Raw genomic sequence first — 114024 nt, forward strand, 5'->3', positions numbered from 1 at the left:
GTGTGGGAGAGTAGGTCGCCGCCGGACATTCTTTGAACACGGAGAAGGCCCCGCCAATGATGGCGGGGCCTTCCCGCGTTTAACCACCAACCACCCCGCTGCCGGACTAGGCTGGGGCTATGAATTCGTCCCTGTTCTCCCATGCGCCGAGTGAGCCGGAATCCTCCAAGAGCTCCGATCCGCTCCACTGCCGCGTTACCGTGCCGCAGGAAAGCCAAGAGGCTTTCAGCGGCTTCACCGACCTCATCCATCTGTGGTGGCCGGTGGACCGGCAGAGCGTGGCGGGCGAGGGCAGCCACGTGGAGTTCGAGGACCATGTCCTGACAGAAACCACGCTGGACGATGAGGTCCATGTCTGGGGCGAAATCCTGGAATGGGCGCCCGGCAGCCACTTGCGCTGCACCTGGCACCCGGGCACGAGCCCCGTGGCGTCGGGGGAAGTCGACGTCGACTTCGTGGACGTCGGCGAGGGCCGCACCGAGGTGCGACTGACCCACTCCGGCTGGGAGAACATGCCCGAGGGCGGGCGGGAGCGGGCCGCCTATGCCGACGGATGGCCACAGGTGCTCGGCCGGTACGTCCGGTTCATGGGAGGGACTGCGTGACCGGCAACAACAACGGAACGACCACCGGAGGCCTCGAGAGCGTGACGGATTCTTTTCTGGAGGAACTTCAGCGTGCCTTGCCTACGGGATCGGTCAGCACCGAACCCACGGATTTGGCTGCCTGCGCCACCGACCAAGGCCCGGTCCTCGACCACCAGCTGCCCATCGCCGTCGTCCGCGCGCAGAGTGTGGAGGACGTGCAGGCGGTGATGCGGGCCGCGCATGCTGCGGGAGTGCCCGTGGTGTGCCGCGGGGCGGGCACAGGGGTCTCCGGCGGAGCGCACGCGTCCAAGGGCTGCCTGGTGCTCAGCCTCGCGGCCATGGACCGGATCCTGGAGATCCATCCGGAAGACGAAATCGCCCGCGTGGAACCGGGCGTGATCAACGCCGACCTGAATGCCGCCGTCGCCGAGCACGGGCTGATGTACGCGCCGGATCCGGCCAGCTATCGCAGCTCCACCATCGGCGGGAACATCGCGACGAACGCCGGCGGTCTGCGCTGCGCCAAGTACGGGGTGACCCGCGAATCCGTGCTGGGGCTTGACGTGGTGCTCGCCGACGGGACGCTGATCCGCACCGGCCACAGGACGTTCAAGGGCGTGGCCGGTTACGACCTGACCGGACTGTTCGTCGGCTCGGAGGGGACCCTGGGCGTGGTGGTCGGCGCGACGCTGCGGCTGCGCTACCTGCCGGCCGCCGTGGAAACAGTGGCGGCGTTCTTCCCCGATGTGGCAACTGCCGCGGCCGGAGTATTGGCGGTGGGACGCGCCCGGGTACAGCCGTCGATCATGGAACTGCTGGACGGAAACACCATGGCGCAGCTGGACCGGGAGCAGGGTTCCAACCTGCGCAGCCGCGGCGCGGCGCTGCTGCTGATCCAGACCGACGGCTATGCGGCCGAGGTGGAAGCCGGCATCATCCGCGAGGTCCTCGCCGGGCTCGGCGCCGAGATCAAGGCGGCGGACACCGCCGAAGCCATCCGGCTGATGGATCTGCGCCGGCACAGCCGCGGCGCCGAGGTGGACGATCATTTCCGGGTGGGGGAGGACGTCGCGGTCCCCCGCTCCCAGCTGGTGCACTACATCAATGAACTGCAGAACATCGCCGAGCGCCACGGCGTCGGACTGAAGGTGGTGGCGCACGCCGGCGACGGCAACCTGCATCCGACGTTCTGGGTCGGGCCCGGGGACGTGGCCAAGCTGGCTGCGCTCAACGAGGCGCTGGACGAGTCCATCGACGTGGGGCTGGCGCTGGGCGGCACCATCACCGGCGAACACGGCATCGGCCAGTTCAAGGTGCGGTGGCTGGGGCGCGAGCAGAGCCACGAGGTGCTGGAACTGCAGCGCCGGCTGAAGGATGTGTTCGACCCTCGGGGGTTGCTGAATCCCGGCAAAGCGTTGCCGGCGCGGATCTCCGAGTCCACGTCGGCGTGAGCCGCCCGTGCGGGCTGCATGCCGGCCGTCCGTGCGCCCGCCAGTAGGCTGGTGGCATGAGGAAAGAGACGTTGTGGGAAGAGATGAAGCGCCGGAACCCGGGCCATTCGGCGTGGTACATCCAGCGCTTCGAGCAGATGCGCGCCGAAGGAGCCGACCTGCACGGTGAGGCCCGGCTGGTGGACGCCATGGTGCCGCGCGGCAGCAGGATCCTCGACGCCGGCTGCGGACCGGGCCGGCTGGGCGGCGAACTGGCGCGCCGCGGACACTCGGTGGTCGGCGTCGACATCGATCCCGAGCTGATCGAAGCGGCCCGCCAGGACCACCCGGACTGTACCTGGCTGGTCGGCGACTTGGCGGAGCTGGACCTGCCCGCGCAGGGCATCGCCGAGCCGTTCGACGTGATCGTCAGCGCCGGCAACGTGCTGACCTTCCTGGCCCCGGGCACGTCGGGCGAGGTGCTGCGCAACCTGGCCGGCCACCTGGCTCCCGCCGGCCGGCTCGTGGCAGGGTTCGGCGCCGGCCGCGGCTACGACTTCGACGAGTTCTTCTCCGACGCCGCGGCGGCGGGCCTGACCCCCGACCTGCGGTTGGCCACCTGGGATTTGCGCCCGTTCACCCCGTCGTCGGACTTCCTCGTGGCGATCTTCAGCAAGACCGAAGGGCGGCAAGCCGGACCTGCCTGAGCGCTGTCAGCCTTCGTCCGTCGCGGCCGCGTCCAGGGCGGCGGCGGTCCGCGCATCCGGATCGAGCATGATGGCGGCCTCGTCGCGGCGGTGGCGCAGCACGGTATCGACGTAGGACTGCACCGCCTCCGCCAGCGGCACGTTGCGGTCCTGCGCTTCGGAGATATACCAGCGGTGCTCGAGCACCTGATGGACCACTTCGGCCGGTTCCAGCTTGCCCGCCAGTTCGCGCGGTATGGCCCGGACAATCGGTTCGAAGACCTGACGGACCCAGCTGTGCGCGCTGATCTCCTCGCTCTGCTCCGGCTGGTTGTCCGCCCGGTAGGCATCCAGGTCATTGAGCAGCCGGCGTGCCTGGTTCGCCTGCACATCGAGGCCCGTGAGCCGCAGCAGCCGGCGCTGGTGGTGCCCGGCGTCCACCACCTTGGGCTGGAGCTGGATGGTGGCCCCGTCGGCGGTGGTGTTGATGGAGAACTCCTCCACGTCGAACCCCAAATCGTTCAGGCGGCGGATGCGGGCGTTGACCCGCCACCGCTCACCCAGGTCGAACGACTCCTCCGCCGTCAGTTCCACCCACAGCTTGCGGTAGCTGTCCATGATCCGCTCGCTGGTGGCCACCGGATCCACTCTTTCCTCGAGCAGGCCGCCCTCGATGAGGTCCATCATCTCGCCGGCGATATTCACCCGCGCGATCTCGAGGTCGTGCTCGCGCTGGCCGTCCGAGAGCCGCTGGTGCAGCTCACCGGTTTCGGCGTCCACCAGGTAGGCCGCGAACGCTCCGGCATCGCGGCGGAAGAGCGTGTTGGACAGCGAGACATCGCCCCAGAAGAACCCCACCAGGTGCAGGCGCACCAGCAGCAGTGCCTGCGCGTCGATCAGGCGGGTCAGGGTCTCCCGCCGCAGCGTCTGGGAAAACAAGGCGCGGTACGGCAGCGAGAAACGAAGATGCCGGGTGACCAGCACCGGTTGCAGGGGAGTGCCGTCGCTGCGCAGCCGCCCGGTCATCACGGCCACCGGTTCCACGCAGGGGATAGCCAGCCGCTGCAGCTTGCGCAGCATCTGGTATTCGTGCCGGGCAGCTTCTTCGCCGGTCTCCTTGATCGCCACCACGCCCGCGCCCAGCGGTGCGAACCGGACCACGTGCCGGGACAGCCCGCGGGGCAGCGCGGCCAGGTTTTCCGGCGGCCAGTCTTCCAGTGCAAGATGCCAGGGCAGGTCCAGTAGCCGCTCGTCGGCGGTCGCCGCGGTGATGCTCAGCGACGCTATCGACGCGGCCCCGCCGGACAGGGCCGCGTCGGCGGCCCCTGGGACGGGACCGCCGGTGCCGGGATGTTGGTCAGCCATGATGACTACATCCTAGGCGCGGGGCCTAGTCGGCTGTCTTGCCGGCTTCGATCGGAGTATTGAGGTCCTCCACGGAGGCGGGCGGCGTGCCGGGGGCATGCTCGCCCAGCCGCAGCCCGTTCTCGGTGTCGAACAGGTGCACGTGGCCCTCCTTGGGCCGCACATAGGTGGTGCTGCCGGCCGGCGGCGGGGTGCGCCCGTCGACGCGGCCGGTGATGTCGTAGCGTTTGCCGTCCAGTTCGGTGTGCCCGTAGACGTACGCGTCGGCGCCCAGTTCCTCGACGACGTCCACGAACACCGCGAGCCCCTGGCCGTCCTCGGCGCGCTCCAGGTCCTCCGGCCGGACCCCCAGCGTGACGGTGTTTCCGTGCGCGGCGTCCAGCAGGTTGCGCGGCACCGGGTACGTCAGGCCGCCGAACTGGACACCGCCGTCGGTCACCGGCAGTTCCAGCAGGTTCATGGCCGGCGAGCCGATGAAACCGGCCACGAAGACGTTGGCCGGCCGGTCGTAGAGGGCGCGCGGGGTGTCCACCTGCTGCAGGATGCCGTCCTTGAGCACCGCCACGCGGTCGCCCATGGTCATGGCTTCCACCTGGTCGTGGGTGACATAGACGGTGGTGACGCCCAGCCGGCGGGTCAGGGAGGCGATCTGCGTGCGGGTCTGCACGCGCAGCTTGGCGTCCAGGTTGGAGAGCGGTTCATCCATCAGGAAAACCTGCGGGTTCCGCACGATCGCCCGGCCCATCGCCACGCGCTGGCGCTGGCCGCCGGAGAGCGCCTTGGGCTTGCGGTCCAGGTACTCCTCCAGGTCCAGCAGCTTGGCCGCCTCGCGGACCCGCTCGACGCGTTCTTCCTTGGACACGCCGGCGATCTTCAGGGCGAAACCCATGTTGTCGGCAACGGACATGTGCGGGTACAGCGCGTAGTTCTGAAACACCATGGCGATGTCACGGTCTTTCGGCGGAATGTCGGTGACGTCGCGGTCGCCGATCAGGATCCGTCCCGAGTTCACGTCTTCCAGGCCGGCCAGCATCCGCAGCGAGGTGGACTTGCCGCAGCCCGAGGGGCCGACGAGGACCAGGAACTCGCCGTCGGCGATCTCCAGCTTGAGGCTGTCCACCGCGGGCTTTTCGGTGCCCGGATATAAGCGCGTGGCATTGTCGAACGTTACCGTTGCCATGGTCGTTTTCCCTTCACGGGCAGGTACGTGCCCGACGATCCGTAGTGATGGGTGCGTATGCAGTTTTCGAGCCGCCGCACGGCGCTGTGAGGCGGCTCACGCCCTCAGTATGCCACGGCTGTCAACGAGCCCCGGGGGCGCGGGCGACCGGCGGCGCGCCCCCGGAAAGCTGCCCGGCCGCCGGTCGCGCCCGGCCCCGCTAGGCCGGCAGGGCGGCGGCCCGCAGCTCGGCCAGCAGGGCCAGCGCGGCCGCGAACGTCTGCGGAGAGTCCACCCGGTTGGCCGCGGCGGTGTCTCCCGGCCCCACCTTGACGCCGACGTCGGAGCCCCGCAGCACGGCGAAGGCATGTTCGTCGGTCACGTCGTCGCCGGCGAAGAACACGGCGGTCGCGCCGGTGAACGAGCGCAGCAGCCCCAGGCCCTGGCCCTTGTCGGCGCTGAGCACCGACGTCTCGAGCACGCGCTTGCCGTCGCTGAGGTACAGCCCGGGGACCTCCTGGAGTGCGGCGCGGGCGCGCTCCGTGGCCGCCGCCGCCACGTCGTCGGCGGCCGTGCGGGTATGGAGCACGACGCCGGCCGGCTTGGCTTCCAGCCGGGTGCCCGGATGGGCGGCCACTACGTTTTCGACGACGGCGGTGGCCGCCGCCAGCGCCTGCTGCTGTGCGTCGTCCAGCACCAGGGGAGGGCTGTCCGGTCCGGTGAAGACCTCGCCGCCGTGCGAGCCGATGAGCAGGGTCCGGTCGTCCGGGGAGGCGACGGCGCGCAGGCTGGCCAGCGCCCGGCCGGAGATGAAGGCCGTGGACGTCCCCGGCAGCGCCGCCAGCGCCGCCACGGCGGCTGCCGAGGCCGGCAGGGGACGGGCGTCCTCGGCCCGCGGCACGATCGGCGCCAGCACGCCGTCGAAATCCAGCGCCACCAGCAGCGTCTCGGTGCGCGCGAGCCGCTCCAGCGCCTCCCGCAGCTCCAGCGGCACCAGATCCCGGGCCGCACCGGGGTCTGCGGGCGCGTGCGGCTGCCCCTCGTCGCGGCGCTTAGTCATCGGCCTGCGGCTGTTGCAGGGCCTTCAGGAAGGCGCGTGACCAGTGTTCGACGTCGTTCTGCAGGATCTGCCGGCGCATGGCCCGCATCCGGCGGGTGGCCTCGGCCGGCGGGATGTTGATGGCCCGGATGATGGCGTCCTTGAGCCCGTCGATGTCGTGCGGGTTGACCAGGATGGCTTGCTTGAGCTGGTCCGCGGCACCGGCGAACTCGCTGAGCACCAGCGCCCCGTCCACCCCCTTGCGGGAGGCTACGTACTCCTTGGCCACCAGGTTCATGCCGTCGCGCAGCGCCGTCACCAGCATCACGTCCGCGGCCAGGTAGAGCGCCACCATTTCCTCCACCGGGTAGCTGTGGTGCAGGTAGCGGATGGCGGTGTTTTCCAGGGTGTCGTACGTGCCGTTGATCCGGCCCACCGAACCTTCGATTTCCTCGCGCAGCAGCCGGTAGGACTCGACGCGCTCGCGGCTGGGCGAGGCCACCTGGATCAACACGGCGTTCTCCACGTTCAACTTGCCGTCTTCCAGGAGTTCGCCATAGGCCTTGACCCGGTGCCGGATGCCCTTGGTGTAGTCCAGCCGGTCCACGCCCAGCAAGACAGTGTCGGGGTTGCCCAGCTCCTGCCGGATCTGCTCGGACCGGGCGATCACGTCCGGCCGGTGGGCCAGCTCGCTGATATGGGCCACGTCGATGGAGATCGGGAAGGCGCCGGCCTTGCAGAGGCGGGCCCCGCCGTCGTTGTTGACCACCTGCACCTGCTGCTGGCGCACATTCAGGCCGCTAAAGCGGCGCACACAGCGCAGGAAGTTGCTGGTGTCGCTGGGGCGCTGGAAGCCGACCAGATCGGCCCCGAGCAGGCCCTCAATCACCTGTCGGCGCCAGGGCAGCTGGGCGAAGATCTCCAGCGGGGGGAACGGGATGTGGTTGAAGAAACCGATCTTCAGGTCCGGGCGCATCTCGCGCAACAGCTTGGGAACCAGCTGCAGCTGGTAGTCCTGCACCCAGATGGTCGCACCCTCGGCGGCGATCTCCGCGGTTGCCTCGGCGAAGCGCCGGTTGACCGTTTTGTAGCATTCCCACCAGGCGCGGTGGAACTCCGGCGGGGCGATCACGTCATGGTAGAGCGGCCAGAGCGTGGCGTTGGAGAAGCCTTCGTAATACAACTCGACGTCGTCGGCGCTCAGGGTCACCGGGACCAGGTGCATGTTGTCGTGGTCGAACGGGTCCACTTTCTCGTCCGGTACCCCCGGCCAGCCCACCCAGGCGCCGTCGGTCTTCGCCATCACCGGGGCCAGTGCCGTGACCAGCCCGCCGGGCGAGCGCCGCCAGGGACCCTGACCGTCGTCCTCGGGGGCTCGGTCCACCGGCAGGCGGTTGGAGACGACGATCAGGTCGTACTCCCCGTACTGAGATCCTTCTGCTGCCTCACCGTTCATCTCTGCGGAATTCGCCAACTGACCTCTCCTTTGTGTATACCGTCCTGCTCATGACTTTATAAGGAATAGCAACCCGAGGCTTCCCCTGAGGGCGCTGAAACTGTAAACGTGAACGCGGCCACTCGTTCCGCCCGAACATTGAACTTGCAACTAAACTAGAGCTGTAGTGCCCTGCCTGGGCGAAGCAGACCAACAAGACGCGAGGATCCATGGCTACCCAAAACAGCCCTAAGTCGACCAAGGCCGAGCGCACTGCTGCGGCCCGCGAGAAGGCCCGCCAGATACGCGAAGAGCAGCAGAAGCGCGAAAAGCGGAACTCGCTGCTGGTCAAGGGCGGGGTGGTCGTCGCTGTCCTGGTGATCATCGCGGTGATCGCCGGGGTTGTCATCACCAACCAGCGCGGGCAGGTCGCCGACGCCGGTGCCGCGCCGGCCCACGGCAACGAGTTCGGCGGCTACACCATCACCCAGGACGGACTGGCGGCCACCGAGCCCATCCAGGTCGACGTGAACAACATCCCGGAGCCGGCCTCCACCGAGGGCGATACCATCGTGCCGCCGGGCGTTGCCGCCGCGCCCGAGGGGGAACCGGCGAACATCGTGGTGTACGTGGACATGGGTTGCCCGGTCTGCAAGGACTTCGAAGGACAGTACGGCGGGTACCTGACCGACCTCACCTCCTCCGGCGAGGCAACCGTGGAGTACCGCGTGGCGACCTTCCTCGACCGCGTCTCCACCACCAACTACTCGTCCCGGGCAGCCAACGCAGTGGCCTGCGTGGCAGACTCCCACCCCGAGGCCTTCAACGGCTACCTGACCCAGCTCTTCGCCCAGCAGCCGACGGAAGGCGGGGCCGGGCTGGACAACGCCACCCTGACGAGCATCGCCGGAAGCGCCGGAGCCACCGACGTAGCCTCCTGCATTGACGACGGCGAATTCCGCCCCTGGACCGCGTTCGTCAACCAGACGTTCAACGAATACCAGGTCGGCGGCACCCCGGCGGTCTTCGTCGAGGGCCAGAAGTGGACGAACTCCGGCAACTTCCAGGAGTTCGCCCAGGGCATCATCGACGCCCGCGCCTAAGTGATCTGCCGGGCTGGTCCCGGCCGGTTCCGGGCGGCGGCTGCTGCGGTTTCACGCAGGGCCGCCGCCTGGGCTAACCTTATCTAGCCGGTTTTGTCCGGCACGCTGGCTCTGCGGCCAGCACGCCTCCTTAGCTCAGTTGGCCAGAGCACCTGTCTTGTAAACAGGGGGTCGCCGGTTCGAATCCGGCAGGGGGCTCCGCGCACCCTTCTCTCACTCCGCAAAACGCCAGTCCAGAAGTCCTTCAGCTTTGGGAACAATAGGACTTGCAGCGCATGGACAGGCAAAGCACACGGCGACGCCGGAGTTTCAGGGCCCGGTGCGAGTGTTGGAGGGGCGCCGGGGCGGCTGTGCGGGGCATCCGCGACAGCCGACAGCGCACGTTTGCCTCAGAGCCTGTAACCGCGGGGCCCAGGGCTGAAGCAGCCGACGTAAGATGGCTGGCGTTCCCCGGGAGGCTCCAGAGCGGCCGAAAGTCGACACAGACCCGTCGCGGAAGGCCGTTCTGGCACAGCTTGGCCGCTCTGGAGGATCGCGGCCGTCGCGAATGTCCAGCGACTGTTCCAGCTTCTCGGCCCGATCATTGTCGGCGGTCTGGGTAAACGATGATTTGGCAACTCGTGCTTGCCATGGTGCCGCCGCTGGACTACCAGCAGATTGGTATAGCCTTCTTCTCAGCTTGACCCTCCCGACAGAATGGACCAGTCGTGCCGACTGAACGACTTCACGCACAAGCAGCGGATCAGAAGACGGGCAGGCTCGCCCTGGGACTATCTCTCCTGGGCCTGGCACTCTTCCTGGCCGGCCTGCTGCTGCCGACGCTCTGGGCGCTCCTGTGGGCGTCGTTGCTGCCGCTGCTGGCGGGCCTGATCGCCGGCCTCATGGCACTCTCGAAGAATGCGGGCAGGAAACCGGGAGTCTGGGCAATCGTCATCGCCATGCTGCCCATCCTCGCCGCAGCCGTCTTTGGTGCGCTGGTATGGATGGCGCTCTCCAGCGTTTCCTTCCTTTAGCAGAAAGCCCCGCACCGAGTGCGGGGCTTCTTTATGCAGCAGAGGAACTCGCCTCAAACGCCTCAAGACTCATGAGATCACGAGACCCGACAACGGGACTGTCCCTAGGCTAAGCTGCCTTTGCGGCTTTCACCTCGGGGCAGGGCCATTCAACGAGTCGGACGAAGTTGCCATCGTCGTCGTAACAGCAGTCCTCGCAGATCGCCGGTGCGGGCAGCTCGTCGCAGGCGTCGCAGCGGCCGCACGAGTTGGGATCCATATAGTCGATTCCGATGCCGCGGGAATGTGTAGTAGCCATCTCGTCCTCCTTTTCTCCTTCTGAGGTTGCTGCCAACCTAACACCGGCCTCTGACAGGATCGGAAATTTCAACCGGCGTTGCCGGGACCGGCCGGGATTCGCGGTACACCGGAGGCAAGGAGCGAGCTGTTTATGGCGCGGGCGACGGGCGACGGGCGGCGGGCCAGGGGCCAGGGGCAGGTGTGAGGGGGTGAGAAAAGACATCACGGTACCCCTCCGCCGTCGCCGGATTGGCTCTAAATTGAGGCGGCGCGGGGTGCCGCCGTCAACGATCCCCAGACCAGCGCCTCAACCCATTGTGTGCCCGCCCATCGACGCCTACCCTAAAAAGCCAAGGGTAGGAGTTGGCCATGGAAGTCACCCTTTTCGTTATCGACCTCGTGCTCGCCTTTGCCCCTTTCATGGTGCTGGTGCTCGTGCCGAATCGACGGGAAGGCCGACCCGTTGCACCGCACCGCCGCTCCACCTCCGGCTTGGCAGCTTCCCGCCGGGCCAGGAAAAAGGTAGTCCCGGAAGGGGCCGGGAATCCACTCCTGCCAGCGCCGGCGGGTCTCGGTGGGGGAACCGCGGCGACGGTGCGGCTGCGGCCAACCCGGCGGCCCACCCGACCGAGGTTCCGCCGCGACCCAGGACGTCACGCCCGGGGGCCGCGATAAACGCGAGCATGGGGCCCGCGTGTTGAAACAGCTTCCATGGTGCTCACGGTTGTTTGCCTTCTGCCCGCTCAGGAGCCCCTGAACGGCGGAACCGATCCCTGGCTGCGGCCTCCTCCCTGACCGCGAAGACTATTGATCCCGGACCTGCGCTTCCGTTTGCTCCACCCGCTCTGCTCCACCTTCATATGCCCGTCGCTACGGCGTGTCCACCGGGATGGGATGAGGCGTCTGCCGTAGACATGAAGGGACATGGAGAAGAAGAACCCCCTCGCACTTGCCGGCTTGGCGCTGGCCGTCCTGCTGTCCGCCTGCACCTCGCCCGCCGAAGCGGATCAGCCCCTGGTCGCCCCCACCATCGAGGTGACCGGCAGCCCCGAGCCGACCTTGGTTCCCGAAACCACGGAACCCGCCGAGGAGACGGAGGAGCCCAAGGCGCCGCCGGCGCAGGAACCGGAGGAGGAAGCTGCCGCCGGCACCGCGCTGCAACAACTGGAGGGCATCGCGATCAAGGGCCGCGCCCCGAAAACCGGATACTCGCGTGATCAGTTCGGCGACGGCTGGCTGGATCCGGACCGTAACGGCTGCGACGCGCGTAATGACATCCTCCAGCGCGATCTGGAATACACGGTTCTCAAGGCCGGCGGCTGTGTGGTCACCTCAGGGGTGCTGGCCGATCCCTTCACCGCCACGACCATTGACTTTGTCCGCGGCAACAAGACCAGCACCGCCGTCCAGATCGATCACGTTGTCGCCCTGTCGGACGCCTGGCAGAAGGGCGCCCAGCAGCTGGCGAAGAACCAGCGTGAAGTCTTCGCCAACGACCCGCTGAACCTGCTGGCGGTCGACGGACCCACCAACGGCTCCAAGTCCGACGGCGATGCTGCGACCTGGCTGCCGCCGAACAAGGCGTTCCGCTGCGAATACGTGGCACTGCAGACCGCCGTCAAAGCCAAGTACGGACTCTGGATGACCCAGGCCGAGCACGACGCCATCAAGAACATCCTCTCCAAGTCCTGCCCGGACCAACCGGTCCCGGCCGACGGGGGAGTGGACGTGCCCGTGGCAGCCGCGCCGGCGGCACCCAAGCCCGCTCCTGCGCCAAAGCAACAGCCTGCACCGGCACCTGTCCAGGAGGCGCCCGCCGGCGGGAACGTGTTCTACAAGAACTGCACCGCCGTGAAGGAAGCCGGGGCGGCCCCGATCCGGGCCGGCGACCCCGGCTGGGACACCAAATTCGACCGCGACGGCGACGGGGTCGGCTGCGAGAGCTGACCAGAACCGACGAGCAGACGAGGGCGGTTGAACCGCCCGGCGCATGGTTCCACGAAGGGCCAGACAGCGCAGCGGTGGCAGGGCGATCAGTAGCGGCGCCGCAGTCTCATCCGGAGGGGGCGGCCGTCGGGATCGAAGAGGAGGCGGTAGGCCGGGGCTGCCAACCGGCGCTGCCAAGGTGATCCCTCTGCCGGGGTATGGGTGCGCAGCCGTCCTGGCGGCCCCGGCACCAAGCGGCCTGCACGATGCCAGGCATCGAGCTCGTCGGCACTTGAGCGGATGGCGCGAACCGCCTGCCGGGGATCGAGGAGGTCGGCGTTATCGCCGGGGACGCGCCCCAGATGTTCGCAGAGTAGCCGCAGGCGCAGGTCGCGGGCGAACGGGCGGGCACCGTCACCGAGTTTTGCCGGGTCTGTCGGGTTCCTCGGGTCGCGCTGTTCGTCGAGCACGGCGGCCGTGAGCTCGGAATCGTGGCTCCAGGATCGCCGGTTCAGGTTGGCGCTGCCCACCGCGGCCCAGACATCGTCCACCACGCAGACTTTGGAGTGGACATAGATTGGCCAGCCCCGCCCGTTTTCGATGTCCAGCATCAGCACCCGGTCGCCTCCGGCGTCGTGCACCATGCGCCAGGACAAACCCTGGCCGAACAGCGCCGGCGGAACCTTGAGCCTGCCCTCCTGGTCCGGGAAGCGGGGACACACTGCGATGACATGGAGGCCGGGATTGCGGCTCAGGGCTTCGGCGAAAACCCGGCCGACGTCGGCGGACCACAGATACTGGTCCTCCACGTACACCAACTGTCGCGCTCGCCGCAGCGCCTTCGCGTAACCGCGGGCCACGCTGCGCTCGCCGCCGGGTGCGAACGGGTACCCCGGCGAGCGTTTGGGGTATGTGCGCAGCAACTGCACGTCGCAGCCGCCCGCGGCAGGCGGGGCCGGCCGCGCTGGCGGCAAGGGGGAGGCCTTCTGCCGGAGGCCGCGGATCACGTCCGGCAGCCGGTGCCAGGGCAGGCGTGTCATCGGTGCGGGATCGTTCCAGCGCTCGCGAAACACCTTTTCCACTTCAAGGACAGCCGGCCCGCGCAGCAGCAGCTGCACGTCGTGCCACGCTGGAGTCGGCCCGTAGGCGGCGGCGAAGCTGCGGGGCTGCGGGTCTCCCTGATGGGCCTCGTCGTCGCCGCGGGAACGGGCCAAATCCATCCCACCCACGAAGGCGACGTCCGTGCCGGGATGGGCCGCGCGCCGGATGACCACGAACTTCTGGTGATGGCTGCCGAACCGGCGAACGCGGTGGTCGAGCAGCATCTCGGCGCCCGATGCGTTGACGTCGGCGGCCAGCTCCCGGTTCTGTCCCAGCGTGCCCACTATCCAGGAGGGATGCGATCGCCACAGCAGCCCCTTGACCTGGGCTCCGCGCCGCGCGCTGCGGCTCAGCGCTTCCGCCACGGTCAGGCCGGCGGTGAGCAGCTCTTCGGCGTCCATGCGCCACCCGGCAATCAAAACCAGGTCCCCCGGCCCCGTCGCAGCCAGCTCAGCGCCCAGGAGCGGGAAATACTCCCGGCCGTGCAGCAGCACGCGCACCTCGTTGCCGGCCGTCCATGGGAGCAGCTGTGTAGCGTCGTTGCCCCGCTCCGCCCCCGACAACAGCCAGTGTTGGGGATAAGAGCCGGCCGCTCCTCCCGCCAGCCTCATCTCAGCATCATGCCCGCCCGCCCCGGCACCGGGCAATGCACAGCCCGGTGGACCGGGTCCGGGATGTCACACCCGGGCTCGGCTTAGCGGCTGCAATGAGTTGCGACAGGTGCTCCCAGCGGAGGTGCGTTCCGGGTCATTCCCGGGTGGACTCGGGCAAGGAAGCCCCGGCCGAGCCGTACTGGAAAAGGCGGGGCGTGGCTGCGGAGAGCTCTTTGGCAAAGCGGACCAGCATTGCGCCGAGGATTTCCCGGTCTTCGGGAGACCACGTGGAGAGTATTTCGTCGAAGGCCGCCGCGCCGGCCTCGCCGATTTGCCTTTGCAGTTCTGCCTGATTAGCTCCCCGGGGTGGGGGAACGTATCAGGCAGATGATGGTGTTGAACACCGCGTCGGTCGCGTCGGTTGCTCGGTCGTATCGTCATCAGGCGCAGGGCATTACTCCTGCACAGTGGCGGCATGTGCCTTGCGATCTGGCAGACCCGGCTGGGTCTGCTGTAGGCGCTGGCACTCCTTCGATTCTGGGGATTGCTCGACCCAGTGAAACACCCTGCCGCAAGGCTCGACATTGGAGCCGGCTCAAACCCGGTAAGGGGCCGGGGCCTTCCTCCCGATCACTCAGGGGCGTTTGGCTACCCAGCTTGGCTTTGAAAATTTCCTCGGTCTGTCCGAGACACGCGGGGTGTCCACCCGTCGTGCGACTACTCAACCGTTGGCGCGGTTGATAGACTCCACTTTCAATTTGAAGAGCAAACTTCATGATCCCCCGGCGGTTGGCGCTACCGGGGGATTTCTCTTTGTCCGGCGGGGCGTGTCGCGTACCCCTTCCTGGGGGCCATCGCCGGTAGGGTCTGGGGCATGACGCCCCCTGATACCCTCCAGATTTCTCGGTGCTACCCGTCATGACGGCCACGACGAAACCCCCGGTGATGGGGCTGGCTGAAGCGGCCAAGACGTGCGGCGTATCCGTGTCCACGGTGCGCCGGAAGCGCGAAGAACTCAGGGAACACGGAGCCTACGAAACGGGCCGGGGCTGGCAGATACCCGTCACTGCCCTGATCGCGGTGGGACTGATGACGCGCACCACTGAAGCCCCTTCAACTGACACCCCACCTGCTACCCCTGACGGCCCCTTGAAGGCCGAGGTTGACGCCCTGCGCCAGCAGTTGGCGGCAGCTACCCAGCGTGCCGCCGTCGCCGAGGAGCGCGTGGACGGTATGCGTGCCCTGGTCGCCGCCCACGAGCGGATCATTGAGACGCAGGCTGTTGCCCTCAGGATGCTGGAGAAAGGTTCAACCAAGCCAGAGCCCACCACGTCCGGCGATAGGCCCGCAGAGAGCCGTACAGAGCCTCCTGCACCTGCCTCTCGTCCTACTCCAGATGCAGAGAAGGACGGGCGTCAGCCCGTCCCGTTCCTGCGCCGACTGCTGGGCCGGTGAGTATCCTGAGCGAATGACGCTCAGTCCTGCCTTGGACCTGCCGCCGATCCTGTCCCGGCTCGTCCGAGGAACTTCCGACACCTCTTATGCGCTGCTGCTCCGTGACCTGCTCATTGGTGAATACGAAGCATATGCGCGCGTGCTGAATCCCGCCCTCGCGCCGGACGGCAGGCGTTGCACTTGGCAAGAATTGGCAGGATCAGGATTTGAAGTCGACGCCGAAACTCAGTGGAGCGACATCCTCATAAATAGCGACCATGACCTGGGCACCTTTTCTGGTCCCGAGATGGGAACCATCGATCCTTCAACTGCTGACCACCTGATATCTGTTCTTGAGTCCTTCACCACTGCTGCGGAAGATTGCTACTTCCTTACGTGGGAAGGCTACGCGGGTCTGCTCGCGGATGTGGCCGGGGCACCGACGGTCTTAGTCGCGCCGGATAGGAGAATGCATGTGTTGCGTGGGTCGCTGCGCGATGCCCTGCAGCCGGTTGAAGATCCTCCCGGACGTCTGCCCATGTGGTGGCTGCCGGCCGACGGCGCCTGGTGCGTGGGGAATGACATCTACGCCCGCAGTGTCTTCGTCGGCGGAACCAACCCCACAATCGCTGCCCTAGTCGAGAATCCTTGGCTGGAAGCATATTTGGCCTGGCCCGGTCTCTCGCCGGCACCCGAAGACTTCTGATAAAGAGCCTCCTGCGCCTGCTTCTCCCCCGGCTCCAGACACGGAAAAGGACGGGCGTCAGCCCGTCCCGTTCCTGCGCCGCCTACTCAGCCGGCGGTAATCACTACGCGTCCGATGACGAACTCCCCGATGACGGTTTCTCCATCCTGTTCAAACACGGGGATGGTCCGGCTCTTTCCGGCGTTCTCTTCCTGCCACGCCAGTGCTTCTTCCGGCGAACTGAAGTTGGGGTGCGCAAGATCCGTTGAGCGTGAGTATCCGGTCAGGCCATTCGTGGCGACTACAGAAATGAGGTCTGGTGGGACCGGGCTATCTCCCTGGATGCCGTAAGACTGGCCGTTCTCGTTGACCGGCCAGCCCGGTATATCGCCGTACGAAGTCGGGCATTCATCCCCGCTCTCAGCGCAAGGCAGGGCCACCAGACTCTCTTCGGTCCCTTGGGCTAAAGCAACTGAGCCGCCGGCAAGCAGCGATCCGGCGATTATCACGCCTACGAGTACCCCTGTTGATGGCCTCCACATGGGCACATCCTACGGATGCCCTGCAGTTTCGAACAGCACGGAAGGGACACAGGATTGCCCCCGTCCACCTTGCGCGTTCTAAACCTCCATCCTTCGGCCCCGTTCCTGGAGGGCACGCCGCAGCGTGACCGACTCCAACACCGCCTTGACGGTGGATGCGTGCCACGCTTTGCCCGTCGCTGTGGTGATGCCTTCAGCGGTGAGAGCTTCCGCGATCTTCCGTAGGGACAGGCCGCGCTCGCGGTCGGTGTGGATCCGCAACATGACTTCCACCGGCAGGACGGCAGTCCTGCCCATGTGTTCCCCCTGGGCGGCCTTCTCCTGCATTGCCGCCGCCGTCCGTGCACCGATGAACTTACGTTCGATCTCTGCGAAGTTGAGCGCCATGTTGTACATGCCGGCTCCCATGATGGTGGCCGTATCGACCCCGAGGTCGAGACAGATGATGCGCCACCCTTGACGCTGGGAATCGGCCAGCAGCCGGGTACCGTCCTCCATGTTCCTGGAGAGCCGATCCAGCTTGGAGACCATGAGTCCCTGGTACTTGCCGGCCTTCAGGTCTGCCAACACTGCCAGCATCTTCGGGCGCTTGCTGATGGTGGCCGCGCTCGCGGCCAGCTCCTCGACCAGCTCCAGTTCGTACCCCATGCGGTTGGCTTCGCGCACCAGCTCCGCACGCTGTACGTCGGGGCTGATGTCCTGCTTGTCGGTGGAGACGCGGATGTACCCGACAACGCGGATTGCCTGGTCGGCGTGGATCACTTCGGGAACCGATGAGGTGGTGGTCATCTTCAGCTGACGCCCCGCCTGCTACCCCTGACGGCCCTTTGAAGGCCGAGGTTGACGCCCTGCGCCAGCAGTTGGCGGCAGCTAATCAGCGTGCCGCCGTGGCCGAGGAACGGGTGGACGGTATGCGTGCCCTGGTCGCTGCCCACGAACGGATCATTGAGACGCAGGCTGTGGCCCTCAGGATGCTGGAAAAAGGTTCACCCCAGCCCGAGCCCGTTGTGTTCGACGATAGGCCCGCAGAGAGGCACACAGCGCCTCCTGCGCCTGCCTCTCATCCGGCTCCAGATGCAGAGAAGGACGGGCGTCAGCCCGTCCCATTCCTGCGCCGCCTGGGGCTGATAGGCCGGCGGTAGTCCTGGGCCGTCGTGTTGCAGCGGCTTGAAGCTGGCATGTCAGGATGGGCCCATGTCTCAGAAGGCCCACTCAAAGAAGAAGATCCATTCGAGGCTTGCCCACTCTATGAGGGAGGTCCGGCCGGTCACTATCTTGCGCACCGTCGTGCCGGACTGGGAGATTCAGGGCATCGTACTGGACCTCGGTGCCAAGTGGGTCCTGCTGGCATCCATTCGAGATGGCGGGTACCTGGATGGCTACCGGGTCCTCAGGCTGGCGGATCTGCGCCGGGTGGATCAGGAAACCACGTTCGAGAAGTTCCTCCACCAAGACGAGCAGTGGCCGCCGGCGAAGCCCGCGGCTTCATTCGACCTCGCGAGTCCGCGGGCCATCCTCGAAACCGCGACGGCGGCGGGCACGATCGTCTCAGTGTTCCGGGAAACGAAGCATCCGGGCATCCGTCTGATCGGCGTGCCCGGAGGTTGGACCAAGAAGTCCGTCGGGTTGCTGACCATCGACACCAAAGCCAACTGGGAGGACTTCCTGGAGGAGATCCGGTTCAAGGACCTCACCCAGATCGCCTTCGGAGGTGACTACGACAAGGCGCTCATGTCCGTAGTCGGCGCTATCCCGCCGGAGACCGAATCCAAGTATGGACTTTGAACCGCTGGGGCTGGCCGACAGGCCAGCGCCTTGGCGACTGTCTACCCCTTGTAGGCGCCCCTTGGCAGTCAGGCCCTTGAGAGCGGACTGAACCTTCCTGCGCCGGCTACTAGGCCGGCGATAGCCCTTCTTCCTGGAGGGCACGCCGCAGCGTGACCGACTCCAATGCGCCGGCTACTTGGCCGCGGGTAGGTGTCGTTCACCTGATCAGGCTTCCGTCACCCCCGCGGCGCCTGAACATTACCCAAATGACCCGTGCGATAACGAACAGCACCAGGGCGGCCCCCAGGGCGGCTAGTCCCATAAATCCGAGAGTGATTCCAATCCGGAGTGCAGAGGGCCGGATGTCGTCGTTGGCTTCAGCAATCCCACCGAAACCAAGCCAGGTGAAAAAGGCACTAGTCAGGCCGACGACAACCATCGTCGAGCCAACCCCGTATACCGCTGCATTCGATAACCGGCCCACGTCTCCACACCCCTTGTCGCTCTACCTTCCGGCCATCCTATGAGCTGCTACAACCCACCTTGGAGGGCACGCGCCAGCGTGACCGACTCCAACACCGCCTTGACGGTGGATGCGTGCCACGCCTTGCCCGTGGCCGTGGGGATGCCTTCGGCGGTGAGAGCTTCCGCGATCTTCCGTAGGGACAGGCCGCGCTCGCGGTCGGTGTGGATCCGCAACATGACTTCCACCGGCAGGACGGCAGTCCTGCCCATGTGTTCCCCCTGGGCGGCCTTCTCCTGCATTGCCGCCGCCGTCCGTGCACCGATGAACTTACGTTCGATCTCTGCGAAGTTGAGCGCCATGTTGTACATGCCGGCTCCCATGATGGTGGCTGTGTCGACGCCGAGGTCGAGACAGATGATGCGCCAACCCTGACGTTGCGAGTCGGCCAGCAGTCGGGTGCCGTCCTCCATGTTCCTGGAGAGCCGGTCCAGCTTGGAGACCATGAGCCCGTGGTACTTTCCTGCCTTCAGGTCTGCCAGCAGTGCCAGCATCTTCGGGCGCTTGCTGATGGTGGCCGCACTCGCGGCCAGCTCCTCGACCAGCTCCAGTTCGTACCCCATGCGGTTGGCTTCGCGCACTAGCTCCGCGCGCTGCACGTCGGGGCTGATGTCCTGCTTGTCGGTGGAGACGCGGATGTACCCGACGACGCGGATTGCCTGGTCGGCGTGGATCACTTCGGGAACCGGTGAGGTGGTGGTCATGACCTAACTGTACACAATGGGAACCCTTTATGTACAACCGGCATTACTGCGCGCGTCCATCTTTCTTGCGCCCACGCACAACCAAAACCAAGAGGCACGCCATGCCGGCAGCTGTGAACCATAACCCTGCACTGCCCTGGACTGCGAAGATCAAAGACAACACCAGCATGACCGCCGCGAATCCGGCGAAAACCCAACGCGTTGCGCTCATCGTTCCTCCAATCACCGGGCAGGTGAACTGAACCTACCTGACGGAGCAGGGGGTAGCCCCCATATCGCGACACCCCTGTGCCCGCCCGTACATGGCGGTTGCGGAAGCGTACGGGTATTCACGGCGACGGTTCCTCTCCTGCCAAGCGAGCCACGCCGAGACTTCGGGGGCCGTCCTGGAACCGGACATAAAGCACAAACCTTCGTCCATCCGCATTGTCATTGGCCCAGTCGAGGGCTTCATGAACGTCACGTACACCGGTGAGCAGCCATTCGTCGCTTCCGTCAGCCACCACCCGACCGCTTCCGTCCTTGATAGGCCCCCAAAAATCAACCCGGTAATCAGGGTTCTCTTCAAGGGATGACTCAACCCGCGGATCGATTTGATTTGCTTCCACTGCTGCTTCCCGTTCTCTCGATGGCGATCACGGCAGCGTACTTGCACCAGCAGGGGTGGGGGTATGCCCCTTCGGGCCCGCGCCAGCGGGACCGGTAGTCATAGCGACTTTTGCCGCGGACGGGTTGGAAAGTATTTCTTGAGCCAACTTCCCCGTGGTTACTGGGATGCAGGGCTATTGGTTCGGGGAACTTTAGGCTCGCGCCAGCTTCACAACCGATGGGTAGGAAGTGGGGCCTGGGTACCGGTGCACGGGCTGACCATCCAGCCCGAACCCGGATGGCTCCCCTGGTTGCGCCCGCCCAATGGGGAGGCCCTTCAGCACGGCCCACGCGGTGACGTCCAACGGCATCTCGGGAATCAACAAGAGCACCCGGGCGATGTCGTCCCGCGTGAGCTCCCTGCCGTCGCGCTCCTTCCGGGTATTGCTGATCAGCGTCATCGGCATGAGGTGATCGGGGCGCACGCAAAGCGGGTTCCGGCAGACATGATCCAACGTCAGGCCCGGCTCGTGGCCACCAATGAATGAGTTGTAGCTGTACCGGTGGGCAAGCCATTCGTGGTTGCCCACGTTGATCAGCGGGTACCTCCCGACCTTGGCGGCCTTGCCGCCCTTCGGTGCCCTCCCGTTCTTCCGGCCAAGCCAAATCCAGCACCCGTTCTCCGGATCCCCTTTGATCTGGGAGGCGAACTTGTTCCTGGTCTTCTCGATCGCGTCCGGCGTCCGGTGGGTTTCCGTCAGCAGCAGGTAGTCATGGCGCCGGCAGTATCCCTGCCGCGAATCCTTGGGCTTGAGTCCGAGGCGTACTTCGCATCCATCGTGCTTGCACATCGGGAGGGTCCGGGTCCAAGCCTTGTAGTGGGCGGCGCACATCCCGCGTGCTTTATGTGGCTTCCGTTCAGTGCGGGGCCGCGTGCTGATGCACACAATGCAGCCGCGTTGGTACCGGGCTTTGGGCCTCGCCAACGGTCCTCCTGGTCTGTCTCCATTAATTCCGACAGGCCATCTTATCCGTCCACCGTTCAGGCGCTGTCTCCCTTGCGACAACAGGGAACACAAATTGCGTTCGGTCAGATTGCCTATCAGCAGAGTTGGGGCATAAGCGGCGTTGTAGACGGCCTTCAAAGTTGGCCGCGTAGCTCCAGCGGAGCGGCTTGTTCGGAGCGGCTTGTTCGGAGCGGCTTGTTCGGAGCGGCTTGTTCGGGTCTGCATGATGCCCAGCGCAGCGCCCCCGCCAGGGGACTACGGCCTGCCGGCCGGACTTATACCGGTGTAACCGTATAGCTTGCTCCGTCTGGAACTGGCGGTGAAAGGTGCCTGTGGGGCCGCGGAGCTCCAGCGGAGCGGCCCCACCAAAGCAGCTATCTGGCTCCCCACGTTTAGGAAGTTATTGCTTCGCAACGCAACAACCATTTGTGCCTTACGTTTCTGCGGTTAGCGTGAGACAAACGTTGTCACACACCAGACAGGGAAATGATGCAAACCGTAGCCAAACTGACAGACGCGATGTTTCGTCCAGCTCTCGGCGTCTTGGCTGCGGCCTTGCTCCTCTCGGTGACGGCCTGCGGCCAATCCGAGGGGTCACAGGCCGCACAGCAAGCAGAGACAGAGCAAACTCAGGACCAGCGAGACCCCAAGGAATGGGCGGCCCAGCAATTCAACGAAGAGCAATGGGGAGCCCCCGGCGTCACCCAGGCCTCGGGCGGCCTCGGCCCCGGCGCGGGACTGGAATTTACACCCGAAAATCCGGGCTCCTATAACATCGGCATGGTCTGCGAGGGCGCCGACTCCATGACGATCACCGTCACGGCGGCAACCAGCGAACTCGAAACCAAAAGCGTGGACTGCGGATCCGAGGTGACGACAACCATGGAGTTGCCGGCCAGCAAGGTCCTGATTGCAGTCGAGGGTTCCTCCGAGGCCAAGGGCATGTGGGCTATGGCAGTGGCGTCGTCCGAAGCTCCATAGCTCTTTCTGGCTACAGCTGCATGGGGTTGCGGAGCGCCAGCGGAGCAACCCTCCTGGTAAATCTACGCATTCCCAGCCCGAGCACCTGACCAAGCACCTTGGCGGGGATGCTGACCTGCCGTCGTGGTCCCCTGTCTGGGGTACTACCCGTAGGGGTTTGCCTGTCTCTCCGCGGGTGCCTGGGCTTAGAAAGGTTCCTGTGGAACCGGACACCGCAGAGAGAGCAGAGGGGCGAGGGAGGGCAGGATTTCGATTCCGCTGGCTGATGTGCCGAGAAGGGTGGCGCGGCGATCCGCGGGGTCAGGTTGGCGTTCGATCAGTCCTCTGCCTTCTAGCCGGCGGACCTGTGGGTTCATGGTCGATTTATTCACCCCCCACTGTGCGGCCAGGTCAGAAAGCCGCATCGGGCCGTTCCCGGTCAGGTATTCCAGCAGCGCCGTATCGGTTGGTGAGAGGTCAGCGGCTGCCGGACCAAAGACGAAGTGTCGGATTTTTTTCCTGCTCGCCCACTGGAGCATCAGGGCGAAGCCGTGACGGACCTGGACTCCTGATGTCGGCCTGCCGCCGTCGCCCGCTTTTGTCGCTGTATCGGTCATGGGAGAAGCCTACTAAGAAAGGTTCGGTTCGGCTAACCGAACTAAATTTGTTAAACTTGTGGTGTCCACAGAAGCAACACCACTGGAGGTAGGAACATGACCAGCGCATCATTCCAGCATCAGTCCGCCGTTTCCGTTCCGGCGGCTCCGGGAACCTCGGCCGTGCTTGCCGAGTTCAAGGATTACCTGCAGGCGCAGCGCCTGGTGGACCGCCTCTCGGATGAGAAGTTCCCGGTGGAGCACGTACGCATTGTCGGCCTCGGCATCAGCAGCGTGGAGCAGGTCACGGGCCGGATGACCAAGGGTAAAGCCGCGCTGGCCGGTGCTGCGGGCGGCGCCTGGTTCGGACTGCTCATCGGACTTCTGTTCGGCCTCTTCGTCCCCGGCATTGTCTGGCTGAGCGTGCTGCTGGGAAGCGTCGTCATCGCAGCCGTATGGGGGGCCGCTTTCGGTTTTATCGGGCATTGGAGCACCGGCGGACGCCGGGACTTCAAGTCGGTCAAGTCCCTCGAAGCCGAGCGCTACGCCGTCATGGTCGACGCCGACTACTTCGCGACGGCGGCTGCCATCACCAATCGGTAGCCTCCCGAGGGGTACCGGCGTCTCCTTCGGCGGAGGGCGGGAGAGCCCGGGCCGCGGTTCACCCTGCGCCTTGGGGGCCTTGCCTATCAATGACTTGAGTCGATGACTTTGAGTCGTTGTGGTGTCACTTGCGGGATTCGGGGTCCTCGTCTCCAATGTGTCCGGCGGCGTTCGCGTCAAGGACACGCTGGACGAAGGCGGAGTACTCCTCCATGTAGTGGCGCAGGAAGGCCTGCGTGGACTCGTCCCTGACCTCGCCGTCGTCACCGTAGATGTCCGGACTGAAGCTGATGTAGGCCTCGGGTGCATTGAGTTGCGGGGCATCCAGGAAGCTGAGAACGCTGCGCATGCTCGACTGCATGACGGCGGTGCCGATGCCTCCCGGGGAAGCGCCGATGATGCCGGTGGGCTTGCGGGCGAAGGAGTTGGTCCCCCACGGGCGGGACCCCCAGTCGATGGCGTTCTTCAAGGCGCCGGGAATGGACCGGTTGTATTCGGGTGAGATGAAAAGGATGCCGTCGGAGGCCTCCACCGCTTCCTTCAGTGCCCGGCCCTCGGCGGGATAGTCGGCGTCGTAATCCGAGTTGTAGAGGGGGAGGTCCCGGATGGGGATCTCGTTGAACTCCAAACCCTCCGGGGCCAGCTTGATCAGCGCCTTGGAGAGGGTCCGGTTGATGGACCCGCTGGCCAAGCTCCCGACAAAATATCCGATCCGATAGTTGGGCATGACGGTTTTTCCTTCCACACAGCCGGCCGGAACCGGCATTCTTCCTGAGGTCCGGATTGACCCGGCCTGGCGAACGTCAGGCCACTCCCGTACTAGCACGACGTGCCGCACGCCGCCAGAGCCGCGGACGGAGCGGTACCACGACCGGCAAGATCCTCCGCACTTTCCCCACGGAGCTCGGGATGATTGGCAGCCCCCGGGAACCGGGTAGGTGGGGCGGCCGGACCCTCGACAGCCCGCCTGCCCGCATCGACAATGGACAGACCCGGTCCGCCTGCAGGCGGCCACACCTCGACCGGAGGAGCATGCGGTGACCGACAGCAATGTCGAGGCAGAGAACGCGGCCGCGGCCGCCGTCGTTCGCCACCACAGGGAGATGCTGGCCCGGCTGCAGGCGACGACGGCGGAGCTTACCCGGGCCTTCGACACCGGTGACGAAGACACCGTTTACAACGCGCACGGCATCCTGCTGGAGTGGGGCGAACGGGAAATGCTGCCGCACGCAGAGTTGGAAGAAGCTCAACTGTACGGGCCGGCCGGTGCGACCGGGGAAGCCCGGCTCCTGGTGGAGTCGCTGCTGGCCGACCACACGGCGCTGGCCTCGCTGCTGGACGAGCTGCGGGGCGCCGAAGGAATTGAGGCGGCCACGGTTGCCGCGTCGATGTGCAGCGTGTTCGCGCTGCACATCGAGAAGGAGAACAGGCTGCTGGTGCCTTTCATCGCCCGGACTCCGGATCTGTCCTTGTCTTCGGCGGTGGAAGGCCTGGTGGAACTCGTCGGCGGCACGCATGTGCACGCGCCGGACGAGAGCAAGCACGCCCACGGCTGAGGGTATTCAGGAGGTAAGCGTCGGTGAAGGGAGCAATGCTGTGAGCGAAGACCGCCCGGAACTGGATCCGGACATCCCTCAGAACGAAGACGGCATCGTCATCGAGCCCGGATCGGAGATCGACCGGGACCTCGAAGAAAAGCTGCCGGCGGACAAGGACGGCGCCGGGCCGGAAGGGGATCCCAGGGGCCGGGACCCGAAGGGCCGGCAGGACTAGGCCGACAGGAGTAGCCCAGCAGGGCTAGCACGGCGGGCCACCCCGGCGCTCGCCGGTCAGCTGCCGATGATCAGGGTCTGCCAGCCGCCGACGCCGATGACGGCCCGCGAGCCAAGCTTGTTGATCAGCACCGGGTAGTGGTACAGATTGCCGCGGGAGTCGCGGGCCAGCACGCCTTGCTTTCCGTCGCCCAGATGGTCTCGGATCAGGGACAGATGCGTCATCGCGTTCCAGCCGGAGGATCCGATGATCCGCCTGGTCTCGGAAATGAACTTACCGGCGCCGTTGGACCGGTACAGCTTGAGCTGGCCCTGGGGTGTCTTGGCGACCACGTCCATCTTGGCGTCACCGTCGATGTCGGCCGTGAAGATCGGCAGGGACTTCCAACCGGTGCCCAGCAGCGTGCGGCTGCCGTGCTTGAGCCCGGCCGGGTTCGGATAGTAGTAGAGCCTGCCAGTGTCGGTGTTGCGGGCCAGCAGGGCAGGGTAGGGGTCGGCCTGTTTCCACGCGGTAACGGTGACGTCGTAGTTTCCCCACCCGCTGGATCCGATGGTGGCGGCACTTTCCAGCCCGCCGTCCGGCTTGCCGAAGTGCGCCGTCAGTTTGCCGGACTTCCAACGGACCACCACATCGAGCACGCCGTCGGCGTTCCAGTCGGCCACCTGCACCTGTGACACTCCCTTGAACCCACTCGCCACGAGCCGGCGCTTGTAAAGGTCGTGGCCCTTGGCCGAGTCGTAGGCGTAGAGGTTCCCTGCGGAGTCGATGGCCGCGACGTCGCCGTGCTGGAAGCTGGCGCGGACCATGCCCGGATGCGGGGGCAGCGTTGCCCGGGTGGTTTCGTAGCCGGCCATGTTCGCCACCGCCACGTACATCCCGTACCAGTCCTTGTGCGTGGTCTTCATATACCCCACGCCGATGTCCGTGGCGTTGGGGCTGAGCAGGCCGGCGCGGTGCGCGGGGGAGTTCATCCACCAGTCGACAACCTGCCGGGCGGAGTTGTTGATGGCGATGTTCTCGGTGTACCAATCGAAACCACGCGGGATTTCGTTGCTGCCGTAGCCCGGGCGATGGATCTTGTTCATGTCCAGCGTGTTCTTGTTGATCCGGGTGTTCAGTTCCTCGGACCACTGCTGGGCGACATTGCCGACGTTCTGGTTCCAGACCACCGGCGACAACCCGTTCTGCTTGCGGTAATCGTTGGTCAGCCGCAGCACCTCGGCCACGAACGGATCCTGCGCGGTCCTGGTGACCGCCGATGCCGGGGCCACCCCCGCGAAAGCGAGGGCGAGCAGCAGGATAATTGCAATGAATGGTTTCACTAGAACGCGCACATCGTTCAGGGTACGGGTTGAACGTTAAAACCACGACGGCTGAACCGTCGCAAGGGTCTTGCCCACCCAAAAATTCACCACCAAGGCGAGTACGACGACGGCGGGAGGCTTCCCCGCAGGGCCTCCCGCCGCCGTCGAACGCTTTGGCGCGCCATGCCGGTGTGCGGCGCCTACTCCGCCGGATGAGGCCTGTTCCACCGGCTTTAGCGCGACAGTCCCGCCGGACTGGCGCCTACTCCGCCAGCTGCTCCCGCACCAGCGGCGCCACCTTGGTGCCGTAGAGCTCGATGGAGTTCATCAGCTTTTCGTGCGGGAGGGTGCCCAGGCTGTACTTCATGTCCCAGCGGGACAGGCCCAGGCCCTTGGCGACCTTCACGATCTTGGTGGCCACGGTCTCCGGGGAGCCGACGAACAGGGCGCCGTCCGGGCCCGCCTCGGCCTCGAACTGGCCGCGGGTCATCCGGCTCCAGCCGCGCTCGCGGCCGATCCGCTCCTGCATGTCCGCGTACGGCAGCCACATCTCCTCGCGGGCCTGCTCGTCCGTGTCCGCGATGTAGCCGGGGGAGTGCGCTCCGACGGGCAGCGCCGGCTTTTCGAACTGGTCCAGCGCACGCTGGTAGAGCTCGGTGAAGGGGGCGAAGTTCATCGGTGCCCCGCCGATGATGGCCAGCATCAGCGGCAGGCCGTAGTGGGCCGCGCGGACCACCGACTGCGGGGTGCCGCCGACGGCGATCCAGGTTTTCAGGCTGCCGGAGGCCGTCGGCGGGTAAACCCGCTTGTTGTCCAGCCGCGGCCGGGTGCGGCCGGCCCAGGTGACGGGCTCTTCCTTGAGCAGTTCGGTGAAGAGGTGGAGCTTCTCGTCGAAGAGGATGTCGTAGTCGGCCAGGTCCAGGCCGAACAGCGGGAAGGACTCCGTGAAGGAGCCGCGGCCCAGGATGACTTCGGCGCGGCCGTTCGAGGCGGCGTCCAGGGTGGAGAAACGCTGGAACACCCGGACGGGGTCGTCGGAGCTGAGCACGGTCACGGCCGAGCCCAGGCGGATGCGGCTGGTCTGGCCGGCGATCGCGGCCAGCACCACATCGGGGGCGGACACGGCGAAGTCCTCTCGGTGGTGTTCGCCGATGCCAATGAAGTCCAGGCCGACCTCGTCGGCCAGCCTGGCTTCGGCGATCACGTTCCGGATGACCTCATCGTGCGGCAGGAGCTTGCCGTCGGCTCCGGTGGTGACATCCCCGAAGGTGTCCAGCCCGAGTTCGATTGTCTGTGCCACGCGGTGGCCGCCTTTCCTAGGTAACGCATATATGCATATGCATGGTGTCTACTGGCGGCAACCGCGGGCCGGCCGGGGTTATTCCGCGGCGCGCGGGCGGGAGAGCGGGGGGACCAGTTGGCCGGACTCCCGGCGGATCCACCATTGGCCGGTGCTCCGTTTTTCTGCCCAGGTGGAAAACCGGTAGTGGTAGAGCGTCGCGCGCACGTAGAGCGGCCGTACGCCGTCGAACGGGTCGTGTTTGAGCAGCTTCAGCGTGGCCTCGTCGGCTTCCAGCAGCCGCACCAGCAACGGGATGAACCAGTTTTCGCCGCGGGAGCCCAGCGCCAGGAACCACATCAACCAGTCGAGCCTCAAGTGGTAGGGGGCGAACTGCCGCGGCATCCGCTGCGGGTCTCCGGGCTTGCCCTTGAACCCGTACTCGCGCCAGTGGACGCCGTCGGCCGACCCTTCCACGGCCACTTCGTAACGCTCCCGGGTGATGGATCCGAAGGCGCCGTAGGCATTGGCCAGGTGCCAGCTGTTGAAACTGGCGTTCATCAGCTGGTGCCGGCTGAAGAGGTTCTTCAACGGCCAATAGCTCAGGTACACCAGCAGGGCGCACACCGCGAGCACGACAACGGTGAACCACACCGGGTCCTGCTGGTACTCCGGCGTGAAGTCACCCACCGGCAGGATGGCCTGCACCGCGTCGTCGGACACCGCCGAGAAGGCGAGCAGGATGGTCAGGGTGTTCAGCCACGCGAAGTTGCCCGAGGCCACCAGCCAGAGCTGCGTGACGATCACGACCGCGGCCGCCATGCTGCCCACCGGCTGCGGGAAAAACAGGAAGAACGGCACCACCAGCTGGGCAAAGTGGTTGCCGGCCACCTCCACCTTGTGCAGCGGTTTGGGCAGGTGGTGGAAAAACCAGCTGGCCGGATTGGGCATCGGCTGGGTCTCGTGGTGGTAGTACAGGGCGGTCAGGTTCCGCCAGACCGGGTCGCCGCGCATCTTGATCATGCCCGCGCCGAACTCCAGCCGGAACACCAGCCAGATGAACAGCCACAGCACCGGGGCCGGAGGCGCCACCCGGTCCGAGCCCAGGAAGGCAGCCAGGAAGCCGGCCTCGAGCAGCAGCGTCTCCCAGCCGAAGCCGTAGAAGGTCTGGCCCACATTCACGATGGACATGTATAGGAACCACAGGGCCAGGAAGGCGATCAGCGGCAGCCACGGCGGTCCCAGCTGCGGCAGCCCGGCCACCACCAGGGCTGCGATGACGACGCCGGCCCACGCCACCGCGCGCAGCCGGCGGTCCGTGTATCCCCAGCGGAAGAGGGTGAAGCCGCGCGGGGTTCTCCGCTCCAGCAACCGCGGAACGGGCAGCAGCCCGTGTTCGCCCAGCAGGGCCGGAAACTGGGCCAGCGCCGAGGCGAAGGCGATCAGGAACACCGCGGCGATGCCCCGCTGCAGCACCTGCCGCGCCAACTCGAACCCCTCGGCACTGAACCATTCCATGGCATGTCCAACGCTACGACCGGCCGGACCGCTGTCAAGCAGCAGGCCCGGCTCTTCAAAGGAGCCGGGCCTGCCGGGGGATTGGGCTTCACCGGGCGGGCCGGCGAAGCGGTGTGCGAAAAGGGGTCAGCCGAAGAGTGCGGAGACCTTCAGCAGCGTCTGGCTGACGCCGTAAAGCAGCGGCACGCCGACCAGCACCCAGCCGAGGGCTACTTGGGCTTTCTTCATCTCAGGCCTCCTTTCCGGCCATCGCGGCTTCGCCGGCATCCCTGGCCGGTGCCTCGTGGTACTTGCTGTCCACCGGCTTGACCATCAGGTTGGCAATGAAGCCGATGACCAGCAGGCCCACCATGGTGAGCAGGGCAGGCTGGTAGGCCTGCGCCGTCAGCTCGCCCGGCTTGCCCTGGGCATCCAGGAAGGCGTTCACGATCAACGGCCCGGCGATGCCGGCGGCGGACCAGGCCGTGAGCAGGCGACCGTGGATGGCGCCCACCTGGAAGGTGCCGAACAGGTCCCGCAGGTAGGCCGGCACGGTGGCGAAGCCGCCGCCGTAGAAGCTGATGATGACGGCCGCCAGCAGCACGTACAGCCCGGTGGAGGTGTAGCCGAACAGGGCGAGCACCACGTACAGGGCGGCGCCGACGCCCAGGTACAGCATGTAGTTGTTCTTGCGGCCCAGGTAGTCGGAGGTGGTGGACCAGACAAACCGGCCGCCCATGTTCGCAATCGAGAGCAGCCCCACGAATCCGGCCGCCACGCCCGCGGACACCAGGGAAACGCCGTCGGGCTGGCGGAAGAAGTCCTGGATCATCGGGGAGGCCTGCTCCAGGATGCCGATGCCTGCCGTGACGTTGCAGAACAGGGCGATCCAGACCAGCCAAAACTGGCGGGTCTTGATGGCATTCTTCGCCGACACGTTCGCCGTGGTGACCAGGGCCTTGGCCTTGACCTTCGAGGCGTCGAAGCCTTCGGGCTTCCAGCCGGCCGCCGGAACCTTGATCGTGAAGGCACCGAACAGCATGTAGGCCAGGTACACCACGGCCAGGGTCAGGAACAGCTTGCCGACGGCGTCGCCGCTGGCCACCCAGCCCGGGGTCCCGTCGAAACTGGGGTCGTAGAACTGCAGCAGCGCGGTGGAGACCGGGCTGGCGATCAGCGCGCCGCCGCCAAAGCCCATGATCGCCATGCCCGTGGCCAGGCCGGGGCGGTCCGGGAACCACTTGATCAGGGTGGATACCGGGGAGATGTAGCCGATGCCCAGGCCGATGCCGCCGATCACGCCATAGCCCAGGTAGACCAGCCAGAGCTGTTCGGTGAAGATGCCCATCGAGCCGACCAGGAAGCCGGAGCTCCAGAACATTGCGGAGGTGAACATCGCCATGCGCGGACCGTTGCGGTCCACCCAGGTGCCCATGACGGCGGCCGAGAGCCCGAGCATCACCATGGCGATGGAGAAGATGATGCCGATCTCGGTCAGGCTCACGTCGAAGTGGGCGACCAGGGCGTTCTTGTACACACTGGTCGCGTAGGCCTGGCCGATGCACAAATGCACGGCAAGCGCCGCCGGCGGAATCAGCCAGCGGTTAAAGCCCGGAGGGGCGATCGTATGCGATCGGTCCAACCAACTCATCGTCGGGCGTCCTTTCAAGAGGGGGTGCGAGGCGGGAACTGCAACGTGTGCTTCAGTTCACATAGTGGCCGATGGTTGGGCCAGGCAACCGGATTGATCCGGCGTGTCGTCCAGTACTGCCCTCGGGGTTCCGCGGCCGGTACGGTGGAGGCATGGAACAGGTCCTCGCCGTTCGGGGCGTGGAGGGCTACCGGCAGTACCGGGCTCCGGCGCTCGCCGTGACGCCGGCAGGCAGCGCCGTCGTCGCCTATGCAGGCCTGGGCAGGCAGGGCCGGCCGCCTGCGGCCGGCGACCTGCTGCTGCGCCGCAGTTTCGACGGCGGAGTGACCTGGGAACCGCAGCAAGTGGCGTGGGCGGACACGTCCGGACACGCGGCGGGCCGGCCGGGACTGTTCTCCGACGCCGCCACCGGGCGGATTTTCCTGGCCTTCGTCGCCGCGGCCGGAGACGGCGAAGCGGGGCCGGACCCCGCGGCCACGTCGCGCCGCTTCGAACTGCTGTCTTCCGACGACGACGGCGCCACCTGGCAGCATCGGTCGGTCGCCCCGCGGCCTGCCTCGGACGCGATCACGCGGCTGGCCGCTGCCGGGCCGGGCACCGGCCTGCACGCCGGCCAGTTTGCCGGGCGGTTGCTGGTGCAGTTCGCGGTGATGGCCGCGGGCGCGGGGGCCGTTTCCTGCTACAGCGACGACCACGGGGACACCTGGACATTGGGAAAGCCGCTGCCCGCACAGGACTCCGGCCCGGCCGCGGAAGACGGCGGAAGTGCCGCCGTCTGCCTGGCCGACGGCCGCGTACTGCTGCATACCTGGGCTGCTCCCCGGCGGTGGGCCGCGGTCTCGGACGACGGCGGGCACAGCTACGGGCCGCTGCAGCCGGTCGACGAACTGTCCGATCCCGGGAGCAGCGGCTCCCTGGTCCGCTTCGACGGGCTGCCGGCCGTGGGCGGGCTGGCCGCACCGGCCAGCGACCGCTGGCTGCTGGCCGCCAACTGCCAGGACCCGCTGCTGCCCCGCAACGTGGTACTCAGCCTCTCGCGGGACAACGGGCACTCGTGGCCGCACAAGCTCACCCTTTACGGGAGCGGTGCCAGCGGGCCGGCCGCGGTGCGGCTGCCGGACGGCCGCATCGGGGTGCTGTACCAGCGGCAGGGCGGCCGCGAGATCGTCTACGGCACGGCAGATCCGGGGCGGCTGCTGGCGGCCTGGCCGCGCGGGGCCGTCACGGCCCGGGACGACGACGACGCGGCCGGGCCGGGCCCGGTGACCGGGCCGCTGCCGGTGCCCAAGGACTACCCGCTGCGCTTTGACATGGTGCTGGAGGAGGTCCGCAGCCAGGCCGGTGGCCGGCCGGCGCCCGGCCACCGTGCCGGGGACGTGCTGGTCTTTGCCGGGCGGGCCAAGCTGCTGGGACCGCAGCACCTGAGGGTGCGGCTCTCCGGCGGGTTCGACAACGCCGCGGATTTCCCGCCCCAGGACCTGGGCCCCGGGGGAGAAGCCCGCTACCTCCATCCTGTCCGCACGGTGACCCGGGCGGACGTCGCGGCCGGGGGCCTGACCGTTTCCTTCACCTGCGCCGCGGTCCCGGCGGACGAACCTTCCGGCGGTGCCCCGGTGGCGAGCCGCACGCGGGAGTTCAGCATCGACGTCGTCAGCGGTGCAATCCGCGAGACGTGACGCGCGCCTCGGCACCAACCCGGTGCCCTCCCAGCGAGGTGTGCAAGGATTTAACCCGGGATCAACGAGCGCCGCCTGGCGGTGGCGGAGACGCAGAACGGAGAGGGATTGCAGGACAAGGACCCAGACCAGGAATCCATGTCACCCATGACTCCGCAGGCGGGAATGCTGCCGATCATCAAGCCGAAAAACATCCCGGCCGACGACGCCGGCCGCGGCTCCGGCGCCGGACGCGCCGGTTCGGCCGCAGGACCCCAGACCACCCACCCTCCGGTGCCACGTCCGACGGACCGGCCGGTAGCCAAGCAGGTCAAGCCCGTCCCCAGCGGCACCGCGCCGCTGCCAGCCTCCGCGGCAGCCTCGCGCTCCAACGCGGCGGCCCGCCGGATGCTGCGCAAGCTCGTGCAGGGCGAGGCGCCGCCCACCGCGCCGATGAGCATAGTCGAGAGGCTGGCCGGCAGCCCCTACGCGAACCCGATGATCCAGACGGCCGGGGTCGATGCCTCCGCCCGCATCACGCTGGATTTTGCCCTGGACGTGGCGGAAACCATGTTCCGCTACGGCGCCGGCGCGCTGGAGGTGGAGACCAGCATCATCGCCGTCACCGCGGCCTTCGGGCTCAGCGACATCGACGTGGACATCACCAACCAGTCCGTGGTGATCAACTACGCCAAACCGGACACGATCCCCATCACCGTGATGCGGGTGGTGCGGTCCTGGACCAACAACTACGCCGGCCTGTCCCTGGTCCACGAGTTAGTCACCGACATCGTCAACGGCGGGGTGGGCCGCAGCGAAGCCAAGGAACGGCTGCAGGAAATTACCTCGCGTCCCAAGCCCTTCGCACGGTGGATGGCCATCGCGGCCGGCGGCGTGTTCTCCGGCTTCATCATTGCCTTCCTCGGCGGCAGCGTGTTCGCGGCCCTGGTGGGCGGCATCTCCACCGTGCTGATGGGGTTGGTGGGGCGGAAGCTGAGCAAATGGCGGATGCCGGACTTCTTCATCACCGGCATCGGCGCCTGCCTGGCCACCGTCATGGCGCTGCTGTTCTGGACGCTGCACGTGCCGATGAGCCCGTCGCTCGTGATCGCCGGCGGCATCCTCTTCCTCCTGCCGACCGGCCGGCTGGTTTCCGCCACCCAGGACGCGATAAACGGCTTCCCGGTCACCGCGTCGGGACGTTATCTCTCGGCCTTCTTTACCTTCGCCGCGATTGCCGCCGGCGTCGCCGTGGGGCTGGTGGGCGGCTCGATGCTTGGCGTCAGCCTGCCCGAAGTCTTTGTGGAGGGCCAAGGCCAGTACCCCTACGTAGTGCGGGCGCTGCTGCTCGTCGTGGCGACCGTTGCCCTCAGCATGACGGAGCAAACCAAGCTGAACATGCTGCTGCCCACGGCCGCCGTCGGGCTGGTCGGGCTGTTGATCTACGACTTCGCGGTGTGGGCGGGGATCGGGGACCGGATCGGTCCGGCCGTCGGGGCCGTGGTGATCGGGTTCCTCGGGCGCATCGTGGGCCTGCGGATGGGCTCGCCGCAGCTGGTGGTGGCGGTGCCGGCCGTGCTGTTCCTGCTGCCCGGGCTGTCCGTGTTCCGGTCCATCTTCGAGCTGACCGTCAATTCGGAGGCGCCGTTCAACGGCATCCTGGGGCTGTTCGGTGCGCTGACGGTGATCCTGGCCATCGCCGGCGGTACCGTGCTCGGCGACAACCTAGCCCGGCCGTTCACCAAGGGACTGGGCTCGAACGAAAACCGGCGGGCCCGGCGCCGCTAAGGACGCCGAATCCGCCGGGCGCGGGGCTGGCCGCCGGGTGCCGGGATGGGCGCCGTCCGCCGGGTGCCGGATGGGCGCCCGGGGGAGTTCCCGGCGATCCGGCTCAGGCCGGGTAGTTCTCCGGGAAGATTTGGCCCGCCGGGGTGCGCTTCTCCGCCTGGAAGGCGTCTTCCGCCCGGCCGTAGGCCCAGTAGCCCGAGATGGAGACCTGGCCGCGGGACAACCCGTGGTCCTTGAACAGGACATCGCGCAGGGACTTCACCTCGTCGCGCTCGCCGTGGACGAATGCGTCCACGCGGCCGTCGGGCCAGTCCAGGCCGGCTATGGCGTCGCGCAGCAGGGTAGCGGTCCCGGGCGTTTGGCCGCGCCGGAACAGCCAGCGGATTTCCAGGTTGGCCGGAGCGTTTAGTTCCTGCATGTCCGCCTCGGAGTCCACTTCCAGGAAGGCGTAGCCGCGCGCGTCCGGGGCCAGTGCCTCGATGGCGGCAGCCACTGCCGGCAGCGCCGCGTCGTCGCCGGCCAAAAGGTACCAGTCGGCGTCGGGATCGGGCCGGTACGCGCCACCGGGTCCGCTGAACATCATCCAGTCGCCCGGCTTGGCCTGGGCGGCCCAGGGGCCGGCGAGGCCTTCGTCGCCGTGGACCACAAAGTCGACCACCACTTCGCGGGTGTCACGGTCCAACCGGCGGACGGTGTAGGTGCGGGTGACCGGCAGCTTGTCGGCAGGAAGCGTTTCCTTCAGCTCCGCGACGTTGACCGGAAGCTCCACGTCGAGCGCGGGGTCCAGGAAAAAGATCTTGATGTACTGGTCCGTGGCGTCCTTGGCCGCGAACCGTTCAGCGAACGAATCGAACGCCTCGCCGCCGGCGTAGACCCGGACCATGTGCTGCGAAATCCACTCGGTGCGCGTCACCTGGAGGTTGGTCTGCACCCGCGGCGGCCGAGCGCTCCGTCCCGCGCGGGCGGGGGCTGCTGCCGGTTGTGTCTGCATCCTGCACTACTCCTGACGAAGGGAAACTGCTACTTAGGTCAACCTAATCCACCCCTCTGGTAATCCCAATTTGCGGATGGTGAAGGTCACACACGCGCCCAGGAACGCGCGGACCCTCACCGCGAACCGCTTGGGCTCAGCGGTCCGCGCACGGTTTCAGCTGTCCACGTTTGGCCGGAACTGTCCATGTCTCGGAAACCGTTAAGCCCTTGACCTGCGGCGACGCCGGACCCGCGCGCAAAACATGGACAAAACGTCCCGGCGTCTGCCAGCCGGAAGCCCACGTCGCCCAGTCCCGACTCAGCGCAGCTCCCAGTGCACGGGTTCGGCGCCCTGGGCGGCCAGCAGTTCGTTCACCCGACTGAAGGGCCGCGACCCAAAGAATCCGCGGGAGGCCGACAGGGGGCTGGGGTGCACCGTCTCGATCCGCGGCACCTGCTCCAGTACCGGAGCCAACTGCTGGGCTTCCCGACCCCAGAGCAGTGCCACCAGCGGGCCGCCGCGCTGGGCCAGCGCCCGGACCGCGAGTTCGGTGATCTGCTCCCACCCCTTGTTGCGGTGGGAGCCGGCCTTGCCTGCCTCCACGGTCAGCGCGCGGTTGAGCAACAGCACGCCTTGGTCGCTCCAGGCACTCAGGTCTCCGTGCTGGGGCGGCCGGATACCCAGATCCATCTGCAGTTCCCGGTAGATGTTGGCCAGGCTGCGCGGCAGCGGACGCACGTGCCGTTCGACGGCGAAGGCCAGTCCGATCGAGTGCCCCGGCGTGGGATAGGGGTCCTGGCCGACGATCAGGACCTTGACCTTGGACAGCGGCCGCTGGAACGCCCGCAACACGTTGGCCGGCGCGGGCAGCAAGGTCTTTCCGGCGGCGCGCTCGCCGTCCAAATAGGACGCCAGGTCCCAGAGCAGCGGTTCGGCGGGAGCGAGCACCTCGGCCCACTCGGGATGAATCACGGCGGAGAGCTCCCGGGGGGAGGCAAACGGGTACGGGGCGCCAAAATCCGCGGCAGGCGGGTGGGCGGGCAGCGGAAAGAGGGCACCGTCGTCGTAGTTCACCGTTCCATCTTTGCGGAAATCAGCCGCGGGCAGGCAATCAGGCATCGCGGGCACTGCCGACCGCCGGCCCAAATGCTCACCGCGACCCACCCGCCGGCAAGTTGTCAACCACCGCGGGCATGCCCGTCGGCAGGCAAGCCGGCCTTCCAGACGGCGCCCGCCCGGCCGTTCGGGACGGGCCCGGGGCGGTGAATGACACGCCTGTGATTCGCCTTTATCATGGAGGAGGTATTGATTGCTGTCAGCAAGTACTAGGAAGCGCAGGTGTGTTGTGGCGGGTTCGGCCGAGGCCAGTGCCTTTTCACTCGAGGCCGAGGTTGACGACGCCAGCCCGCTGAGCGAACGCGACCAGCGCATGCTGGCCCTGGAACGGCAGTGGTGGAAGTACGCCGGAGCCAAGGAACAGGCCATCCGCGAACTGTTCGACATGTCCGCCACGCACTACTACCAGATCCTGAATGCGTTGATCGACACCGAGGATGCGTTGGCGCACGATCCGATGCTGGTGAAGAGATTGCGTAGACTACGTACGTCCCGCCAGCGCGCGCGCACTGCTCGCCGGCTGGGCACCGACGCCTAGATCCGGGACGGCCTGGTAGGCCGGTTTCCGTTTCGCCACCACAAGGATGCACTGAAAGCGATGAGCAAGTACCCCCGGGATGAGTTCGACCAGGTCCCTGAAACTTCAGACCGCCACGGTGTGCACCGCGCTCGGATGGCGACGCCGAAGTCCAACGGCCTGGGCCTGATCGTCCTGGCCGCGGTACTGGCGCTGGCGGTGGGCGCCCTGTCGTTCTTCGTGCTCCCGCTGCTGGGAGGCGGGGGATCTTCGACCCCGGCCGCCGGCCAGGCCACCCCTGCTGCCAGCGTTTCGCCCGCGCCAACGGCGCAGGAAACCGAAACCACCGAGCCGGAAGCGACCGCCACCGCTGAGCCGACCGAGGAGGCAACGGAAGAGCCCACCGAGGAAGCGACCGCGGAGCCGACCGAGGAACCCACGCAAGAGGCCGCGGCGGTCAACAAGCAGGACCCGGTGATGATCCTCAACGGCACCGGCGTGACCGGACTGGCCGGAACGGTATCGCAGCGGGTGCAGGCGGACGGCTGGTCGATCGCGGTGGTCGACAACTGGGGCGGCGCCCCGCTCGCCGGCTCGGTGATCTTCTACAACCCGGGCCAGGAAGCCAACGCGCGGGCCCTCGGCCAATTGCTGGGCATCAGCGCGGTGCAGGAAAACGGCAACGTCTCGCAGTACGTCACCGTGGCGCTGGGCCCCGGCTACCAGTAAGGCATTCCCCGGGCCAAGCCGGTTCGCCCATGAGGCGTTCGCCAGGCCGGGCCTCAATGGATCGTGCGCCCAGGCCGTGCGCCGGCAGGCCCGCCGATTGCCCGCGGCACCGTGATCCCGTTACCCATGCAGCGCGCCCTCTAAGCGGAGTTTCGGTTACGCCTCAATAACATTTGAGTGTGCGGTAGCTCACTTCACCCCGCTGCGTGGTTAAGGTGAAACCATCCTGCCGCTAAACCGTACACGGCAGGCTGGAACTACTGAGTATGGAGAACGCTATGGCGCTGGGAACCGTCAAATGGTTCAACGCGGAAAAGGGCTACGGCTTCATCACCGTGGACGAAGAAAATTCCGACGTTTTTGTCCACTGGTCCGCTATTCAAATGGATGGTTACCGTTCCCTCGATGAGGGGCAGCGCGTAGAGTTCCAGATCGGCCAGGGCCAGAAGGGCCCGCAGGCAGAAGAGGTCCGGGTCGCCCCGTAGCAGACCCAGAACGACGACGGCGGCGGAGGCTGGGGTGCCTCCGCCGCCGGTTCGTCGCGCCGGTCGGGCTCGCGCCAGTCGGGCTACTCCTTGAGCGGGACCCCGCGGGCATCGCGCTTGAACGGCTCTGCCCCGACCAGGATCATGATGCCCTCGACGAACCCCCACACGGCGCCGAGGCCAAACGTCAGGAACGTGACCACAATCTGCACCACGCCGATGGCGACGTGGCCCAGGTAGAACCGGTGGACGCCGAGGCCGCCCAGCAGGATGCCCAGCAGCCCGCCGATCAGCCGGGACTTCTGCTCCGGGTAGTAGTAGCCCGGGGGAGCCCCGTAGTACTGCTGCTGGCCGTAGGGCTGGCCTTGGCCCGGCTGGCCGGGCTGCGGGTACTGCTGTCCCGGGGCGCCGTACGGTTGCTGGCCGAAGGGCTGCTGGCCCGGTGCGGGCTGCTGTTGCCCCGGAGCCCCGTAACCCGGCTGGCCGGGTTGCGGGTATTGCTGCCCCGGTGCGCCGTACGGCGGCCGTCCGCCGAGCGGCCTCGTCGGGTTGGTGCCCGGTGCCAGGGGCTCGGTGGGGTTGCTGGTGTTCTTCTCGTCCGGTATTTCAGACATGGTTCTCCGACCTTTGCCCGCTGCCGGGCCGATTGTTCGCGTGCGCTGTCTTGCCTGCCAATCTACGCGCGGGGGGCCTGCCGTTTCCATGGGGGTCCACCCTGATTGTTGGCCCGGGGGCGCTCAGGGGGATCTCAGCCGGGGAAGCGCGTCATCCGGCAGGCCCAACAGCTTGCACTCGACACCTGCGAGTGCTAATTATTGAGTTAGCACTCTCGCGGGCTGACTGCTAAGAAAGCCCGTAGGGAGTGAAACCCGCCACCTCGGTGAGGTGAGCGGCGCGGCGTACCGAATTCGCCGTCGTCGTGAGCCGTCCGTCGCGGGCACCGCAGGTGGCCAGCAGCCGTCAAAAGCTGCGTCCAGTGTCTACTGTCCAGAAGGGACGTAAGCCGCTATGGCAAAGATCATTGCATTTGACGAAGAGGCCCGCCGCGGCCTCGAGCGCGGGCTCAACACCCTCGCTGACGCCGTTAAGGTAACCCTCGGCCCGCGTGGCCGCAACGTCGTGCTCGAGAAGAAGTGGGGCGCCCCCACGATCACCAACGATGGTGTTTCCATCGCCAAGGAGATCGAGCTGGACGACCCGTACGAGAAGATCGGCGCCGAGCTGGTCAAGGAAGTCGCCAAGAAGACCGACGACGTCGCCGGTGACGGCACCACCACCGCCACCGTCCTGGCCCAGGCTTTGGTCAAGGAAGGCCTGCGCAACGTTGCTGCCGGCGCCGACCCGCTGAGCCTGAAGCGCGGCATCGAGAAGGCTGTTGACGCCGTCACCGCCGAGCTCATCGCTTCCGCCAAGGAAATCGAGACCAAGGAACAGATTGCCGCCACCGCGTCGATCTCCGCCGGAGATCCGCAGATCGGCGAGCTGATCGCCGAGGCCCTGGACAAGGTGGGCAAGGAAGGCGTCGTCACGGTCGAGGAGTCCAACACCTTCGGCCTGGAGCTTGAGCTCACCGAAGGCATGCGCTTCGACAAGGGCTACCTGTCCGCCTACTTCGTCACCGACGCAGAGCGCCAGGAAACGGTCCTCGAGGATCCGTACATCCTGATCGTCAACTCCAAGATCTCCAACGTGAAGGACCTGGTTGGCATCCTGGAGAAGGTCATGCAGTCCGGCAAGCCGCTGCTGATCATCGCTGAGGACGTCGAGGCCGAGGCCCTGGCCACCCTGATCGTGAACAAGATGCGCGGCACCTTCAAGTCCGTGGCCGTCAAGGCTCCGGGCTTCGGCGACCGCCGCAAGGCCATGCTGGCCGACATCGCCATCCTGACCGGCGGCCAGGTCATCGCCGAAGAGGTCGGCCTCAAGCTGGAGAACGCCACCCTGGACCTGCTGGGCCAGGCCCGCAAGGTGGTTGTCACCAAGGACGAGACCACCATCGTCGAAGGTGCCGGCGAAGCCGACGCCATCGCCGGGCGCGTCAACCAGATCCGTGCTGAGATCGAGAACTCCGATTCCGACTACGACCGCGAGAAGCTGCAGGAGCGCCTGGCCAAGCTGGCCGGCGGCGTGGCAGTCATCAAGGCCGGTGCCGCAACCGAGGTCGAGCTCAAGGAGCGCAAGCACCGCATCGAGGACGCTGTCCGCAACGCGAAGGCTGCCGTTGAGGAAGGCATCGTCGCCGGTGGCGGCGTGGCCCTGATCCAGGCTGGCGCCAAGGCGTTCGCCAACCTCAACCTCGAAGGCGACGAAGCAACCGGCGCCAACATCGTCAAGGTTGCCATCGACGCTCCGCTGAAGCAGATCGCCCTCAACGCCGGCCTGGAGCCGGGCGTCGTGGCCGACAAGGTCCGCGGCCTGGCCGACGGCCACGGCCTGAACGCCGCCACCGGTGTCTACGAGGACCTGCTGGCTGCGGGCGTGAATGATCCGGTCAAGGTGACCCGCTCTGCCCTGCAGAACGCGGCCTCCATCGCCGGCCTGTTCCTGACCACCGAAGCCGTTGTTGCCGACAAGCCGGAGAAGGCCGCTCCGGCCATGCCGGGCGGCGACGAGATGGGCGGCATGGGCGGCTTCTAAGCTTCCCCGCCACCACCTCGGCCTGGCAGCAGGCCACGGTTCAGCGAGGCGCGGTTCCCGTCATGGGAGCCGCGCCTCGCGGCCTTTAACCCCTTTCCGGAGCGAGCCAGTCGGGCCTCTCGTGCCAGGCTTCCAGCTCGGCGGAGAGGTTGTGCCGGGCACGCTCCAGCCACTTCTCCCGGGCGGACGGGGTCCGGTAGAGCGGATCCAGCGCCAGCAGACCGCGGACGACGGCGGTGCGCCCGGCGGCAAAGTCGGCGTCGGGCACGTGCGCATAGTCTTTGCGGACGTCCCGGACATAGCTGCGGTATTCCGCCGGCGTTCCGCCGAGGACGGACAGGTCGGCGTCGCACAGCAGGGCACCGGATCCGTCGTGCGGGCCGGGCGAATGGGTGGCCGTGAGCAGGACCAGCCGGACCACTTCGGCCGTCTCCTCCTCCCCGCTGCAGCCCGCGGCCGGCAGACAGGAAGCCGCGAGATCAGCCGATTCCTGTTCATCGACGCCGGGCCGGCCGTTGTAGACGGCGTCGTGGAACCAGGCGGCCAACCATACTGCCCGCGGCCGGGGAACGGACCCGGCCGGAGCAGTGAGCTGTTCCAGCGCCTCCAGGACAGCCAGCAGGTGGCCGGGGCCATGGTAGTGGCGGTGCGGTTCTCCCCAACGGTCCAGCAGGTCGCGGCCGAGGTCCTCGTGCCCGGGCAGCAGCTCGTTCCACCGGCGGAGCAGCACCCTGCGCAGTCTCTCCGGGCGCTGACGGGCCGGTACCCGCAACCCGCTCGCCTGCAGCCGGCGGGTGAGGTCACCGGCGCTGACTTCGACGGCGCCCAACCGGACCAGTTCGGCGTAGCGGCTGGCCGGCACATCGTAATGGTCCCGGTCGAAGGCCCGCTCGCGGATACCGGCGGCTGCGGCGAAGCGGTGGAGTTCGGCCAGCGATGTGTCGGAGACCAGGTGGGAAAAGTGGGTGCCGTGCGCGGGCCAGAGCGGAGGATCGATGAGTATTGCCACGTGCCCAGCCTAGAGCCAGGAATGTCTGCCATGCCCCCGCCGGGGCGGCCAGGAATGGTGGCCGGATCTGAAAAGATGGAGATCATGACTATTACTGCTGCCGCCGATGGCTCCGCGCTCGGCAATCCCGGCCCCGCCGGCTGGGCCTGGTACATCGACGACACGGCGTGGGCTGCCGGGGGCTGGCCGCACGGCACCAACAACCAGGGCGAGTTGATGGCCGTGCTGGACCTGTTCCGGGCCACGGCGCACCTGCCGCAGGAACACCTGCGCGTGTTGTGCGACAGCCAGTACGTGATCAACTGCGTGACCAAGTGGATGCCGGGCTGGAAGCGGCGGGGCTGGAAGAAGGCCGACGGCAAGCCGGTGCTGAACGTCGACCTGCTCAAAGACATCGACGCCGCGATCAAGGGACGCAGCTACGAGTTCGAGTGGGTGAAGGGCCACGCCGGACACAGGCTGAACGAAGCCGCCGACGAACGGGCCCGAGCGGTTGCGGTCGCCTTCCAGAACGGCACCGGCGCACCGGCCGGCCCGGGCTTTCCCGGCGGACCGGGAACCTCCGGCAGTGCCGTACTCGGATCGGCGCAGGCTGCCGCCGCCCGTCCGGGAACCACCCCGCCTTCCGCCAGCCGCCCCGAAAACACCCCGGCTGCCGCCGCCCGTCCGGGAAACACCCCGGTTGCCCGGCCGGCGGCCGCAGTCGTGCCGGAGCCCGATCTCTTTTCCGAGCTGGAAGACTTCGCCGACCCGGCCGTTGTCGGGGACGCCGCGGAAGAGCTGGTGGTGCGGCTCGAGAGGGAGTTGCTCAGCCCCGCCGTCCGGGCTGACTACGGGCGCCTGGCCGTGCTGCTGCACCCCGACTTCGCCGAGATTGGCGAAGCAGGCCGGATGTGGACGCGGGACGCGATGATCAGCGAACTCCAGGAAAGCCCCGAGCTGGACGCGTCCATGGAGGTCTTCGCCGTCGAACGGCTGGGGGAAGACAGCATCCTGCTGACTTACCGCAGCGTCCGCCGCGACGGATCGGCCCTGCGCAGTTCGCTCTGGCTGCGCGAGGGCGGGCGCTGGCGCCTGCGCTTCCACCAGGGCACCCCCGAGCAGGACTGAACGGCCGGCCGCACACCCGGCGGTGCCGCGGCCAAACCCTGCAGCCGAGCCGCCCACCCGCACCCGGCCGGACAACGGTCAGGCCAGGAACATCCGGGCGTTGGCCTCCTCGGCCTGCGAGTACTGCTGCGAGGCGTGGGACAACGCCGCGTTGATGCTGGCCAAGGATTCCTCCACCTTCAGCTGGGTGGCCCGCCAGTCCGTGATCAGCTGCTGGAAGTTCGTCGCCGCCGAACCGGTCCACAGCGACTCCAATTCGCGCAGCCCGGACTGCATGGTGTTCACCTCCGCCTGCAGACGTCCGATGGTGCCCTGCACGGCCATGCTCTTGGCGGCAAGAGCCTCGCTGTCTACCTGGAATACGGCCACGGTGTCCTCCGCTCGTGGATGAATCTATCCGACACGGTTCAGGCTAGGCAGCCGCGGAAGACGCCGCGAGACCCAAGCCGCCGAATGTGGAAAACCCCTGAGCTGTACGGGCCCTACGGTCACCCGAGGTGGAAGGCGCCGTCCTCGTCCGCCGGCGGGTGATACGGGATCCGGATGGACATGGTTGCCCCGCCGCCCGGGGTCTCCGTCAACCTGACGCTTCCGTCATGCTGGGCCACCAGGGCAGCGACGATGGCCAAACCCAGCCCGGTGCCGCCGGTTTCGCGATCCCGGGAGGTGTCCGCCCGGTAAAAACGTTCGAACACCCGTGCGGCCTCGTCCTCGGAAATGCCCGGGCCGTGGTCGCGGATCTCCAGGACAGAATCCAGGCGGTTATCGCTCGCCGGCTGGACGCCGACGGCGATCTCCAGCGGTGAGCCGTCGGGGGTGTAGCGCAGGGCGTTCGTGACCAGGTTGGCGACCACCTGGCGCAGCCGGGCCTCGTCGCCCACGACCGGCGCGGGCCGCGGCGCCCCGCCGTCGAGCCCCACGACCGTAATGGCACGGTTGGGGGCGCTGGCCCGTGCGTCCAGAGCAGCATCGTTGCCGAGCATGAGGAGATCCAGCGGCTTGGTTTCGAGCGGACGCTGTTCATCCACCCGTGCCAGGGTCAGCAGGTCTTCCACGAGCTGGCCCATGCGCTTGGCTTCGCTCTCGATCCGGCCCATGGCCGCACCGACGTCGTCGGGCGTCTGCAGCGCGCCGTGCCGGTACAGCTCGGAGAAACCGCGGATGGTGACCAGCGGGGTGCGCAGTTCGTGCGAGGCATCTTGGACGAAGCGCCGCATGCGCTGCTCGGACGCGGTCCGGGACGCGAAGGCGGTTTCGATGTGCGCGAGCATGGCGTTCAGCGAACTGGACAGCCGGCCCACTTCGGTCGCAGGGTTCAGCACGTCGACGCGTCGGGAGAGGTCCCCCGCGGCGATGGCCGCTGCCGTTTTCTCCACCCGGGCCAAGGGCCGGAAGGATCGGGTGACGACCAGCCACACGATGCCGATGGCGGCGACAGTGGCCGAGACGGCGATGAGGAGCGTGCTGGCCGCGACTTCGTCGAAAGTGCTGTTCACCTCGTTGTAGCTCACCGCCACCGCGACGGAGCCGGAGTCGTTCTGGAGGGGCGTGACCCACACCCGCCAGCCCTGGCTGTCCCGATCGGTGCCGGGAACGTGGAAACCCCGGCCTTGGAGTGCCTGGGCCCTGTCGGGGGTAATGTCCCGCAGATCCGGGCGGTCACCCGTTGGGTTGGTGTCGATCGTGAGCTCGCCGCCGCGGGTGAACAAGGCGCCGTAGTACCTCGTCGACGGGTAGGACATCCCGGTGGGGGCCGTCGCCTCACGGACCAGGAAGGACGAGATGGACTGGCGGTTCTTGGTCAGGTCGTTGTCGAGCTGCCTTACCAGCGTGTCGTGAAGCAGGGTCAGGATCAGCGCCGAGGTCAGGGTCAGGGTGGCGACCATGAGCACGCCCATGATCAGCACCAGCTGGGACCGCAGGGACGCTGACTTCCACCGATCCAGCATCGATCAGCGGCGGTCGGCCGTGCGCAGGAGGTACCCAACCCCGCGCTTGGTCTGGATCAGCGGCGGAGTATCCGGATTCGTGTCGATCTTCCGGCGCAGGTAGGAGATGTAGGACTCGACGATTGAGGCGTCGCCGTTGAAGTCGTACTCCCAGACATGGTCGAGGATCTGCGCCTTGGAGAGCACGCGGTTGGGGTTCAGCATCAGGTAGCGCAGCAGCTTGAACTCGGTGGGGGAGAGGTCGATGACGTCGCCGCCCCGGCGCACCTCGTGCGCGTCGTCGTCGAGCTCCAAGTCATCCACCTGGATGATCGCGTCGTCTTCCAGCAGCGGCCGGGTGCGGCGGAGGACGGCGCGGATCCGGGCCACCACTTCGTCCAGGCTGAACGGCTTGGTCACGTAGTCGTCGCCGCCGACTGTCAGGCCGGTGACCTTGTCTTCGGTTTCGTCGCGGGCGGTGAGGAAGACCACCGGGAAATGCCGGCCGGAGGCCCGCAGCTTGCGGGTGACGGTGAACCCGTCCATGTCCGGCAGCATCACGTCCAGCACGGCCAGATCCGGTGCATGCTCTTCGGCGGCGTCCAGGGCCTCGCGGCCGTTGGCCGCAGCCACTACCTCGAATCCTGCGAACCGCAGCGAGGTGGACAGCAGTTCCCGGATGTTCGGCTCGTCGTCGACGACCAGCAGTTTGGCTTCGGGCTCAGGCTTTTTCACCCTTTCAGTGTGCTCCCGGTTTCTGGGAGTTTGCTGAATGAATGCTGCGCGTGCAGGGCGGCCCGGATGCCCCATGCCCGGCCGGGGCAAATGGGTCGTTTGCCCGATGCTGCCACACCTGTCGGCGACGGATTCTTGATTCGTCGGCGAAAGTCCGGCACAAGCCGAAAGGGAAATCATGCAGTCAGCAGTATTGGCCCGCGAATCCAAAGCAACGGATATTTACGAGGCGGTTGAGGAGTTCGACGGTTCCCGACGCTTGGACCTCCGGCAGTTGCTCCGCGACACGGCGAGGGCGCTGAGCGCGGCGGCGGGCACCACACGCCGAAGCCTTGCCCGTCGCCGGATGGACCGGCGCCGCTGGGCGGTTGATTACCAGCGGCTGGAGGAGGTCCGCGAAGAGGCCTTCATGCAGCTGTACCGAAACGGCGGCCTGCGCTGAGGCCGGCGGCCGGTCCGGACCGGCCTACGGCGGCAGCCCCGGACCGGCCTACGGCTGCAGCACGTCGTTGGCGTCCTTGATGGTGTAGGCGTAGCCCTGCTCGGCTAGGAAGCGCTGGCGTTTGGCCGCGAAGTCCTGGTCCAGAGTGTCCCGCGCCACCACCGTGTAGAACCGGGCGGCCCGGCCGTCCGACTTCGGGCGCAGGAGCCGGCCCAGGCGCTGGGCTTCTTCCTGCCGCGAGCCGAACGAGCCGGACACCTGGATGGCCACGGTGGCTTCGGGCAGGTCGATGGAGAAGTTGGCGACCTTGGAGACGACCAGCGTCTGTAGTTCGCCGCGGCGGAACGCGTCGAACAGCCGCTGCCGTTCCTTTACCGACGTCTCGCCCTTGATCACGGGCGCGTCCAGGTGCGCGGCAATCTCGTCCAGTTGGTCGATGTACTGCCCGATCACCAGCAGCTGCTCGCCCCGGTGCGCCCGCACCAGGGCGTCGACCACCGGGGTCTTGGTCGGGGACGTCGCGCACAGCCGGTACTTGTCGCCGTCGTCGGCCATGGCGTAGGCCACCCGCTCGTCCCGCGGCAGGTCCACCCTGACTTCGACGCAGTCCGCGGGGGCGATGTAGCCCTGCGCTTCGATGTCCTTCCACGGCGCGTCGTAGCGCTTCGGGCCGATCAGCGAGAACACCTCGCCCTCGCGGCCGTCCTCGCGCACCAGCGTGGCGGTCAGCCCCAGCCGCCGCCGCGCCTGCAGGTCAGCGGTCATCCTGAACATCGGGGCCGGGAGCAGGTGCACCTCGTCGTAGATGATCAGACCCCAGTCGTTGGCATTCAGGAGCTCCAGGTGCGGGTACAGTCCGCCGCGGCGCATGGTCAGCACCTGGTAGGTGGCGATGGTGACCGGCCGGACCTCCTTGACCGAGCCGGAGTATTCGCCCACCTCCTCCGCCGTCAGGGAAGTCCGGCGGACCAGTTCGTCCTTCCACTGCCGCGCGGAGACGGTGTTGGTCACTAGCACCAGGGTGGTGGTGGAGCTGGTGGCCATCGCGGCCGCGCCGACCAGCGTCTTGCCGGCCCCGCAGGGCAGGACGACGACGCCGGAACCGCCGGCCCAGAAATTCTCCACGGCCAGGCGCTGGTACGGCCGCAACTGCCAGCCCCCGGGTTCCGCGGATTCGGCCAGCGCGATCGGATGCGGCGTGCCGTCGACGTAGCCGGCCAGGTCCTCCGCGGGCCAGCCCAGCTTGAGCAGCAGTTGCTTGAGCTGGCCGCGCTGGGAGGAGTGCACCACGGTGGTCTCGGCATCGATCCGCGGACCCAGCAGCGGCTGGATCTTCTTGGCGTGCATGACCTCTTCGAGCACCGGGTAGTCTGTGGTGCGCAGCACGAGGCCATGCTGCGGGTCCTTCTCCAGCCGCAGCCGCCCGTAGCGGGACATGGTGTCCTCGATGTCCACGAGCAACGCGTGCGGCACCGGGAAGCGGGAGTAGTTCAGCAGCGTGTCCAGCACCTGTTCGGCGTCCAGCCCGGCGGCGCGCGCGTTCCACAGCCCCAGCGGAGTGATCCGGTAGGAATGCATGTGCTCCGGTGCGCGCTCCAGTTCGGCGAACGCGGCGATGGCGTGCCGGGCCTCCGTGGCCTGTTCGTGGTCCACTTCCAGCAGGATGGTCTTGTCGCTTTGCACGATCAGGGGTCCGTTGGCCATTCAGCTGCCCTCCACTAGTTCAATGTCCATCACGCGGTGGATGGAGACGGTGCGCTCGCTGTCACGGTCGGGGTCGAAGACGCGCACCCGTCCGCCGCTGACGGACAGCGGGAGCATCACCTGGCGCCGGTGGTTGCCGTCCGGGTCCACGATGCCGATCCGCACCTTCTGTTTCAACCGGACCGCGGTGCGCAGGGTTTCCAACGCCAGCAGCGGCCCGGCCTCGGCGGCCGGACGGGCGGGAACGCCGCTGCTCCGCAGCATCGCCAGCTGGGCATCGGTGTCTTCGGCGCTGAGTTCCCAGGGGTTCGTCCTGACTGGGAACGACGACGGCGCGCGGCCGGCCTGCGCTGCGGCGGAACCATCCGCCAGGGTGCTGTCAGCGGAAGTGCTGCCGCCGCCGGTGCCCGTCCGGCCGCCGCCGGTGCCTGCCCCACCGCCCAGGGCCACGCCGTCGTCGGCTTCCGGAGCCGGCGCATAACCGAGCTGGCGCAGGGAGGCGAGCAGGTCGCGGGAACCGACCCGCGACACCAGCACCGTAGGGGCCAGCCGGCGCAGGCCCAGGCGGGCCGTGCGCGGGTCGGCGAGGAGGTCCGTCAGGGCATCCTCGTCGTCGCTGCGCAGGAAACCCGCGGCCGATCCCACCCGCAGCGCGCCGTGCCGGGAAGCGGTGTCCTCCACCAGGTACTCCAGCGGCTGCGGCACGCCGGTGGCCGAATGCCGTGTCAGGAAGCCGAGGATCCCGGCCGCATCCCGGCCGGCGTCCAGGGCGCGGCGGATGCTGTCGGCCGAGAGCCGGTAGATGGCCGCCGGGCCCCGGCCTTCCGCGTTCGACAGCAGGGACAGCTCGGCGGCGATATCCGGGGCCAGATACCCGGGAGCAACGGCCGTCAGGTCCGCCTGCAGCATGAATTGGTCCAGCGGTGCCGGCAGCTGCTCCGCCAGCAGCGCGGCGGCGTCGGCCAGCCGGTCCTGCGCCGTGGCCCGCCCCAGATCGGTCAGCGCGCCGGAGCCTGTGAGACCCAGCCGCGCGGCCTCGGTCAGGATGCCCGGAACCAGGCGCTTGAACCGGCGCTGCTGCCGGGGCCGCCGCCAGACCAGGTAGGCGGTAACCGCTTCCGGCGAGGGCGCCGGCGTGCTGCCGCCGCTGGAATCAGCCCCACCGCAGAGTTCGTCCAGTGCCTCGAGCACGTGGCGCCGGACTGCCGGTGCGTCGGGCCGCGATGCTTCGGCTGCCAGCGCATTGATGGCGGTGTCCGACGGGGTCCGCCCGCCCACCAATGACGGCGCCCGATCCAGCTGCAGCCAGGACGCGACCAGCAGCTGCCATTGGTCCCGGCGCTCGAGGGAGCCGAACGCGGCACCCGCAGGGACCACCCAGCGGGAGGTGTCCACGTCCAGGACGACCAGGCCGGCGGCGGCGGACAGCTCCAGCAGCCAGCTGGTCATGCCCGGTTCGATCCGCAACGCCTCGGTTAGCCGCCGGACTTCGCGGACCCCCACGCCGCCGGCCCGCAGCGTGGTCACCGGGCCCCGGCGTATCTGTTCCAACAATTCGGCCACCAGCCGCAGCGTCTCGGCCGCGGCGGAGAAGGCCGCATTGTCACGCAGCGAATTCCGGACCTGCCGGGCATCAACCTCCGGCCGCCGCGTGTGCCAAGGGTCAGCCACCGCGCCGCCGCGCACCGCCAGGCCAGCCGGCCGGGGGAGCTCCACGTGCGATGCGTCGATGGGCACCAACAGCGCGTGGGCGGCCAGCCAGTCGATGGGCGAGGTGGCGTCGCGCGGGCCGTTATCGGCCAGCCGGTGCGGCAGCGCCCCGAGCGGGGAGCGGCGGAACTTCCCGAGCAGATCCTCCGTATGCTCCGGCGCCTTGGCCATCAACGCCGGCCAGGTCCGCGGGTCGGCGAGCCAGCTCTCGAGGGCGGCGGCTGCCCGGACGCCCGGCGACGGCGCGCCGGCGCCTTCGTCCGGGGCCGGCTCGGCAACTTCGGCGGGGAGGGCGTGACCGGCCTCCCGCAGCAGCCGCGCCGTACGGACCAAATGGTCGGCGGCGGCGGGGCTGGCGGCGGCCAGGGCTGCGTAGCTGCGGCCGAGGCCGGACGGGTACGGTCCCAGTGCTTCCGCCAGGCTCGCCACCGGTAGGTAGGCCGGGGAAGGAGGGGCGGCACCGCCGTCGTCGTGGGAGGGCGGTTCGGCGAGCAGCAGCAGGGCGAGTCCATGCAGCCGCGCCAGGCAGGAGTCCAGTTCGTGAAGCCACGCGGTGCTGTCGGGCGGCACAAGCAACGGCCGCAGGGAGCGGGCGTCGGCGGCGCGTCCGGCATCTACGTCGGTGCTGAGCACTACCGCTTCGAGTACGTCCAGCTCGGGCCGGGACAGCTGTTCCAGCACCCGCTGCAGGCTGATCCGCGTGCACGCGCGTGCAGCCAGTGCGGAAAAGTCCGGCACGGCCGGCAGGCAGAGATCCGGACGGGCGCCGAACAGCTGCCGCAGCTCGGTGTCGCTGCGGGCGGCCAACTGGCCGGCCAGGGCGCGGATGGAGGACACCGGATTAACGTTACCCCGCGCCGCTGCGGCCCAGCGGTGCAGGGACGGGGTGGTCTTGCGGCCAACGGTGCACGGCCGCGACGGTCTTGGCGGCCGGGAGCGGCGGGAACCAGCCCGTCGTGGGGCGGGGGTGGCTGCTGCCTCTAGCTGCGTCGGCGGCGGCGTACGCTGCCGGCTACCAGCAGCACCATCAGCACGAAGGCGATGGGAAAGCAGAACCAGGTCAGTCCCAGAAAGCCGGCCCACACCTCGGTTCCGGCCATGGCGCCGGCCAAAATCACGCCCAGGCTGCCCAAACCGGCCAAGAGCGCGACGACGGCGGCAATGACCAGCACTCGGTGCAAAGCACCGGACTCGGCGGGGCGGGACGCATTGTGGGCGGGGACGGTTGCGGGCATGACACCAGATTACAGCCGCCATTCCGGAGCCTCATTCCCGGCGCTCACGCCACGAGCGGAAAGCAGTGGGCAACGGGCTCGGCGGTCAGCGGAACGCGATAACCTAGAGACAGACTTTCCCCGATTCGGCGCGGTCGCGTGTGCGACCGCTGTGCTACCGGCGGGGCCCATGGTAAGAACGCAGCAGCGTGCGGTACCGCTGCATCATGAAGCAGAACGAGGTAAGCAAAGTGCCCATCGGCAAAGTCAAGTGGTTTGACACGGATAAAGGGTTTGGATTCCTGGCCAGCGAGGACGGACAGGAAGTGTTCCTGCACGCCTCGGCGCTGCCGGCCGGCGTCAAAGACGTCAAGCCAGGCACCCGGATGGAATTCGGCATAGCCGATGGCCGGCGTGGCCCCTCCGCGCTCTCGGCGCGCATCCTCGACGCCGCTCCCTCGGTGGTCCGGGCGACGCGGAAGCCGGCCGAGGACATGGCCGTGATCACCGAAGACCTGATCAAGCTGCTGGACGAGATCTCCAACGGCCTGCGCAGGGGCCGCTACCCGGAGCGCTCCCACGCGTCGAAGGTTGCAGCGGTGCTCCGCCGCGTAGCCGACGACCTGGACGCGTAGAGCGGCCTCGATGACTGGAAACATGACCGACGCTGGCGCTGAAACGGTTGACGCGGGGCAGTCCGTCGCCGATGAGCCGCAGGCCGAGGCGGCGCCCCGACGTCGTCCCGCCAGACGCGCTCCCAAACTAGACCCTGTGTTGGCTGCCGCGGTTGACCGTGCGCGTGACGGAGTGCTGGAGATCGCGCCGTCCGAGCAGATCGGCGCACACGTCGGCACCTTTGCCGACGGCGACCGTCTGGTCACCCACCGGTTCGAGGCCCAACTGGCGGGCTACGCGGGCTGGCAGTGGTTCGCCACGCTGGCCCGGGTGCCGCGGGGCAAGGAAGCAACTGTTTGCGAAGTGGGCCTGCTTCCTTCCGAGAAGTCGCTGCTGGCACCCGAGTGGGTGCCGTGGGCCGATCGGGTTCGGCCCGAAGAAGCCGCGGCTGCGGCGGAAGCAGAAGCTGCGGAACGCTCCGAGGCTGCTGCTGCGAACGAAGTAGCAGAGGCGGCGGAACGCTCCGAGCCTGCTTCCGCCGACGATGTGACGGCGACGGATCGCACCGAGGAAGCCGCGGACGGCGCCGAGGCAGCTGCTGGCGATGATGTGGAGGCGGCGGACGGCACCGAGGCCGCTCCTGCCGACGATGTGGCAGCGACGGAGCGGACCGAGGCAGACGATTCCAATGTAGCCGCGGACGGCGTGCCCGCAGCCGAGGACCTGCGCCCGGTCACGGAGGACGTAACCGACGGCTACGGCGCCGAGGCCTCCGGCGTCTCCGCGACCGAGACATCCGACGTCACCGCGACCGAGGACGGCGCCGAAACTACGTCCTGACGCGACCCATCGACGAGGCAGGTATGCAGCCGGAAAGGGCGGTAAAGCGTGTTTCGTTCACTGAGGTTGTTCAACTACCGGATCTGGTTCATTGGGGCCTTGGTCTCCAATATCGGCACGTGGATGCAGCGCACGGCGCAGGACTGGCTGGTCTACGACATCCTGACCGAGCAGGACGCCGCTGCCATGGGCATCGTCATGGCTCTGCAGATGGGGCCACAACTGGTTCTGGCTCCTTGGGCCGGGCTGGTTGCCGACCGCTTTGACCGGCAAAAGCTGCTGATGGCCACCCAGATTTCGATGGCCGTGCTGGGCTTGGCGTTGGGATTGATGGTGATCGCCGACGTCGCCCAGTTGTGGCACGTCTACGCCTTTGCCCTGGCACTCGGCATGGTGACAGCGGTGGATGCGCCGGCGCGGCAGACGTTCGTCTCGGACGTGGTGCGCGACGATTACCTGCCCAACGCGGTGGCGCTGAACAGCACGTCCTTCAACCTGGCCAGGATGGTCGGGCCGGCCATTGCCGGTGTGCTCACCGTCGCCATCGGTCCCGGACCGGTATTCCTGATCAACACCGCCACCTTCGCGGCAATGATCGCGGCGCTGCTCGCCATCCGACGGCAGGAGCTTCACCTGCGGGAGAAGGCCGCTAAGGGACGCGGGCAGATCCTCGAAGGCTTCCGGTATGTGAAGCAGCGGCCCGACCTGGTGGTTGTGCTCGCCGCCATCTTTATCATCGGTACCTTCGGCCTGAACTTTTCCGTCTTTGTCGCCTCCATGGCGCGGACCGAATTCGGCGGACATGCCGGCGATTTCGGGTTGCTCTCCTCGGTCATGGCCGCGGGTTCGGTCACCGGTTCGCTGCTTAGCGCACGGCGGGACCGCCCCCGGCTGCGCTATATCTTCGGCGCATCGGTGGCCTTCGGCATCGCCTGCACGGTGGCAGGGTTGGCCCCCACGGTTTGGCTGTTCGGGCTGGCGCTCGTGCCGGTCGGCGCTGCCGCCATCACGATCATGACCAGCGCCAATGCGTATGTGCAGACCACGACTGCTCCCATGATGCGCGGGCGCGTGATGTCTTTGTACATGGCCATCCTGATGGGCGGGACCCCGATCGGTGCGCCTCTGGTCGGTTTGGTGGCCAACAGCTTTGGCCCGCGCTGGGGGCTGGGGGTGGCCGCGCTGTCCGGCGTGGCCGCCGCCGCGATCGGGATCGTATGGGCCTGGCGTGCCCACCACATGCGCCTGCGCTTCGACCGCTCTGCGGCCCGGAAACTATCCATCACCTACGGCGTGCCGGACCGGCGCGGCTAAGAGATTCCGAGACCGCGGCGCCCCACGCACCCGGCATTTTCTGCTGGCGTTCCGGCATTCTCCGCAGGCGCCCCGACATCTTCTGCTCGTGCCGCGGGAAGCTCAGAATGGGGGTCGTGCATTGGGGTCGGTGTTGTCGTCGGGCAGTTCGATGCCGCCGAGCGTACGTTTTGGTGGTTGGTCGCCGCGGTCGATGGTGTCGCGGTCGTCGGTGTCTCCGGCGACATCTGCGGCGCCGTCGGTGTTGTCTTCGTTATCGCCGGGGGTTGCCGCTTCCGTGTCCGTTGGACGGGGCAGCAGGGTGTCCCAGCCCTCGTCCGGGTGGGTGGTCTTGCGGTGGCCGGTGCGCGTGGTCCAGGTGATCTGACCGTGTGGGCCGGCCTGGGCCTGGATGTGCCCGGCGGTTTTCGCCGCGTGGTGGGCGCTGCACAGGCATTGCAGGTTTTCCGGCACAGTCGGCCCGCCGTCGTCCCACCCTTGGACATGGTCGATCTCGCAGTATCTGGCGGCGCGGCGGCAGCCGGGGAAGCGGCAGTGCCGGTCCCGGACCCGGACCAGGCGTTTGAGCCAGTCGGGCGGAGTCCGCAGTTTCCGTGCGGCTGCGATTGCCTGGCCGTGGTCGTCGGTGAGTACCGGCAACCAGGACCTGGCCAGCTGCGCCAGTTCCCGTCCCATGTCTGCCGGGATCGGGCCGTGCCCGGCCAGGTCTCCGGGCTCCTCGCTCAGTCCCAGCAGCGTGGCCAGGGGCACCGTGACCAGCATCCCCGGCCCCGCACCACCGCCGCAGTTACCGCCGCCGGGTGCGGCCCGGGTAGCCGCAGTGCCTACGGGTGTCGGCCGTGGGTCCGCGACGGCCCCGGCCCCGAACGCACCGCCGCAGTTACCGCTGCCGCTGACGGCGGTTGCCTCGCATCCAACGAAGGCGCCGCTGCCGGCGGGCTGTGCCGTGGCCGGGGCTGCCGGTCCCATGTCTTCCGCCGTCGTCGTGTCCGCCCCGCCGGCCGGGCAGGTGCGGCCGGTCAGCATGAGGTCACAGAACACGTCGGCGCGGAGCTGGGGCAGGGTCCTGGCCTCGCCCGGGCCCTGGAGAGAGCGGGCTGTGGCCTGAATCCGGTCGAAGACCAGATGCGCTTTGTCCGCGCTGGTCCGGATCCACAGTTCGGCCATGCCGTCGTCCTGGTCGGTGAGCTGCACGTCGCGGGACTCGTTCGCCCGCCGGTGCCGCTGGGCCAGGGATTCCGGGTGGAGACGGTCGCGCATCCGCCGGGCCCGGGACCGGACCGTATCCAGGGTGACGTCCCCGGCGCCGGGCAGCACCGCGGCCTCAAAATCCTGCAGGCATTCGGCCGGCAGGTCCGCGCAGCCGCGGGCCAGCGCCTTCGCGCGCGGCATGTCCAGGTCGCCGCGGCCCATCGCCTCGAGAGTGCCCGGCAGGTGCGCGCAGATCTGCCGGGCGTCGGCCAGCATGGCCCGCGCCGCGGCGTCACCGGTGCACAGATGCGCCGAGATCTCCTGGTGCGCGAAGCGGGAAAAGCCTTCCGGGTCGCGGTCCCCGCCCATCCCGGGACGCATCCGGGCGAAGCGGTCCAACGCCTTCACCCGGCACGACTGCACCCACGCCTCCACCCGCGCCGCAGCCAAAAGATAATCCATGGTCTGCACGTCATCCAGTTCCGCCGGCTCCACCACCGCCAACAAACCGGCCAGCACGGCAGGCACCCCCACCCCGCCCACGGGCACCACGGGCTCACCGCCCGTGTCCTCCGGCACCACGGGCAGGCCTACCCCGTCCTCCGCGATAGCAGCCGGTGGCAGTCCGGTGTCAGATCCCTGCGATATTTCGGCGTCCTCGGGCATGGCTGGCTGCCCGCCATCGGTGGCTTCCGGTGGTGAAGTCTCTGCAGTGTTGGCCGCCTCGGCGGCAGACGCACCAGGGTCAGCGGCCGCCGAAATTAGTCCGGCGCGATCAGGCCCGATGCCATAACGCCGGAGCAGTGCTTCTGCCACCACGTGCTGCAGCAGCGCTTCCAGCAGGGAACTGTCCGGACGCGAGGGCACGCCAAGGTCCATCACCAGTCCCTGTCCCGGAACCGGGAACCGAAGCTCGTCGCCCTCGCCCTCCATATCCACACGCTACCGGCCGCCTCCGACAGTTTAGGGGCGAGCATTCAGGCTCGCTGGACGGCGGGACGACGCTGGTAGGACGAAACGCTGCCGGCGCCATCGTGCACAGGCGAGCTGCTGACGCACGCCGCTGACGCACGCCGCTGACGCTCACCGCTGACGAAACGCACCACGCACCTGCTGCCAACGCATAAGGTCCGGCCGCCGCGAACGGTAGCCGGACCTATTGCGAAACGACGCGATGTCGGGGGAGTCAGCCCTGGAGCCGGTCCACCACGTAGTCGATGCAGGCCAGCAGGGCGCTGACGTCCTCCGGCTCTACGGCGACAAAGGTGGCGATGCGCAGCTGGTTGCGGCCGAGCTTGCGGTACGGCTCCACGTCCACCACTCCGTTCGCGCGCAGCACCTTGGCGACCGCTGCGGCGTCGACCGACTCGTCGAAGTCCACCGTCGCGATGACGTTGGAGCGGTGCTCCGGGTTCGCCACATACGGGGTCGCCACGGCGGAAGCCTCCGCCCACTGGTACACCCGCCCTGCCGAATCGGCGGTGCGGCCGGAAGCGAAGTCCAGGCCGCCGTTGCCGTTCAGCCACTCGATCTGGGCGTTGAGCGTGACCAAGGTTGCCAGCGCGGGCGTGTTGTAGGTCTGGTTCTTCAGCGAGTTGTCGATGGCCGTTTCAAGATTGAGGAAGTCCGGAATCCAGCGGTCGGTGGCACCGATCCGGGCGGCCCGTTCCAGCGCTGCGGGGGAGAAGACGCCCAGCCACAGGCCGCCGTCGGACGCGAAGTTTTTCTGGGGGGCGAAGTAGTAGACGTCGCTCTGGGTGATGTCGACGTCGAGCCCGCCCGCGGCGGAGGTGGCGTCGATGAGGACCAAGGCGCCGTCGTCGGCACCATCCACACGCTGCACCGGAGCCGCCACGCCGGTGGAGGTTTCGTTCTGCGCCCACGCATAGACATCCACGCCGGCCTCCGCCCGCGGCTCCGGCCGGGAGCCGGGTTCCGAGGTGATGATGCTGGACTCGGCCAGGAACGGAGCCTTGTTGGTGGCCGCGGCGAACTTGGAGCTGAACTCCCCGAAGGACAGGTGCTGGGCCTTCTGCTCTACCAGTCCGAAGGTTGCGACGTCCCAAAACGCCGTCGAGCCGCCAACGCCGAGGATGACCTCGTACCCCTCCGGCGCCTTGAAGAACTCCTTGAGCCCTTCGCGGACGCTGCCCACAAGATTCTTCACCGGTGCCTGGCGGTGCGACGTGCCCAAAAGGTTCTTGCCTGCGGCGACCAGGGCGTCGACCTGTTCCGGGCGCACCTTGGACGGGCCGGCGCCAAAGCGCCCGTCCTTCGGCAGCAGGTCGGCGGGAATGCTGATGGACTGGGTATCGCTCATGAATACCTTTCCTGGCGTGGTGGCAATGATCTCGATGGCGGTTCGCCGTTGAACGCCCGTTTCATTCTGCCTCAACGCCGAGGGCCGCTGTTAGTTGAAGCGGGCATTGTTGCGTTGGCCCCTTGGCGCGTCAGCTCGCGGCGTAGCTGCCGGTCCGATAAGGAAAACAGGCTAGGCTGGGGAGGGGAAAACACCCTCATGCATGCTGCTGGAGCAGCCTTTTCACCGCGCCGAGGAGCAAGAAGCCATTGACTGATCTCATTGACACTACCGAGATGTACCTGCGCACTATCCTCGAGCTCGAAGAAGAGAACATCGTCGCGCTGCGCGCCCGGATCGCCGAGCGGCTGCGCCACTCGGGCCCGACCGTGTCGCAGACGATCGGGCGGATGGAGCGGGACGGACTCGTAGTCGTCACCGGCGACAGGCATCTGGAGCTGACCGAGCTGGGCCGGCGAAAAGCGACCGAAGTGATGCGCAAGCACCGGCTGGCCGAGCGGTTGCTCTCCGACGTCATCGGGCTGGACTGGGCCTACGTGCATGATGAGGCCTGCCGCTGGGAGCACGTGATGAGCGAGCGGGTCGAGCAGCGGCTCTTCGAGCTGCTGGGCAGGCCGACGGTGTCGCCGTACGGCAATCCCATCCCCGGCCTGGAAGCGCTCGGCGGCCAACCGGCCGAAGAGTTCGCTACCGGCGTGCTTAACTTGGCGCAGGCCATGGGCAGCTACACGTCCGACAAAGAGGTGAGCATCGTCAGGCTGGCGGAGCCCATCCAAGTGGAACCGGAACTGTTGCTCCAGCTGGAAGAGGGCGGGCTGAAGCCCGGCGCAAGCCTTCAACTGGAGACCGCCGGCGAGTACATTTCCGTGCGCGTGCCGGGGATCGAAGGGGCCTTGGAACTGCCTCCGGAAGTTGCCGCGCACATCTTTGTATCAATGCGATGAAACGTTGACCCTTGAAAACACGCACCCCGGATAACGGATTTATTACTTTCGGGGAGTTTTACGTATAGTTGACCCGGGCATCGAGACATCGATTCCCACACCCTTCGCAAGCCGAACCCTGTCGGCGGAGGCGTGTATCCGTGAGACAGGGGCGGAGGACCCACCAAGCGGCAGTTTGTTCGCTGCCTTGGGGTGAAGCCGCAGCGGGCAAAGCCTCGGTGAATCGTTCCACCGGCGCTCTGTGCGGTGTGGCCGAGTTTTCTCTTGACTCGAATCCGACAGCTAACTTCGCAGGCGCTTTGGGAGAGGTAACAGAATTTTGGCAGGACACAAAGCCTCGGGACGGCGCCGTTCAACCGCCCCGGCCGAACACTCACGCCCACGTGCCGCAACACCCGGCCGACGCCGTGCCCAGCCGGCACCGTCGCCGGTAGCAGCAGCCGCGCGCGACGTCGGGCATAAGACAGCGATCGTTGCAGCCGCCTCCGGGATGGCACTCACAGTGATGCTGCCGACGACGGCCGGCGCCACTGCCGACGCCCCGCAGGACGCCCCGGTCGCCAGCAGCATTTCCGCCGCCACCGAAGCCCGGCTGACGTTCGAGCGGGCCGGCCTGACCAGCAAATTCGACCCGGACACGAAGCTGAAGCAGGTCATGGTCGCTTCGGGCAGCAATGCCAAGGTCGTCAGCAGCGAAGGCTCCCTCTCGCAGCCGATGGACGAGCTGACCATGACGTCGCCGTTCGGCTACCGCGTCAGCCCCATCACCGGCTACGCCGGGGAACTGCACACCGGCCAGGACTACGGAGCAGCCTGCGGCACCCCGGTCCACGCAGCGGCCGGCGGAACCGTCGTCGAGGCGGGCTTCCAGGTCGGCGGCGGCGGCAACCGGATTGTGGTGGACCACGGCAACGGCCTGAAGACCACCTACAACCACCTGAGCACCATTGACACCTCGGTCGGTGCCACAGTGCAGCGCGGGGAGATGGTGGGCCAAAGCGGCACCACCGGCGCCTCGACCGGCTGCCACCTCCACTTCGAAGTAATGGTCAACGACAAGCTGGTGGACCCCACCGGCTGGCTGTGATGAACACGCCGTAACCGGAACGTGACACATCCCGCAAACTGTTATAAGGTTTCACCCGTGCCAGTCGTCAACAGGCTGGCACCTTCGGGCGGAATGCCGAACTCTGCCGTCGCCCGAAGTTCGTTCGCACCGAATCGCATGGCAGAGGCGGGGGAACCACTTCCCGGACATCGCACGGTGTCCTTGGGGTAAAGCCGAGCAGGCCCGGGCCACCAGCCCGCAAGCCCGCCGGCCGGATGAACTCCCATCCGAACCCGACAGCTCACTTCGCAGGCATTTGGGAGAGGTACAGACCGTGTCCAAGAGCATTACTGCGGGCCGCCATCGTGCGACCCCCGTCCGCACGAGCCCGCTTGAGACGATTTCCAAGGCTGTGTCCGCGAATGCGGGAACCATGGGACGTCAGGGTGCCGTGATCGCCGCCGCTACCGGCCTGGTTCTGACCGGTACCATCCCGGCCCAGGCTGTCAACGCTGACCGAGGGGTCGAGGCCCCGGCCCGCGTGCAGGTGGAAGCCGTGCAGGCCTCCGCAGCCGTGAAGCTGACCTTCGAACGCGCGGGGATCACCTCCACCCCCGCACCGGAGCCGGTTGTCCAGGCCGTCTCCAACGAAATCAACCCCACGACCGGCAACGACGCCGGGTCGAACGAAACCAAGACCGCCAAGAAGGCCGGCGAGGCTGCCGCCAGTGGAGCCGCCGGCGCCATCGTCGCGGCCGCCTACGGCCAAATCGGTGTCGCCCAGGACTGCACGGCCCTAGTCGAGAACGCCCTGCGCGCGGCAGGCTTCGCGGTGGGCGACCTCGCCCCGGCGCAGTTCTTTGCCTACGGCACGCAGGTGGCCACTCCGCAGCCCGGCGACATCATCTACTACGCCAACGGCGGCGCCGGTGTGGCCCACGTGGCCATCTACGTCGGCAACGGCCAGGCGGTCCACGGCGGGTGGGCGGGCTACAGCACTGTCCTGGGCAGCGCCTACATCGGCTCCGGCCCGGTCTTCATCCGTCCGGCAGGCTAAACCCTTCCTGTCTCGGCCTTCTCGCGGCGCGTCCTTCGGGGCGCGCTGCGGGCGTTAAAAAACGGTGCGCGGAGAACCTGCGCGGAAACGGCGCGGGGAAGACGGCGCGGCGCCACGTGCGGAAAACCTGCGCGAGAGCGGCCCGCGAAGACAGGTCCGGAGCGGCCAGCGAAGACGGGCCCGGAGCCACGCGCGGAAGACCGGCGCGGAGACGGCGCCTGGAGCGTGCGCGAGGCCGCGGACTCGCAAGCGGCACCCTTCGTACCAAACCCGTCCCGGAACCGTCCGCATGCAGGGCCCGGCGGCCTCCCGTAATCAAAACATCACCGCGCCGTGATCAGAATGTGACAATGCGTGATTGATCGTATACGCTCTAACGCGTGCCAGTTGCCAAACGGCTGGGACCTCCGGGTGGATTGCCGAGCTCTGCCACCGTCCGGAGTCCGTTCGCAAAAAACTTCGCGGGCAGAGGCGGGGGAACCAATTTCGGGTTCCGTACAGGAACCCTTGGGGTTAAGTCGCCAGCACTCTCAGGCATTGCCGGGGAGGGCTGCGGCCGGATGCACTCCCATCCGAATCCGACAGCTCACCTCGCAGGCATTGGGAGAGGCCTTTAACGTGTTCAATGACACCGCTACGGGGCGCCACCGCGCCGTTTCCGTCCGCACCAACCCGCTGGAGACGATTTCCAAAGCCGTCTCGTCCAATGCCGGATCCATGGGTCGCTCGGCAGCCGTGATCGCTGCCGCGTCCGGACTGGCCCTGACCGCCGCGGTCCCCGCGCAGTCAACCTCCATCGAACGCCCCGCATCCACCGTGTCCGTTCCCAGCCGCGTGCAGGTGGACACCGTCCAGGCTTCGAGTGCCGTCGAGCTGACCTTCTCGCGTCCCGCCATCAAGTCCACTCCGGCCCCGGAGCCTGAGCCTGTTGTCGAAGCCGTGGCCGAGGAAGTGGCCCCGGTTGTCGAGGAGGTCGCAGACACCGCCCAGGGCGCCGTCCAGGCCGCCGCTCCCGCGGTCGAGGTCAAGGCAGCCGCCGCCGCTCCCGCGGCCAAGGCAGCGCCGGCCAAGGCCGAAGCGTCCGCCAGCGGCGTGGCCTCCACCCTCGTGTCCTCCGCGTACGGCCAGATCGGCATCTCGCAGGACTGCACCGCCATGGTGGAGAAGGCCCTGCGTGCCGCCGGCTTCTCGGTGGGCGACCTCGCACCCGCACAGTTCTTCAGCTACGGCACCCAGGTGTCCACCCCGCAGCCGGGCGACCTGCTCTACTACTCCGACGGCGGCGCAGGCGTTGCGCACATCGCCATCTACGTGGGCAACGGCCAGGCCATCCACGGCGGCTGGACCGGTTACACCACCGCACTGGCCAGCGCGGACGTCGGATCCGGCTACGTAGCCATCCGCGTCAACTAGGCAACAGCCTTCTCCGGTCCGCAGGGACCGTCCCGACGGCCCCGGTCCACGCCCAGCGCGTGCACCGGGGCCGTCGGCGTTTCTGGGCCGCCCAGACGCCTGCGCGGACCGGCCTTGTCAGGGCCCAAGGCGGGCCCCACGGGTGCCCTCCGCCGGGCAGGCGGACCGCCGACGGCACCATTCCGAGGGCCCGCAGGCGGCGAAAAAGTTAGCGCGGAACGCACTCGCCGTCATACTCTTTGACTGTCAGTGCAGAAAATCCAGTCCCGGACCGGGATCTGAAGCACCGGTCGGGTTGGCCAGACCTAGAGGAATGTGCATGCGCACACTCGTCCTGAATGCTGGTTACGAGCCCCTGGCGGTTGTCACCTTCCGCCGGGCGCTGCTTCTTGTGCTCACCGGCAAAGCCAGCGTGCTTGCCGAAGACGGAGACCCCGTCGTCGGCCCCAACGACATACTGGGCCGACCCTCGGTCATCCTGCTCAACCGCTACATTAAGATGCCGTACAACAAGGACACCGCGGTGACCCGCCGCGGCGTCCTGCGCCGCGACAACCACCTCTGCGCCTACTGCGGGAAGACAGCCACCACGGTGGACCACGTCAAGCCCCGGTCCCGCGGGGGAGAAGACAGTTGGGAGAACCTGGTGGCCTGCTGCCTGCGCTGCAACAACGCCAAGGGCGACCGCACGCTGGCCCAAATGGGCTGGAGCCTGCGCTTCACGCCGCGGCCGCCCAGCGGCGCCCGCTGGCGGATCCGCGACCTGGACCGTCCCGCCCCGGCCTGGAGCCAGTTCCTCGACACCCATACCGCCGCGTGACGGCTCCGGTTTACGACGCCGTCGTGCTGGCCGGCGGCCGGTCCTCGCGCCTGGGCGGCAGCCCCAAGGCACTGCTGCGGCTCGAGGGGTCCACCTTGTTGCGCCGCACGCTGGAGGCCGTCCGCGGGGCCCGGCGGGTCTCCGTCGTCGGCCCCGACGACCTCTCCGAGGAAGTGGAAGCTTTCCGCCGCACCCTCGATCCGCGGCCGCTGCGGCTGACGCTCACCCGGGAAGACCCGCCGTTCTCCGGCCCGGCAGCGGGCATCGCGGCGGGGATCCAGGCGCTGTTACCGGACGGCGACGGCGGTGCCTCCGCGCTGTTACGGGACGACGACGACGGTGCCTCCGTGCGGTCTCCATTCACGCTGCTCTTCGCCTGCGACATGCCGATGCTGGCCGGGCTGCCGGAACTGCTGCTGCGCCACGCCGTCGGCCGGCCGGAGGCCAGACTCTGGATCCCGGTCGACGCCGACGGCAAACAGCAGCCGCTGGCCTGCTGCGCGGACAGCGCGGCACTGGAGGCCGCGGTGCGGAACGCCGGGGGAGCGGCCGGGCTGGCCGGCCAGTCGGTCAGGCGGCTGCTCGGCAGCCTGCCCGCCGCCGAGATCAGGCTCGAGGGTCCGTCAGGGGACCACACCTCCGACGTCGACACCTGGCAGGACGCCGGCCGCTTTGGCATTGCCCGGCCCGCCCCGTAGCCTGAAGCAAACGTTGTACGAGCCCGCGCGCGGGCGGATCGGAGGCCATTGTGTCCGGAGCGGCCGAAAAGCTCTCCCCCTATGTCAGCGAACTGCTCCAGGCGCTGGAAATCGAAGACACACCGGTCGACATCGACGCGGTGCTGGGACTGGCCGGCGTCGCGGCGCACAGCGTGATCCGCCCGGCGGCGCCGCTGACCACGTTCGTGGTGGGCTACGCGGCCGGCCTGGCCGCCGCCACCGGACAGGCCACACCCGAGGTGGCCATGCGCGCCGCCTCCAGGGTGGCCGACGAAGTGGCGCGCCGGCACGGCGCAGTGCAGGAGTGAGCGGCTCCGGCCTGCGCTGGGACGACGCCCGCAGAACCGCCTATGCCGCCGGCCGGGAGGCGGGGCGGCCCCACCCCGTGAACGTGGGGCTGGCCGCCTGTGCCGGCCGCACGCTGGCCCGCGACCTGACGGCGCTGGTGCCGGTCCCGCATTACGCTTCCTCCGCCATGGACGGCTGGGCCGTTGCCGGCACGGGGCCGTGGCAGTTGGTGCCGGCCGGGAGCGCCCTGCGGCCCGGGCTGGCCGCCCCGGTCGTCACCGGAGGGCTGATCCCCGACGGCACGGACAGCGTGCTGCGCAGCGAATGCGGCTCCGCGGTGGCCGACCGGCTGGAGCTGTGCGCGGGTACCGACGCGCGGGAACTTGCCCCCGGGCGGCACATCCGTCCGGCCGGCGAGGAAACCGCCGCCGGCGCCGTCGTGGTCTCCGCCGGCACCGTGCTGACCCCGGCGCACCTGGCCGTCGCGGCCGTGTGCGGCCACGACGCGCTCCCCGTTGCCCCCGTGCCGCAGGTAACCCTGCTGCTCACGGGCGACGAGGTCGTCACCTCCGGCATTCCCGCGCCGGGCCGGGTCCGGGACACGTTCGGCCCCACGCTGCCGGCCATCATCGCCCGGCTCGGCGGCCAGGTCATGGACAGCCGGCGGCTGCCCGACGACTTCGCGGCCACCGCGGCAGCCATCGCCGGCTGCGGCGGCGACGTCGTGGTCACCACCGGCGGAACGGGCCACTCCTCGGCCGATCATCTGCGCCGGGTGCTGGACGCGGACTCGGCCACGATCCTGATCCCGTCCATCCGGATGCGCCCGGGGCATCCGGCGCTGCTGGCCCGGCTGGCCGACGGCAGGCTGCTGGTGGGCCTGCCGGGCAATCCGCTGGCAGCCATGATGGCGCTGCTGACCCTGGCGGCTCCGCTGCTGGCCGGGATGACCGGCCGGCCGCTGGCCCCGCTGCGCACCGTGCCCGCCGGGACGGCCATGCCGCCGCTGCACGACCAGGACCGGCTGATGCCCTACGGCCTGTCGCCGGATGGCGGCGCCGTCCCCGCGGACCGCATCGGTTCGGCGATGATGCGGGGGCTGGCGGCCGCGGACGGGGTGATGGTGGTGCCGGCCGCCGGCGCCGAACCCGGCGAGCAGCTGTCGGCCCTCGACCTGCCCTGGTGAACGACGCGTCCTGCCGCGCGCAGCCAACCGCGAGTCCACGCACAGCGGATGCGCCGCCGCGCCCGCCGCGCGCAGCCCTGTGGCTGCCTTACCCTTGTTACAGGCAGTAGAGGAGAACTTCATGGGCCGCTTGACGCAGCGCCGCAAGGTGCTCAAACTCAGTCTCGATGCGCCGGCGCGCCGCCGCGAGGACGTGATGGCGGTGGAAGAGCCGCTGGAGATCCGGCTGGCCGGCCGCGCGTTCTCCATCACCATGCGCACCCCGGGCGACGACTTCGACCTGGTGGCCGGCTTCCTGGTCTCCGAGGGCGTTATCTGGTCGCCCGAACACCTGGTCTCGATGCGCTTCTGCGCCGGCGAGGACGAGGACGGCCGGCAGACCTTCAACGTGGTGGAGGCCCAGTTGGCGCCGGGGGTGGCGCTGCCGGATCCGCGGCTTGACCGGCAGGTGGTCACCAGCAGCGCGTGCGGCATCTGCGGCACCGCCTCGATCGACGCCGTGACGAAGCGCTCCCGTTTCCCGCTGCACAATGACGACGGCGGTGCCTCCCCGGGCCCGGACGGTACCGGTGCCGGCGGCGACGTGCCGCTGGACATCCTGCTGCAGTTGCCGGACCGGCTGCGCGAACAGCAGCAGGTGTTCGAACGCACCGGCGGCGTCCACGCCGCCGGGCTGTTCAGCGTCGCGGGCGAACTGCTCTGCCTGCGTGAAGACGTGGGCCGGCACAACGCGGTGGACAAGGTGGTGGGTTGGGCGCTGCGCGAGGGTCGGCTGCCGCTGCGCAACACGGTGCTGCAGGTCTCCGGGCGCGCCTCGTTCGAATTGGTCCAGAAGGCCTATCTCGCAGGCATCCCCGTCCTCTCGGCGGTGAGCGCGCCGTCCTCACTCGCCGTCGAACTGGCGGAAAAGGTGGGGCTGACGCTGGCTGGCTTCAGCCGCGGCCGCAGCATTAACGTGTATGCCCACCCGGGGCGGGTGGGCGCCGCCGTCGGGAATTTCGTGTGAGACGCGCCGGGTGAGTCGGGGAACCGGTGTGAGCCGGGATACATTAGGGGCATGACTCGTCCGGCACCCGTAAATGACATTGATGAAAGCACCCTGAAGGTCAAGGAACCGAAGAAGGTCGCCGCCGGTATTCCGGCGGTGAAGGTTGCGTTGGAGCGCGGCATCGAACAGGCCGGCGTCTCCCGCACCGCCCGGTCGCTGCTGCGGATCAACCAGCGCGGCGGTTTCGACTGCCCGGGTTGCGCCTGGCCCGAATCCATCACCGGCCCGCGCAAGCCGGCCGAGTTCTGCGAAAACGGCGCTAAGGCCGTGGCGGAGGAGAACACCAAGCGCACCGTCACGCCCGAGTTCTGGGCCCGCCACTCCATCGAAGAGCTCTCCACGAAGACCGAGTACTGGCTGGGCCAGCAGGGCCGGATCACCGAGCCGGTCATCATCCGCGAGGGCGAGACGCACTATTCGCCGATCTCCTGGGCGGACGCGTTCGGCCTGATTGGCGAACGCATCAGGGCCACGACGCCGGACCGCTGCGTGTTCTACACCTCGGGCCGGACCGCCAACGAGACCGCGTTCATGTACCAGCTGTTCGCACGCTCGCTGGGCACCAACAACCTGCCGGACTGCTCCAACATGTGCCACGAGTCCTCCGGCAGCGCCCTGAACCCGACCATCGGCATCGGCAAGGGCACCGTGTCGCTGGAGGACATCCACCACTCGGAGCTGATCTTCGTGGTCGGACAGAACCCCGGGACCAACCACCCGCGCATGCTCTCCGCGCTCAAGGAGTGCAAGGACAACGGCGGCACCATCGTGGCGGTGAACCCGCTGCCCGAAACCGGCCTGATGGCGTTTAAGGACCCGCAGTCGGTGGACGGGCTGCTGCGCGGCGGCACCGCGCTGGCCGACGAATTCCTGCAGATCAAGGTGGGCGGGGACCTCGCCCTCTTCCAGGCGCTGGGACACCTGCTGCTCGAAGAAGAAGACCGCGCGCCGGGCACCGTCGTGGACAAGGCGTTCATCGACGCGAACACCGAAGGTTTCGAGGAGTACGTCGAAGCCCGCCGGCACATCGACTGGACCGAAACCGAGAAGGCCACCGGGCTGTCGCGGCTGGAGATCGCCAAGGTCGCCGGGCTGCTGGCCAAGTCCAAGGCCACCATCATCTGCTGGGCGCTGGGCCTGACCCAGCAGCCGCACTCGGTCGATACCCTGCGCGAGATCGTGAACCTGCTGCTGCTCCAGGGCAACTTCGGCAAGCCCGGCGCGGGCGCCTGCCCGGTCCGCGGCCACTCCAACGTCCAGGGCGACCGCACCATGGGCATCTGGGAAAAGCCCAAGGAGTGGATGCTGGCGGCGCTGGACAAGGAGTTCGGCATCACCTCGCCGCGCGAGCACGGCGTCGATTCCACCGAGGCGATCGACCGCTTCCACGAGGACAAGGTCGACGTCTTCGTCTCCATGGGCGGCAACTTCGCGCTGGCGAACTCGGAGACCGAGCTGCTCGAGAGCGGGATGAAGAAGGCCGGCCTGACCGTGCATGTCTCCACCAAACCCAACCGCTCCCACGTGGTGCACGGGAAGACGTCGCTGATCCTGCCGACGCTGGGCCGCACCGACCGGGACGACAAGCATCCGAAGGGCGCCCAGTTCCTCTCGGTGGAAGACTCCATGTCCGTCGTCCGGTCCACGCAGGGCCGGCTGGAGCCGGTCAGCGAGCACCTGCTGGCCGAACCGGTGATCATCGCGCGGATGGCCCAGGCCACCTTCGGCGACGACCACCCGGTGGACTGGCGGGCGATGGCCGAGGACTACGACGTGATCCGGGACCACATCTCCCGCGTGCTGCCGGGCTTCGAGGACTTCAACACGCGGATCCGGAACAAGAGCGGCTTCGTGCTGCCGAACCCGCCGCGCGACACGCGGTCCTTCGCCACCGACATCGGCAAGGCGCGGTTTACGGTCAGCCCGCTGGAGTACCTGGAGGCGCCCGAGGGACACCTGATCCTGCAGACCATGCGCAGCCACGACCAGTACAACACCACGTTCTACGGCCTGGACGACCGCTACCGGGGCATCTCCAACGGGCGGCGGGTTATCCTGGTGCACCCCGACGACCTGGCCGAACTGGGCTTCGCCGACCGCGACCTGGTGGACGTGATCAGCACGTTCAAGGGCACCGAGCGCCGCGCGGACGAGTTCCGCCTGGTGTCCTACCCGACGGCGCGGGGCTGCGCGGCCGCCTACTTCCCGGAGGCCAACGCGCTGGTCCACCGGGACCTGGTGGCACGGGAGTCCAACACTCCGGGCTTCAAGGCGATGACGGTCCGCTTCGTTCCGCACGAGGAGAAGCAGCTCAGCTGACGCCGGGGTGGCGAAAGGCGCCGGTCCTGCACTCGTCAGGCCGGCGCCTTTCGCCTGCCCTGCCACGCAATTCCGGACAGCTTCCGGCCGCATGGCCGCCGGCAGGAACACCAGGGCGCTCGGAATGGTTCTAGGGTGGCAGTAGCACCATCAGCCGTTAGGAGCCATCATGTCCATGGAAGGGGCAGCCTGGAGTTCGCTGTACCGGCTTTCGCATTCGAAGGAGCAGAAGTCCTTTTCGCGGGAGACTGTCCGCCGGACCTTTGCGTTCGCCGCGCCCTACAAGGGCAAGATTGCGGTCTTTGTGCTGCTCTCGGTGGTGACCGCCACGCTGGCCGTCGCCACGCCGGTTCTCGCCGGCCGGGTGGTGGACGCGATCGTGGCCAAAACCGACGTCGAGGTAGTGATCTGGCTCGCCGTCGTCATCGCCCTGGTGGCCATCGCCGACGCCGGGCTCAGCATGGTGACCCGGTGGATTTCCTCCGGGCTGGGCGAGGACATCATCCTGGACCTGCGCACCGCCGTGTTCGACCACGTCCAGAAGATGCCGATCGCCTTCTTCATGCGCACCCGCACCGGCGCGCTGGTCAGCCGGCTGAACAACGACGTCATCGGGGCGCAGCGGGCCTTTGCCGGAACGCTCTCCGGGGTGGTGAGCAACCTCGTGGCGCTGATCCTCACGCTGATCGTCATGCTGAACACCTCCTGGCAGGTCACCCTGCTGGCGCTGCTGCTGCTGCCGGTGTTCCTGCTGCCGGCCCGCCGGATGGGCAGCCGGCTCGCCGAACTGCGCCGGGAAACCGCCAACCACAACGCCGCCATGAGCACGCAGATGACCGAACGGTTCTCCGCGCCCGGGGCCACGCTGGTCAAGCTGTTCGGCCGGCCCGCCGACGAGTCCCGCGAGTTCAAGCTCCGGGCCCAGCGCGTGCGCGACATCGGCATCAAGACGGCGGTGATGCAGTGGGTGTTCGTCACGGCGCTCACCCTGGTGTCCGCGCTGGCCCTGGCCCTGGTCTACGGGCTCGGCGGTTTCTACGCCATCATCGGCCAGCTGGATCCGGGCGAGGTGGTGACGCTGGCTCTCCTGCTCACCCGCCTGTACGCGCCGCTGACGGCCCTGGCCAACGCCCGGGTGGAGATCTCCAGTGCGCTGGTCAGCTTCGAGCGCGTCTTCGAGGTGCTGGACCTGAAGCCCCTGATCACCGAAAAGGACGACGCCGCTGCCGTGCCGCCGGGCCCGGTGTCTGTGGAGTTCAAGGACGTGCGGTTCGCCTACCCGTCCGCGGACAAGGTGTCGCTGGCCTCGCTGGAGGAGGTGGCGACCCTCGACGCCCGCGGCGGCGAGGAGGTGCTGCACGGGATCAGCTTCCGGGTGGAGCCGGGCCAGACGGTGGCGCTGGTGGGCTCCTCGGGGGCCGGAAAGTCCACAATGGCCCAGCTGTTGGCCCGCCTGTACGACGTGGACTCCGGTTCCGTCGAGCTTTCGGGCACCGATGTCCGTGACCTGAGCTTCGAGGCGCTGCGCGGAACCATCGGCATGGTGACGCAGGACGGGCACCTGTTCCACGAGACCATCCGCTCCAACCTGCTGCTGGCCCGGCCGGAGGCCAGCGACGACGAGATCTGGGACGTGCTGCGCCGCGCCCGGCTGCAGGACCTGATCCGCTCCCTGCCGGACGGCCTGGACACCATGGTGGGGGAGCGCGGCTACCGGCTCTCCGGCGGCGAACGGCAGCGGATGACCATCGCCCGCCTGCTGCTGGGCCATCCCCGGGTTGTGATCCTGGACGAGGCGACGGCGGCCTTGGACTCCACCAACGAAGCCGCCGTGCAGGCGGCGCTCAGCGAGGCACTCGAGGGGCGCACCGCCGTCGTCATTGCCCACCGGCTGTCCACCGTGCGCTCCGCCGACCGTATCCTGGTCATTGAGGGCGGCCGGATTGCGGAGCAGGGCACGCACGCCGAGCTGCTGGCTTTGGAGGGCCGCTACGCCGAGCTGTACCGGACCCAGTTCCTCAGCGACACCCGGGTGGCCGGTTTGGCCTGAGGGCGGCGGTCCGGGCCGCGCCGGGAGGGTGGCCGCGTGGCGGGTGTGGTCCGCCCGCTCAATGACTAGAGTTGCTCTGGGTCCCACACGTCGAATGAGTGGAAAGCGGGTGCGATGCAGCGCGGAACCAACTTGGGCCGCCTGGGCGGCTACAACCAGGCCGTGATCCTTAACGCCATTCGGCGTGCCCGCGGGGGAATCGCCCGGGTGGAACTGGTGGAGAGCACCGGGCTGTCCCCGCAGACCATCTCCAACGTGGTGCGCCGGCTGGTGGATGAAGGCCTGGTGCGAGAGGACCGCAAGATGGTCAGCGGTCCCGGCAAGCCGCGCACCGTTCTGCAGCTGGAACTTTCCAGCCGGCTGGCCATCGGCATCCACCTCGACCCCGTGGTCATGACCCTGGTGATGCTAAACCTCGACGGCGAGGTGGTGGCGCGCGCCCGGCATGATGTCCCCGCCGCCGGCCAGCCGGACGGGATGGCCGCCGTCATGGCCGCGGCCACGGAGGCGCTCATCGCCGCTTCCGGGATCGAACGCCACCGCATCCTGGGCATCGGACTGGCCGCGCCCGGGCCGATCGACGCCGCCGAAGGGATGGTGGTGGATCCGCCGATGATGCGCGAGTGGACGTCGGTGCCGCTGCGCGAACCCCTGCACGACCTGACCGGCCTGCCGGTGCTGATGGACAAGGACACGACGGCCGCGGCGGTGGCGGAACTGTGGGCCAGCGAACGGCGGGAGCCGGAGAACTTCGTGTTCGTTTACCTGGGCACGGGCCTGGGCGCCGGCATCGTGCTCGACGGACAGGTGCTGCGCGGTGCCTCCAGCAACATCGGCGAGATCGGTCATTTTCCGGTGGAGGCGGAGGTCCCGCTGTGTGACTGCGGAAAACGCACCTGCGTGGGCATGGCGCTGAACTTCGGCACGCTGTTCCGGCAGGCCGTGGAGGCCGGCGTCTTCCCGGCCGACGCCGAGCTGGGGGACCGGCACCAGGCCACGGAAAGGATCGTCACGCTCTGCCGCCTGGCCAGCGAGGGTGAGCCGGCGGCCGCGGCGATCATCGGCCGGGCCGCCCGGTTGCTGGGCGGGACCGTGGGGCAGGTGGCCAATATCCTGGACGTGGACCGGGTCATCTTTGGCGGCCCGCTGTGGGATGGCCTCGACGAGCTCGCGCTGCCCATCCTGCGGGAGGAGATCAACAAGCGGTTCGTCTCGCGGGCGATCCACGAGGTTGACGTGGTTTCGTCCCCGCTGGGCTTCGAGGTGGGGGCCATCGGCGGCGCCTGCTTGGTGTTGGATGACGCTCTCTCGCCCAAGGCCAGCGGGCTGATCCTGGGCGGCTAGCCGGGACGCGGGCAGGGGCCGCTTCGCACAATGACGCCGGCGATCTACTCGCGCCCGCCGCCACAAGGGCTCACGAGTTGCTTTATTAAATCCAATCGATTTAGATATAGGGTGACGGCAGTGCCTGAAGTACTCACGCTTTGGGAAATGAACGGTCCCTTCAGCGGCTTACGTGCTTCAGGGGAACGGCTCGGCCGTCGGCCAACAGGTGGCGGGAAGACGCTGCTGGCTCCGGCGAACGGGAAGACCCGGAACCAGCGGTCCCAGCTGACAGGAATTCCTGGCCGCTTTGGTGGAAGGCACTACAGCCGGCTACCGTCTGTGCTTCCGTGGGGGGTTGCACAGGCGGCGGTCGGCTGCCCCAGTTAACGGGCGCCTGCACGTGTCCGGGCACGCCGCCCGCACGTTTGCCTGGCATTTCGCCGGCAGGGCCGGCAGTGAAGTGCCCCCGGGCAGATTCGAACTGCCGACACCCGCTTTAGGAGAGCGGTGCTCTATCCCCTGAGCTACGGGGGCAACGCCAAAAGCTTAGCTTAAACGGCGCCGCCCGCCGGTGCGGCGGCCGAGCCTTCTGCCGGCCGGGGTTTACGTGTGAAGACCGCGACGACGGCGGCGACCAGGCTCAGCCCGAACAGGACGGACTTGGCGACAGTGAGGAAGCTCGCCAGTGACGCCTCGCCGACCGGGTCCGTGGCCAGCACGGCGTCGACGGCGAGGTTTTCCCCCAGATCCGCTGCCACGTAAAGCACGACGACGGCCCAGGCGAGCCAGCGCCAGCCGAGGCGGCGGATTTGCTGCCCCAGCAGGATCAGCCAGGTGAAGCCGAACAGCAGCGGGAAGATGGTGTCGGCGGTTTTGTGCCAGTAGTTGTATTGCCCGGCACCGTCTTCGCCGAACGCGGTGCGCACCTGCTGGACGTACTCGGTGGAGTATCCGCCGATGAGCGTGTCCGGCATGGCCAGCCCCCCGGTCAGCTGGGAGAACTGCGGCATCACCAGCAGGAACGAGTAGCCGAACAGAAAGGCCGAGGCAGCGGCCCCGGCGATGATGATCAGGTTCGCGTTGCCGGCAGCGCGCTGGGGAGACCGGGTGCCGCCGGGAACGGCAGGCCTCGCGACGGCACTGCTGCCGGGGGCTGGGGCCGCCGCCGCACCGTGTTTCTTCGCGCGCTGTGCTGGGGTTTTGGACATACAACTATTATGCCGGGGCACTCCTGCGTCGGCCGTTGGCGGAAGTCGCCGCCGGCGTCCCGCAGTGTCGGTGGTGGCTAATAGACTTAGGGCACCATGGATTTCCTCACCGACCCGGCGTTCGACCCGCATGTTGCCTCTCCGCCCGCTCCGCATGTGCCCGGAGCCGAAGAGCTGCTCTCGGGGCTGAACCCGCAGCAGGAAGAGGCGGTCAAGCATGCCGGCTCCCCGCTGCTGATCGTCGCCGGTGCCGGATCCGGCAAGACACGGGTGCTCAGCCACCGCATCGCGTACCTGCTGGCGACACGCCGCGCACGGCCGGGAGAGATCCTCGCCATCACCTTCACGAACAAGGCCGCCGCGGAGATGCGGGAGCGGATCGAGTCGCTGGTGGGGGACCCGGCCAAGCGGATGTGGATTTCCACGTTCCACTCATCCTGCGTGAAGATCCTGCGCCGCGAGGCCAAGCACGTGGGACTGAACTCGAACTTCTCCATTTACGATTCCGCCGACACGCTGCGGATGGTCAGCCAGGTGGCCAAGGGGCTGGACCTGGACCCGAAGCGCTTCCCGCCCAAGTCCATCCAGCACAAGATCTCGGCGCTGAAGAATGAACTGATCGACGACGAGTCCTTCGCCTCCAGCGCCAACTATTCGGATCCGTTCGAGCAGGCGGTGGCCTCGGTCTACACCGGGTACACCCAGCGGATGCGCCAGGCCAACGCCATGGACTTCGACGACCTGATCGCGCAGGTTGTATTCATTTTCCAGGCGTTCCCGGCTATTGCCGACTCTTACCGCCGGCGGTTCCGCCACGTGCTGGTGGACGAATACCAGGACACCAACCATGCCCAGTACCGGCTGGTGCGCGAGCTGACCCGGGAGTCCGAGGACGGGTCGGTGCCGGCCGGCGAGCTGACGGTGGTGGGCGACTCCGACCAGTCCATCTACGCCTTCCGCGGGGCCGACGTGCGCAACATCGTCGATTTCGAGAAGGACTACGCCAGCGCGCGCACCATCCTGCTGGAACAGAACTACCGGTCGACCCAGACGATCCTCACCGCGGCCAACTCGGTAATCTCGCGAAACCCGGACCGCCCGGCCAAGCGGCTCTGGACCGCCGAGGGCGACGGCGAAAAGATCATCGGCTACGTGGGCGAGAACGAGCACGACGAGGCCCGCTTCATCACCGGCGAGATCGACCGGCTGCAGGACTCCGAGGGGATCCGCCCCGGCGACATCGCCATCTTCTACCGGACCAACGCCCAGTCCCGTTCCATCGAGGACCTGCTGGTCCGGGTGGGGCTGCCCTACAAGGTAGTCGGCGGCACCCGCTTCTACGAACGCAAGGAAATCAAGGACGCGCTGGCCTACCTGCGGGTCCTGGCCAACCCGGACGACGTCGTGAACCTGCGCCGCATCCTCAACGAACCGAAGCGCGGGATCGGCGACCGTGCCGAATACGCCGTCGCGGCGCTGGCGGAACGGGACCGGATCTCGTTCATGGACGCGCTGCGCCGCGCCGAGGAGGCACCCGGCATGGCCACCCGGTCGGTGAACGCGGTCGCCGGCTTCGTGAAGCTCATCGACGACCTGGCCGAGGTGGCCGCCGGATCCGGCGCGGCAGCAGCGCTGGAGGCCGTGCTGGAGCAGACCGGCTATCTGGCGATGCTGCGCCAGAGCAGCGACCCGCAGGATGAATCCCGCGTGGAAAACCTGGCCGAACTCGTGGCCGTGGTGCGCGAATACGAACGGGACAACCCGGAAGGGTCGCTGTCCGAATTCCTGGAACAGGTGGCGCTGGTGGCCGACGCGGACCAGGTGCCCGACGCCCCGGACAGCGAGGCGGCGCGGCTGGCCCAGGACCAGGGCGTGGTGACGCTGATGACGCTGCACACCGCCAAGGGCCTGGAGTTTCCGGTGGTCTTCCTCACCGGCATGGAACACGGAATCTTCCCGCACCAGCGCTCCATGACCGACCCGACGGAGCTGGCCGAAGAGCGCCGGTTGGCCTACGTGGGCCTGACCCGCGCCCGCCAGCGGCTGTACCTGACCCGGTCCGAGTCGCGCAGCATGTGGGGCCAGAGCCAGTTTAATCCGGCCAGCCAGTTCATCGAAGAGGTGCCGGCCGAACTCATCGACTGGAAACGCGAAGGCACGGCCCGCCCGACCTTTGCCTCCGCGGGCAGCTTCGGCTCCAGCCGCTACTCGGGATCGCACTGGGGCGCCGGGACGTCGGGCAGCCAGGACATCAGCAACATGCGGGGATCGGCGCCGTCGATCACCAGCGCCAAGACCCGGGCCGGACGGGTGCAGCCGCAGAAGGAAGTCATCGCGCTGTCCATCGGCGACAAGGTCAACCACGCGAGCTTCGGCAACGGGACGGTCCTGGGCCTCGAAGGAGCCGGCGACAAGACGGTGGCCAAGGTGAAATTCGATGCCGGCGAGAAGCGGCTGCTGCTGCGCTATGCGCCGCTGACCAAGATGGGCTGACCCCCGCTGGGAGATGCGCCACGTTTGCGACGGCGCATTTGGCAGCGGCATGACGGGGCGCTTACCGTTCTTATCCATGGACCACGTGGACATTAGGACTTTGGAACGGCTGGCTACCCCCGATTTTTGGCTTGACAAGCCGCTGCGCGTTTCGCTGATCCTGCTGGGTGGATTCCTGCTGAACATTGTGCTGCGGATGGTGATCAAACGCGTCACCGGAAAGATCGCCGACGGCGAGACCGCCAAGCTGGACAAATTCGACCCTGCGGCGCCCAAGAACACGAAAGACCCGCGCTACTGGCTGATTCAGGACTCGCCGATCGCTGCGGTTCGCCGGGCCCAGCGCTCGAAGACGATCGGATCGGTGCTGCGTTCGATCACCACCATCGTGCTGGCCACCCTCACCGTCCTGATGGTGCTCACGGAGCTGGAATTCAACCTTGGCCCGGTACTGGCCAGTGCCGGTATTGCCGGCGTCGCCATCGGCTTCGGCGCACAGACCCTGGTCAAGGACTACCTGTCCGGGCTGTTCATGGTGGCCGAAGACCAGTACGGCATCGGCGACGTGGTCGACTTGGGCGAGGCCTCCGGCACCGTGGAGTCGGTCGGTCTGCGGGTCACCCAGGTGCGCGCCGTGGACGGCACGCTGTGGCACGTTCGCAACGGGGAGATCCTGCGGGTGGGTAACTCCTCGCAGGGCTGGGCGCGGGCCGTGCTGGACATCCCGGTGCCGTACGACTCCGATGTGGAGAAGGTCTCCGAGTTGATCCTCAAGACCGCCATGGAACTGCGCAGGGACGAGGACAACCGCAGGCTGATTTTGGACGATCCGGAGGTCTGGGGTGTGGAAGCACTGACCGGCGAATCCGTGGTGATCCGGCTGGCCATCCGCACGAAGCCGTTGGAACAGTGGGCAATCGCGCGCAAGATGCGGGCCCGCCTGAAGGAAGCGTTGGCCGAGGAAGGCCTGCGCATTCCGTTGCTGAACCAGACCGTGATCAGGGGCAGCGCACCGGCAGCAGCCGCAGCGCAGGGCGGGGGAACCACCGCCCAGGACGGGGACACCGCCGCCCAGGGCGGGGAGGCCGCCGTCGTTCCTCGCGAAGGCAGCGGCAAGCGGTGACCGCGCCGATACCTCAAACCCGCACAGTTCTACAAGTCGTAGAAGTGTGCCCTTGGCCACTAAAGCGGTACTCTGGGACCGGCGCCCGAGGCCAAAGGGGCTAGAGTTCCCCATGGAGCACTGCAGGCATCCGCTCACCGTCCGTGGTCACCGCCACGGCCAACCGCGGACGCCGCTCCGAGTCAGAAACGACTTCGACGTAGAAGGACACAACCCGTGGACCTGTATGAATACCAGGCGCGCGATCTCTTCGAGGCACACGGAGTACCCGTGCTGGCTGGAATCGTTGCGTACACCCCAGAAGAAGCCAAGGCAGCTGCTGAGAAAATTGGCGGCGTAGTTGTCGTCAAGGCTCAGGTGAAGGTCGGAGGCCGCGGCAAGGCCGGTGGCGTCAAGGTCGCCAAGACCCCCGACGAGGCATACGAATACGCCTCCAACATCCTCGGCATGGACATCAAGGGCCACACGGTCAAGAAGGTCATGATCGCGCAGGGCGCCGACATCGCCGAGGAGTACTACTTCTCCGTGCTGCTGGACCGCGCCAACCGCAACTACCTGGCCATGTGCTCGGTGGAGGGCGGCATGGAGATCGAGCAGCTGGCCGTGGAGCGCCCGGACGCCCTGGCCAAGGTTGCCATCGACCCGGCCGTGGGCATCGACCAGGCCAAGGCCGACGAGATCGTCGCCGAGGCTGGCTTCGCCGAAGACCTTCGCCCGAAGGTCGCCGAGGTCATCGTCAAGCTCTGGGACGTGTTCATCAAGGAAGACGCCACCCTGGTGGAGGTCAACCCGCTGGTCAAGACCGGCGCCGGCGACATCGTCGCCCTGGACGGCAAGGTCTCGCTGGACGAGAACGCCTCCTTCCGCCAGCCCGGCCACGAGGAGCTCGAGGACAAGGACGCCGCGGATCCGCTCGAGGCCAAGGCCAAGGAACTGGACCTGAACTACGTCAAGCTCGACGGACAGGTCGGCATCATCGGCAACGGCGCAGGCCTGGTCATGTCCACCCTGGACGTCGTCGCCTACGCCGGCGAGAAGCACGGCAACGTCAAGCCCGCCAACTTCCTGGACATCGGCGGCGGCGCCTCGGCCGAGGTCATGGCCGCCGGCCTGGACGTCATCCTCAACGACGAGCAGGTCAAGAGCGTGTTCGTGAACGTCTTCGGTGGCATCACCGCCTGCGACGCCGTGGCAAACGGCATCGTCAAGGCCCTGGAAATCCTGGGCGAGAAGGCCAGCAAGCCGCTGGTTGTACGCCTCGACGGCAACAATGTCGACGAAGGCCGGCAGATCCTGCTCAACGCCAACCACCCGCTGGTCACCCTGGCCCTGACCATGGACCAGGGCGCCGACAAGGCCGCCGAGCTGGCCAACGCCTAAGGACCGAGGAACTAAAACATGTCTATCTTCATCAACAAGGACTCGAAGGTCATCGTCCAGGGCATCACCGGTGGCGAAGGCTCCAAGCACACGGCACGCATGCTGCACGCCGGCACCAACATCGTGGGCGGTGTGAACGCGCGCAAGGCCGGCACCACCGTCACCCACGGCGAGAAGACCCTGCCGGTCTTCGGCACCGTCAAGGAAGCCGTCACCGAGACCGGCGCCGACGTCTCCATCGTCTTCGTCCCGCCGGCCTTCACCAAGGACGCCGTGGTCGAGGCCATCGAGGCCGAAATCGGCCTGGTCGTGGTCATCACCGAGGGCGTGCCGGTGCAGGACTCCGCCGAGTTCTGGGCGCTGGCACAGTCCAAGAAGGACTCCGACGGCAACCAGATCACCCGCATCATCGGCCCGAACTGCCCGGGCATCATCACGCCCGGCGAGTCGCTGGTGGGCATCACCCCGGCGAACATCACCGGCAAGGGCGGAGTGGGCCTGGTCTCCAAGTCCGGCACGCTGACCTACCAGATGATGTACGAGCTGCGCGACCTCGGCTTCTCCACCGCCATCGGCATCGGCGGCGACCCGGTCATCGGCACCACCCACATCGACGCCCTGGCCGCGTTCGAGGCCGATCCGGAAACCAAGGCGATCGTGATGATCGGCGAAATCGGCGGCGACGCCGAGGAGCGTGCCGCCGAGTACATCAAGGCCAACGTCACCAAGCCGGTCGTCGGCTACGTGGCCGGCTTCACCGCGCCCGAGGGCAAGACCATGGGCCACGCCGGCGCCATCGTCTCCGGCTCCTCCGGCACGGCCCAGGCCAAGAAGGAGGCCCTCGAGGCCGCGGGCGTGAAGGTCGGCAAGACCCCGTCCGAGACCGCGCACCTGCTGCGCGAGGTCTACCCGGACCACGAGGAACCGTCCAACCTCTAGGCCCTTCGCCTACGGCACCGAAGCCCGCCACCTGCGCAAGGTGGCGGGCTTCGCCCGTTCCCGGCTGCCGCGGCGGCCCGGTTAGGCTGGAAAAGCACCACCACTGCACAGGAGGTTTTATGCGCGCTGCCATCATCCACGGACCGGGCGACATCCGGGTCGAGGAACGCCCCGACCCGGAAATCCTTGCCCCCACCGACGCGATCGTGCGCGTGAGCGCCACCTGCGTCTGCGGCTCCGATCTGTGGCCCTACCGCGGCATCCGCGAGCCCGGCAGGCCGCATCCCATCGGCCACGAACTCATCGGCGTGGTCGAGGCCACCGGCGACGCGGTGCGGACGCTGTCCGCCGGCGACTTCGTCATCGCCCCGTGGGCCATCAGCTGCGGCGAGTGCCCGCCCTGCCGCAACGGCGTGCAAACCTCCTGCGAACGCCGGGCCAGCTGGGGAGGCCGGGACGAGCACGGCCTGCCGGTGGACGGCGGGCAGGGCGAAGCCGTGCGGGTGCCCCACGCGGACGCCACGTTGGTTGCGGTGCCCGGCGTGACCGAACCGGCAGAGGAACTGGCGAAGAGCCTGCTCACGCTCTCCGACGTGATGGGGACGGGACACCACGCTGCCATCAGCGCCAAGGTCGGCCCGGGACGCACCGTCGTCGTCGTGGGCGACGGCGCCGTCGGGCTGTGCGGAGTGCTGGCAGCCCGGCGGCTGGGCGCCGAGCGGATCATCGCGATGTCCCGCTACGACGACCGGGCGGCACTGGCCCGCGAATTCGGGGCGACCGACGTGGTGGCGGAACGCGGGAAGGCCGCCGCCGAGAAGGTCAAGGGGCTGCTCGGCGGCGTGCTGGCCGACTCCGTGCTCGAATGCGTGGGCACGGCGGAGTCGATGGACCAGGCGTTGCGCTGCACCAGGCCCGGCGGTTCCGTCGGGTTCGTAGGTGTCCCCGCCGGCGGCGCCGAACTGCCCATCGGCGTGCTGTTCTCGAAGAACATTTCCGTCGCCGGCGGCGCCGCGCCCACCCGCGAATACCTTCCGGAACTCCTCGAGGACGTCTTGTCCGGGAAGATCAACCCCGGCAAGGTCTTCGACGCGGTCATGCCCCTCGCCGACGCCGCGGAAGCCTACCGGGCCATGGACGAACGCCGCGCCATCAAGGTGCTGCTGCGGCCCTAGCCGCGGCGGTCTTCCCGTCGGTGCGGACGGGCGGCCGCGCAGGCGCCCCGTCGGCGCCGACGGTCAGCCGCGCAGGCGTTCCATGCCGGGGTCGACCAGCGGCTCGGCGGCGACGGTGGCCGGGATGCGGCGGCCGAAGTATTCGATCTCGACGCCGTCTCCCTCCGCGATGTCCGCAGGGAGCCACGCGTACGCCACCGGCCGGCCCACCGTGTAGCCGAAGGCCGCGCTGGTGACGTAGCCGGACGGGACGTCGTCCACGTACACCGGCTCCTTGCCCAGCACCAGCGACCGGCCGTCGTCGATGGTCAGGCAGCGCAGCCGGCGGGCCGGAGCGCCCGCGGCGGCCAGCGCGGCGGCGCCGACAAACCCGCCCTTGTCGGCCTTGACCGCGAACCCGAGGCCCGCCTCCTCCGGCGTGTGCTCGGTGGTCATGTCGGTGCCCCAGAGCCGGTAGCCCTTTTCCAGCCGCAGGCTGTTGAACGCGGCCCGGCCGGCGGCGATGATCCCGTGCTCCTGCCCGGCGTCGAACAGCGCGTCCCAGAGCCTGAGCCCCTGATCGGCTGTGGTGTACAGTTCCCAGCCCAGCTCGCCCACGTAGGAGAGCCGCATCGCGGTGACGGAGAGGCCGGCAATGCGGACCTGGGCCGTGCGGAAGTACTTGAGCGAGTCGTTGCTGAAGTCGTCGCTGCTGACCTTGGCCATCACGCCGCGTGCCAGGGGGCCCCAGAGCCCGATGCAGCAGGTGCCGGCGGTGAGGTCCCCGACCCGGACCCACTGGGCCGGGTCGGCCTGCGATTGCGCGGCCGCCTCGCCGCGCAGGTACTCGTAGTCGGCGTTGTTGTTGATACCGGCCTGGAACTGCTCCGGCCCCAGCCGCGCCACCGTGATGTCGCTGCGGATGCCGCCGCCGGAATCCAGCAACAGGCAGTAAGTCACCGCCCCGGGTTTCTTGTTCAGCTGCCCGGTGCCCAGCCGCTGCAGCAGGGCCAGGGCTCCCGGGCCGGACACCTCCACCCGCTTCAGCGGCGTCATGTCGTACATGGCGACGGCGGTGCGCGTCTTCCACGCTTCAGCGGCGGCGATGGGGGAGTGGTAGCGGGCGGCCCAGGCGTCCCGCTCCGGTTCCCGCCAGTCCTGCGGCAGCGCCGCCAGCAGCGCCGCGTTGGCCTCGTACCAGTGCGGGCGCTCCCAGCCGCCGGATTCCAGGAAGACCGCGCCGAGCTCTTGCTGGCGGCCGAAGAAGGGGCTGGTGCGCAGGTTCCGCGGGGATTCGCGCGGTTGCAGCGGGTGCAGCACGTCGTAGATCTCCACGAAGTTCTGCTGCGACGTCTCGCTGATGTATTCCGGGGCCAGCTGGACGTCTTCGAACCGGCGCACATCGCATTCGTGCAGGTCCGTCTGCGACCGCCCGTCCACCAGCAGCTCTGCCACTGCCTTGGCCACACCCGCCGAATGGGTGACCCAGACGGCTTCGGCCAGGTAGAAGCCGGCGACGTCCGGGGACTCCCCGATCACCGGGCCGCCGTCGGGGGTGAAGGAAAAGACGCCGTTGAAGCCGTCGGTGATGCCCGCGCCTCGGAGTGCCGGCAGCAGCCGCTGGCTTTCCCGCCAGGACGGTTCGAAGTCCGCCGGTGTGAAGTCCAGCCGTGACGGCATGCGGTCGTCGGAGACGTCCGCCGGCGCGACAGCCGGCAGCCCGTCCAGGTCCACCGGCATGGGCCGGTGCGCGTAGGAACCGATGCCCAGCCGGTCGCCGTGCTCGCGGAAGTACAGATCCTCGTCCTGGTGGCGCAGGATCGGCAGCCGCGCGCCGTTGGGCAGTTCGTTTCGGCCGGCCAGCGCCGGCAGAGCCGAGGTCTTGACGTACTGGTGCGCCAGCGGAAGCAGCGGCACCGTCATGCCGACCATGGCGCCGATCTTTGGCCCCCAGAACCCGGCACAGCAGACCACGACGTCGGCGGGCACCCTCCCGGTGTCGGTCTCCACCGCGGTGACCCGTCCGCCGTCGTGCTCAATGCCCGTCACGGTGGTGGAACCGCGGAACTCGACGCCGGCGGCGGAGGCGCGGGCGATCAGCAGCCGGACGGCGCGGGCCGCGAGGGCCAGCCCGTCGGAGGGAATGTGCAGGCCGCCGAGCACGTTGCCGGCCGGCAGCAGCGGATGGTGCTTTTCGCATTCGTCCGGATCGATCAGCCGGGCCTCCACGCCCCAGGAGGCGGCGAAGCCGGCCCTGCGCTTGAGCTCTTCGAACCGGGCGGGCGTGGTGGCCACCTCCAGCCCGCCCACCTGGTTAAAGCAGGAGGTGCCGTCGGCCGTGAGCGAGCGCATTTTGCCCACGGTGTAGCGGGCGAATTCGGTCATGGTCTTGGACGGATTGGTTTGGAATACCAGCCCGGGTGCGTGCGAACTCGACCCGCCGGCCAGATGCAGCGGGCCCTGCTCCAGGACGGTGACGTTCGTCCGGCCGCGGGCGGCCAGTTCGTCCGCCAGATTGGCGCCGACGATCCCTGCTCCTATGATGACGATGCGCGGGGAAGTGCTCATGCGGTAATGCTCCTTCAGGTAGCAGGGCGGGGCAAGAGATGCGGGGCCATGCGTTGTAAATGTGGGCCATGCGTTGTGGGTGCGGCGGGTGGCCCGGTTGCCCGGGCCACCCGCCGGGCGGCCTAGGCGGGCGGTGGAGCAGCTGCCGGGCACTTCCCTTCGGGACAGGTGTCGTCGCATTCGTGTTTGGTGACCAGGTCGAACCTGCTGCCGCCGTGCTGGCCCACCCCGGATCGGATGGCGCGTTCCACCACGGAGTCGGCCAGCCGGCGGCGCAGAGCCAGCGGATCACGGCGCAGGTCCTTGGCCAGCGCAATGCACATCAGCAGCATCACAAGGACGAACGGCAACGCGACCACGATGGTGATGTTCTTGAGTCCGTTCAGGGCTTCGGCCGGCTGGTCTCCGCCGGCGAGCAACATCACCGCGGCGACTCCGCCGGTCAGCGCACCCCAGAAGATCACGACGCCGCGGGAGGGCTCTTCGGCCCCGTTGGAACTGAGGGAAGCCATCACCAGCGAGGCCGAATCGGCGCCCGTGACGAAGAAGATCCCCACCAGCACCATCGCCAGGATCGCCACCGCGCCGGCCAAGATGTTCGGCAACGGCAGGTTTTGCAGCAGATCGAAGAGGGCGCCGTCGAAGGAGATGGTCGGTTCGCCGTCGACCATGTCCACCAGCCCGTCGCCGGTATCCGGTGTGGCGTCTGCCGCGGCCTGCACGCCGAAGCTGGCGCCGCCGAAGATCGCGAACCAGGCGACGCTCACAATGCTTGGCACCAGCAGCACGCCGGTGACGAACTGGCGAATGGTGCGGCCGCGGCTGATCCGGGCAATGAACATGCCGACGAACGGTGTCCAGGACACCCACCAGGCCCAGTAGAATACCGTCCAGCCGGACATCCAGTTGCGCAGCGCCTCGTCGCCCACCGCTTCGGTGCGGGAGGCCATCTCGGCCAGGTCGCGGGCATAATCCCCGACGGCGGCCGGCACCAGGTTCAGGATGAACAGCGTGGGCCCGGCAAGGAACACGATCAGCGCCAGAAGAACGGCCAGCACCATGTTGATGTTGGCCAGCCACTGAATGCCGCGGCGGATTCCGGAGACGGCCGAGGCGATGAAGCAGGCCGTGAGCACGGCGATGATGACCACGAGCACGCCGGTGGCCAGCTCGCCCACCCACCCGTTGAACGCCAGGCCGCTGCCGATTTGCAGGGCGCCAAGGCCGAGCGACGCGGCCGTGCCGAAGAGGGTGGCGAAGATGGCCAGGATGTTGATGAACTTCCCGGCCGGTCCCTCCACCGTCTTGCTGCCGAACAGGGAGGTGAAGATTGCCGAGATCAACTGCTTGCGGCCCAGCCGGTAGGTGCCGTAGGCCATGGCGATGCCGACGACGGCGTACATCGCCCACGGATGCAGCGTCCAGTGGAACAGCGAGGTGGCCATCGCCGTCTGGATTGCCTCCGGCGTCTGCCCGTCGACGGTTCCGGGCGGCGGGGCGATGTAGTGGTACATCGGCTCTGCCACGCCGTAGAACATCAGGCCAATTCCCATGCCGGCGGCGAACATCATGGAGATCCAGGAGATGGTGCGGAACTCCGGCTTTTCGCCGTCCTTGGACAGTGGGATGTTGCCGAACCGGCCGATCGCCAGCCACAGCACGAAAACCACGAAGAGCGAGGCCAGCAGAATAAAGAGCCAACCGGTATTCTCCATCACCCAGTTCAGTACGGTGACCGAGGTGGTGCCGAGATGCTCGGTGGCCAGGAAACCCCAGGCTACGAAAGCGACGGCGAGGGCGCCGGCCACGGCGAAGACTGTCTTGTCCAAGCCTCCGCTCGTCTGCTGCCGGCCCGCCAGCGCCTGCTCGTTCTCGCTCTCACGAAGCTCGGCCAGGATCCGGGCGTCCTCCTCGGTGTCCGCTCGACCCGGCGGCGCATTGACCGGTTCGTCGGAGGGCTCCCGGGTCAGCACCTGCTGCACCTCGTGGTCGGGTGGGCCATCATCAACTGCAAGATCGTTGTTCACTGACATCTGGTTCCTTTGTTGGATGACGAAGGCCCGGCTACACGAACCCGTCGACCTGCAGGCCGGGCGGGAGATTCGGGGCCTCTTCTGATTCCTGGACCATGATGATGCCGTCCACGACGGAGACACCGTGGACGCGGACCGGGAGTTTTGCCGGCGGCGCGTCAACGACGCCGGTGCGCAGATTGAACTTCGACGCGTGCAGCGGGCACTCGACTTCGCAGCCTTCGACCCAGCCGTCCGCAAGGGAGGCGTCTTGGTGGGTGCAGGTGTCGTCAATGGCAAAGAGCTCGCCCTCTTCCGTGTGGAAGACCGCGATGGGAGGCGAGGTGTCCAGCCGGATGGCGTCGCCGGGGGTTAGCTGGCTTAAGGGGCAGGCCTGATGCATGGGGTGCCTTCTTTCGCAACGACACAGCGTGCCAAGTTCCGTCATGAACAACGATGTTCACGATAGGCAACAGTGTGCCCGGTCACATTTCATTGTCAAGGGTTTGGGAAGAATTCTTTTTTGCGGGTCCTACCCCTTGACACACGCGGAATTCGTCTTCACGCTGTTTCACATAGCGCATCGAGTTGCGTCACGCGCTGCTTGTTCGGAAAACGTGGACCCTCCTGCTGTGAAAGGCCCTATCCATGCAGACCCTTGTTGTCATCGGAGCTTCGCTGTCCGGGCTTTCTGCGGCCCGGGCGGCACGGAACCAAGGTTTTGCCGGCCGCCTGATCGTCGTTGGCGAGGAAGCGCATCCGCCCTACGACCGTCCGCCGCTGTCCAAGGACTTCCTGGCGGGCCGGATCTCGGAAGCGGACCTGGCACTGGTCGCCGGGGACGACGAGTTGGCCGCGGAATGGATTTTGGGTGTGAAGGCCGTAGGCCTCGACCCGGAGTCGATGACCGTATCGCTGAGCGACGGACGGAGCCTCGCCGCGGACGGAGTGGTCGTGGCCACCGGGTCCTCCGCCCGGGTGCTGCCCGAAGTCCATGGCTGCGCGAACGTTTTCACCCTCCGCACGTTGGACGATGCCCGTGCGCTGCGCGGCCAACTGCTTCCCGGCCGGAAGATGGTGGTGATCGGGGCAGGCTTCATCGGCGCCGAGACCGCTTCCACCGCGCGCGACGCGGGCCTGGACGTCACCGTGGTGGAGCGGTCGGCTGCCCCTCTGTCCGGTGCCCTGGGCGCCGAGATGGGTGCGGCCGTCGCCGGGCTGCACTCGGCCGGCGGGGTGGAGATGCTGTGCGGCACGGCTGTCCGGTCCTTCCAGACCAGCGGCGAAAACGTCAGCCACGTGGTGCTCGACGACGGGCGGGAACTCCCCGCCGACATCGTCTTGGTGGGCATCGGCGGGCAGCCGAACACCGACTGGCTGCTCGGCTCCGGCATCGAGCTGGGCAACGGCGTGCTCTGCGACTCGGTCGGCCGCACCAGTCTCTCCTCCGTGGTGGCCGTGGGCGACTGCGCGGCCTGGTGGAATCCGCGCGCCGGGGCGCACCAGCGGGTTGAGCACTGGACCGGGGCCTTGGAGCAACCAGCCGTCGCAGTGGCAGCGCTGTTGCAGGACACCGCGGCCCTGCCGCCGGTCAACCCGCCCTATTTCTGGTCCGACCAATACGGCGCGCGCATTCAGTTTGCCGGCCACGTGCACGGCCACGATCGGGTTGAGATAGAGCACGGCTGCCTCGAAGACAACAGCTTCCTCGCCGTCTACTACGCCGGGGCCGACCCCGTTGCCGTGCTGGGGGTCAACCAGGTCCGCCAGTTCACCAGGTGGCGCAAATTCCTCAACCGGGAAGCCGAACGGCACCTGGACGTCCCTTCGGGCGAATTCGCCACCGCATCCTGAGCAACGCCCCCATTCTCCCGCCGCGAGTTCTGTACACAAGGAGTACCCATGACCGCTGAGATCGTCTCGGATAGCCTGATCGCCACCCTGCCCGGCCATACCTATGTTGACGACGACGTCTTCCGGGCCGAGCAGGAACGCATTTTCGAGCAGATGTGGTTCTGTGCGGTCAGGTCCGCCGACTTGGACAAGGCCGGTGCCTACCGGACCGTGCAGGTCGGCCGCGAATCGGTCATCGTGACCCGCAACCGCAAGGGCACCGTCCGTGCGTACTACAACATCTGCCGGCACCGCGGCGTCAAACTCTGCATGGAAGAGAGCGGGGAAGCGGGACGCTCGTTCCAATGCCCCTACCACGCCTGGACGTACGACTTCGATGGCAAGCTCATCGCGGCGCCCAACCTCACCAAGATGCCGGACATCGACCGGCAAAAGTACGGGCTGGTGGACGTCCCGGTGCGCGAATACCTGGGCTACGTGTGGTTGTGCCTCGCGGAGGAACCGCCGTCGTTCGACGACGATGTGGTGGGGGCCATCGAGGAGCGACTGGGCGACGCCGGCGCGATCGACGGCTACGACATCGCCAACCTCAGCCTGGGCCGGCGGATCAGGTACGACGTGAAGGCCAACTGGAAGCTCATTATTGAGAACTTCATGGAGTGCTATCACTGCGCGACCATCCATCCGGAGCTGACGGAAGTGCTGCCGGAGTTCGCCGATGGACTGGCCGCCCAGTATTTTGTGGGCCACGGCGCCGAATTCGGCGAGGACGTCAAGGGCTTCACGGTGGACGGGTCGGAAGGCCTGGAACGGATTCCGGGCATCGCCGACGACCAGGACCGGCGCTATTACGCGGTCACGATTAAACCCACGGTCTTCGTGAACCTGGTGCCGGACCACGTGATCATCCACCGGATGTTTCCGCTGGCCGCGGACCGGACCGTGGTGGAGTGCGACTGGCTGTACATGCCCAGCGTGGTGGAAGCCGGAAAGGACCTCACGGCCTCCGTGGAGCTCTTTCACCGGGTGAACCAGCAGGACTTCGACGCGTGCGAACGCTGCCAGCCGGCGATGGGCTCCAAGATTTACGCCAACGGCGGCGTGCTGGTTCCCAGCGAACACCACATCAGCGCGTTCCACGAGTGGGTCACGGCCCGCCTGGCCGGAGAGCCAGCCGCCGCTGCCGCCGTCGGGTGAGAGCGGGCTGCGACGGCGGGTGCGTCAGATATCCCGGGAGTGGCCCATCCGAGCGCTGATGTCCTGCCCGGCCTGCTTGATGTCCTCGACCAGCCCGTCAATCTGCTCGGGCTTGAACCGGAAGGCCGGGCCGGAAATGCTGACGGACCCGATGACGGTTCCCAGGTGGTCCCATACCGGAACAGCAATGGAATTCAGGCCGATCTCGAATTCTTCCTCGACGACGGCGTAGCCCTGGGCGGAGACCTGGAGCAGCTCCTTTTCCAATTTCTGCCGGGAGGTGATGGTCTTCGCGGTCTGCGCCGGCAACCGGGTTTGCTTCACGATCTTGAGCCGGTCTTCGGATGTGAGCCCCGCCAGCAGGACCTTACCGCTGGACGTGGCGTGCAGGGGCGTCAGGCTGCCGATCCAGTCGGACGTCGCCAGAGTGGAGGTACCCCGGGCCTGGTCCACGTTGACGGCATAGTTGGAACGCAGGACCGCCAGGTTCACGGTTTCCTTGTACTGTTCCGCCAGTCGCTCCAGCACCGGGCGGGCCTCGCGCACCAGGCTCAGGTTCCCGGGGATCGAGTTCGCGAGCCGCAGGATGCTGAAGCCGAGCTGGTATTTGCCGCGCTCGCTGTTCTGCTGCACCATGCCGCGCTGGTCCAGGGATGCCAGCAGCCGCGAGGCGGTGGACTTGTGCACGCCCATTTCCTCGGCGATGTCGCTGACACCGGCGGCGCCACGGCGGGCCAGGATCTCGAGCACGGTGATGGCGCGGTCCACAGACTGCACACCGCGGTTCAGGTTCTCCGGCGACGCCTCGTCGTCGAGCTCTTCAAGATCGGCCATAGGACCATAATCTCATTGCCGGCCGGGACGTGGCGCCGCGGCCAGGGGGCAGGACGCGGAGCGCTGTCAGTCCGACGTGGCCCCGGGGGAGCGGGCGGCCCGGGCGGCACGATGTGAGCCGAAGGACGAGTAGTCGGCTGCGCCGGGTTCTCCCCAGACCACGAGCACGCGCAGCGGTCCGCTGCCGGTGTTTGCCAGATCGTGCTCGGAACCCACCGGGGCGAGCACGGCGTCACCGGCGTGGAGTTGGTGGACCCGGCCGTCCACGGTCATCCGGGCGGTTCCCTCCGTCACCACGTAGAGTTCTTCGACCGCGCGGCCGCCGGCGGGATGGGAGTGCATCCCTTCCGTTCCGCCCGGCGGCAACTCCCAGGTCTGCACGGCTACGGGCAGGCGTGACTGCTCGTGGAACAGCCACTGCATTTTCACCGGGGCGGTGCCTTCGTGGAGGTTGTAGTCAAAGGCGAAGTCGCCGCGTCGTTCCAGCATGCTGTCTCCCTTCAGCGACGGGACCTGCCGGGGCGTTTGAACAGACGCGAAGGGTCGGCGTGCAGACGCGCACGGTGGGCGTGTCTTATAGTGCCGGGACGGATTCGGGGCTGGTCGCGTTGACCTGCGGGGCGGTAGGGGGAAACTCGCGGGACAGGGCCGCAGCCATGCCTGCCGATGCCCGCTCGAGGAGGATTCTGCCCTTGGCAGCGGTCGCGTCGGCTGCGGAGGAAAGGCAGCCGGAGGCCGGTGTCAGGTCGGGGTTGACGGGCAGGACATCGTAGTTCGGCAGGACGGCCGGGGGAGCGTCTACGACCTTGTCCATGCGGACGCGCTCCGGGTAGAGGTGAAGCATGAGCGAGGTTTCCAGCACGCCGCCGTGCTCCAGGTCCCAGCCGGTGAAGCCGTCCGGGTACAGCTCGGTGATGGTGTTGTCATCCACAAAGTCCCAGTAGGAGAGCAGCACCACCTTGACGTCCTGGACGCCGCCTTGGCGCAGTTCGCGGAGCGCCAGGTCGACGCCTTCGTACAGGAACTGGTAGTTCTCGAAATGTCCATTAATGAAGGCAATGTTTCGCGCGCCGTGCCGGGCGAATTCCAAGGTCAGCGTCTTGGCGATGGAAATGACCGTCGCGGCGTCGAGGCTCGTGGTGCCGGGGAGGTGGTTGCCGCCCCCGGAGCGTTGCTGGGACTTGTAACCGTAGACGACGGGAGCGGCGACAACACCACCGATGGATGACGCCGTAGCACCGGCCAATGCCGTAGACAGGAGAACATCGACGTTGAGCGGCATATGCGGCCCGTGCTGCTCAATGGAGCCGACCGGGATCAGCACGACGGCGTTGTCTTCGGCGATGCGTTCCCGATAGGTAAAGGCGTCGAGTTCTTCCATGTACACGCTGGCAGGCATTCTTGCTCCAAATGATCGTTGTGCGGCTCATTCACGACGGGCTGAATGATGGATTGAAGGTGGTGCTGCCGTGGCGGGCCCGGAAGGCCCGCCACGGCAGCACGCTTGGGTCAGGCCTGGATGATGTTGTTCTCCGGGCCGAAACCGAACTTGGTGATGTTTTCGACGCTGTCTTCGCCGATGACGAGGATGTCGTGTTCGCGGTAGCCGCCGGCACCCGGTTCGCCGTCGGCGACGGTGATCATCGGCTCCATGGAAACGACCATGCCCGGTTCCAGGACGGTGTCGATGTCCTCGCGCAGTTCCAGGCCGGCCTCGCGTCCGTAGTAGTGCGAGAGGACGCCGAAGGAGTGGCCGTACCCAAAGGTGCGGTTCGCCAGCAGCCCGTGGCCGATGTAGATTTCGTTCAGCTCGGCGGCGATGTCCTTGCAGACTGCGCCGGGCTTGATCAGTTCCAGCCCGCGGCGGTGGACCTCCACGTTGATGTTCCACAGTTCGAGCGAGCGTTCGTCCGGCTCGCCCAGGAACAGGGTCCGTTCCAGTGCCGTGTAGTAGCCGGAGGTCATCGGGAAGCAGTTCAGGGACAAGATGTCTCCGCGCTGCAGCTTGCGCGTAGTGGCCCAGTTGTGTGCACCGTCGGTGTTGATGCCGGACTGGAACCAGACCCAGGTGTCGCGGACCTCCCGGTGGGGAAAGGTGCGGGCGATTTCGTGGACCATGGCCTCGGTGCCGATCAGCGCCACCTCGTACTCGCTGATGCCTTCCCTGATGGCGGCCTTGATGGCCTCGCCGCCGAGGTCTCCGATGCGGGCGCCGTGCTTGATGACCTCGATTTCCTCGGCCGACTTGATCATCCGCTGGCGCATCGCGTCTTGGGAGACGTCGAGCAGTTCGGCGCCGTCGAAGGCGGCCTGGATGCGCTGGCGGGTCATCAACGGCAGGGCATCGTCCTCGACACCGAGGCGACGTGCGCTGACGCCGCGCTGGCGCAGGGCTTCCTGCAGGCCGAAGTAGAAGTTGTCGCGCTTCCAATCCGTGTAGACGATGTTCTCGCCGTAGCTGGTGCGCCACGGCATGCCGGCGTCGATGTTGGCGGTGACCGTGACCGAGTCGTCTGCGGTGACTACCAGAGCGTAGTTGCGGCCAAACGTCGTGTACAGGAAGTCCGAGTAGTACTTGATGCCGTGGTAGCTGGTCAGGATGACCGCGTCGAGCTCCTTGGCGGCCATGATGGCGCGCAGGCCGGTCAGGCGGCGTTCGAACTCCGCATCGGAGAAGGTCAGTTGCTGCTTTTCTCCGTTGTGCAGGACCTTCAGGCGCTCGAGTTCGGCAACGCTGTTGGCGGAGGGGGAGGCGGGGGCGATGGTCATTGGTTCTCCTTCGTGGTGTTTCTGTGTGCGGGACAGGTGGCTTTGAGGTTGGTGAGGCTACGCATGTTGGTGCGTTCGTCCGCAGGCTAGGCGGTGGGTGCGGGGGTGCGGTTCTCCGGGGCACCAGGGGCCTCCGGGGCCAGCGGGGCGCCGGAGCCTGCGGAATTGTCGGCTTCGACTAACGCTGTTTCGCAGTTGCCGTGGTCCTTCAGGAATTCCTCGTCGGAGCTGTCCTGCTTCAGGCCGAGGGGAATGCCCGCGGCAATCCGCGAACGGAACCGGGAGTATCCGAGCAGGAAGTACACGGTGGCCGATGTGATGGTCCCGCCCAGCCACGAGAAGTCGATGCCTCCGACGGCGCTTGCGATGGGCCCCTGGAGGGCCGGAACGGAGCCGTACATGCACATCCAGGTCATGAGGATGCCGGCGAAGAAGGCGATGAAAGCTGCCGGGTTGAAGGCTTTGAGCTGGGTGTCGGACGGCGAGCGGAAGAGGTAGCTGAAGTTCTTATGGTGGCGCTCAAAGACGAAGTAATGAACGGCCATGATCCCGCCCCAGGTGGCGACCCACGCTGCTATCGCGATGATCCAGTTGTGCAGCATGTGGGCAAAGTCCGTCGCGAACATGAAACCGATGACCGCCGCCATTGCCAGGCCGCCGACGACGATGGACAGCTTTTTGCGGGAGATTTGGATGTCCAGGGCCTGCGTGGCGACGCCGAACGTGTACATGTTGATGATGTTCGTGGCGATGGGTCCGTGAATGACCAGCAGGATCACGGGAATGGCGAATGCTCCGTAGCTTTCCACGATCAGCTGGCCGGGATCGGCCGTGCCGTTCTTTGTCGCCAGGCTGGCGCCCAGGACGCCGAGCCAGACTACCGGGAGGAACTGTCCGAGGACGCTGACCACGTAGAGCTTTGCGGGCCGGATCTTCTTGCTCACGAAGCGGGAGTAGTCGGGAGCGTAGGTGAACCAGCCGATGCCCCAGCCAATGCCGATGGCGGTCATGATCGAGGACATGGCAGCGATCCGCGGCATGCCGGTGAGAACCTCGCCCACGGGTCCCTGGTAGCTCCAGTCGATATCCAGCTGCGTCCAGGCCACGATCGACATGGCAATGAGGACCAGGACGGTGGGCGGCATGGTGATCCGCTCGAAGCGGGAAATGGCGCGGTAACCGCGGTAGCAAATGGCCACCTGGATCGACATGATGACGGCGGCGGTGCCAATGCGCCAACCCAAGTTGGTGGCCGTGGGATCGACCCAGCCGATCATTCCGAACAGCGCCATGATCAGGTCCAGAATGACCCACGTGTTGACGGCGGACCAGCCGATGGCGATCACTGCCTGGATGGCTGCGGGCAGGTAGGCGCCCCTGCGGCCGAACGCTCCGCGGGCCAGCAACATGCCGGTGGCTCCCGTGCGCTGCCCGAGGATTACGAAGAAGCCGAAGCCAAGCATGCCGATGACATTGCCGGCGATGAGCACGGTGAGGGTATCGGCAAGGCCCAATCCGAGGTGAATGCCCAGGGCGCCTAGGATCCAGTTGATCGGGGCGACGTTGGCTCCTGCCCAAATCCAGAACTGGCCGGAAAGCTTGGTGGTGCGGGCCGATTCGGGAACCGGCTGGAGGATGTCTTCTACGTGTTGGGTGGCCTGTTCGGATTTCGTGGCGGATCTCTGGCTCATAGCGGTCTCCTGACGATTGCAACGCGAGGCGGAGCAGGACTCCACCCAGACTAGAGGTGACGCAGCTCACAGCGTATAGTCGATCCGTAACAAGTTAGGTGCCTTACGGGTGACACTTCGTCGCCAGGGCATCGTTTTCGGCGTTTTCCAGATGGGACTAATCCATGGTCGTGATGTTGTCGGATGTGTTGGAGCTTGAACTGATGCAGCGCGCCAGCCCGTTGGTCCGGGCCGGCAAAAGCCAGATCCCCGACGGCAAGGTCAGGTGGGTGCATTCGAGCGAAGTGCTGGAGATAGCTCCGCTGCTGCGCGGCCAGGAGCTGCTGCTCAGCGGCGGGGACGCCTTGTTGAACCTCCGGCCCGCCGCCCAACACGAGTACATCCGCAGCCTGGCGGCCCGGCATGTGACGGCCTTGGCGATCCAGACCGCGGGCTCCGGCCGCTCCCTCTCCGCCGAGCTTGTCGAGGCAGCCGAAGAGGTTGGGCTGCCGCTGATCGAGCTGCGGCGCGTGGTCCCGTTCGTGGAGATTGCGGAGGAAGTCAATCGGAAAGTCGTTTCTGAACATGTCACGGCCCTGCAAACCGCCGATTCCATCTCGCAGCGCTTGGCGGAACATCTGGCTTCTTCCGGTCCGGCCCTGAGCCCACTGATCGAGATTGTCTCGCAGGCGCTGCGGATCGAGGCGGCACTGCTGGACCCCAGCGGGACCGTTTTGGAGTTCGCCGGCGGCTTCCCTCCCGATTCCACCTCGGTGAATGTGGAATCGGACATCTTCGTTGGGAGCCTGGTGTCCGCCCGGCTGCGGCTTCAAAGCCGGCGGGACGTAACCCCGGAATTGTTAAAGACGGTGGGAGAGCGGATCGGCGGCATTTTGGCGCTCGCCGTTTCGCAGCAGCACCGACCGACGGCGCAGCAAATCGCCCACACCGCCCTGATGCGGGCCGTCGTTAGCGGCGCAGGCACCTCCCAGATCCACGAGCTGTGCGCCGCCGCGGGCTTATCGACCGGACAACCGGCCTTTGTCATGGTGTTTCGCCGGATCGGGCTGAGCAGCGTGCGCGGAGTGGCGGAAAAGATTCTCAAAAACCGGTGTCCCGACGCCCGGACGTATCTGGACGGCGAGAGCCTGTGCGCCTTGGTCCAGCTGAGTATCAGCGGCACGCGCCAGGAGCGACGGGAGATCCTGGAGGGGTTGCGCGCGGACTTCCGCGGTTTGGCGGTGGCGGGGGCCATCGGGCCAACAGTGGCCACGCCGTTGCATGCCCACTCATCCTTGGTCGAGGCCAGGCTGACCCAGTCGGTGGGGCCCCCGGACGACCTGGAAAGCAACATCCGTGACTGTGAGGATTTTGTCCTCGAGCGGCTGGCGGCCCGCGAGCTCTCCGGGCCGGTCATCGGACGAATCACCCAGGAACTGCTCGGCGAACTGCTGGACTATGACCGCAAGCGGGGGACGCGGCTGCTGGACACCCTCGAAGCCTGGCTCATTAGTGGATGCAATTCCGCCGAGACGGCGCGGATCCTCTTTGTCGAACGCCAAACGCTGCATAAGCGGCTGCGCAAGATTTTTGATCTGATTGGCGGCGATCCCCGTGGCAGTGCCAAGATGCCGGGGCTCAACCTTGCGGTCCACCTCGCAAAGAACCCGTCTCCGGGCGGCGAATAGCGTGCCTGGCCTACGAGCGGCTACAGCACCGCGCGGATGGCCTTTTCGAAGCCGGTGATGTGCTCGAGGGCGAGGCGGGCAGCGTGGTCGGCGTCGCCGTCGACAATCGAGTCCAGCAGTTCCACGTGCTCGGTGATGTGGCCGGCGACGGACGGCACCTTATCCAGCACGAGGCACCAGATGCGGGTGGCCAGGTTGTCCAGCCTGATCAGGGTGTCCTCGAGGTAGGGGTTGCCCGCGGCGCGATAGATGGCCCGGTGCACGCTGAGGTCATAACGCATCAGGTCGTGTTTGTCGGGCCGGTCGTCGTCGAGCTTCCCGATGTCCCGCGCCAGCTGCGACAGTTCCGCGCGCATGGCCTCCCCGGCCGACTCCGCGGCCTTGCGGGCCGCCAGGGGTTCCAGCACGCGGCGCAGTTCCGACACGGCGGCCAGCTCGGTGATGTCCACGATGGTCGCGAAGGTCCCGCGGCGCGGATAGGAGACCACCAGGTGGTCGATCTCCAGTTTTTTCAGGGCCTCGCGCACCGGGGTGCGGCCAAAGCCGAGTTCCGCCGCCAGCTGCCCGTCATTGATGGGTGCGCCGGGGCGGATATCCAACATGATCAGCTTGTCCCGCAGCGCCCGGTAGGCCTGCTCGGCCAGCGACAGCGGCTCGGTCCCGGCATCGGTTTCCGCGGTGATGCTCATGATGCTCCTAATGGTCCGCTGATCTGATCGGGGTCCTGCCGGCCGGGAATTCGATGCCGGAAGGACCTCTTGACGGGGTGTGATCTCCACCATACTATTGCAATCAGTTCTGATATATCAGTCAAACATTAGTTGGTTGATTGATCAGGTTCTTCGAAGGAGAAGTCGGATGGTGAACACCCTGACAACCAGTTTGGCTGCGGCCGATCCCGAGGTGGCCGGTGCCATTGCGCGGGAGCTGGAACGCCAGCAGTCCACGCTGGAGATGATCGCGTCGGAAAACTTCGCCCCCACCGCGGTGATGGAGGCCCAGGGCTCGGTGCTGACCAACAAGTACGCCGAGGGCTACCCGGGCCGGCGCTACTATGGCGGCTGCGAGCACGTGGACGTGATCGAGCAGTTGGCCATCGACCGGGTGAGGGCACTGTTCGGCGCCGAAGCCGCCAACGTCCAGCCGCACTCGGGTGCCCAGGCCAACGCAGCGGCCATGTTCGCGCTGCTGACCCCGGGCGACACCATCCTGGGCCTGAACCTGGCCCACGGCGGGCATCTGACCCACGGCATGAAGATCAACTTCTCCGGCAAGCTCTACAACGTCGTGTCCTACGGGGTCTCCGAGTCCGACCACCGGATCGATATGGCAGAGCTGGAACGCCTCGCCGTCGAGCACGAACCCAAGCTGATCGTGGCCGGCTGGTCGGCCTACACCCGCCAGCTGGACTTCGCCGAATTCCGCCGCATCGCGGACAAGGTCGGCGCCTACCTGATGGTGGACATGGCGCACTTCGCCGGCCTGGTAGCCGCCGGGCTGCACCCGAACCCGGTACCGTACGCCGACGTCGTCACCACCACCACCCACAAGACGTTGGGCGGTCCGCGCGGCGGGGTGATCCTGTCCAGGCAGGAGCTGGCCAAGAAGATCAATTCCGCGGTGTTCCCCGGTCAGCAGGGCGGCCCCTTGGAGCACGTGGTGGCCGCCAAGGCGGTGGCCTTCAAGTTTGCCGCCTCCGACGAGTTCGCGGACCGCCAGCAACGGACCCTCGAGGGCGCGCGGCTGCTGGCCCAGCGGCTGCTGGCCGACGACGTTGCGGCCGCCGGCATCAGCCTGGTCAGCGGCGGCACCGACGTGCATCTGGTCCTGGTGGACCTGCGCAACTCGGATTTGGACGGCCAGCAGGCCGAGGACCGGCTGCACTCCATCGGCATCACGGTCAACCGCAACGCCGTGCCGTTCGATCCGCGCCCGCCGATGGTTTCCTCCGGCCTGCGGATCGGCACCCCCGCGCTGGCAACCCGCGGCTTCGGCGCCGCCGAATTCACCGAGGTGGCGGACATCATTGCCGCCGCCCTGACCCGGGAACCAGACGCGGAGCTGCTCACCGAGCTCCGCGGCCGTGTGTCCCTGCTGGCGGAGAAATTCCCGCTGTACCCGAACCTGAACGCCGAGCCGAACGGAGCCGAATAATGGCCGATCTGCTGCCCGAGCACCCGGACTTCCTGTGGCGGAATCCGGAGCCGAAATCCTCGTACGACGCCGTGATCGTCGGCGGCGGCGGCCACGGCCTGGCCACCGCCTACTACCTGGCCAAGAACCACGGCATGACCAACATCGCGGTGCTGGAGCGCGGCTGGCTGGCCGGCGGCAACATGGCCCGCAACACCACGATCATCCGCTCCAACTACCTGTGGGACGAGAGCGCGGGAATCTACGAGCACTCGCTCAAACTCTGGGAGCAACTGCCGGAGGAGCTCGAGTACGATTTCCTCTTCTCCCAGCGCGGCGTGATGAACCTGGCGCACACCCTGCAAGATGTGCGCGAGAGCATTCGCCGGGTGAACGCCAACCAGCTCAACGGCGTGGACGCCGAGTGGATCACCCCGGACCAGGTCAAGGAGCTGTGCCCCATCATCAACACCGGGGACAACATCCGCTACCCGGTCATGGGGGCGACCTACCAGCCCCGCGCCGGCATCGCCAAGCACGACCACGTGGCCTGGGCCTTCGCCCGCAAGTGCGACGAGATGGGCGTGGACGTCATCCAGAACTGCGAGGTCACCGGCTTCCTCAAGGACGGCGACCGGGTGGTCGGCGTCGAAACCAGCCGCGGCCGGATCAACGCCGGCAAGGTCGGCCTGGCCGGCGCGGGACACAGCTCGGTGCTGGCCGAACTGGCCGGCTTCGAGCTGCCCATCCAGTCACACCCGCTGCAGGCGCTCGTCTCCGAACTGCACGAGCCGGTCCACCCCACGGTGGTCATGTCCAACCACGTCCACGTCTACGTCTCCCAGGCACACAAGGGCGAACTGGTGATGGGCGCGGGCATCGACACCTACAACGGCTACGGCCAGCGCGGCGCCTTCCACGTCATCGAGGAACAGATGGCGGCCGCCGTCGAGCTCTTCCCGATCTTCGCCCGCGCCCACGTGCTGCGGACCTGGGGCGGCATCGTCGACACCACGATGGACGCCTCACCGATCGTGTCCAAGACGCCGATCGACCAGCTCTACGTGAACTGCGGCTGGGGAACCGGCGGCTTCAAGGGAACGCCCGGCGCCGGCTACACCTTCGCCCACACCATCGCCATGGACGAACCGCACCCGCTGAACGCCCCCTTTGCCCTGGACCGGTTCGAGACCGGACACCTCATCGACGAACACGGCGCCGCCGCCGTGGCCCACTAGGAAGGACGACCGCGATGCTTCTGATCGAATGCCCCTGGTGCGGGCCGCGCGACGAGACCGAATACCACTACGGCGGCCAGGCCCACGTGGCCTACCCGGCGGACCCGAACCAGCTGAGCGACGCGGAATGGGCGAAGTTCCTCTTCTACCGCGCCAACCCCAAGGGCCTCTTCGCCGAACGCTGGGTGCACAGCACCGGCTGCCGGCGCTGGTTCAACGCGGTGCGAGACACCGTCAGCTACGAATTCAAGGCCGTGTACAAGCCCGGCGAGACACCACCGATCGAACTCGGCAGCCTCGCGGGTGCCAAGGCCCAGCCGGCCGAAGGAGGAGCGAAATGACCGCCACCGGCAACATCGCCAACCAGCCCCGGCGGCTTGCCGCCCCAGCCGGCGCCGCTGTTCGGATCGACCGGAACAAGGCGCTGAAGTTCACGCTCGACGGCGACACCTACACCGGCTACGCCGGGGACACGCTGGCCTCCGCGCTGCTCGCGGCCGGCAAGGTCACCGTGGGCGACTCGCTCTACCTCGGCCGCCCGCGCGGCATCATGTCGGCCGGCGTGGAAGAGCCCAACGCACTGGTCAAGGTCAGCGCCCGCTACGCCGGGCACGTCGACGAATCCATGCTGCCGGCGACGGCCTTGGAGCTGACGGACGGGATGGACGCCAGGTTGCTGAGCGGCCTGGGCCAGCTGGACCCCCGGACGGACGAGGCCGTCTACGACCGCAAGTACGTGCACACCGACGTGCTGGTGGTCGGCGCCGGACCGGCCGGCCTCGCCGCGGCACGCGAGGCAGCCCGGAGCGGTGCGCGCGTGATCCTGATGGACGAGCAGCCCGAGGCCGGCGGCTCGCTGCTGTCGGGCCGCGGCGAGACCATCGACGGCCTGCCCGCGCAGGAGTGGGTGGACCGGACCGTCGCCGAGTTGTCCGCGGCCGAAGAGCTCACCTACCTGGCCCGCACCACGGCTTTCGGCAGCTACGACAGCAACTACGTGGTGGCCGTCCAGCGCCGCACCGACCACCTTGCCGGCGAGCTGGGGGCAGGAGTCTCCCGCGAACGCATCTGGCACGTCCGCGCCAGGCAGGTGGTGCTCGCCACCGGCGCGCACGAACGTCCCATCGTCTTCGCGAACAATGACCGCCCCGGCATCATGCTGGCCTCCGCCGTCCGCAGCTACCTCAACCGGTACGCGGTGGCCGCCGGCAACCAAGTGGTCGTCGCCACCAACAACGACTCGGCGTACAAGCTGGTCGCCGACCTGAGCGCGGCGGGCATCACCGTCGCGGCCGTGGTGGACGCACGTCCCGGGGTCGGCGGCGACGCGGCCGAGACGGTCCGCGCGGCGGGCGCCCGCCTGATCACCGGCAGCGCTGTGGTGGACACCGAAGGCCGGAACGACGGCGGGCGGATCAGCGCCGTCGTCGTCAGCGGTTTGGATGCCGAGGGGCAGCTGACCGGGGAACCGGAAACAATCGAGGCGGACCTGCTGGCCGTCTCCGGCGGCTGGAGCCCGGTGGTGCACCTGCACAGCCAGCGCGAGCGCCGGCTGGCCTGGAACGACGACCTGGCGGCCTTCGTGCCCGGCCACGCGGTCAAGGACCAGCAGACCGCCGGCGCCGGCAACGGCACCCTGGATCTGGCCGGCAGCCTGCGGGAGGGCGCCGCCGCCGGTGCCGCCGCGGCCACCCGCGCCGGCTTCAGCGCGGACCCGCAGGTTCCCGTTGCCGCGGCGGAAACGGTCTCCCCGATCCGGCCGCTGTGGCTGGTTCCCGCCCTCGACGGCGAGGCCGCTGGCTGGAAGAACCACTTCGTGGACTTCCAGCGCGACCAGACGGTCGCCGACGTGCTGCGTTCGACCGGCGCCGGAATGCGCAGCGTGGAGCATGTGAAGCGCTACACGTCGATCAGCACCGCCAACGACCAGGGCAAGACCTCCGGGGTCAACGCCATCGGCGTCATCGCGGCGGCGCTGAACAATCCCGACGTCGGCAGCATCGGCACCACCGCCTACCGCGCCCCCTACACTCCGGTGGCGTTCGCCGCACTGGCCGGCCGGCAGCGAGGGGAGCTGTTCGACCCGGCGCGGCTGACCTCGATCCATCCGTGGCACGTCGCCCACGGTGCGCTGTTCGAGGACGTCGGACAGTGGAAGCGGCCCTGGTACTTCCCGCAGCCGGGGGAGGACATGGACGCCGCGGTGCTGCGCGAATGCGCCGCCGTCCGCGAATCGGTCGGCTTCATGGACGCCACCACGCTGGGCAAGATCGAGATCCGCGGCAAGGACGCCGGCGAATTCCTGAACCGGATGTACACCAACGCGTTCAAGAAACTGAAGCCGGGCCTGGGCCGCTACGGGCTGATGTGCACCCCGGACGGCATGATTTTCGACGACGGCGTGACCCTGCGCCTGGACGAGGACCGCTACTTCATGACGACCACCACCGGCGGTGCCGCCAAGGTGCTGGACTGGCTGGAGGAGTGGCTGCAGACCGAATGGCCGGAGCTGGACGTCGTGTGCAACTCGGTCACGGAGCAGTACACCACCGTCGCCGTCGTGGGCCCGAAGTCCCGCGAGGTCATCGCCAAGCTGGCGCCCGAGCTGGACCTGGACAACGACGCCTTCCCGTTCATGGCGTTTCGGGAGACCACGCTGGCCTCCGGTATCCCGGCCCGCGTCTGCCGGATCTCGTTCTCCGGCGAGCTGGCATTCGAGATCAATGTGTCCTCCTGGTTCGGCCTGAAGGTTTGGGAAGACGTGGCCGAGGCCGGCGCGGAGTTCAACATCACCCCGTACGGCACCGAGACCATGCACGTGCTGCGCGCCGAGAAGGGCTTCATCATCGTCGGCCAGGACACGGACGGCACGGTCACCCCGCAGGACGCCGGGATGGACTGGGTGGTCTCCAAGGCCAAGGACTTCGTGGGCAAGCGTTCCTACACCCGCGCGGACAACCTGCGCGAGGACCGCAAGCAGCTGGTCGGGGTCCTGCCGGTGGACAAGTCGTTCCGGCTGCCGGAGGGCGCCCAGCTGGTCAACCAGGGCACCCGGATCGCGCCGGCCGAGGCACCGGTGCCGATGGAGGGGCACGTGACCTCCAGCTACCACAGCGCCGCGCTAAGCCGCAGCTTCGGCCTGGCCCTGATCAAGAACGGCCGCAACCGCATCGGCGAGACGCTGCAGGCACCCGTCAACGGGCAGCTGGTGGACGTCGTCATCGCAGAATCCGTACTCTACGACCCCGAAGGGAGCCGTCGTGATGGCTGAACAGGTCTTGACCAACATCGCAGCACTGCGCCGCAGCCCGCTGGCGCATTTGACCGAGGCCATCAGCCAGGGCGCCGTGGCCGGCGAACGCGGCGTCAGCCTGCGGGAAATCCCGTTCCTGAACATGGTCGGCCTGCGGGCCGAGCCGGGATCGGCCGGCGCCAAGGCGCTGGAGGCCGCCGCCGGGCTGCCGTTGCCAGCCGGCCACGGCCAGGTTTCCGGTAGCACGGACACGACCGCCATCCTGTGGCTGGGGCCGGACGAGTTCCTGCTGGTGGGGCCCGAAGGCACGGACGCCACGGCGGAACTGGCCGCCGCGCTCGGCGGTGAGCCGGGCGCCGTCGTCGACCTGTCCGCGAACCGCACCACGCTGGAACTCTCCGGGCCCTCGGCCCGGCTGGTGCTGGAGAAGGGCTGCCACGCGGACCTGCACCCGCGGGTGTTCCGTCCCGGCACGGCGATCACCACGCACCTGGGCCCGGTGCCGGTGCTGCTGTGGCAGACCGCGGAGCAGAACGGCGGCCAGGTCTACCGGATCATGCCGCGGGCCTCGTTCGCGGACTACACCGCCCGCTGGCTGCTGGACGCCATGACGGAGTTCGCCTCGCCCGAGGTGGACTGATGGCACTGAGCGCGCTGGACCTGTTCTCGATCGGCATCGGGCCGTCGTCGTCGCACACGGTGGGGCCCATGCGGGCCGCCCGGCAGTTCGCCGAGTCGCTGGCCGGCGACGGGCTGCTGGAGGCGGTGGCCCGGGTGAAGTCGGAGCTGTTCGGCTCGCTCGGTGCCACCGGGGCCGGCCACGGATCGGACAAGGCCGTGATCCTGGGCCTGCAGGGCGAGGACCCGGAAACCGTTGATCCGGATGCCGCGGACGCGCAGGTGGAGGAGGCGGTGGCCGGGCGGAAGCTGCGCCTGGCGGGCACGCATTCGGTGGGGTTCGACCGGGCGGCCGACGTGGTGCTGCACCGCCGCCGTTCGCTGCCGGCGCACCCCAACGGGATGACCTTCACCGCGTACGACGCCGGTGGCTCACCGCTGCGCGCATCCTCCTATTACTCGGTGGGCGGCGGGTTCGTGGTCACTGCCGAAGAGGCAGAACATGCGGCGGAAGACTCCGCGGCGCGCGACGCCGATGGAGCCGGTCGCGGGGGCACCCACGGGGAACGGCTCCCGTACCCGTTCTCCAGTGCCGCGGAACTGCTCGCCCGCTGCCGCGAGGCCGGAACGTCGATAGCCGGCGTGATGCTGGCCAACGAGCTCACCTGGCGCAGCGAAGCCGAACTGCGGGCGGCCCTCCTGCGGATCTGGGCCGTGATGCAAGAGTGCGTGGAAAACGGCTGTACCCGCACCGAGGAGACCCTGCCCGGTGCACTGCTGGTCCGCCGTCGTGCCCCGGGGCTGCGGCGCAGGCTGCGCGCCGCCGAGGCGGCGCTGGCAGCGGAAGGCACGCCAAACGCCGACCCGCTGTGGGCGATGGAGTGGGTGAACCTGTACGCGTTGGCGGTTAACGAGGAAAACGCCTCCGGCGGGCGGATTGTCACGGCGCCCACCAACGGCGCGGCCGGAATCCTGCCCGCCGTGCTGCACTACTACATGAGGTTCGTGCCCGGCGCGGACGATGATGCGGTGGTGGATTTCCTGCTCACCGCGGCGGCCATCGGCATCCTGTTCAAGACCAACGCCTCGATCTCCGGGGCCGAGGTCGGCTGCCAGGGCGAGGTCGGATCAGCTTGTTCGATGGCGGCCGGTGCACTGTGCGCGGTGCTCGGCGGGACTCCGGAGCAGGTGGAAAACGCCGCCGAGGTCGGAATCGAGCACAATTTGGGGCTGACCTGTGATCCGGTGGGCGGCCTGGTGCAGATTCCTTGCATCGAACGCAACGCCATTGCCAGCGTCAAGGCGATCAACGCCGCCCGGCTGGCGCTGGCCGGCGACGGCGACCACCGGGTGTCCCTGGATATGGCCATCAAAACGATGCGGGATACCGGCGCGGACATGATGTCCAAGTACAAGGAGACGTCGCGCGGCGGACTGGCCGTCAACGTCGTCGAATGCTGAACAGCCTGCTCTGAACAGCCGGCGCCGAACCGCCAGGGCTGATCCGCCGCCCGGGCTGAACCGCCGGCGTGCGGCAGGCCCATCAAACCGCCACACCAAGCCAGACTGAAAACGGGGTAGCAACATGCCGATTCACCATGAGCACATCCTGACCCTCGACTGCCCGGAGCGGCTCGGGATCGTCCACGCGGTCTCGGGTTTCCTGGTCGAGCACCGCCAGAGCATCCAGGAGCTCAAGCAGTTCGACGACAGGCGGGACGGGCATTTTTTCATGCGCACCGACTTCGCCGGGGAGAACGGCGGAACCAACTCCACGGAGCGGCTGCGCGAGGCGTTTGCGTCGTTGGCGGAGCAGTACGGGATGGCGTGGCAGCTGGAACCCAAGGGCCGCAGGCGGCGGGTGCTGGTGATGGTGTCCAAGTTCGGGCACTGCCTGAACGACCTGCTCTTCCGCTCCCGGATGGGGGAGCTGCCGGTGGAGATCGTCGCCGTCGTGTCCAACCATCTGGACCACAAGGGGTTGGTCGAATGGCATGAGGTCCCGTATTACCACGTGCCGGTCACGCCGGAGACGAAACCGGCCGCCGAGGCCGAGCTGCTGCAACTGATCGATGCCCACAAGGTGGAGCTGGTAGTGCTGGCCCGCTACATGCAGGTCCTCAGCGACCACCTGAGCCGCGAGCTGAGCGGCCGCACCATCAACATCCATCACTCCTTCCTGCCCAGCTTCAAGGGGGCCAAGCCCTATCACCAGGCCTACGAAAAGGGAGTGAAAACCGTGGGGGCCACCGCGCACTACGTCAACGCCGAACTCGACGAAGGCCCGATCATCGCCCAGCAGACGGTGGAAGTCGACCACACCTTCGGGCCGGAGGACCTGGTCGCCGCCGGCCGCGACACCGAGTGCAAGGCCCTGACCAACGCGGTCAAGTGGCACTGCGAGGGCCGGGTCATCCTGCACGGAAACCGCACCGTCGTGCTGCGCTAGGAGGGAGCGGGCGGGACGGCTTCCCACTCGCTGTGTGGCCAACGGGCCCTCGTGCCGGCGCCGTCGCCACACGGACGCGGATGCACCGACCTTTCCTGCTCGGTCTTGCCTCGGCGCTGCTCGTCGATCGATGCCAGGCCCTCCCTCTGGTCCTGACTTCCGGTGTGACGTTGCTCAAATTCTTGCAGGAATGAATGTTTGCACTTGTGCAAAGAGCGGCGGCGCGGGCATACTGGTTCGGTGAGTCAACTAAATTCCCTGCGTGAGCGCAAGCGCGCCGAGTGCTGGGCAGCCCTGCATGATGCCGCGGCGGAAGCGGCTCTGGAAGAGGGAATCGAGGCCGTCACGGTGGATGCGGTTGCGCTCTCCGCCGGGGTTTCCCCGCGCACCTTCTTCAACTACTTCACGTGCAAGGAAGACGCGGTGCTGGGCCTGCGCGAACCGGTGCTTGACGATGCCATGCTGGCCAAATTCGACGTCCATGCCAATCTGCTGGATGAAGTCGGCAAGTTAATGCTGGCGGTCACCCGTTCCATCCAAGGCGGAGACGACGCCACCCGCCACCGGATCCTGCGCAAGTACCCGCACCTGCTGCACCGCCGCGTCCAGTACGTCGTCAAGGTGGAGCAGTTGGTCACCGCAGCGGTCTCCGAACTGCTCGCCGGCTCCGACCGGCTCGCGGACGCTGAACGAATCCTGGCCGCACATCCTGTCGGCGGGCAGTACACCGCCGAAGACGCCGCCCGCATGCTGGTCATGACGGCAGGCGCAGCACTCCGCTTTGCCATGCAAAAAACCATGTCCCAACCCACCCTGGAATCGCAGACCGAGGCCCTTGAGCACAGCCTGGCCTTGCTGCGTGCAGTTCTGAAGGAATCCGAATGAAGAACGAAAGCCGACCGGCGCTACAGCGCCCACCGGCGTCCGCGACGTCCCGGCCGGGGCAGCATGGCCACAGCCATGGCAACCTGCTGCTGGTGTTCGTTGCGCTGATGATGGCCATGTTGCTGGCCGCCCTGAACCAGACCATCCTGGCGACCGCACTGCCCACCATCGTGGGCGAACTCAACGGCGCCAACCTGATGCTCTGGGTGATCACCGCCTATATCCTGGCCGCCACGGTCATGATGCCCATCTACGGCAAGCTGGGCGACCAGATCGGCCGCAAATACCTGCTGGTCGCCGCGATCATCATGTTCTTGATCGGCTCGGTCATCGGCGCGCTGGCGCCGGACATGGGCTGGCTCATTGCTTCCCGTGTAGTGCAGGGGCTGGGCGGCGGCGGACTGATGATCCTGTCGCAGGCCATCATTGCCGATGTGGTTCCCGCCCGGGAACGCGGCAAGTACATGGGCGCCATGGGCGGAGTCTTTGCGTTCTCCTCCGTGGTCGGACCGCTGCTGGGCGGCTGGTTTACCGAGGGACCGGGCTGGCGCTGGGTCTTCTGGTTCAACATTCCGGTGGGCGTCTTGGCCTTGATTGGCGCGCTGTTCTTCCTGAAGTCCCGGCCGGTCAAGGTGCGGCCGAAGCTCGATCTCTGGGGCATGCTGCTGATGGCGGCCGCGACCACCGGCCTGGTCCTGGTGAGCAGCTGGGGCGGCAGCACCTTCGCCTGGTCCGATCCGGTGCTCATCGCCCTCATAGCGGGTACCGTGCTGGCCGCCGTCGGGTTCGTGCTGGTGGAGCGAAAGACCGCCGAACCCATCATCCCCATGTCCATGTTCCGCGACCGCAACTTCATCATGACCACCATTGCGGGCCTGTTGATCTCGGTGGCCATGTTCGGCGCCCTCGGCTACATGCCCACCTACTTCCAGATGGCTACCGGAGTATCGGCCACAGCCGCCGGGATGCTGATGATTCCCATGATGGCCGCGCTGCTCGCGTCGTCAATGATCTCCGGAATCCTGGTCTCCAGGACCGGCCGTTACAAATGGATGCCGGTGGCCGGTTCGGCGGTCATGGCGGTAGCCCTGCTGCTGATGTACTTTGTGCGCGCGGACACGCCCGTCTGGGTGCTCTGCGTTCACCTGGGCCTGCTGGGCCTTGGCCTGGGCCTGAACATGCAGATCCTGGTGCTGATCGTGCAGAACTCCTTCCCGCTGCGGCAGGTGGGCACGGCGACGGCGGCCAACAACTTCTTCCGCCAGATCGGCGCCACCCTCGGCTCGGCCGTGGTGGGAAGCCTGTTCGCCCACCGCCTGGTCGACCTCCTCAACGACCGCCTGCCGGCCGCCGCCGTCGCGGCCACCGGAGGCGGCAACTCGCTGACGCCGGACATGGTCGCCGGCCTCCCCGCTCCGGTGCACGACGTCATCGTCGAGTCCTACAACGAAGCCCTGATGCCGCTGTTCCTGTTCATGGTGCCGCTGGCCGTTGCCGCCACGGTGCTGTGCATGTTCGTAGTGGAAAAGCCGTTGGCCACCTCGCTGGAGCCGGACGTCCTGGCCGAGGCGGCCTCGGAGGGGAATCTCGCGATCACCTCCGCGGCCGAGGGCAACCCGACGGCGAACACGGACCTGCGCCAGACCGAACCCAGCAACAGGTAGCGCTCGGGAAGGCCGCGGCCAGCATCGGGTCGACCGTTATGCTGGCTGCATGGGAGCGTCAGCGGCACTGCACAAGGAACCGCGCGTCGTCGAGATTGAGTCGCTCGAGCACTTCGACCGGCTCGTCGCCCAGGCTCCGCGAGCCAAGGCGGCGGGCGACGGCGGACGCCGGCTCGACAGCCGTACGGGGCCATCCGGCGAACCGCGGCCAGGCGGGGGGCAGGACGGCCTGAGGCCATCCGGCGAACCGCGGCCAGGCGGGGGGCAGGACGGCCTGAGGCCATCCGGCGAACCGCGGCCAGGCGGGGGACCGGACGGCCTGCAGCCAGACCGCGAGCCGCGGCCCACCTGGCGATCGGGGCCGGACGGGGGACCGCCGTCGATGAACGGCTGGCACTTCCAATCGGTGGATCTCAGCGGCCGCACGGAGGCCCTGCTCGGCATGGACCCGGCTGGCTCGGTGTTCCTTGGGTGCACGTTCGAGGCCGCCACCGAGGACTGGCTGCACCGCAACGGCGCGCTGATCTTTCCCACGCTGCCCGGCGTCCCGTTCGACCCGTACCGCGGCCAGGTTTACACCGCCGCCGAGCTCTACAGCGGGCTGGACACCGGACCCTACGAAGGGACACTGGACGCACAGGTCTACGCCTGGTCGTCGCGGTCCGCGACCCGCCATGACCTGGACTCCACCCTCGCGGCAAGCCTGCACGACCATGCCATCGGTGACGCCATGGAGGCGCTGTTCTCCACTGTGTTCGCCGGCCGGAGGATGGTGGGGGTGATGGGCGGGCACGCTGCCGAACGGGGCAGCACAATTTACGACGACGCCGCCCGGCTGGGCAGGCTGCTCGCCAAGGAGGGCTATGCCGTGGCGACCGGCGGCGGCCCGGGCGCGATGGAGGCGGCCAACCTGGGCGCGCGACTCTCCGCGTCCGGCGATGACGGGTTCGCCGACGCGCTGGACCGGCTGGCCGGCGTCCCCGGCTTCCGGCCGTCCGTCACCGACTGGGCCCGCGCGGCAGCCGACGTGCTCGCCGAGGCCGGACCCGGCGTCGCGAATTTGGGCATCCCCACCTGGCACTACGGGCACGAGCCGCCGAACCTGTTTGCCACCCATATCGCCAAGTACTTCGGCAACGCCCTGCGCGAGGCCGTGCTGCTGCAGCGCTGCGATGGCGGGATCGTGTTCCTCCCCGGCGCCGGCGGCACGGTGCAGGAAATTTTCCAGGACGCCTGCGAAAACTACTACGCCACCCCGGAAGCGCTCTCGCCGATGGTGCTGGTCGGGCGCAAGTACTGGACCGAGGAACTGCCGGCCTGGCCATTGCTGCAGGCGCTCGCGCGGGGGCGGCCCATGGAGGACGCCGTGCACCTGGTGGACACCGTGGAGCAGGCCCTCGACGTTCTATAGCTCGGGCACGCATTCGCCTTGGCCCAGCAACGCCAGGCCGGTGAGGTCGCCGTCGGCAAAAGTGAGGATGTCGTGCGAGGCCTGCGCGTACATCAGCTGGGTGGGGTCGTCAACGTGGTCCAGGCCGATCAGGTGGCCCAGCTCGTGCATGATGATGGCCCGGGCGGCGTCGTTGCCCCCGGGCGCACCAAGCAGCTGGCGGAACTGCGGGGTGTCCAGTTCGATCTGGCCCGATACGTAAGCGGAAACCCCGCCCCGCGACGCCCAGCCGCTGCCGCCCAAGCCGATGGTCGGACCGGCCAAGGAGGGGCTTTGCTTCGGGTCGGACCAGGCGATCAGCACCGGTGCCCAGCGCTCGCCATAGCGTTCGGGCTGGTAGGATCGGCGCCGCTCGGCGGGCCGTTCGGTGGTGGTCCCTTCGTAAATGAATTGCAGGCCCGTGGCCTCCGAGACGTGGTCCACCGCCTCATGGACGAGCTCCGTGCTGCCCGCGGGGGTGTCGGCCGCGCGGACCACATACCGGATCGGGCGGCACGGGTCGTAGGCGAGGTAGTCCTGCTTGGACGGCGAGGCCAGGAATTCGTAGGAATTGTTCTCCTCGTCGAGGGGCGCGGGCACCCCCAGCGGTTTGTCCGCGGCGTCCACTCCCGACGGCGGAAACCCGCCATGGCCCGGACCCTTGACGGTGGATCCGGCATCGAACGGAAGGCCATTCAGGGCGGCGGCCCCGCCGGGTTGCACCGCCGGGGCGGGCCTTGGCTGTGCCACCCAGATGAAGGCCCACGCCGCCAGCGACGCAGCGGCGGCCAGCAGGATGAACTTGCCGAACGGTGACGGGCCCCGGAGGTCCGGTTCCCGCCGAACGGGCGGCGGGGCATGCGAGGCCGGTGTCAGTACGGGCTGCTGTCCTGGAGCGCGCACCTGCCGCGCCGTCGGGTTGATCCAGACCTGACCCTGGTCGGCGTCGGGCTTCCGGCGCTCAATGGAGCCGGTGGTGACCTGTGCCTGCTCCGTCACGGCTTCCGGCACAGGCCGGGCCCCGCCCGGCGCATGGCCCGGGCCTTCGGTCGGCGGCCAACTCATGGTCCCCCTCGGCATGGCGGACGGCGGTGCATCGTTGCCCCGCTTGCCTCAGGGTAACCAAGCCGTGAGACAAACGGTAGGGGGCTGTCCGGTGGCCGGCGGGTGAACAGGCCTGGCCGCCGGCGGGATCAGAGCGCCGTGGTGCCGAACAAGGAACCCAACAGGTAGGTGGCCAGGGCCGCGCCGAAGCCGATCGCCAACTGCCGCAGGGCTCGCTTGAGCGGCGAGGCCCCGGACAGCAGTCCCACGATTCCGCCGGTCACCAGCAGTGCCAGGCCGACCAGCACGAGCGCGACCACAACGGCTGCCGTGCCCTGCATGCCGAAGATGTAGGGCAGGATCGGAATCAGCGCGCCGCTGGAGAAGAACAGGAAACTGGAGAGGGCGGCATTCCAGCCGGTGCCGATCTCCTGGTAGTCGTTGATGTACGTTTCCGGCGGCTGCAGGGAAAGGCTCGGATCGCAGTCGCAGTCCAGGTAGCCCATCCGCTCGGCGGCACGGTGTTCGGCTGCTTCCGGGGTCATGCCCCGGGCGCGATACACGAGCACGAGTTCATTCGCGTTCAGGTCCAGGTCCGGCGCTGCCTGCAAAGTGATCTGGGTAGGGCGGGTGGCAGAGAGCAACTCGCGCTGGGAGCGCACGGACACGTACTCGCCGGCGCCCATGGACAGCGCGCCGGCGAGGAGGCCGGCGAAGCCGCTGAACAGGATGAAGCCGCTGGAGACCCCGGTGGCGCCGATGCCCATGATCAGCGCCAGGTTCGAGACCAGCCCGTCGTTCGCGCCGAAGACCGCCGCCCGGAAGTTGCCGGAGAGCCGGGCGCGGCCGCGGGTGGCGAGGCCGCGGATAACCTCTTCGTGAATCAGTTCATCGGCGGCCATGGCCTCGGTCGCCGCAGGCTCACTGCCGTAGGGGGAGCGGCTCTCGGCCCGCTGTGCCAGTGCCAGCACGAACACCGAGCCGAAGCTGCGGGCCAGAAACCGCAGCACGGTCCGGCGCAACGAGGGCCGCAGCCTTTGTCCGGCATGCTTGCCCAGCAGATCGCGCCAGTGTTTTTCGTGCCGGCCCTCGGCGTCGGCCAGGGCCAGCAGGATCTCACGTTCCTCGCCCTCGCGGCGCCTTGCCAGGTCGCGGTAGATGGCAGCTTCGGCGCGTTCGTCGGCAAGATAGCGGCGCCACAGCCGGATGTCGGATTTCGACGGCGATGCCTTGCCGTCGGGTTGGGCGTCCATAGGATCGGGGCCGGCTGGATCGGGGCTCGTTGTCACGCTGCTCCTGAGTCGGACCGGAGACGGTTCGATGATCTCCGGTCAGTTAACCATCAACTGACCGAAGGTCTCGCTCGCCCGGGCGCAGCGGATCAGGCGGTACCTGCCCTGCGCTCAGGTGGACTGCCGGGCCGCTAACGCTGGCCAGTGTGTCGACAGGCCTCCACGCCCAGTGCGCGTAACCGCGCGGCGGTGGAGCTACTCCCCTTCGCAACCTCCATTGTAGCCGGTCGGGGCAGCGCCCAGTGCCCAGCGCCTGAAGCCGTTGGCGCAGTTGCCTGCGCAGTCCACGTCCAAGCGGGGCGGTCCCTTGAGGACCGCCCCGCCGTCACCGTCTCCTAGCCCGAGCCAGGCGCCTGCGTCAGCGCGTGGCGACCTCGTCGGGGCCCTCGACCGGGACTTCCTCCGTTGCCTGCCCCGCCACCCGGCGGTCCCACGCCTGGCGCACGGCGGCATCGGTGGGCTTCGTGAGCAGCGACACCACCACGTAGACCAGCGCGGAGGCGATCAGGCCGTAGTAGATCGGCTCGTTGGCGTAAATGCCGGCATACTGCTCCTCGGCGTTGATCTCCAGCACGATCATGGTGGTCAGCGTGACGATGGTGCCGGCCGCCATCGACCACGCGGCGCCCAGACCGGTGCCGCGCTTCCAGACCAGGCCGCCCAGGATTGCGACCAGCAGGCCGCCCACCAGGATGTCGTAGGCAATGGTCAGTGCAGCGACCACGTCCTGCACCACGATGGCCAGCAGGATTGAGACCGCGCCCAGTCCGAAGACCCACCACCGGTTGCCGGCCACATCGTGTTCGGTGTTCTCGTGGTCGTAGTGGACGTGCTTGCCGAACCAGGAGGCCACGAACGGCACCACGTCGGCGCGCGCCACCGTTGCCGCGGCGATCAGGCAGCCGGACGCCGTCGACATCATCGCGGCCACGGCCGCGGCCAGCACTATGCCGCCGATGCCGATGGGCAGCAGGTTCATGGCAACGTCTGCGTAGACGTCGTCCTCGACTTCGATGGCGGGCAGCGCCACGGAGGCGGCCATGCCGATCAGGGCGCCGGCGGCTCCGTAGAGGATGCAGTAGACGCCGGCCGTTGCGCCGCCCCAGCGGGCGACCCGGGGGTTACGGGCGGTGAAGACGCGCTGCCAGATGTCCTGGCCGATCAGCAGGCCCAGCGTGTAGACCACGAAGTAGGTGATGATGGTCTGGACGCCGATGCCGGTCAGCGAGAAGAACTCCGCATCGACGCGCGAGCGGATGCCGTCCAGGCCGCCGGCGGCTGACCAGGTGAACGGCAGCATCAGCAGGAAGACGCCGACGGTTTTGATAATGAACTGTGCCATGTCGGCCAGCGTGATGGACCACATGCCGCCGACCGTGGAGTAAATCAGCACAATTGCGCCGCCGACGGCGATGGACAGCCAGCGCTCCCAGCCGAAGAGCACCACCATGATGGTGGCGTAGGCCCCGGTGGACGTGGCGCAGAGCATGAGCGTGTACGCCAGCATGACGATGCCCGACACCTTGGTGGCATGCACGCCGTACCGCAGCGTGAGCATCTGCGCCACGGTGTAGATTTTCAGCTTCTGCAGGGTCGGGGCGAAGAGCAGGCTCAGCAGCAGCACGCCGGAGCCGATCGCGACCACCAGCCACATCCCGGAGATGCCCCACTTGTAGCCCAGGCCGACGCCGCCGACGGTGGAGGCTCCGCCCAGGACGACGGCGGCCATCGTGCCGGTGTAGAGGACGGGGCCGAGGCGGCGGCCGGCCACCAGATAGTCGCTGGTGTTCTTGGTGCGGGATTTGCCCCACCACCCGAAGAGCAGCATGGCGGCCAGATAGGCCACCACAATGACGACGTTGACGATTTGACTGTCCATGGGGGACTCCAAGGGGAATGAAGATAGTGCGGGCGACATGCGGAAAATTGCCTGTGAGGCAACAAGTGTTGAGTGTTAAGCTAAATGTGGCACGGGGCACAGGTCAACTCGGCAGGCTGCCCCGGTTTCGGCCGGGGCTATTTCCCTGCCACTGCACGCCGCTTCCCTTAACTCTGCACCGAGAAGGATGATCAGTGAAGGCACTGCCAGTCGAACCCAGCAATGACCCGGTGGCCATCGGATCGCGGATCCGCGCCGCACGCCAAGGCCAGCGCATGACCATCGAACAGGTGGCGGATTCGACGGGGCTCACCAAGGGATTCCTCAGCCGGGTGGAGCGCGACCTGACCTCGCCGTCGGTGGCATCGCTGGTCACCCTGTGCCAGGTGCTGTCCATCTCCATCGGGGACCTTTTCTCGATGCCGGAAACGCATGTCTCGCGCGCGGGAGAGGGGCCGCGGATCAACCTGGGCGGCGAAGGCATCAAGGAGGAGTTGCTGACCGCCCGGCACGAGCGCCGGCTGCAGATCATCCGCGCCGTGATCGAGCCGCGGGGCCGTGGGGAAGCCGATCTCTACTCCGTGGACTGCGACGTGGATGTCCTTCATGTGATCGCGGGGAGCATTACCTTGATCTTTACCTCAGAACGCTACAAACTCGACGCCGGCGACACCATTTCCTTCTCCGGGCGGGAGCCGCACACCTGGATTAACGAGACCGACGAAGAGGCCATCGTCACCTGGACGCTGGTCCCGGCGGCCGCGCGCTAGTGCCCGTGCCGAGCTAGTTCCGCGTGCCGCGGTAGCGTCCGGCGCCGCGCTAGGTCCCGTGCCGCCCGGCCCGCGGTCTTGACTGTTACCCCCACCACAAATAACATCAGAGGCAACAGATGTTGCACATGAGGCAACCGTCGGTCGGGCGTTCCAGTACGGCACGCGGCCATCCCGCGGCTCCTGACGGCCCGACCAGAGTCCGCCGCCCGCGCCCCTCAGAGGAGAACCATGGAAGAGCTTCGTGTGGAAGCCAACGGCCATCTCGGCCCGATCGATTCGTCCCGCATCCCGCGGTACGCCGGAGCCGCAACCTTCGCCCGGCTGCCCCGCTTGGACCAGGTGCAGAAGGCAGACATCGCCGTCGTCGGCGTTCCGTTCGATTCGGGCGTGTCCTATCGCCCCGGCGCCCGGTTCGGCGCCAACCACGTCCGCGAGGCTTCGCGGCTGCTGCGGCCATACAATCCCGCATGGGACCTCAGCCCGTTCGAAGAGGTTCAGGTGGCCGACGCCGGCGACATGGCGGTGAACCCGTTCAACATCAACGAGGCCATCGAGACCATTCAGCAGAACGCCCTCGACCTGACCGCCTCCGGCACCAAGCTGGTCACCCTCGGCGGTGACCACACCATCGCCCTGCCGCTGCTCCGCGCGGCCGCCGAGCGTGCCGGTGGTCCGGTCGCCATGCTGCATTTCGACGCGCACCTCGATACGTGGGATACCTACTTCGGTGCCGAGTACACGCACGGCACTCCGTTCCGCCGCGCCGTGGAGGAAGGCATCCTGGACACCGAGGCCATTTGCCACGTGGGCACCCGCGGCCCGCTCTACGGCAAGAAGGACCTCGACGACGACCATCGTTTCGGTTTCGGCATTGTCACCAGTTCGGACGTCTACTACCAGGGCGTCCGCGACGTGGTGGCCAAGCTGCGCGACCGGATCGGCGACACCCCGCTCTACATTTCGGTCGACATCGACGTGCTGGATCCGGCCCACGCACCCGGCACCGGCACACCGGAGGCCGGCGGCATCACCAGCCGCGAGCTGCTGGAAATCATCCGCGGGTTCCGCGGCATGAACCTCGTGGGCGCCGACGTGGTGGAAGTGGCACCCGCCTACGATCACGCGGAGATGACAGGGGTCGCCGGCAGCCACGTGGCCTACGAACTTGTCTCGTTGATGGCCGACACCGCGGCCGGCGGGTCCGGCAACGGGTACAGCGCCCAGGCGCTGGAGCGTGCGGGCGCCACCGTCGGCAGCGGCGACGGATCGGATCAGGAGTCCTTCGAATGACAGCAGCAGGGAAAGACCCCTCCACCAAAGCGGCCCCGGCGGAACCGACCGTCCGCAACGGCGGGGACCTCGTCGTCGAAACCCTCAGCGCCCTGGGCGCGACGACGGTGTTCGGGATCCCGGGGCAGCACGCCTTGGGATTGTTTGACGCGTTGTCCCGTTCGCCGTTGCGCTTCGTCTCCTCCCGGGTGGAGAACAACTCCGCCTTCGCGGCGGACGGGTTCTCGCGTGCCACCGGCGAGGTCGGCGTGCTGTTCCTCTCCACCGGCCCGGGCGCCCTGACCTCGTTGGCCGGGCTGCAGGAGGCCT

Annotated in this window: 100 protein-coding genes, 2 tRNA genes and 3 riboswitches (1 of these 105 only partly in view); of the genes, 58 read left to right on the forward strand and 44 right to left on the reverse strand. The window is 67.7% G+C overall.

Going from position 1 to position 114024, the window contains the following annotated elements; genetic code table 11:
• Positions 1-119 precede the first annotated feature (119 nt).
• From AC5RVZ_RS30350 to AC5RVZ_RS30360, 3 genes are read left to right on the forward strand one after another with little or no spacing between them, the layout of a single operon-like run.
• Complete coding sequence (locus AC5RVZ_RS30350; protein ID WP_494069328.1) at positions 120-605, forward strand: SRPBCC domain-containing protein; 486 nt, start codon at positions 120-122, stop codon at positions 603-605.
• A 41-nt stretch (positions 606-646) separates the two neighbouring features.
• On the forward strand, positions 647-2038 hold the full coding sequence (locus tag AC5RVZ_RS30355; protein ID WP_494069420.1) for an FAD-binding oxidoreductase: 1392 nt from the start codon (positions 647-649) through the stop codon (positions 2036-2038).
• Between the two features lie 56 nt (positions 2039-2094).
• Positions 2095-2724, forward strand: a complete 630-nt coding sequence (locus AC5RVZ_RS30360; protein WP_494069329.1) for a class I SAM-dependent methyltransferase — start codon at positions 2095-2097, stop codon at positions 2722-2724.
• Positions 2725-2730: 6 nt separating this feature from the next.
• On the opposite strand, the gene AC5RVZ_RS30365 is transcribed toward AC5RVZ_RS30360, so the two are convergent.
• From AC5RVZ_RS30365 to otsA, 4 genes are all read right to left on the reverse strand, one after another.
• Positions 2731-4068, reverse strand: a complete 1338-nt coding sequence (locus AC5RVZ_RS30365) for a DUF4032 domain-containing protein (RefSeq protein ID WP_494069330.1) — start codon at positions 4066-4068, stop codon at positions 2731-2733.
• A 25-nt stretch (positions 4069-4093) separates the two neighbouring features.
• Positions 4094-5248 (reverse strand): ABC transporter ATP-binding protein, encoded by a 1155-nt coding sequence (locus AC5RVZ_RS30370; protein WP_493979431.1) that lies wholly within the window; start codon positions 5246-5248, stop codon positions 4094-4096.
• 199 nt (positions 5249-5447) lie between these two features.
• Positions 5448-6287, reverse strand: coding sequence for a trehalose-phosphatase (gene otsB, locus AC5RVZ_RS30375; protein ID WP_494069331.1), 840 nt, complete (start codon positions 6285-6287; stop codon positions 5448-5450).
• The gene (gene otsA, locus AC5RVZ_RS30380; RefSeq protein WP_494069421.1) at positions 6280-7722 is read right to left on the reverse strand and encodes an alpha,alpha-trehalose-phosphate synthase (UDP-forming); all 1443 of its coding nucleotides are present in this window, start codon (positions 7720-7722) and stop codon (positions 6280-6282) included. Before otsA ends, otsB begins: the two co-directional genes overlap by 8 nt.
• Positions 7723-7931: 209 nt before the next feature.
• On the opposite strand from otsA, the gene AC5RVZ_RS30385 reads away from it, so the two are divergent.
• From AC5RVZ_RS30385 to AC5RVZ_RS30395, 3 genes are all read left to right on the forward strand, one after another.
• Complete coding sequence (locus AC5RVZ_RS30385) at positions 7932-8804, forward strand: DsbA family protein (protein ID WP_494069332.1); 873 nt, start codon at positions 7932-7934, stop codon at positions 8802-8804.
• 124 nt (positions 8805-8928) lie between these two features.
• Positions 8929-9002: transfer RNA gene (locus tag AC5RVZ_RS30390), tRNA-Thr, on the forward strand.
• Between the two features lie 509 nt (positions 9003-9511).
• Positions 9512-9817 (forward strand): hypothetical protein, encoded by a 306-nt coding sequence (locus AC5RVZ_RS30395; protein WP_494069333.1) that lies wholly within the window; start codon positions 9512-9514, stop codon positions 9815-9817.
• Between the two features lie 109 nt (positions 9818-9926).
• On the opposite strand, the gene AC5RVZ_RS30400 is transcribed toward AC5RVZ_RS30395, so the two are convergent.
• Positions 9927-10115 (reverse strand): hypothetical protein, encoded by a 189-nt coding sequence (locus AC5RVZ_RS30400; protein WP_494069334.1) that lies wholly within the window; start codon positions 10113-10115, stop codon positions 9927-9929.
• Positions 10116-11020: 905 nt separating this feature from the next.
• Here AC5RVZ_RS30400 and AC5RVZ_RS30405 point away from each other — a divergent pair.
• Positions 11021-12043: a GmrSD restriction endonuclease domain-containing protein gene (locus tag AC5RVZ_RS30405; RefSeq protein ID WP_494069335.1), complete on the forward strand. Its 1023-nt coding sequence runs from the start codon at positions 11021-11023 to the stop codon at positions 12041-12043.
• 86 nt (positions 12044-12129) lie between these two features.
• Here AC5RVZ_RS30405 and AC5RVZ_RS30410 read toward each other — a convergent pair whose 3' ends face one another.
• Positions 12130-13617, reverse strand: coding sequence for a phospholipase D family protein (locus tag AC5RVZ_RS30410; protein WP_494069336.1), 1488 nt, complete (start codon positions 13615-13617; stop codon positions 12130-12132).
• Positions 13618-14634: 1017 nt separating this feature from the next.
• Between AC5RVZ_RS30410 and AC5RVZ_RS30415 the strand changes: the two genes are divergently transcribed.
• Together AC5RVZ_RS30415 and AC5RVZ_RS30420 are read left to right on the forward strand one after the other, a co-directional pair.
• The gene (locus AC5RVZ_RS30415) at positions 14635-15171 is read left to right on the forward strand and encodes a hypothetical protein (RefSeq protein ID WP_494069337.1); all 537 of its coding nucleotides are present in this window, start codon (positions 14635-14637) and stop codon (positions 15169-15171) included.
• A gap of 13 nt (positions 15172-15184) precedes the next feature.
• Complete coding sequence (locus AC5RVZ_RS30420; RefSeq protein ID WP_494069338.1) at positions 15185-15856, forward strand: hypothetical protein; 672 nt, start codon at positions 15185-15187, stop codon at positions 15854-15856.
• Positions 15857-15942: 86 nt separating this feature from the next.
• Here the strand turns inward: AC5RVZ_RS30420 and AC5RVZ_RS30425 are convergent, their stop codons facing one another.
• Positions 15943-16344 carry a hypothetical protein gene (locus tag AC5RVZ_RS30425; protein WP_494069339.1) on the reverse strand — a complete coding sequence of 134 codons (402 nt, stop codon included), beginning with the start codon at positions 16342-16344 and terminating at the stop codon, positions 15943-15945.
• 111 nt (positions 16345-16455) lie between these two features.
• Positions 16456-17166: a recombinase family protein gene (locus tag AC5RVZ_RS30430; RefSeq protein ID WP_494069340.1), complete on the reverse strand. Its 711-nt coding sequence runs from the start codon at positions 17164-17166 to the stop codon at positions 16456-16458.
• A 405-nt stretch (positions 17167-17571) separates the two neighbouring features.
• Here AC5RVZ_RS30430 and AC5RVZ_RS30435 point away from each other — a divergent pair, with 405 nt between their 5' ends.
• Complete coding sequence (locus AC5RVZ_RS30435) at positions 17572-18162, forward strand: hypothetical protein (protein WP_494069341.1); 591 nt, start codon at positions 17572-17574, stop codon at positions 18160-18162.
• A gap of 513 nt (positions 18163-18675) precedes the next feature.
• Here AC5RVZ_RS30435 and AC5RVZ_RS30440 read toward each other — a convergent pair.
• From AC5RVZ_RS30440 to AC5RVZ_RS30450, 3 genes are all read right to left on the reverse strand, one after another.
• Complete coding sequence (locus tag AC5RVZ_RS30440) at positions 18676-19371, reverse strand: recombinase family protein (protein WP_494069342.1); 696 nt, start codon at positions 19369-19371, stop codon at positions 18676-18678.
• 329 nt (positions 19372-19700) lie between these two features.
• A complete protein-coding gene (locus tag AC5RVZ_RS30445; RefSeq protein ID WP_494069343.1) occupies positions 19701-19979 on the reverse strand; it encodes a hypothetical protein in 279 nt (92 codons plus the stop codon).
• Positions 19980-20171: 192 nt separating this feature from the next.
• On the reverse strand, positions 20172-20810 hold the full coding sequence (locus tag AC5RVZ_RS30450) for an HNH endonuclease (protein ID WP_494069344.1): 639 nt from the start codon (positions 20808-20810) through the stop codon (positions 20172-20174).
• Between the two features lie 642 nt (positions 20811-21452).
• Between AC5RVZ_RS30450 and AC5RVZ_RS30455 the strand changes: the two genes are divergently transcribed.
• The gene (locus AC5RVZ_RS30455; protein WP_494069345.1) at positions 21453-21947 is read left to right on the forward strand and encodes a hypothetical protein; all 495 of its coding nucleotides are present in this window, start codon (positions 21453-21455) and stop codon (positions 21945-21947) included.
• Positions 21948-22132: 185 nt separating this feature from the next.
• Here AC5RVZ_RS30455 and AC5RVZ_RS30460 read toward each other — a convergent pair whose 3' ends face one another.
• The gene (locus AC5RVZ_RS30460; protein WP_494069346.1) at positions 22133-22543 is read right to left on the reverse strand and encodes a MarR family winged helix-turn-helix transcriptional regulator; all 411 of its coding nucleotides are present in this window, start codon (positions 22541-22543) and stop codon (positions 22133-22135) included.
• Between the two features lie 96 nt (positions 22544-22639).
• Here AC5RVZ_RS30460 and AC5RVZ_RS30465 point away from each other — a divergent pair, with 96 nt between their 5' ends.
• A complete protein-coding gene (locus tag AC5RVZ_RS30465) occupies positions 22640-23125 on the forward strand; it encodes a general stress protein (RefSeq protein ID WP_494069347.1) in 486 nt (161 codons plus the stop codon).
• A 124-nt stretch (positions 23126-23249) separates the two neighbouring features.
• On the opposite strand, the gene AC5RVZ_RS30470 is transcribed toward AC5RVZ_RS30465, so the two are convergent.
• Entirely contained in the window at positions 23250-23852 is a 603-nt protein-coding gene (locus AC5RVZ_RS30470; protein ID WP_494069348.1) for an NADPH-dependent FMN reductase, read from the reverse strand.
• A 310-nt stretch (positions 23853-24162) separates the two neighbouring features.
• On the opposite strand from AC5RVZ_RS30470, the gene AC5RVZ_RS30475 reads away from it, so the two are divergent.
• Together AC5RVZ_RS30475 and AC5RVZ_RS30480 are read left to right on the forward strand one after the other, a co-directional pair.
• Positions 24163-24681, forward strand: a complete 519-nt coding sequence (locus AC5RVZ_RS30475; protein ID WP_494069349.1) for a hemerythrin domain-containing protein — start codon at positions 24163-24165, stop codon at positions 24679-24681.
• A 40-nt stretch (positions 24682-24721) separates the two neighbouring features.
• Entirely contained in the window at positions 24722-24898 is a 177-nt protein-coding gene (locus AC5RVZ_RS30480) for a hypothetical protein (RefSeq protein ID WP_494069350.1), read from the forward strand.
• Positions 24899-24954: 56 nt separating this feature from the next.
• On the opposite strand, the gene AC5RVZ_RS30485 is transcribed toward AC5RVZ_RS30480, so the two are convergent.
• From AC5RVZ_RS30485 to AC5RVZ_RS30505, 5 genes are all read right to left on the reverse strand, one after another.
• The gene (locus AC5RVZ_RS30485) at positions 24955-26232 is read right to left on the reverse strand and encodes a CAP domain-containing protein (protein ID WP_494069351.1); all 1278 of its coding nucleotides are present in this window, start codon (positions 26230-26232) and stop codon (positions 24955-24957) included.
• Positions 26233-26464: 232 nt separating this feature from the next.
• Positions 26465-27502 (reverse strand): LLM class flavin-dependent oxidoreductase, encoded by a 1038-nt coding sequence (locus tag AC5RVZ_RS30490; RefSeq protein WP_494069352.1) that lies wholly within the window; start codon positions 27500-27502, stop codon positions 26465-26467.
• 78 nt (positions 27503-27580) lie between these two features.
• Complete coding sequence (locus AC5RVZ_RS30495) at positions 27581-28999, reverse strand: lipase maturation factor family protein (RefSeq protein ID WP_494069353.1); 1419 nt, start codon at positions 28997-28999, stop codon at positions 27581-27583.
• 126 nt (positions 29000-29125) lie between these two features.
• A complete protein-coding gene (locus tag AC5RVZ_RS30500) occupies positions 29126-29227 on the reverse strand; it encodes an MFS transporter small subunit (protein WP_493968694.1) in 102 nt (33 codons plus the stop codon).
• A 1-nt stretch (position 29228) separates the two neighbouring features.
• Complete coding sequence (locus tag AC5RVZ_RS30505; RefSeq protein WP_494069354.1) at positions 29229-30629, reverse strand: OFA family MFS transporter; 1401 nt, start codon at positions 30627-30629, stop codon at positions 29229-29231.
• 152 nt (positions 30630-30781) lie between these two features.
• Here AC5RVZ_RS30505 and AC5RVZ_RS30510 point away from each other — a divergent pair, with 152 nt between their 5' ends.
• Both AC5RVZ_RS30510 and AC5RVZ_RS30515 read left to right on the forward strand, forming a co-directional pair.
• A complete protein-coding gene (locus tag AC5RVZ_RS30510; protein ID WP_494069355.1) occupies positions 30782-32305 on the forward strand; it encodes an exo-alpha-sialidase in 1524 nt (507 codons plus the stop codon).
• Positions 32306-32443: 138 nt separating this feature from the next.
• On the forward strand, positions 32444-34072 hold the full coding sequence (locus tag AC5RVZ_RS30515; RefSeq protein WP_494069356.1) for a threonine/serine exporter family protein: 1629 nt from the start codon (positions 32444-32446) through the stop codon (positions 34070-34072).
• A gap of 103 nt (positions 34073-34175) precedes the next feature.
• Here AC5RVZ_RS30515 and AC5RVZ_RS30520 read toward each other — a convergent pair whose 3' ends face one another.
• Together AC5RVZ_RS30520 and AC5RVZ_RS30525 are read right to left on the reverse strand one after the other, a co-directional pair.
• A complete protein-coding gene (locus tag AC5RVZ_RS30520; protein WP_494069357.1) occupies positions 34176-35063 on the reverse strand; it encodes a siderophore-interacting protein in 888 nt (295 codons plus the stop codon).
• 300 nt (positions 35064-35363) lie between these two features.
• The gene (locus tag AC5RVZ_RS30525; RefSeq protein ID WP_494069358.1) at positions 35364-36119 is read right to left on the reverse strand and encodes a uracil-DNA glycosylase; all 756 of its coding nucleotides are present in this window, start codon (positions 36117-36119) and stop codon (positions 35364-35366) included.
• A 271-nt stretch (positions 36120-36390) separates the two neighbouring features.
• Here AC5RVZ_RS30525 and AC5RVZ_RS30530 point away from each other — a divergent pair, with 271 nt between their 5' ends.
• The 3 genes from AC5RVZ_RS30530 (at position 36391) to AC5RVZ_RS30540 (ending at position 37892) form a co-directional block, all read left to right on the forward strand.
• The gene (locus AC5RVZ_RS30530) at positions 36391-36699 is read left to right on the forward strand and encodes a DUF3263 domain-containing protein (RefSeq protein ID WP_127515197.1); all 309 of its coding nucleotides are present in this window, start codon (positions 36391-36393) and stop codon (positions 36697-36699) included.
• A 60-nt stretch (positions 36700-36759) separates the two neighbouring features.
• Complete coding sequence (locus AC5RVZ_RS30535) at positions 36760-37407, forward strand: LytR C-terminal domain-containing protein (RefSeq protein ID WP_494069359.1); 648 nt, start codon at positions 36760-36762, stop codon at positions 37405-37407.
• 278 nt (positions 37408-37685) lie between these two features.
• Positions 37686-37892: a cold-shock protein gene (locus AC5RVZ_RS30540; RefSeq protein ID WP_127515201.1), complete on the forward strand. Its 207-nt coding sequence runs from the start codon at positions 37686-37688 to the stop codon at positions 37890-37892.
• Positions 37893-37975: 83 nt separating this feature from the next.
• On the opposite strand, the gene AC5RVZ_RS30545 is transcribed toward AC5RVZ_RS30540, so the two are convergent.
• Positions 37976-38506, reverse strand: coding sequence for a TM2 domain-containing protein (locus tag AC5RVZ_RS30545; RefSeq protein ID WP_494069360.1), 531 nt, complete (start codon positions 38504-38506; stop codon positions 37976-37978).
• Positions 38507-38900: 394 nt separating this feature from the next.
• Here AC5RVZ_RS30545 and groL point away from each other — a divergent pair, with 394 nt between their 5' ends.
• Entirely contained in the window at positions 38901-40529 is a 1629-nt protein-coding gene (gene groL, locus AC5RVZ_RS30550; protein ID WP_494014691.1) for a chaperonin GroEL, read from the forward strand.
• Between the two features lie 85 nt (positions 40530-40614).
• On the opposite strand, the gene AC5RVZ_RS30555 is transcribed toward groL, so the two are convergent.
• The gene (locus AC5RVZ_RS30555) at positions 40615-41538 is read right to left on the reverse strand and encodes a DUF4031 domain-containing protein (protein ID WP_494069361.1); all 924 of its coding nucleotides are present in this window, start codon (positions 41536-41538) and stop codon (positions 40615-40617) included.
• An 84-nt stretch (positions 41539-41622) separates the two neighbouring features.
• On the opposite strand from AC5RVZ_RS30555, the gene AC5RVZ_RS30560 reads away from it, so the two are divergent.
• Positions 41623-42648, forward strand: coding sequence for an RNase H family protein (locus AC5RVZ_RS30560; RefSeq protein ID WP_494069362.1), 1026 nt, complete (start codon positions 41623-41625; stop codon positions 42646-42648).
• A gap of 78 nt (positions 42649-42726) precedes the next feature.
• Here AC5RVZ_RS30560 and AC5RVZ_RS30565 read toward each other — a convergent pair whose 3' ends face one another.
• From AC5RVZ_RS30565 to AC5RVZ_RS30575, 3 genes are all read right to left on the reverse strand, one after another.
• A complete protein-coding gene (locus AC5RVZ_RS30565) occupies positions 42727-43017 on the reverse strand; it encodes a WXG100 family type VII secretion target (protein WP_493987611.1) in 291 nt (96 codons plus the stop codon).
• A 119-nt stretch (positions 43018-43136) separates the two neighbouring features.
• Positions 43137-44597 carry a sensor histidine kinase gene (locus AC5RVZ_RS30570; protein ID WP_494069363.1) on the reverse strand — a complete coding sequence of 487 codons (1461 nt, stop codon included), beginning with the start codon at positions 44595-44597 and terminating at the stop codon, positions 43137-43139.
• A gap of 3 nt (positions 44598-44600) precedes the next feature.
• Positions 44601-45311 (reverse strand): response regulator transcription factor, encoded by a 711-nt coding sequence (locus AC5RVZ_RS30575; protein WP_494069364.1) that lies wholly within the window; start codon positions 45309-45311, stop codon positions 44601-44603.
• A 178-nt stretch (positions 45312-45489) separates the two neighbouring features.
• Between AC5RVZ_RS30575 and AC5RVZ_RS30580 the strand changes: the two genes are divergently transcribed.
• A complete protein-coding gene (locus tag AC5RVZ_RS30580) occupies positions 45490-45753 on the forward strand; it encodes a hypothetical protein (protein ID WP_494069365.1) in 264 nt (87 codons plus the stop codon).
• A 48-nt stretch (positions 45754-45801) separates the two neighbouring features.
• Here AC5RVZ_RS30580 and AC5RVZ_RS30585 read toward each other — a convergent pair whose 3' ends face one another.
• The 3 genes from AC5RVZ_RS30585 to AC5RVZ_RS30595 form a co-directional block, all read right to left on the reverse strand.
• Positions 45802-47457 (reverse strand): DNA repair helicase XPB, encoded by a 1656-nt coding sequence (locus AC5RVZ_RS30585; RefSeq protein WP_494069366.1) that lies wholly within the window; start codon positions 47455-47457, stop codon positions 45802-45804.
• On the reverse strand, positions 47458-50004 hold the full coding sequence (locus AC5RVZ_RS30590; protein ID WP_494069367.1) for a helicase-associated domain-containing protein: 2547 nt from the start codon (positions 50002-50004) through the stop codon (positions 47458-47460). It lies immediately after the preceding gene.
• Positions 50005-50147: 143 nt separating this feature from the next.
• Positions 50148-50402, reverse strand: coding sequence for a hypothetical protein (locus AC5RVZ_RS30595; RefSeq protein WP_494069368.1), 255 nt, complete (start codon positions 50400-50402; stop codon positions 50148-50150).
• Positions 50403-50632: 230 nt separating this feature from the next.
• Here AC5RVZ_RS30595 and AC5RVZ_RS30600 point away from each other — a divergent pair, with 230 nt between their 5' ends.
• The 3 genes from AC5RVZ_RS30600 (at position 50633) to AC5RVZ_RS30610 (ending at position 53150) form a co-directional block, all read left to right on the forward strand.
• A complete protein-coding gene (locus AC5RVZ_RS30600; RefSeq protein WP_493979440.1) occupies positions 50633-51016 on the forward strand; it encodes a cold-shock protein in 384 nt (127 codons plus the stop codon).
• A gap of 136 nt (positions 51017-51152) precedes the next feature.
• Entirely contained in the window at positions 51153-51836 is a 684-nt protein-coding gene (locus tag AC5RVZ_RS30605; RefSeq protein WP_494069369.1) for a DUF3027 domain-containing protein, read from the forward strand.
• A 48-nt stretch (positions 51837-51884) separates the two neighbouring features.
• Positions 51885-53150 carry an MFS transporter gene (locus AC5RVZ_RS30610; RefSeq protein ID WP_494069370.1) on the forward strand — a complete coding sequence of 422 codons (1266 nt, stop codon included), beginning with the start codon at positions 51885-51887 and terminating at the stop codon, positions 53148-53150.
• 102 nt (positions 53151-53252) lie between these two features.
• Here AC5RVZ_RS30610 and AC5RVZ_RS30615 read toward each other — a convergent pair whose 3' ends face one another.
• Both AC5RVZ_RS30615 and serC read right to left on the reverse strand, forming a co-directional pair.
• A complete protein-coding gene (locus AC5RVZ_RS30615; protein ID WP_494069371.1) occupies positions 53253-55274 on the reverse strand; it encodes an HNH endonuclease signature motif containing protein in 2022 nt (673 codons plus the stop codon).
• Positions 55275-55527: 253 nt separating this feature from the next.
• Positions 55528-56661 carry a phosphoserine transaminase gene (serC, locus tag AC5RVZ_RS30620; protein ID WP_494069372.1) on the reverse strand — a complete coding sequence of 378 codons (1134 nt, stop codon included), beginning with the start codon at positions 56659-56661 and terminating at the stop codon, positions 55528-55530.
• A gap of 248 nt (positions 56662-56909) precedes the next feature.
• Here serC and AC5RVZ_RS30625 point away from each other — a divergent pair, with 248 nt between their 5' ends.
• The 12 genes from AC5RVZ_RS30625 to AC5RVZ_RS30680 all read left to right on the forward strand — a co-directional run bounded on the left by AC5RVZ_RS30625 (position 56910) and on the right by AC5RVZ_RS30680 (position 70897).
• Entirely contained in the window at positions 56910-57605 is a 696-nt protein-coding gene (locus tag AC5RVZ_RS30625) for an iron-dependent transcriptional repressor DtxR (protein WP_494069373.1), read from the forward strand.
• Positions 57606-57704: 99 nt separating this feature from the next.
• A riboswitch (cyclic di-AMP (ydaO/yuaA leader) is annotated at positions 57705-57918 on the forward strand.
• Positions 57919-58095: 177 nt separating this feature from the next.
• Entirely contained in the window at positions 58096-58692 is a 597-nt protein-coding gene (locus AC5RVZ_RS30630; RefSeq protein WP_494069374.1) for a M23 family metallopeptidase, read from the forward strand.
• Positions 58693-58809: 117 nt separating this feature from the next.
• A riboswitch (cyclic di-AMP (ydaO/yuaA leader) is annotated at positions 58810-58983 on the forward strand.
• Between the two features lie 103 nt (positions 58984-59086).
• Positions 59087-59710: an NlpC/P60 family protein gene (locus tag AC5RVZ_RS30635; RefSeq protein WP_494069375.1), complete on the forward strand. Its 624-nt coding sequence runs from the start codon at positions 59087-59089 to the stop codon at positions 59708-59710.
• A 445-nt stretch (positions 59711-60155) separates the two neighbouring features.
• A riboswitch (cyclic di-AMP (ydaO/yuaA leader) is annotated at positions 60156-60324 on the forward strand.
• Between the two features lie 4 nt (positions 60325-60328).
• Positions 60329-61123, forward strand: coding sequence for an NlpC/P60 family protein (locus AC5RVZ_RS30640; RefSeq protein ID WP_494069376.1), 795 nt, complete (start codon positions 60329-60331; stop codon positions 61121-61123).
• A 319-nt stretch (positions 61124-61442) separates the two neighbouring features.
• A complete protein-coding gene (locus tag AC5RVZ_RS30645; RefSeq protein ID WP_494069377.1) occupies positions 61443-61943 on the forward strand; it encodes an HNH endonuclease in 501 nt (166 codons plus the stop codon).
• Complete coding sequence (gene mobA, locus AC5RVZ_RS30650) at positions 61940-62641, forward strand: molybdenum cofactor guanylyltransferase (protein ID WP_494069378.1); 702 nt, start codon at positions 61940-61942, stop codon at positions 62639-62641. The genes AC5RVZ_RS30645 and mobA overlap by 4 nt, the downstream gene beginning before the upstream one ends.
• A gap of 50 nt (positions 62642-62691) precedes the next feature.
• On the forward strand, positions 62692-62970 hold the full coding sequence (locus AC5RVZ_RS30655; RefSeq protein WP_493979386.1) for a DUF6457 domain-containing protein: 279 nt from the start codon (positions 62692-62694) through the stop codon (positions 62968-62970).
• Positions 62967-64136, forward strand: coding sequence for a molybdopterin molybdotransferase MoeA (locus AC5RVZ_RS30660; RefSeq protein ID WP_494069379.1), 1170 nt, complete (start codon positions 62967-62969; stop codon positions 64134-64136). Before AC5RVZ_RS30655 ends, AC5RVZ_RS30660 begins: the two co-directional genes overlap by 4 nt.
• A 121-nt stretch (positions 64137-64257) precedes the next feature.
• Entirely contained in the window at positions 64258-65142 is an 885-nt protein-coding gene (fdhD, locus tag AC5RVZ_RS30665; RefSeq protein WP_494069380.1) for a formate dehydrogenase accessory sulfurtransferase FdhD, read from the forward strand.
• Between the two features lie 51 nt (positions 65143-65193).
• Complete coding sequence (locus AC5RVZ_RS30670) at positions 65194-67503, forward strand: FdhF/YdeP family oxidoreductase (RefSeq protein WP_494069381.1); 2310 nt, start codon at positions 65194-65196, stop codon at positions 67501-67503.
• 169 nt (positions 67504-67672) lie between these two features.
• The gene (locus AC5RVZ_RS30675; protein ID WP_494069382.1) at positions 67673-69553 is read left to right on the forward strand and encodes an ABC transporter ATP-binding protein; all 1881 of its coding nucleotides are present in this window, start codon (positions 67673-67675) and stop codon (positions 69551-69553) included.
• Positions 69554-69667: 114 nt separating this feature from the next.
• Positions 69668-70897 (forward strand): ROK family transcriptional regulator, encoded by a 1230-nt coding sequence (locus AC5RVZ_RS30680; protein ID WP_494069383.1) that lies wholly within the window; start codon positions 69668-69670, stop codon positions 70895-70897.
• 443 nt (positions 70898-71340) lie between these two features.
• Here AC5RVZ_RS30680 and AC5RVZ_RS30685 read toward each other — a convergent pair.
• A tRNA-Arg gene (locus AC5RVZ_RS30685) sits at positions 71341-71413 on the reverse strand.
• A gap of 17 nt (positions 71414-71430) precedes the next feature.
• On the reverse strand, positions 71431-72087 hold the full coding sequence (locus AC5RVZ_RS30690) for a hypothetical protein (protein ID WP_494069384.1): 657 nt from the start codon (positions 72085-72087) through the stop codon (positions 71431-71433).
• A gap of 96 nt (positions 72088-72183) precedes the next feature.
• Here AC5RVZ_RS30690 and pcrA point away from each other — a divergent pair, with 96 nt between their 5' ends.
• The 5 genes from pcrA to AC5RVZ_RS30715 all read left to right on the forward strand — a co-directional run bounded on the left by pcrA (position 72184) and on the right by AC5RVZ_RS30715 (position 79197).
• A complete protein-coding gene (gene pcrA, locus AC5RVZ_RS30695; protein WP_494069385.1) occupies positions 72184-74580 on the forward strand; it encodes a DNA helicase PcrA in 2397 nt (798 codons plus the stop codon).
• A gap of 76 nt (positions 74581-74656) precedes the next feature.
• Positions 74657-75703, forward strand: a complete 1047-nt coding sequence (locus tag AC5RVZ_RS30700) for a mechanosensitive ion channel family protein (protein WP_494069386.1) — start codon at positions 74657-74659, stop codon at positions 75701-75703.
• A gap of 216 nt (positions 75704-75919) precedes the next feature.
• Positions 75920-77083, forward strand: coding sequence for an ADP-forming succinate--CoA ligase subunit beta (gene sucC, locus AC5RVZ_RS30705; RefSeq protein WP_494001753.1), 1164 nt, complete (start codon positions 75920-75922; stop codon positions 77081-77083).
• Between the two features lie 18 nt (positions 77084-77101).
• Positions 77102-78022: a succinate--CoA ligase subunit alpha gene (gene sucD / locus AC5RVZ_RS30710; protein ID WP_494069387.1), complete on the forward strand. Its 921-nt coding sequence runs from the start codon at positions 77102-77104 to the stop codon at positions 78020-78022.
• Between the two features lie 119 nt (positions 78023-78141).
• Positions 78142-79197 carry a zinc-dependent alcohol dehydrogenase family protein gene (locus AC5RVZ_RS30715; protein ID WP_494069388.1) on the forward strand — a complete coding sequence of 352 codons (1056 nt, stop codon included), beginning with the start codon at positions 78142-78144 and terminating at the stop codon, positions 79195-79197.
• A gap of 63 nt (positions 79198-79260) precedes the next feature.
• Here AC5RVZ_RS30715 and AC5RVZ_RS30720 read toward each other — a convergent pair whose 3' ends face one another.
• From AC5RVZ_RS30720 to AC5RVZ_RS30730, 3 genes are all read right to left on the reverse strand, one after another.
• Positions 79261-81744 carry a GcvT family protein gene (locus AC5RVZ_RS30720; protein ID WP_494069389.1) on the reverse strand — a complete coding sequence of 828 codons (2484 nt, stop codon included), beginning with the start codon at positions 81742-81744 and terminating at the stop codon, positions 79261-79263.
• Positions 81745-81866: 122 nt separating this feature from the next.
• On the reverse strand, positions 81867-83777 hold the full coding sequence (locus tag AC5RVZ_RS30725) for a BCCT family transporter (RefSeq protein ID WP_494069390.1): 1911 nt from the start codon (positions 83775-83777) through the stop codon (positions 81867-81869).
• 31 nt (positions 83778-83808) lie between these two features.
• A complete protein-coding gene (locus AC5RVZ_RS30730; protein ID WP_494001748.1) occupies positions 83809-84159 on the reverse strand; it encodes a bifunctional 3-phenylpropionate/cinnamic acid dioxygenase ferredoxin subunit in 351 nt (116 codons plus the stop codon).
• Between the two features lie 245 nt (positions 84160-84404).
• On the opposite strand from AC5RVZ_RS30730, the gene AC5RVZ_RS30735 reads away from it, so the two are divergent.
• Both AC5RVZ_RS30735 and AC5RVZ_RS30740 read left to right on the forward strand, forming a co-directional pair.
• Complete coding sequence (locus AC5RVZ_RS30735; protein ID WP_494069391.1) at positions 84405-85610, forward strand: NAD(P)/FAD-dependent oxidoreductase; 1206 nt, start codon at positions 84405-84407, stop codon at positions 85608-85610.
• A 48-nt stretch (positions 85611-85658) separates the two neighbouring features.
• The gene (locus AC5RVZ_RS30740) at positions 85659-86807 is read left to right on the forward strand and encodes an aromatic ring-hydroxylating oxygenase subunit alpha (protein WP_494069392.1); all 1149 of its coding nucleotides are present in this window, start codon (positions 85659-85661) and stop codon (positions 86805-86807) included.
• Between the two features lie 24 nt (positions 86808-86831).
• Here the strand turns inward: AC5RVZ_RS30740 and AC5RVZ_RS30745 are convergent, their stop codons facing one another.
• The 5 genes from AC5RVZ_RS30745 to AC5RVZ_RS30765 form a co-directional block, all read right to left on the reverse strand.
• Entirely contained in the window at positions 86832-87641 is an 810-nt protein-coding gene (locus tag AC5RVZ_RS30745) for an IclR family transcriptional regulator (protein ID WP_494069393.1), read from the reverse strand.
• A 66-nt stretch (positions 87642-87707) separates the two neighbouring features.
• Positions 87708-88130 carry a cupin domain-containing protein gene (locus AC5RVZ_RS30750; RefSeq protein ID WP_494069394.1) on the reverse strand — a complete coding sequence of 141 codons (423 nt, stop codon included), beginning with the start codon at positions 88128-88130 and terminating at the stop codon, positions 87708-87710.
• Positions 88131-88215: 85 nt separating this feature from the next.
• The gene (locus AC5RVZ_RS30755) at positions 88216-89040 is read right to left on the reverse strand and encodes a creatininase (RefSeq protein ID WP_494069395.1); all 825 of its coding nucleotides are present in this window, start codon (positions 89038-89040) and stop codon (positions 88216-88218) included.
• A 110-nt stretch (positions 89041-89150) separates the two neighbouring features.
• Positions 89151-90410 carry a M24 family metallopeptidase gene (locus AC5RVZ_RS30760; RefSeq protein ID WP_494069396.1) on the reverse strand — a complete coding sequence of 420 codons (1260 nt, stop codon included), beginning with the start codon at positions 90408-90410 and terminating at the stop codon, positions 89151-89153.
• Between the two features lie 86 nt (positions 90411-90496).
• Positions 90497-92101, reverse strand: a complete 1605-nt coding sequence (locus tag AC5RVZ_RS30765; protein WP_494069397.1) for a purine-cytosine permease family protein — start codon at positions 92099-92101, stop codon at positions 90497-90499.
• A 164-nt stretch (positions 92102-92265) separates the two neighbouring features.
• Between AC5RVZ_RS30765 and AC5RVZ_RS30770 the strand changes: the two genes are divergently transcribed.
• Complete coding sequence (locus tag AC5RVZ_RS30770) at positions 92266-93768, forward strand: PucR family transcriptional regulator (RefSeq protein WP_494069398.1); 1503 nt, start codon at positions 92266-92268, stop codon at positions 93766-93768.
• A gap of 20 nt (positions 93769-93788) precedes the next feature.
• On the opposite strand, the gene AC5RVZ_RS30775 is transcribed toward AC5RVZ_RS30770, so the two are convergent.
• Positions 93789-94457, reverse strand: a complete 669-nt coding sequence (locus tag AC5RVZ_RS30775) for a GntR family transcriptional regulator (protein ID WP_494069399.1) — start codon at positions 94455-94457, stop codon at positions 93789-93791.
• A gap of 169 nt (positions 94458-94626) precedes the next feature.
• On the opposite strand from AC5RVZ_RS30775, the gene glyA reads away from it, so the two are divergent.
• The 10 genes from glyA (at position 94627) to AC5RVZ_RS30825 (ending at position 107419) form a co-directional block, all read left to right on the forward strand.
• The gene (glyA, locus tag AC5RVZ_RS30780) at positions 94627-95922 is read left to right on the forward strand and encodes a serine hydroxymethyltransferase (protein ID WP_494069400.1); all 1296 of its coding nucleotides are present in this window, start codon (positions 94627-94629) and stop codon (positions 95920-95922) included.
• Complete coding sequence (locus AC5RVZ_RS30785) at positions 95922-97139, forward strand: sarcosine oxidase subunit beta family protein (protein WP_494069401.1); 1218 nt, start codon at positions 95922-95924, stop codon at positions 97137-97139. Before glyA ends, AC5RVZ_RS30785 begins: the two co-directional genes overlap by 1 nt.
• Before the next feature lie 14 nt (positions 97140-97153).
• A complete protein-coding gene (locus AC5RVZ_RS30790; protein ID WP_494069402.1) occupies positions 97154-97480 on the forward strand; it encodes a sarcosine oxidase subunit delta in 327 nt (108 codons plus the stop codon).
• The gene (locus AC5RVZ_RS30795) at positions 97477-100410 is read left to right on the forward strand and encodes a sarcosine oxidase subunit alpha family protein (RefSeq protein WP_494069403.1); all 2934 of its coding nucleotides are present in this window, start codon (positions 97477-97479) and stop codon (positions 100408-100410) included. The genes AC5RVZ_RS30790 and AC5RVZ_RS30795 overlap by 4 nt, the downstream gene beginning before the upstream one ends.
• Entirely contained in the window at positions 100403-101032 is a 630-nt protein-coding gene (locus AC5RVZ_RS30800; protein ID WP_494069404.1) for a sarcosine oxidase subunit gamma, read from the forward strand. The genes AC5RVZ_RS30795 and AC5RVZ_RS30800 overlap by 8 nt, the downstream gene beginning before the upstream one ends.
• Positions 101032-102471 (forward strand): L-serine ammonia-lyase, encoded by a 1440-nt coding sequence (locus AC5RVZ_RS30805; RefSeq protein WP_494069405.1) that lies wholly within the window; start codon positions 101032-101034, stop codon positions 102469-102471. The genes AC5RVZ_RS30800 and AC5RVZ_RS30805 overlap by 1 nt, the downstream gene beginning before the upstream one ends.
• 124 nt (positions 102472-102595) lie before the next feature.
• Positions 102596-103459, forward strand: coding sequence for a formyltetrahydrofolate deformylase (purU, locus tag AC5RVZ_RS30810; protein ID WP_494069406.1), 864 nt, complete (start codon positions 102596-102598; stop codon positions 103457-103459).
• A gap of 204 nt (positions 103460-103663) precedes the next feature.
• Entirely contained in the window at positions 103664-104344 is a 681-nt protein-coding gene (locus tag AC5RVZ_RS30815; RefSeq protein WP_494069407.1) for a TetR family transcriptional regulator, read from the forward strand.
• Positions 104341-106008 carry an MDR family MFS transporter gene (locus AC5RVZ_RS30820; protein ID WP_494069408.1) on the forward strand — a complete coding sequence of 556 codons (1668 nt, stop codon included), beginning with the start codon at positions 104341-104343 and terminating at the stop codon, positions 106006-106008. The genes AC5RVZ_RS30815 and AC5RVZ_RS30820 overlap by 4 nt, the downstream gene beginning before the upstream one ends.
• Positions 106009-106057: 49 nt before the next feature.
• Positions 106058-107419 (forward strand): LOG family protein, encoded by a 1362-nt coding sequence (locus tag AC5RVZ_RS30825; protein ID WP_494069409.1) that lies wholly within the window; start codon positions 106058-106060, stop codon positions 107417-107419.
• Here AC5RVZ_RS30825 and AC5RVZ_RS30830 read toward each other — a convergent pair.
• The 3 genes from AC5RVZ_RS30830 to AC5RVZ_RS30840 form a co-directional block, all read right to left on the reverse strand.
• A complete protein-coding gene (locus AC5RVZ_RS30830) occupies positions 107414-108502 on the reverse strand; it encodes a matrixin family metalloprotease (RefSeq protein WP_494069410.1) in 1089 nt (362 codons plus the stop codon). The genes AC5RVZ_RS30825 and AC5RVZ_RS30830 overlap by 6 nt on opposite strands.
• Positions 108503-108630: 128 nt before the next feature.
• The gene (locus tag AC5RVZ_RS30835) at positions 108631-109734 is read right to left on the reverse strand and encodes a VIT1/CCC1 transporter family protein (RefSeq protein ID WP_494069422.1); all 1104 of its coding nucleotides are present in this window, start codon (positions 109732-109734) and stop codon (positions 108631-108633) included.
• A 397-nt stretch (positions 109735-110131) separates the two neighbouring features.
• Positions 110132-111652: a sodium:solute symporter family protein gene (locus tag AC5RVZ_RS30840; RefSeq protein ID WP_494069411.1), complete on the reverse strand. Its 1521-nt coding sequence runs from the start codon at positions 111650-111652 to the stop codon at positions 110132-110134.
• 194 nt (positions 111653-111846) lie between these two features.
• Here AC5RVZ_RS30840 and AC5RVZ_RS30845 point away from each other — a divergent pair, with 194 nt between their 5' ends.
• The 3 genes from AC5RVZ_RS30845 to AC5RVZ_RS30855 form a co-directional block, all read left to right on the forward strand.
• Positions 111847-112422, forward strand: coding sequence for a helix-turn-helix domain-containing protein (locus tag AC5RVZ_RS30845; protein WP_494069412.1), 576 nt, complete (start codon positions 111847-111849; stop codon positions 112420-112422).
• A 231-nt stretch (positions 112423-112653) separates the two neighbouring features.
• Positions 112654-113715: an agmatinase gene (gene speB, locus AC5RVZ_RS30850; protein WP_494069413.1), complete on the forward strand. Its 1062-nt coding sequence runs from the start codon at positions 112654-112656 to the stop codon at positions 113713-113715.
• Positions 113712-114024 carry the 5' portion of a thiamine pyrophosphate-binding protein gene (locus tag AC5RVZ_RS30855; protein ID WP_494069414.1) on the forward strand. Its footprint extends 1382 nt past the window's final position, so the window shows 313 of its 1695 coding nt (coding positions 1-313); it begins with the start codon at positions 113712-113714; its stop codon lies off the right edge, out of view. Before speB ends, AC5RVZ_RS30855 begins: the two co-directional genes overlap by 4 nt.

This window comes from Arthrobacter sp. Cza30 (assembly GCF_059090765.1).

Bases quoted from the DNA above. Each gene is read 5' to 3' on its own strand.
- AC5RVZ_RS30350 (WP_494069328.1), top strand. From the start codon at position 120: ATGAATTCGTCCCTGTTCTCCCATGCGCCGAGTGAGCCGGAATCCTCC.
- AC5RVZ_RS30360 (WP_494069329.1), top strand. From the start codon at position 2,095: ATGAGGAAAGAGACGTTGTGGGAAGAGATGAAGCGCCGGAACCCGGGC.
- AC5RVZ_RS30365 (WP_494069330.1), bottom strand. From the start codon at position 4,068: ATGGCTGACCAACATCCCGGCACCGGCGGTCCCGTCCCAGGGGCCGCC.
- AC5RVZ_RS30370 (WP_493979431.1), bottom strand. From the start codon at position 5,248: ATGGCAACGGTAACGTTCGACAATGCCACGCGCTTATATCCGGGCACC.
- otsB (WP_494069331.1), bottom strand. From the start codon at position 6,287: ATGACTAAGCGCCGCGACGAGGGGCAGCCGCACGCGCCCGCAGACCCC.
- otsA (WP_494069421.1), bottom strand. From the start codon at position 7,722: ATGAACGGTGAGGCAGCAGAAGGATCTCAGTACGGGGAGTACGACCTG.
- AC5RVZ_RS30385 (WP_494069332.1), top strand. From the start codon at position 7,932: ATGGCTACCCAAAACAGCCCTAAGTCGACCAAGGCCGAGCGCACTGCT.
- AC5RVZ_RS30400 (WP_494069334.1), bottom strand. From the start codon at position 10,115: ATGGCTACTACACATTCCCGCGGCATCGGAATCGACTATATGGATCCC.
- AC5RVZ_RS30405 (WP_494069335.1), top strand. From the start codon at position 11,021: ATGGAGAAGAAGAACCCCCTCGCACTTGCCGGCTTGGCGCTGGCCGTC.
- AC5RVZ_RS30415 (WP_494069337.1), top strand. From the start codon at position 14,635: ATGACGGCCACGACGAAACCCCCGGTGATGGGGCTGGCTGAAGCGGCC.
- AC5RVZ_RS30420 (WP_494069338.1), top strand. From the start codon at position 15,185: ATGACGCTCAGTCCTGCCTTGGACCTGCCGCCGATCCTGTCCCGGCTC.
- AC5RVZ_RS30430 (WP_494069340.1), bottom strand. From the start codon at position 17,166: ATGACCACCACCTCATCGGTTCCCGAAGTGATCCACGCCGACCAGGCA.
- AC5RVZ_RS30435 (WP_494069341.1), top strand. From the start codon at position 17,572: ATGTCTCAGAAGGCCCACTCAAAGAAGAAGATCCATTCGAGGCTTGCC.
- AC5RVZ_RS30440 (WP_494069342.1), bottom strand. From the start codon at position 19,371: ATGACCACCACCTCACCGGTTCCCGAAGTGATCCACGCCGACCAGGCA.
- AC5RVZ_RS30450 (WP_494069344.1), bottom strand. From the start codon at position 20,810: ATGTGCAAGCACGATGGATGCGAAGTACGCCTCGGACTCAAGCCCAAG.
- AC5RVZ_RS30455 (WP_494069345.1), top strand. From the start codon at position 21,453: ATGATGCAAACCGTAGCCAAACTGACAGACGCGATGTTTCGTCCAGCT.
- AC5RVZ_RS30460 (WP_494069346.1), bottom strand. From the start codon at position 22,543: ATGACCGATACAGCGACAAAAGCGGGCGACGGCGGCAGGCCGACATCA.
- AC5RVZ_RS30465 (WP_494069347.1), top strand. From the start codon at position 22,640: ATGACCAGCGCATCATTCCAGCATCAGTCCGCCGTTTCCGTTCCGGCG.
- AC5RVZ_RS30470 (WP_494069348.1), bottom strand. From the start codon at position 23,852: ATGCCCAACTATCGGATCGGATATTTTGTCGGGAGCTTGGCCAGCGGG.
- AC5RVZ_RS30495 (WP_494069353.1), bottom strand. From the start codon at position 28,999: ATGGAATGGTTCAGTGCCGAGGGGTTCGAGTTGGCGCGGCAGGTGCTG.
- AC5RVZ_RS30500 (WP_493968694.1), bottom strand. From the start codon at position 29,227: ATGAAGAAAGCCCAAGTAGCCCTCGGCTGGGTGCTGGTCGGCGTGCCG.
- AC5RVZ_RS30505 (WP_494069354.1), bottom strand. From the start codon at position 30,629: ATGAGTTGGTTGGACCGATCGCATACGATCGCCCCTCCGGGCTTTAAC.
- AC5RVZ_RS30510 (WP_494069355.1), top strand. From the start codon at position 30,782: ATGGAACAGGTCCTCGCCGTTCGGGGCGTGGAGGGCTACCGGCAGTAC.
- AC5RVZ_RS30515 (WP_494069356.1), top strand. From the start codon at position 32,444: ATGTCACCCATGACTCCGCAGGCGGGAATGCTGCCGATCATCAAGCCG.
- AC5RVZ_RS30520 (WP_494069357.1), bottom strand. From the start codon at position 35,063: ATGCAGACACAACCGGCAGCAGCCCCCGCCCGCGCGGGACGGAGCGCT.
- AC5RVZ_RS30535 (WP_494069359.1), top strand. From the start codon at position 36,760: ATGAGCAAGTACCCCCGGGATGAGTTCGACCAGGTCCCTGAAACTTCA.
- AC5RVZ_RS30540 (WP_127515201.1), top strand. From the start codon at position 37,686: ATGGCGCTGGGAACCGTCAAATGGTTCAACGCGGAAAAGGGCTACGGC.
- AC5RVZ_RS30545 (WP_494069360.1), bottom strand. From the start codon at position 38,506: ATGTCTGAAATACCGGACGAGAAGAACACCAGCAACCCCACCGAGCCC.
- groL (WP_494014691.1), top strand. From the start codon at position 38,901: ATGGCAAAGATCATTGCATTTGACGAAGAGGCCCGCCGCGGCCTCGAG.
- AC5RVZ_RS30560 (WP_494069362.1), top strand. From the start codon at position 41,623: ATGACTATTACTGCTGCCGCCGATGGCTCCGCGCTCGGCAATCCCGGC.
- AC5RVZ_RS30570 (WP_494069363.1), bottom strand. From the start codon at position 44,597: ATGCTGGATCGGTGGAAGTCAGCGTCCCTGCGGTCCCAGCTGGTGCTG.
- AC5RVZ_RS30580 (WP_494069365.1), top strand. From the start codon at position 45,490: ATGCAGTCAGCAGTATTGGCCCGCGAATCCAAAGCAACGGATATTTAC.
- AC5RVZ_RS30585 (WP_494069366.1), bottom strand. From the start codon at position 47,457: ATGGCCAACGGACCCCTGATCGTGCAAAGCGACAAGACCATCCTGCTG.
- AC5RVZ_RS30595 (WP_494069368.1), bottom strand. From the start codon at position 50,402: ATGCCCGCAACCGTCCCCGCCCACAATGCGTCCCGCCCCGCCGAGTCC.
- AC5RVZ_RS30615 (WP_494069371.1), bottom strand. From the start codon at position 55,274: ATGGAGGGCGAGGGCGACGAGCTTCGGTTCCCGGTTCCGGGACAGGGA.
- serC (WP_494069372.1), bottom strand. From the start codon at position 56,661: ATGAGCGATACCCAGTCCATCAGCATTCCCGCCGACCTGCTGCCGAAG.
- AC5RVZ_RS30630 (WP_494069374.1), top strand. From the start codon at position 58,096: ATGGCACTCACAGTGATGCTGCCGACGACGGCCGGCGCCACTGCCGAC.
- AC5RVZ_RS30635 (WP_494069375.1), top strand. From the start codon at position 59,087: ATGGGACGTCAGGGTGCCGTGATCGCCGCCGCTACCGGCCTGGTTCTG.
- AC5RVZ_RS30645 (WP_494069377.1), top strand. From the start codon at position 61,443: ATGCGCACACTCGTCCTGAATGCTGGTTACGAGCCCCTGGCGGTTGTC.
- fdhD (WP_494069380.1), top strand. From the start codon at position 64,258: ATGGGCCGCTTGACGCAGCGCCGCAAGGTGCTCAAACTCAGTCTCGAT.
- AC5RVZ_RS30670 (WP_494069381.1), top strand. From the start codon at position 65,194: ATGACTCGTCCGGCACCCGTAAATGACATTGATGAAAGCACCCTGAAG.
- AC5RVZ_RS30675 (WP_494069382.1), top strand. From the start codon at position 67,673: ATGTCCATGGAAGGGGCAGCCTGGAGTTCGCTGTACCGGCTTTCGCAT.
- AC5RVZ_RS30680 (WP_494069383.1), top strand. From the start codon at position 69,668: ATGCAGCGCGGAACCAACTTGGGCCGCCTGGGCGGCTACAACCAGGCC.
- AC5RVZ_RS30690 (WP_494069384.1), bottom strand. From the start codon at position 72,087: ATGTCCAAAACCCCAGCACAGCGCGCGAAGAAACACGGTGCGGCGGCG.
- pcrA (WP_494069385.1), top strand. From the start codon at position 72,184: ATGGATTTCCTCACCGACCCGGCGTTCGACCCGCATGTTGCCTCTCCG.
- AC5RVZ_RS30700 (WP_494069386.1), top strand. From the start codon at position 74,657: ATGGACCACGTGGACATTAGGACTTTGGAACGGCTGGCTACCCCCGAT.
- sucD (WP_494069387.1), top strand. From the start codon at position 77,102: ATGTCTATCTTCATCAACAAGGACTCGAAGGTCATCGTCCAGGGCATC.
- AC5RVZ_RS30715 (WP_494069388.1), top strand. From the start codon at position 78,142: ATGCGCGCTGCCATCATCCACGGACCGGGCGACATCCGGGTCGAGGAA.
- AC5RVZ_RS30720 (WP_494069389.1), bottom strand. From the start codon at position 81,744: ATGAGCACTTCCCCGCGCATCGTCATCATAGGAGCAGGGATCGTCGGC.
- AC5RVZ_RS30725 (WP_494069390.1), bottom strand. From the start codon at position 83,777: ATGTCAGTGAACAACGATCTTGCAGTTGATGATGGCCCACCCGACCAC.
- AC5RVZ_RS30730 (WP_494001748.1), bottom strand. From the start codon at position 84,159: ATGCATCAGGCCTGCCCCTTAAGCCAGCTAACCCCCGGCGACGCCATC.
- AC5RVZ_RS30735 (WP_494069391.1), top strand. From the start codon at position 84,405: ATGCAGACCCTTGTTGTCATCGGAGCTTCGCTGTCCGGGCTTTCTGCG.
- AC5RVZ_RS30740 (WP_494069392.1), top strand. From the start codon at position 85,659: ATGACCGCTGAGATCGTCTCGGATAGCCTGATCGCCACCCTGCCCGGC.
- AC5RVZ_RS30745 (WP_494069393.1), bottom strand. From the start codon at position 87,641: ATGGCCGATCTTGAAGAGCTCGACGACGAGGCGTCGCCGGAGAACCTG.
- AC5RVZ_RS30750 (WP_494069394.1), bottom strand. From the start codon at position 88,130: ATGCTGGAACGACGCGGCGACTTCGCCTTTGACTACAACCTCCACGAA.
- AC5RVZ_RS30755 (WP_494069395.1), bottom strand. From the start codon at position 89,040: ATGCCTGCCAGCGTGTACATGGAAGAACTCGACGCCTTTACCTATCGG.
- AC5RVZ_RS30760 (WP_494069396.1), bottom strand. From the start codon at position 90,410: ATGACCATCGCCCCCGCCTCCCCCTCCGCCAACAGCGTTGCCGAACTC.
- AC5RVZ_RS30765 (WP_494069397.1), bottom strand. From the start codon at position 92,101: ATGAGCCAGAGATCCGCCACGAAATCCGAACAGGCCACCCAACACGTA.
- AC5RVZ_RS30770 (WP_494069398.1), top strand. From the start codon at position 92,266: ATGGTCGTGATGTTGTCGGATGTGTTGGAGCTTGAACTGATGCAGCGC.
- AC5RVZ_RS30775 (WP_494069399.1), bottom strand. From the start codon at position 94,457: ATGAGCATCACCGCGGAAACCGATGCCGGGACCGAGCCGCTGTCGCTG.
- glyA (WP_494069400.1), top strand. From the start codon at position 94,627: ATGGTGAACACCCTGACAACCAGTTTGGCTGCGGCCGATCCCGAGGTG.
- AC5RVZ_RS30785 (WP_494069401.1), top strand. From the start codon at position 95,922: ATGGCCGATCTGCTGCCCGAGCACCCGGACTTCCTGTGGCGGAATCCG.
- AC5RVZ_RS30790 (WP_494069402.1), top strand. From the start codon at position 97,154: ATGCTTCTGATCGAATGCCCCTGGTGCGGGCCGCGCGACGAGACCGAA.
- AC5RVZ_RS30795 (WP_494069403.1), top strand. From the start codon at position 97,477: ATGACCGCCACCGGCAACATCGCCAACCAGCCCCGGCGGCTTGCCGCC.
- AC5RVZ_RS30800 (WP_494069404.1), top strand. From the start codon at position 100,403: ATGGCTGAACAGGTCTTGACCAACATCGCAGCACTGCGCCGCAGCCCG.
- AC5RVZ_RS30805 (WP_494069405.1), top strand. From the start codon at position 101,032: ATGGCACTGAGCGCGCTGGACCTGTTCTCGATCGGCATCGGGCCGTCG.
- purU (WP_494069406.1), top strand. From the start codon at position 102,596: ATGCCGATTCACCATGAGCACATCCTGACCCTCGACTGCCCGGAGCGG.
- AC5RVZ_RS30820 (WP_494069408.1), top strand. From the start codon at position 104,341: ATGAAGAACGAAAGCCGACCGGCGCTACAGCGCCCACCGGCGTCCGCG.
- AC5RVZ_RS30825 (WP_494069409.1), top strand. From the start codon at position 106,058: ATGGGAGCGTCAGCGGCACTGCACAAGGAACCGCGCGTCGTCGAGATT.
- AC5RVZ_RS30830 (WP_494069410.1), bottom strand. From the start codon at position 108,502: ATGAGTTGGCCGCCGACCGAAGGCCCGGGCCATGCGCCGGGCGGGGCC.
- AC5RVZ_RS30835 (WP_494069422.1), bottom strand. From the start codon at position 109,734: ATGGACGCCCAACCCGACGGCAAGGCATCGCCGTCGAAATCCGACATC.
- AC5RVZ_RS30840 (WP_494069411.1), bottom strand. From the start codon at position 111,652: ATGGACAGTCAAATCGTCAACGTCGTCATTGTGGTGGCCTATCTGGCC.
- speB (WP_494069413.1), top strand. From the start codon at position 112,654: ATGGAAGAGCTTCGTGTGGAAGCCAACGGCCATCTCGGCCCGATCGAT.